The 110,825-nt window shown below is 69.9% G+C and carries 108 protein-coding genes, 2 tRNA genes, 2 pseudogenes and 1 riboswitch (2 of these 113 cut by a window edge); of the genes and pseudogenes, 68 read left to right on the top strand and 44 right to left on the bottom strand.

Annotated features, from left to right (window positions below):
• A protein-coding gene (locus tag ACGFZA_RS30810; RefSeq protein WP_393683390.1) for an RDD family protein crosses the window boundary here: on the top strand, positions 1–1,157 show its 3' portion. 409 nt of this gene lie to the left of the window's left edge; only the last 1,157 of its 1,566 coding nucleotides appear in the window; its start codon lies off the left edge, out of view; the stop codon is at positions 1,155–1,157.
• A gap of 133 nt (positions 1,158–1,290) precedes the next feature.
• Positions 1,291–1,950, top strand: coding sequence for an RDD family protein (locus ACGFZA_RS30815; RefSeq protein WP_385278556.1), 660 nt, complete (start codon positions 1,291–1,293; stop codon positions 1,948–1,950).
• 46 nt (positions 1,951–1,996) lie between these two features.
• On the opposite strand, the gene ACGFZA_RS30820 is transcribed toward ACGFZA_RS30815, so the two are convergent.
• Positions 1,997–2,338: a hypothetical protein gene (locus ACGFZA_RS30820; protein WP_385278554.1), complete on the bottom strand. Its 342-nt coding sequence runs from the start codon at positions 2,336–2,338 to the stop codon at positions 1,997–1,999.
• A 369-nt stretch (positions 2,339–2,707) separates the two neighbouring features.
• Here ACGFZA_RS30820 and ACGFZA_RS30825 point away from each other — a divergent pair, with 369 nt between their 5' ends.
• Together ACGFZA_RS30825 and ACGFZA_RS30830 are read left to right on the top strand one after the other, a co-directional pair.
• A complete protein-coding gene (locus ACGFZA_RS30825) occupies positions 2,708–5,107 on the top strand; it encodes an immune inhibitor A domain-containing protein (protein ID WP_393683393.1) in 2,400 nt (799 codons plus the stop codon).
• A 124-nt stretch (positions 5,108–5,231) separates the two neighbouring features.
• Complete coding sequence (locus tag ACGFZA_RS30830; RefSeq protein WP_326736422.1) at positions 5,232–5,564, top strand: hypothetical protein; 333 nt, start codon at positions 5,232–5,234, stop codon at positions 5,562–5,564.
• A gap of 20 nt (positions 5,565–5,584) precedes the next feature.
• On the opposite strand, the gene ACGFZA_RS30835 is transcribed toward ACGFZA_RS30830, so the two are convergent.
• Together ACGFZA_RS30835 and ACGFZA_RS30840 are read right to left on the bottom strand one after the other, a co-directional pair.
• Positions 5,585–6,169, bottom strand: coding sequence for an isochorismatase family protein (locus tag ACGFZA_RS30835; RefSeq protein WP_393683396.1), 585 nt, complete (start codon positions 6,167–6,169; stop codon positions 5,585–5,587).
• Between the two features lie 215 nt (positions 6,170–6,384).
• A complete protein-coding gene (locus tag ACGFZA_RS30840; protein ID WP_385278548.1) occupies positions 6,385–7,713 on the bottom strand; it encodes a nicotinate phosphoribosyltransferase in 1,329 nt (442 codons plus the stop codon).
• A 134-nt stretch (positions 7,714–7,847) separates the two neighbouring features.
• Here ACGFZA_RS30840 and clpS point away from each other — a divergent pair, with 134 nt between their 5' ends.
• The 8 genes from clpS (at position 7,848) to ACGFZA_RS30880 (ending at position 13,826) form a co-directional block, all read left to right on the top strand.
• On the top strand, positions 7,848–8,153 hold the full coding sequence (clpS, locus tag ACGFZA_RS30845; protein WP_018555894.1) for an ATP-dependent Clp protease adapter ClpS: 306 nt from the start codon (positions 7,848–7,850) through the stop codon (positions 8,151–8,153).
• A gap of 59 nt (positions 8,154–8,212) precedes the next feature.
• A complete protein-coding gene (locus ACGFZA_RS30850; protein ID WP_393683399.1) occupies positions 8,213–8,785 on the top strand; it encodes a DUF2017 domain-containing protein in 573 nt (190 codons plus the stop codon).
• A 322-nt stretch (positions 8,786–9,107) separates the two neighbouring features.
• Positions 9,108–10,544 (top strand): amino acid permease, encoded by a 1,437-nt coding sequence (locus tag ACGFZA_RS30855; RefSeq protein WP_393683401.1) that lies wholly within the window; start codon positions 9,108–9,110, stop codon positions 10,542–10,544.
• Positions 10,545–10,635: 91 nt separating this feature from the next.
• Positions 10,636–11,067: a M67 family metallopeptidase gene (locus ACGFZA_RS30860; protein WP_327710948.1), complete on the top strand. Its 432-nt coding sequence runs from the start codon at positions 10,636–10,638 to the stop codon at positions 11,065–11,067.
• 133 nt (positions 11,068–11,200) lie between these two features.
• Positions 11,201–11,326, top strand: coding sequence for a putative leader peptide (locus ACGFZA_RS30865; protein WP_261991849.1), 126 nt, complete (start codon positions 11,201–11,203; stop codon positions 11,324–11,326).
• Positions 11,327–11,449: 123 nt separating this feature from the next.
• Positions 11,450–11,728: a MoaD/ThiS family protein gene (locus ACGFZA_RS30870; protein WP_326736416.1), complete on the top strand. Its 279-nt coding sequence runs from the start codon at positions 11,450–11,452 to the stop codon at positions 11,726–11,728.
• A complete protein-coding gene (locus tag ACGFZA_RS30875; protein ID WP_385278539.1) occupies positions 11,728–12,678 on the top strand; it encodes a PLP-dependent cysteine synthase family protein in 951 nt (316 codons plus the stop codon). The genes ACGFZA_RS30870 and ACGFZA_RS30875 overlap by 1 nt, the downstream gene beginning before the upstream one ends.
• 395 nt (positions 12,679–13,073) lie before the next feature.
• Complete coding sequence (locus ACGFZA_RS30880; RefSeq protein WP_393683404.1) at positions 13,074–13,826, top strand: MBL fold metallo-hydrolase; 753 nt, start codon at positions 13,074–13,076, stop codon at positions 13,824–13,826.
• A 79-nt stretch (positions 13,827–13,905) separates the two neighbouring features.
• On the opposite strand, the gene ACGFZA_RS30885 is transcribed toward ACGFZA_RS30880, so the two are convergent.
• Positions 13,906–15,156 carry a PTS transporter subunit EIIC gene (locus tag ACGFZA_RS30885; RefSeq protein WP_385278535.1) on the bottom strand — a complete coding sequence of 417 codons (1,251 nt, stop codon included), beginning with the start codon at positions 15,154–15,156 and terminating at the stop codon, positions 13,906–13,908.
• 272 nt (positions 15,157–15,428) lie between these two features.
• A complete protein-coding gene (locus ACGFZA_RS30890; RefSeq protein ID WP_385278533.1) occupies positions 15,429–16,739 on the bottom strand; it encodes a PTS transporter subunit EIIC in 1,311 nt (436 codons plus the stop codon).
• Between the two features lie 222 nt (positions 16,740–16,961).
• Between ACGFZA_RS30890 and ACGFZA_RS30895 the strand changes: the two genes are divergently transcribed.
• Positions 16,962–17,195, top strand: coding sequence for a glucose PTS transporter subunit EIIB (locus ACGFZA_RS30895; protein WP_018517946.1), 234 nt, complete (start codon positions 16,962–16,964; stop codon positions 17,193–17,195).
• Positions 17,196–17,291: 96 nt separating this feature from the next.
• Here ACGFZA_RS30895 and ACGFZA_RS30900 read toward each other — a convergent pair whose 3' ends face one another.
• On the bottom strand, positions 17,292–18,995 hold the full coding sequence (locus tag ACGFZA_RS30900; protein ID WP_393683407.1) for a SpoIIE family protein phosphatase: 1,704 nt from the start codon (positions 18,993–18,995) through the stop codon (positions 17,292–17,294).
• Between the two features lie 125 nt (positions 18,996–19,120).
• Between ACGFZA_RS30900 and rph the strand changes: the two genes are divergently transcribed.
• The 3 genes from rph to rdgB all read left to right on the top strand — a co-directional run bounded on the left by rph (position 19,121) and on the right by rdgB (position 20,991).
• Positions 19,121–19,858, top strand: a complete 738-nt coding sequence (gene rph, locus ACGFZA_RS30905; RefSeq protein ID WP_385278531.1) for a ribonuclease PH — start codon at positions 19,121–19,123, stop codon at positions 19,856–19,858.
• A gap of 111 nt (positions 19,859–19,969) precedes the next feature.
• Positions 19,970–20,356, top strand: a complete 387-nt coding sequence (locus tag ACGFZA_RS30910; protein WP_385278529.1) for a hypothetical protein — start codon at positions 19,970–19,972, stop codon at positions 20,354–20,356.
• A 32-nt stretch (positions 20,357–20,388) separates the two neighbouring features.
• Positions 20,389–20,991, top strand: a complete 603-nt coding sequence (gene rdgB / locus ACGFZA_RS30915) for an RdgB/HAM1 family non-canonical purine NTP pyrophosphatase (protein WP_393683410.1) — start codon at positions 20,389–20,391, stop codon at positions 20,989–20,991.
• A 38-nt stretch (positions 20,992–21,029) separates the two neighbouring features.
• Here rdgB and ACGFZA_RS30920 read toward each other — a convergent pair.
• From ACGFZA_RS30920 to bcp, 4 genes and pseudogenes are all read right to left on the bottom strand, one after another.
• Positions 21,030–21,116, bottom strand: a tRNA-Leu gene (locus ACGFZA_RS30920).
• A gap of 47 nt (positions 21,117–21,163) precedes the next feature.
• Positions 21,164–21,361, bottom strand: a pseudogene (locus tag ACGFZA_RS30925) (HNH endonuclease); the annotation flags it as partial.
• Between the two features lie 217 nt (positions 21,362–21,578).
• Positions 21,579–23,075, bottom strand: coding sequence for a glycine betaine/L-proline transporter ProP (gene proP / locus ACGFZA_RS30930; RefSeq protein ID WP_385278525.1), 1,497 nt, complete (start codon positions 23,073–23,075; stop codon positions 21,579–21,581).
• Between the two features lie 152 nt (positions 23,076–23,227).
• The gene (gene bcp / locus ACGFZA_RS30935; protein WP_393683412.1) at positions 23,228–23,695 is read right to left on the bottom strand and encodes a thioredoxin-dependent thiol peroxidase; all 468 of its coding nucleotides are present in this window, start codon (positions 23,693–23,695) and stop codon (positions 23,228–23,230) included.
• 127 nt (positions 23,696–23,822) lie between these two features.
• Here bcp and ACGFZA_RS30940 point away from each other — a divergent pair, with 127 nt between their 5' ends.
• The 3 genes from ACGFZA_RS30940 (at position 23,823) to ACGFZA_RS30950 (ending at position 25,034) form a co-directional block, all read left to right on the top strand.
• The gene (locus ACGFZA_RS30940; protein ID WP_385278521.1) at positions 23,823–24,143 is read left to right on the top strand and encodes a DUF3618 domain-containing protein; all 321 of its coding nucleotides are present in this window, start codon (positions 23,823–23,825) and stop codon (positions 24,141–24,143) included.
• A gap of 45 nt (positions 24,144–24,188) precedes the next feature.
• A complete protein-coding gene (locus ACGFZA_RS30945) occupies positions 24,189–24,527 on the top strand; it encodes a co-chaperone GroES (protein WP_266779271.1) in 339 nt (112 codons plus the stop codon).
• Between the two features lie 81 nt (positions 24,528–24,608).
• Positions 24,609–24,674, top strand: a riboswitch (guanidine-III (ykkC-III) riboswitch).
• Positions 24,675–24,713: 39 nt separating this feature from the next.
• Complete coding sequence (locus tag ACGFZA_RS30950; RefSeq protein WP_385278519.1) at positions 24,714–25,034, top strand: DMT family transporter; 321 nt, start codon at positions 24,714–24,716, stop codon at positions 25,032–25,034.
• A 31-nt stretch (positions 25,035–25,065) separates the two neighbouring features.
• Here ACGFZA_RS30950 and ACGFZA_RS30955 read toward each other — a convergent pair whose 3' ends face one another.
• The gene (locus tag ACGFZA_RS30955) at positions 25,066–27,504 is read right to left on the bottom strand and encodes a transglycosylase domain-containing protein (protein ID WP_393683415.1); all 2,439 of its coding nucleotides are present in this window, start codon (positions 27,502–27,504) and stop codon (positions 25,066–25,068) included.
• A 175-nt stretch (positions 27,505–27,679) separates the two neighbouring features.
• On the opposite strand from ACGFZA_RS30955, the gene ACGFZA_RS30960 reads away from it, so the two are divergent.
• From ACGFZA_RS30960 to ACGFZA_RS30975, 4 genes are all read left to right on the top strand, one after another.
• Positions 27,680–28,480: an ABC transporter permease gene (locus tag ACGFZA_RS30960; protein WP_393683770.1), complete on the top strand. Its 801-nt coding sequence runs from the start codon at positions 27,680–27,682 to the stop codon at positions 28,478–28,480.
• Positions 28,473–29,342 (top strand): ABC transporter permease, encoded by an 870-nt coding sequence (locus ACGFZA_RS30965; RefSeq protein ID WP_393683417.1) that lies wholly within the window; start codon positions 28,473–28,475, stop codon positions 29,340–29,342. The genes ACGFZA_RS30960 and ACGFZA_RS30965 overlap by 8 nt, the downstream gene beginning before the upstream one ends.
• Positions 29,343–29,373: 31 nt before the next feature.
• Positions 29,374–30,348 carry an ATP-binding cassette domain-containing protein gene (locus tag ACGFZA_RS30970; RefSeq protein ID WP_393683419.1) on the top strand — a complete coding sequence of 325 codons (975 nt, stop codon included), beginning with the start codon at positions 29,374–29,376 and terminating at the stop codon, positions 30,346–30,348.
• A 61-nt stretch (positions 30,349–30,409) separates the two neighbouring features.
• Entirely contained in the window at positions 30,410–31,099 is a 690-nt protein-coding gene (locus ACGFZA_RS30975; protein WP_393683772.1) for a DUF1707 domain-containing protein, read from the top strand.
• A gap of 50 nt (positions 31,100–31,149) precedes the next feature.
• Here the strand turns inward: ACGFZA_RS30975 and ACGFZA_RS30980 are convergent, their stop codons facing one another.
• Positions 31,150–32,394, bottom strand: coding sequence for an SGNH/GDSL hydrolase family protein (locus tag ACGFZA_RS30980; protein WP_385278512.1), 1,245 nt, complete (start codon positions 32,392–32,394; stop codon positions 31,150–31,152).
• Positions 32,395–32,549: 155 nt separating this feature from the next.
• Between ACGFZA_RS30980 and ACGFZA_RS30985 the strand changes: the two genes are divergently transcribed.
• Positions 32,550–33,938, top strand: a complete 1,389-nt coding sequence (locus tag ACGFZA_RS30985; protein WP_385278510.1) for a DUF445 domain-containing protein — start codon at positions 32,550–32,552, stop codon at positions 33,936–33,938.
• Positions 33,939–34,067: 129 nt separating this feature from the next.
• Here ACGFZA_RS30985 and ACGFZA_RS30990 read toward each other — a convergent pair whose 3' ends face one another.
• Complete coding sequence (locus ACGFZA_RS30990) at positions 34,068–34,370, bottom strand: hypothetical protein (protein ID WP_018517962.1); 303 nt, start codon at positions 34,368–34,370, stop codon at positions 34,068–34,070.
• 188 nt (positions 34,371–34,558) lie between these two features.
• Between ACGFZA_RS30990 and ACGFZA_RS30995 the strand changes: the two genes are divergently transcribed.
• The 3 genes from ACGFZA_RS30995 to ACGFZA_RS31005 all read left to right on the top strand — a co-directional run bounded on the left by ACGFZA_RS30995 (position 34,559) and on the right by ACGFZA_RS31005 (position 37,291).
• Positions 34,559–36,094, top strand: coding sequence for an MFS transporter (locus ACGFZA_RS30995; RefSeq protein WP_385278508.1), 1,536 nt, complete (start codon positions 34,559–34,561; stop codon positions 36,092–36,094).
• Positions 36,091–36,669 carry a TetR family transcriptional regulator gene (locus ACGFZA_RS31000; RefSeq protein WP_393683422.1) on the top strand — a complete coding sequence of 193 codons (579 nt, stop codon included), beginning with the start codon at positions 36,091–36,093 and terminating at the stop codon, positions 36,667–36,669. The genes ACGFZA_RS30995 and ACGFZA_RS31000 overlap by 4 nt, the downstream gene beginning before the upstream one ends.
• Positions 36,670–36,736: 67 nt before the next feature.
• Complete coding sequence (locus tag ACGFZA_RS31005) at positions 36,737–37,291, top strand: hypothetical protein (RefSeq protein ID WP_393683424.1); 555 nt, start codon at positions 36,737–36,739, stop codon at positions 37,289–37,291.
• A 50-nt stretch (positions 37,292–37,341) separates the two neighbouring features.
• Here ACGFZA_RS31005 and ACGFZA_RS31010 read toward each other — a convergent pair whose 3' ends face one another.
• The 3 genes from ACGFZA_RS31010 to ACGFZA_RS31020 all read right to left on the bottom strand — a co-directional run bounded on the left by ACGFZA_RS31010 (position 37,342) and on the right by ACGFZA_RS31020 (position 40,391).
• Positions 37,342–37,881, bottom strand: a complete 540-nt coding sequence (locus ACGFZA_RS31010) for an NADPH-dependent FMN reductase (protein ID WP_393683426.1) — start codon at positions 37,879–37,881, stop codon at positions 37,342–37,344.
• Positions 37,882–37,942: 61 nt separating this feature from the next.
• On the bottom strand, positions 37,943–38,419 hold the full coding sequence (locus tag ACGFZA_RS31015) for a GNAT family N-acetyltransferase (protein WP_385278500.1): 477 nt from the start codon (positions 38,417–38,419) through the stop codon (positions 37,943–37,945).
• Positions 38,420–38,516: 97 nt separating this feature from the next.
• Entirely contained in the window at positions 38,517–40,391 is a 1,875-nt protein-coding gene (locus tag ACGFZA_RS31020; protein ID WP_393683429.1) for a protein kinase, read from the bottom strand.
• 288 nt (positions 40,392–40,679) lie between these two features.
• On the opposite strand from ACGFZA_RS31020, the gene ACGFZA_RS31025 reads away from it, so the two are divergent.
• Positions 40,680–41,300: a dihydrofolate reductase family protein gene (locus ACGFZA_RS31025; protein WP_393683431.1), complete on the top strand. Its 621-nt coding sequence runs from the start codon at positions 40,680–40,682 to the stop codon at positions 41,298–41,300.
• Positions 41,301–41,377: 77 nt separating this feature from the next.
• On the opposite strand, the gene ACGFZA_RS31030 is transcribed toward ACGFZA_RS31025, so the two are convergent.
• The 5 genes from ACGFZA_RS31030 to ACGFZA_RS31050 form a co-directional block, all read right to left on the bottom strand.
• On the bottom strand, positions 41,378–42,202 hold the full coding sequence (locus ACGFZA_RS31030; RefSeq protein WP_393683433.1) for an alpha/beta fold hydrolase: 825 nt from the start codon (positions 42,200–42,202) through the stop codon (positions 41,378–41,380).
• A 281-nt stretch (positions 42,203–42,483) separates the two neighbouring features.
• A complete protein-coding gene (locus ACGFZA_RS31035; protein ID WP_393683774.1) occupies positions 42,484–44,097 on the bottom strand; it encodes a cellulase family glycosylhydrolase in 1,614 nt (537 codons plus the stop codon).
• Positions 44,098–44,546: 449 nt separating this feature from the next.
• On the bottom strand, positions 44,547–45,485 hold the full coding sequence (locus ACGFZA_RS31040) for a hypothetical protein (RefSeq protein WP_393683435.1): 939 nt from the start codon (positions 45,483–45,485) through the stop codon (positions 44,547–44,549).
• A 261-nt stretch (positions 45,486–45,746) separates the two neighbouring features.
• On the bottom strand, positions 45,747–46,214 hold the full coding sequence (locus ACGFZA_RS31045) for a hypothetical protein (RefSeq protein ID WP_393683437.1): 468 nt from the start codon (positions 46,212–46,214) through the stop codon (positions 45,747–45,749).
• A 491-nt stretch (positions 46,215–46,705) separates the two neighbouring features.
• The gene (locus ACGFZA_RS31050; protein WP_393683439.1) at positions 46,706–47,329 is read right to left on the bottom strand and encodes a histidine phosphatase family protein; all 624 of its coding nucleotides are present in this window, start codon (positions 47,327–47,329) and stop codon (positions 46,706–46,708) included.
• 223 nt (positions 47,330–47,552) lie between these two features.
• Between ACGFZA_RS31050 and ACGFZA_RS31055 the strand changes: the two genes are divergently transcribed.
• The 7 genes from ACGFZA_RS31055 to ACGFZA_RS31085 all read left to right on the top strand — a co-directional run bounded on the left by ACGFZA_RS31055 (position 47,553) and on the right by ACGFZA_RS31085 (position 54,060).
• Entirely contained in the window at positions 47,553–47,708 is a 156-nt protein-coding gene (locus tag ACGFZA_RS31055) for a MerR family transcriptional regulator (RefSeq protein WP_393683441.1), read from the top strand.
• Positions 47,709–47,775: 67 nt separating this feature from the next.
• Positions 47,776–48,594, top strand: a complete 819-nt coding sequence (locus tag ACGFZA_RS31060) for a redoxin domain-containing protein (protein WP_393683443.1) — start codon at positions 47,776–47,778, stop codon at positions 48,592–48,594.
• Positions 48,595–48,756: 162 nt separating this feature from the next.
• Positions 48,757–50,073, top strand: coding sequence for an ATP-binding protein (locus ACGFZA_RS31065; protein WP_393683445.1), 1,317 nt, complete (start codon positions 48,757–48,759; stop codon positions 50,071–50,073).
• Positions 50,070–51,191, top strand: coding sequence for a tetratricopeptide repeat protein (locus ACGFZA_RS31070; RefSeq protein ID WP_393683447.1), 1,122 nt, complete (start codon positions 50,070–50,072; stop codon positions 51,189–51,191). The genes ACGFZA_RS31065 and ACGFZA_RS31070 overlap by 4 nt, the downstream gene beginning before the upstream one ends.
• A 48-nt stretch (positions 51,192–51,239) precedes the next feature.
• Positions 51,240–51,860: an HAD-IA family hydrolase gene (locus tag ACGFZA_RS31075; protein WP_393683776.1), complete on the top strand. Its 621-nt coding sequence runs from the start codon at positions 51,240–51,242 to the stop codon at positions 51,858–51,860.
• A 181-nt stretch (positions 51,861–52,041) separates the two neighbouring features.
• Positions 52,042–53,367, top strand: coding sequence for a PQQ-binding-like beta-propeller repeat protein (locus ACGFZA_RS31080; protein WP_393683449.1), 1,326 nt, complete (start codon positions 52,042–52,044; stop codon positions 53,365–53,367).
• A 141-nt stretch (positions 53,368–53,508) separates the two neighbouring features.
• On the top strand, positions 53,509–54,060 hold the full coding sequence (locus tag ACGFZA_RS31085) for an RICIN domain-containing protein (protein ID WP_393683451.1): 552 nt from the start codon (positions 53,509–53,511) through the stop codon (positions 54,058–54,060).
• Positions 54,061–54,171: 111 nt separating this feature from the next.
• On the opposite strand, the gene ACGFZA_RS31090 is transcribed toward ACGFZA_RS31085, so the two are convergent.
• The gene (locus ACGFZA_RS31090; protein WP_393683453.1) at positions 54,172–55,101 is read right to left on the bottom strand and encodes an SsgA family sporulation/cell division regulator; all 930 of its coding nucleotides are present in this window, start codon (positions 55,099–55,101) and stop codon (positions 54,172–54,174) included.
• Positions 55,098–55,991 carry an RNA polymerase sigma factor gene (locus ACGFZA_RS31095; RefSeq protein ID WP_393683455.1) on the bottom strand — a complete coding sequence of 298 codons (894 nt, stop codon included), beginning with the start codon at positions 55,989–55,991 and terminating at the stop codon, positions 55,098–55,100. The genes ACGFZA_RS31090 and ACGFZA_RS31095 overlap by 4 nt, the downstream gene beginning before the upstream one ends.
• Positions 55,992–56,597: 606 nt before the next feature.
• Between ACGFZA_RS31095 and ACGFZA_RS31100 the strand changes: the two genes are divergently transcribed.
• Both ACGFZA_RS31100 and ACGFZA_RS31105 read left to right on the top strand, forming a co-directional pair.
• Positions 56,598–57,008: a hypothetical protein gene (locus tag ACGFZA_RS31100; RefSeq protein ID WP_393683457.1), complete on the top strand. Its 411-nt coding sequence runs from the start codon at positions 56,598–56,600 to the stop codon at positions 57,006–57,008.
• The gene (locus ACGFZA_RS31105; RefSeq protein ID WP_393683459.1) at positions 57,005–59,164 is read left to right on the top strand and encodes a tetratricopeptide repeat protein; all 2,160 of its coding nucleotides are present in this window, start codon (positions 57,005–57,007) and stop codon (positions 59,162–59,164) included. The genes ACGFZA_RS31100 and ACGFZA_RS31105 overlap by 4 nt, the downstream gene beginning before the upstream one ends.
• A 25-nt stretch (positions 59,165–59,189) precedes the next feature.
• On the opposite strand, the gene ACGFZA_RS31110 is transcribed toward ACGFZA_RS31105, so the two are convergent.
• The 6 genes and pseudogenes from ACGFZA_RS31110 to ACGFZA_RS31135 form a co-directional block, all read right to left on the bottom strand.
• Entirely contained in the window at positions 59,190–59,894 is a 705-nt protein-coding gene (locus tag ACGFZA_RS31110; protein WP_393683461.1) for a methionyl-tRNA formyltransferase, read from the bottom strand.
• A gap of 230 nt (positions 59,895–60,124) precedes the next feature.
• On the bottom strand, positions 60,125–60,748 hold the full coding sequence (locus ACGFZA_RS31115) for a DUF6879 family protein (RefSeq protein WP_393683463.1): 624 nt from the start codon (positions 60,746–60,748) through the stop codon (positions 60,125–60,127).
• The gene (locus ACGFZA_RS31120; RefSeq protein ID WP_393683465.1) at positions 60,741–61,010 is read right to left on the bottom strand and encodes a hypothetical protein; all 270 of its coding nucleotides are present in this window, start codon (positions 61,008–61,010) and stop codon (positions 60,741–60,743) included. The genes ACGFZA_RS31115 and ACGFZA_RS31120 overlap by 8 nt, the downstream gene beginning before the upstream one ends.
• A 622-nt stretch (positions 61,011–61,632) precedes the next feature.
• Positions 61,633–61,797, bottom strand: a complete 165-nt coding sequence (locus tag ACGFZA_RS31125; RefSeq protein WP_393683467.1) for a hypothetical protein — start codon at positions 61,795–61,797, stop codon at positions 61,633–61,635.
• Between the two features lie 212 nt (positions 61,798–62,009).
• Entirely contained in the window at positions 62,010–62,150 is a 141-nt protein-coding gene (locus tag ACGFZA_RS31130; protein WP_393683469.1) for a DUF397 domain-containing protein, read from the bottom strand.
• Positions 62,151–62,249: 99 nt separating this feature from the next.
• Positions 62,250–62,438: pseudogene (locus tag ACGFZA_RS31135) on the bottom strand (phosphodiesterase); the annotation flags it as partial.
• Positions 62,439–63,208: 770 nt separating this feature from the next.
• Here ACGFZA_RS31135 and ACGFZA_RS31140 point away from each other — a divergent pair.
• On the top strand, positions 63,209–64,504 hold the full coding sequence (locus ACGFZA_RS31140) for a hypothetical protein (RefSeq protein WP_393683471.1): 1,296 nt from the start codon (positions 63,209–63,211) through the stop codon (positions 64,502–64,504).
• Positions 64,501–66,711: a tetratricopeptide repeat protein gene (locus ACGFZA_RS31145; protein ID WP_393683473.1), complete on the top strand. Its 2,211-nt coding sequence runs from the start codon at positions 64,501–64,503 to the stop codon at positions 66,709–66,711. The genes ACGFZA_RS31140 and ACGFZA_RS31145 overlap by 4 nt, the downstream gene beginning before the upstream one ends.
• Before the next feature lie 47 nt (positions 66,712–66,758).
• Here the strand turns inward: ACGFZA_RS31145 and ACGFZA_RS31150 are convergent, their stop codons facing one another.
• Positions 66,759–67,868: a cell wall protein gene (locus tag ACGFZA_RS31150; protein WP_393683475.1), complete on the bottom strand. Its 1,110-nt coding sequence runs from the start codon at positions 67,866–67,868 to the stop codon at positions 66,759–66,761.
• A 316-nt stretch (positions 67,869–68,184) separates the two neighbouring features.
• On the opposite strand from ACGFZA_RS31150, the gene ACGFZA_RS31155 reads away from it, so the two are divergent.
• On the top strand, positions 68,185–68,334 hold the full coding sequence (locus ACGFZA_RS31155) for a hypothetical protein (RefSeq protein ID WP_393683477.1): 150 nt from the start codon (positions 68,185–68,187) through the stop codon (positions 68,332–68,334).
• Positions 68,335–68,505: 171 nt separating this feature from the next.
• On the opposite strand, the gene ACGFZA_RS31160 is transcribed toward ACGFZA_RS31155, so the two are convergent.
• Complete coding sequence (locus tag ACGFZA_RS31160) at positions 68,506–69,168, bottom strand: ATP-binding protein (RefSeq protein ID WP_393683479.1); 663 nt, start codon at positions 69,166–69,168, stop codon at positions 68,506–68,508.
• A 203-nt stretch (positions 69,169–69,371) separates the two neighbouring features.
• On the opposite strand from ACGFZA_RS31160, the gene ACGFZA_RS31165 reads away from it, so the two are divergent.
• Together ACGFZA_RS31165 and ACGFZA_RS31170 are read left to right on the top strand one after the other, a co-directional pair.
• Positions 69,372–70,217: a helix-turn-helix domain-containing protein gene (locus ACGFZA_RS31165; RefSeq protein ID WP_393683481.1), complete on the top strand. Its 846-nt coding sequence runs from the start codon at positions 69,372–69,374 to the stop codon at positions 70,215–70,217.
• Entirely contained in the window at positions 70,217–70,411 is a 195-nt protein-coding gene (locus tag ACGFZA_RS31170) for a DUF397 domain-containing protein (protein WP_393683483.1), read from the top strand. The genes ACGFZA_RS31165 and ACGFZA_RS31170 overlap by 1 nt, the downstream gene beginning before the upstream one ends.
• Before the next feature lie 171 nt (positions 70,412–70,582).
• Here the strand turns inward: ACGFZA_RS31170 and ACGFZA_RS31175 are convergent, their stop codons facing one another.
• The 6 genes from ACGFZA_RS31175 to ACGFZA_RS31200 form a co-directional block, all read right to left on the bottom strand.
• Entirely contained in the window at positions 70,583–73,735 is a 3,153-nt protein-coding gene (locus tag ACGFZA_RS31175; RefSeq protein ID WP_393683485.1) for a DUF3427 domain-containing protein, read from the bottom strand.
• A 78-nt stretch (positions 73,736–73,813) separates the two neighbouring features.
• On the bottom strand, positions 73,814–74,386 hold the full coding sequence (locus tag ACGFZA_RS31180; protein WP_393683487.1) for a hypothetical protein: 573 nt from the start codon (positions 74,384–74,386) through the stop codon (positions 73,814–73,816).
• A 116-nt stretch (positions 74,387–74,502) separates the two neighbouring features.
• Positions 74,503–75,033 (bottom strand): SMI1/KNR4 family protein, encoded by a 531-nt coding sequence (locus tag ACGFZA_RS31185; RefSeq protein ID WP_393683489.1) that lies wholly within the window; start codon positions 75,031–75,033, stop codon positions 74,503–74,505.
• A 99-nt stretch (positions 75,034–75,132) separates the two neighbouring features.
• Entirely contained in the window at positions 75,133–75,777 is a 645-nt protein-coding gene (locus ACGFZA_RS31190) for a hypothetical protein (protein WP_393683778.1), read from the bottom strand.
• A gap of 140 nt (positions 75,778–75,917) precedes the next feature.
• A complete protein-coding gene (locus ACGFZA_RS31195; RefSeq protein ID WP_385278456.1) occupies positions 75,918–76,427 on the bottom strand; it encodes a GNAT family N-acetyltransferase in 510 nt (169 codons plus the stop codon).
• Between the two features lie 163 nt (positions 76,428–76,590).
• Positions 76,591–77,025 (bottom strand): MerR family transcriptional regulator, encoded by a 435-nt coding sequence (locus ACGFZA_RS31200; RefSeq protein WP_385278454.1) that lies wholly within the window; start codon positions 77,023–77,025, stop codon positions 76,591–76,593.
• 90 nt (positions 77,026–77,115) lie between these two features.
• On the opposite strand from ACGFZA_RS31200, the gene ACGFZA_RS31205 reads away from it, so the two are divergent.
• Positions 77,116–77,781, top strand: a complete 666-nt coding sequence (locus ACGFZA_RS31205) for an SDR family NAD(P)-dependent oxidoreductase (RefSeq protein ID WP_385278452.1) — start codon at positions 77,116–77,118, stop codon at positions 77,779–77,781.
• Between the two features lie 69 nt (positions 77,782–77,850).
• Here ACGFZA_RS31205 and ACGFZA_RS31210 read toward each other — a convergent pair whose 3' ends face one another.
• Positions 77,851–78,852, bottom strand: coding sequence for an SEC-C metal-binding domain-containing protein (locus tag ACGFZA_RS31210; RefSeq protein WP_393683492.1), 1,002 nt, complete (start codon positions 78,850–78,852; stop codon positions 77,851–77,853).
• A gap of 125 nt (positions 78,853–78,977) precedes the next feature.
• Here ACGFZA_RS31210 and ACGFZA_RS31215 point away from each other — a divergent pair, with 125 nt between their 5' ends.
• The 3 genes from ACGFZA_RS31215 to ACGFZA_RS31225 all read left to right on the top strand — a co-directional run bounded on the left by ACGFZA_RS31215 (position 78,978) and on the right by ACGFZA_RS31225 (position 81,549).
• Entirely contained in the window at positions 78,978–79,778 is an 801-nt protein-coding gene (locus ACGFZA_RS31215) for a class E sortase (protein WP_393683494.1), read from the top strand.
• A 110-nt stretch (positions 79,779–79,888) separates the two neighbouring features.
• The gene (locus ACGFZA_RS31220; protein ID WP_356321379.1) at positions 79,889–80,047 is read left to right on the top strand and encodes a DUF3311 domain-containing protein; all 159 of its coding nucleotides are present in this window, start codon (positions 79,889–79,891) and stop codon (positions 80,045–80,047) included.
• Complete coding sequence (locus ACGFZA_RS31225) at positions 80,044–81,549, top strand: sodium:solute symporter (protein WP_385278446.1); 1,506 nt, start codon at positions 80,044–80,046, stop codon at positions 81,547–81,549. The genes ACGFZA_RS31220 and ACGFZA_RS31225 overlap by 4 nt, the downstream gene beginning before the upstream one ends.
• A 120-nt stretch (positions 81,550–81,669) precedes the next feature.
• Here ACGFZA_RS31225 and ACGFZA_RS31230 read toward each other — a convergent pair whose 3' ends face one another.
• Positions 81,670–83,076, bottom strand: a complete 1,407-nt coding sequence (locus ACGFZA_RS31230; RefSeq protein WP_393683497.1) for an MFS transporter — start codon at positions 83,074–83,076, stop codon at positions 81,670–81,672.
• Positions 83,077–83,239: 163 nt separating this feature from the next.
• Between ACGFZA_RS31230 and ACGFZA_RS31235 the strand changes: the two genes are divergently transcribed.
• The 4 genes from ACGFZA_RS31235 (at position 83,240) to ACGFZA_RS31250 (ending at position 86,075) form a co-directional block, all read left to right on the top strand.
• Positions 83,240–83,770 (top strand): winged helix-turn-helix transcriptional regulator, encoded by a 531-nt coding sequence (locus ACGFZA_RS31235; protein WP_385278442.1) that lies wholly within the window; start codon positions 83,240–83,242, stop codon positions 83,768–83,770.
• A gap of 68 nt (positions 83,771–83,838) precedes the next feature.
• Entirely contained in the window at positions 83,839–84,177 is a 339-nt protein-coding gene (locus tag ACGFZA_RS31240; RefSeq protein ID WP_385278440.1) for a DUF6412 domain-containing protein, read from the top strand.
• A gap of 131 nt (positions 84,178–84,308) precedes the next feature.
• A complete protein-coding gene (locus ACGFZA_RS31245; protein ID WP_385278438.1) occupies positions 84,309–85,079 on the top strand; it encodes a YidC/Oxa1 family membrane protein insertase in 771 nt (256 codons plus the stop codon).
• A 135-nt stretch (positions 85,080–85,214) separates the two neighbouring features.
• The gene (locus ACGFZA_RS31250; RefSeq protein ID WP_385278436.1) at positions 85,215–86,075 is read left to right on the top strand and encodes a fumarylacetoacetate hydrolase family protein; all 861 of its coding nucleotides are present in this window, start codon (positions 85,215–85,217) and stop codon (positions 86,073–86,075) included.
• A gap of 51 nt (positions 86,076–86,126) precedes the next feature.
• Here the strand turns inward: ACGFZA_RS31250 and ACGFZA_RS31255 are convergent, their stop codons facing one another.
• Together ACGFZA_RS31255 and ACGFZA_RS31260 are read right to left on the bottom strand one after the other, a co-directional pair.
• Positions 86,127–86,606, bottom strand: coding sequence for a heme-degrading domain-containing protein (locus tag ACGFZA_RS31255; protein WP_385278434.1), 480 nt, complete (start codon positions 86,604–86,606; stop codon positions 86,127–86,129).
• Entirely contained in the window at positions 86,603–87,766 is a 1,164-nt protein-coding gene (locus ACGFZA_RS31260) for a Gfo/Idh/MocA family oxidoreductase (protein WP_393683501.1), read from the bottom strand. The genes ACGFZA_RS31255 and ACGFZA_RS31260 overlap by 4 nt, the downstream gene beginning before the upstream one ends.
• Before the next feature lie 56 nt (positions 87,767–87,822).
• Here ACGFZA_RS31260 and ACGFZA_RS31265 point away from each other — a divergent pair, with 56 nt between their 5' ends.
• The 16 genes from ACGFZA_RS31265 to ACGFZA_RS31340 all read left to right on the top strand — a co-directional run bounded on the left by ACGFZA_RS31265 (position 87,823) and on the right by ACGFZA_RS31340 (position 104,412).
• Positions 87,823–88,992, top strand: coding sequence for an ROK family protein (locus ACGFZA_RS31265; RefSeq protein WP_393683503.1), 1,170 nt, complete (start codon positions 87,823–87,825; stop codon positions 88,990–88,992).
• Between the two features lie 668 nt (positions 88,993–89,660).
• Complete coding sequence (locus tag ACGFZA_RS31270; protein ID WP_385278428.1) at positions 89,661–90,380, top strand: hypothetical protein; 720 nt, start codon at positions 89,661–89,663, stop codon at positions 90,378–90,380.
• A gap of 133 nt (positions 90,381–90,513) precedes the next feature.
• On the top strand, positions 90,514–90,885 hold the full coding sequence (locus ACGFZA_RS31275) for a hypothetical protein (RefSeq protein WP_393683505.1): 372 nt from the start codon (positions 90,514–90,516) through the stop codon (positions 90,883–90,885).
• Positions 90,886–91,140: 255 nt separating this feature from the next.
• Positions 91,141–92,214, top strand: a complete 1,074-nt coding sequence (locus ACGFZA_RS31280; RefSeq protein ID WP_393683507.1) for a hypothetical protein — start codon at positions 91,141–91,143, stop codon at positions 92,212–92,214.
• 77 nt (positions 92,215–92,291) lie between these two features.
• Positions 92,292–93,056, top strand: coding sequence for a GntR family transcriptional regulator (locus ACGFZA_RS31285; RefSeq protein WP_385278422.1), 765 nt, complete (start codon positions 92,292–92,294; stop codon positions 93,054–93,056).
• Positions 93,057–93,314: 258 nt separating this feature from the next.
• Positions 93,315–94,439, top strand: coding sequence for a TIGR03364 family FAD-dependent oxidoreductase (locus ACGFZA_RS31290; RefSeq protein ID WP_393683510.1), 1,125 nt, complete (start codon positions 93,315–93,317; stop codon positions 94,437–94,439).
• On the top strand, positions 94,436–95,158 hold the full coding sequence (locus ACGFZA_RS31295; RefSeq protein WP_393683512.1) for a phosphonatase-like hydrolase: 723 nt from the start codon (positions 94,436–94,438) through the stop codon (positions 95,156–95,158). Before ACGFZA_RS31290 ends, ACGFZA_RS31295 begins: the two co-directional genes overlap by 4 nt.
• Positions 95,155–96,282, top strand: coding sequence for an ABC transporter ATP-binding protein (locus tag ACGFZA_RS31300; protein ID WP_393683514.1), 1,128 nt, complete (start codon positions 95,155–95,157; stop codon positions 96,280–96,282). Before ACGFZA_RS31295 ends, ACGFZA_RS31300 begins: the two co-directional genes overlap by 4 nt.
• A 16-nt stretch (positions 96,283–96,298) precedes the next feature.
• A complete protein-coding gene (locus ACGFZA_RS31305) occupies positions 96,299–97,159 on the top strand; it encodes a 2-aminoethylphosphonate ABC transporter permease subunit (RefSeq protein ID WP_393683780.1) in 861 nt (286 codons plus the stop codon).
• On the top strand, positions 97,146–97,943 hold the full coding sequence (locus ACGFZA_RS31310) for an ABC transporter permease (RefSeq protein ID WP_393683516.1): 798 nt from the start codon (positions 97,146–97,148) through the stop codon (positions 97,941–97,943). Before ACGFZA_RS31305 ends, ACGFZA_RS31310 begins: the two co-directional genes overlap by 14 nt.
• A gap of 40 nt (positions 97,944–97,983) precedes the next feature.
• On the top strand, positions 97,984–99,045 hold the full coding sequence (locus ACGFZA_RS31315; protein ID WP_393683518.1) for a 2-aminoethylphosphonate ABC transporter substrate-binding protein: 1,062 nt from the start codon (positions 97,984–97,986) through the stop codon (positions 99,043–99,045).
• 162 nt (positions 99,046–99,207) lie between these two features.
• Positions 99,208–100,695, top strand: coding sequence for an alkaline phosphatase family protein (locus ACGFZA_RS31320; RefSeq protein ID WP_385278570.1), 1,488 nt, complete (start codon positions 99,208–99,210; stop codon positions 100,693–100,695).
• A gap of 116 nt (positions 100,696–100,811) precedes the next feature.
• A complete protein-coding gene (locus ACGFZA_RS31325) occupies positions 100,812–101,609 on the top strand; it encodes an HAD-IIA family hydrolase (protein ID WP_393683520.1) in 798 nt (265 codons plus the stop codon).
• A 126-nt stretch (positions 101,610–101,735) separates the two neighbouring features.
• Positions 101,736–102,296 carry a hypothetical protein gene (locus ACGFZA_RS31330; protein WP_393683522.1) on the top strand — a complete coding sequence of 187 codons (561 nt, stop codon included), beginning with the start codon at positions 101,736–101,738 and terminating at the stop codon, positions 102,294–102,296.
• A 1-nt stretch (position 102,297) separates the two neighbouring features.
• On the top strand, positions 102,298–103,029 hold the full coding sequence (locus ACGFZA_RS31335; RefSeq protein WP_393683524.1) for a class F sortase: 732 nt from the start codon (positions 102,298–102,300) through the stop codon (positions 103,027–103,029).
• Positions 103,030–103,377: 348 nt separating this feature from the next.
• On the top strand, positions 103,378–104,412 hold the full coding sequence (locus ACGFZA_RS31340; RefSeq protein WP_393683526.1) for a glycoside hydrolase family 6 protein: 1,035 nt from the start codon (positions 103,378–103,380) through the stop codon (positions 104,410–104,412).
• Positions 104,413–104,451: 39 nt separating this feature from the next.
• Here ACGFZA_RS31340 and ACGFZA_RS31345 read toward each other — a convergent pair whose 3' ends face one another.
• The 3 genes from ACGFZA_RS31345 to ACGFZA_RS31355 all read right to left on the bottom strand — a co-directional run bounded on the left by ACGFZA_RS31345 (position 104,452) and on the right by ACGFZA_RS31355 (position 108,937).
• The gene (locus ACGFZA_RS31345; protein WP_393683528.1) at positions 104,452–106,386 is read right to left on the bottom strand and encodes a galactose oxidase-like domain-containing protein; all 1,935 of its coding nucleotides are present in this window, start codon (positions 106,384–106,386) and stop codon (positions 104,452–104,454) included.
• Entirely contained in the window at positions 106,383–108,296 is a 1,914-nt protein-coding gene (locus ACGFZA_RS31350; RefSeq protein ID WP_393683530.1) for a glycosyltransferase, read from the bottom strand. The genes ACGFZA_RS31345 and ACGFZA_RS31350 overlap by 4 nt, the downstream gene beginning before the upstream one ends.
• A 567-nt stretch (positions 108,297–108,863) precedes the next feature.
• Positions 108,864–108,937 (bottom strand) — tRNA-Lys (locus ACGFZA_RS31355).
• 184 nt (positions 108,938–109,121) lie between these two features.
• Between ACGFZA_RS31355 and ACGFZA_RS31360 the strand changes: the two genes are divergently transcribed.
• Both ACGFZA_RS31360 and ACGFZA_RS31365 read left to right on the top strand, forming a co-directional pair.
• Positions 109,122–110,507: a peptidoglycan-binding protein gene (locus tag ACGFZA_RS31360; RefSeq protein WP_393683532.1), complete on the top strand. Its 1,386-nt coding sequence runs from the start codon at positions 109,122–109,124 to the stop codon at positions 110,505–110,507.
• 25 nt (positions 110,508–110,532) lie between these two features.
• Positions 110,533–110,825: the 5' end (the start) of an SPFH domain-containing protein gene (locus ACGFZA_RS31365; protein WP_393683534.1), read on the top strand. Its footprint extends 2,005 nt past the window's final position; the window shows 293 of its 2,298 coding nt (coding positions 1–293); it begins with the start codon at positions 110,533–110,535; the stop codon falls past the right edge of the window.

The following is a 110,825-nucleotide window of genomic DNA, read 5'->3' on the forward strand; positions in this document are numbered from 1 at the left end:
CCCCGGGCTCCGGCGCACCCGGCGACACCGCACCCGCGGACCGGGCCCCCGCCGACCCGCGCCGCCCCGCACCCGCGGACCCCACCCGCGGCGCACTGCCCGGCATGCGCGACGCCGGCGGCCAGGCCCCCGAGAACACCGTCGCCATCCGGGTCGGCCGCCCCGCCCGCTCCGGCGGCGGAACCGGCGACGCACCCCGCCCGCCCGCCGACGGCACCGTCGCCATCCGCGCCGTGGGACCGGGCGGCAGTACGCCGGCCGCCCCGCGCGAGGCGCAGCAGCCGTCCGAGGACGGCACGCTGACGATGCGTGCGATCACCCCGGGCAGCGCACCCGCCGCCCCGCGATCCGCCGCACAGCCCTCCACGCCCACCACGCGGGCCGCTGCGCCCGCCCCGGCCCCGGCCCGGCAGTCCGCACCCTCCCCGGCCCCCGCGGCGCTCAACAGCCCCCTCACGCCCGGCCCCGGGGGCGGCTCCGCCTCCTGGGCGCAGCAGGCCCCCCAGCAGGCCCGGCCCGAACCTGGCGCCCGGCCGCAGCCGCAGGCGCCCGTACAGCAGCAGCCCGCGTTCCCGCAGCAGCTCCAGCAGGCGCCGGGGCAGCCCGACCAGCCCGTCGTGCCCTGGAAGCCCCCGGTCCAGGACCACTTCCAGCAGCTCGCCGCGGCCCGGACGGCTGCCCGCCCGGCGGCGCTCGGCAGGCGGCTGGCCGCCCGGCTCATCGACACGGTCGTGCTCGGCGCGCTCGTCGGAGCCGTCTCCGTGCCGCTCGCGGCCCGGGCGGCGGACCACGTCAACGAGAAGATCGACGCGGCCAAGCTGTCGGGCGAGACCGTCACCGTCTGGCTGCTGGACTCCACCACGGCCTCGCTGGCCGGCGCGGTCCTCGGCGTCTTCCTGGTGCTGGGCGTCCTTCTGGAGGTGCTGCCGACCGCGAAGTGGGGCCGTACGCTCGGGAAGAAGCTCTGCGGCCTCGACGTGCGCGACATCGAGTCCCACGACGCGCCCGGTTTCGGCGCCGCCCTGCGCCGCTGGCTGGTCTACGGCGTGCTGGGCCTGCTGGTCATCGGCGTGGTCAATGTGCTGTGGTGCCTGATCGACCGGCCGTGGCGCCAGTGCTGGCACGACAAGGCGGCCCGCACCTTCGTCGCCGGCTGAGGCTGCGCGCACCGGGGCGGGGAGCGACCCGTACGGCTGACGGCCCTTCGGGTGAGGGCCGTCGGACGGAATCCGTTCCCCCGAACGCACCTGAGCCGTTGCGGGCGTCCGCGGGGCGAGGTGCACTGCCCGCATGAGCAACGATCAGCCGACGTCCGGTCAGCCGCCCGAGGAAGACCCGTTCTCCAAGAAGCCGCACGGGTCCCAGCCGCCGCCGTCATCGGGCTCGCCCTACGACAGCACGCCGCCGCCACCGCCGTACGACCCCGGGCCTTACGGCGGCGGCCAGTACGGCGGAACGGACCCGCTGTCGGGCATGCCCCCGCTCGCCGAACCCGGCAAGCGGATCCTGGCCCGGCTGATCGACTTCCTGATCATCTCGATCCCGCTGTACCTGATCTCGCTGCCCTGGGGCGGTGCGGTCGAGATGTCGGACAACAACAACGACGACAACGTCAGCGACGTCTTCGCCCAGACCTACAGCGGGCACCAGTTGCTCTGGTCGCTGATCGCCCTGGTGATCTACGTCGCGTACGACACGTACTTCACGCACAAGGACGGCCGCACCCTGGGCAAGCGGCTCCTGAAGCTGCGCGTCGCCATGCTGAACGACGGCCGGGTGCCGGACACCGGCAGCGCGTTCCTGCGGGCCGTGGTGCTGTGGGTGCCGGCGCTGCTGTGCTGCCCGTGCCTGTGGTGGCTGATCAACATTGTGCTGATGTTCACGGACAAGCCCTATAAGCAGGGACTCCAGGACAAGGCGGCCAAGACGGTCGTGGTGGTCACCAACTGACGGACCGCCGGGAGGGCGTCGGCACCCTCCCGGCCACGCCGGACGGTCAGTGCCGCAGCGAGTGCTCGCCCACTCGCTCCGATGCGGTACGTGCGGCCGGGATCCTGCTCTGTACGGGGTCGAGGGCGCGGCCCTCGTCTTCGGCAGCGGCGGGGACGGTGCCCGGGTGTACGGACACCGCGGCCCCGGCCTTCGCCGCTTTCGCCGTGCTCCTGCGCGTCGGCAGGGGAACGGTGACGGCCACCAGCAGACCGAGCGCGAGCGCGGCCGTACCGATGACGGCGATGCCGATGCCCGATTCGGTCCGGGACAGCAGCAGCATGGCGAGGGTCGAGAAGACGACGGTCACCGAACCGTAGGAGAGCTGTGCAGCAGTGGGACGCGGCATGGCGGTATCCGTCCTCGGGACGTCGGATGGGCGGTCTCTCGACACGGTCTCGGTGTCAAGTGACTCTACGACGGTGAATGCCCGAGTGGAGCGGGTAGTAAGCGTCACCTAACCCACAGTACCGTTGCACAGGGGGCGCACGGAGTCATGTCGAGCGCCCCTGGGGCCGGTTGGCGCGCCGGTCGGGCGTGGGCCGATCGTCCGCATAGCGGAAATGTGCTCCTGCATAGTGCAGTTGGTATGTTCAAGTCAAGGTCTGTCTTTTCTTCTGTAACTCCGGTCAAATGTCGTCACTTGTGGCGCGTTTCCGCGCGCGGCCCCTTCACACCTCCAGGCCGCAGCCGCGGGCGCCGGGGAGGACTGCATCACGTGATCATTAAAAGACGGGCGCTTCGTACCGGGGCGGTTGTCGTGGCCATGGCCGCGACCGCCGCCACCGCATCCGCCTTCGCCACCGCTCAGGCTGATGACCAGGCGTCAGGCACCGCCGCCACCGCCATAGACCGCCGGGACCCGGGGTCGGCCAAGGGCAACGCGCACGACCTGGAGGGCCCGTTCAGCGAGCAGCAGGACGCCCAGCGTCAGGCCGCGCTGGAACAGGTCATATCCGGCGACAAGAAGGTGTCGACGCGCGGCGGCTCCAAGGTCGTCAAGCTCGACGACAAGAAGTACGTCGAGCTCGGCCGGGAGAAGACCGACAAGATCTTCACCGTCCTGGTGGAGTTCGGCGACAAGGTCGACAACACGACCATGTTCGACCCGGACGGCGACGGCCCCAAGCCGGCCGTCCCGAAGTACGGCGGCACGGCGGGACCGGCGCACAACCAGATAGCCAAGCCGGACCCCAAGAAGGACAACAGCACCGCCTGGCAGGCCGATTACAACCAGGCCCACTTCCAGGAGCTGTACTTCGGCGAGGGTGCCGGCAAGAACTCGCTCAAGACGTACTACGAGAAGACGTCCTCCGGACGCTACTCGGTCGACGGCGAGGTCTCCGACTGGGTCAAGGTCCCGTACAACGAGGCCCGCTACGGCTCGAACTACTGCGGTTCGACCAACTGCGCCAACGCCTGGGACATGATCAAGGACGGCGTGAACGCCTGGGCCGCCGACCAGAAGGCCAAGGGCCGTACGCCCGAGCAGATCAAGACCGATCTCGCCCAGTACGACCAGTGGGACCGCTACGACTTCGACAACGACGGCAACTTCAACGAGCCCGACGGCTACATCGATCACTTCCAGATCGTGCACGCCGGTGAGGACGAGTCCGCGGGCGGCGGCGTCGAGGGCACCAACGCCATCTGGGCGCACCGCTGGTACGCCTACGGCACCAACGCCGGCGCGACCGGCCCGGCCGACAACAAGGCCGGCGGCACCCAGATCGGCGACACCGGCATCTGGGTCGGCGACTACACCGCACAGCCCGAGAACGGCGGCCTGGGCGTCTTCGCCCACGAGTACGGCCACGACCTCGGTCTGCCGGACCTGTACGACACGACCAACACCGCCGAGAACTCGGTCGGCTTCTGGTCGCTGATGTCGGCCGGCTCCTGGCTCGGCACCGGCAAGAACAGCATCGGTGACCTGCCCGGCGACATGACCGCCTGGGACAAGTTCCAGCTGGGCTGGCTGGACTACGACGTGGCCAAGGCCGCGACGAGTTCCACCCACAAGCTGGGTGTGTCCGAGTACAACACCAAGAACAAGCAGGCACTCGTCGTCGAGCTGCCCGACAAGGCCGTCACCACCGCCGTCACGACGCCCGCCGAGGGCGCCAAGCAGTGGTGGAGCGACATGGGCGACAACCTCAGCAACACGCTGTCGCGCCCGGTCGACCTGACCGGCAAGTCCAAGGCGTCCCTGGACCTTTCGGGCTGGTGGGACATCGAGGCCGACTACGACTACCTCTACACCGAGGTGTCGGACAACGGCGGCACCAGCTGGACCGCGATCGACGGCACCGCCGACGGCAAGGCCATCCCGCGCGACGCCAGCGACAAGCCGGCCCTCACCGACGTCTCCGGCACGTACAAGAAGCTCTCGTACTCGCTGGACGCCTACGCCGGCAAGAAGATCGACATCCGCTTCCGCTACGCCACCGACGGCGGCGCGGGCGGCGTCGGCTTCGCCGCCGACACCATCGCGGTCAACGCCGACGGTGCCGCGCTCTTCACGGACAACGCCGAGGGCGACGACAACGGCTGGACCGCGAAGGGCTTCTCGCGCGTGGGCGCGTCCTTCACCAAGGACTACCCGCAGCGCTACATCGCGGAGAACCGCCAGTACGTCTCGTACGACCAGACCCTCAAGGTCGGCCCGTACAACTTCGGCTTCGCCAACACCCGTCCCGACTGGGTCGAGCACTACCCGTACCAGAACGGCCTGCTCATCTGGCTGTGGGACAGCTCGCAGAAGGACAACAACGTCTCGACCCACCCGGGTCACGGCCTGATCCTGCCGATCGACGCGCACGCCAAGCCGCTGAAGTGGGCCGACGGCAAGGTGATTCGCAACAAGATCCAGCCGTTCGACGCCCCGTTCAGCTGGTACCCCACCGACGGCTTCACGCTCCACAACGGTGACGTGGCCACGAAGATCAAGCCGCAGTTCGGCGTTCCGGTCTTCGACGACCACAAGGGCACCTACTGGTACGAGGAGAACAAGACCGGCAGCGTGCAGGTAACTGACACCAACACCCGGATCTCGATCATCAACGAGCCGTTCAGTGGCTCCACGGTGACCGTCCACGTGGGTCCCTCGCACAAGTAATTCGGTAAAACCCCAGGTCAGAGCATGATCGGCCGTCGCCCTCTAGCGGGCGGCGGCCGATCGTGTTTAGGTGCCTCTTGTTCGGTTTCTTATTGACACGATGTCTCACGGGGGAGCGCGGAGCATGGCAGGCGGAGGATTCAGCAAGTTGCCGAACGGCAGTGTGGTCGTCGCGATCACGCTGCCGAGCCCGGCGGGGGGCGTGGGGCCGGACACCCCGGTACGCGTCCTGGTCCACGCGGCCAACCGTGCCCGCGCACTGACCAGGCTGCGCAATCTGGGCCTGCGCGCCGTCTACCTCCGCGGCAACGCGGAGCCGCCCACCCCGGACGAGATCACCGCCGTCCTGCACCACCCCGACGGCCTCCTGTGGCGCGCGAGACCCGAGCGGGCCCAGGAGCTCTGGCACCCGATACGGGCCCTGCTGAGGCCCGCCCTGCCGGCCCGGCAGAGCTGACCCCGCGGACGGCCCGCGGCTCAGACCACCGGCTTGCCGGAGAGCACCACGCCCGCGTCCCGCAGCTCCACCAGCGCCCGGTCCGTCGTCGCCTCGGCGACACCCGCGGTCAGATCCAGCAGTACGTGCGTGGTGAAGCCCTCACGGACGGCGTCGAGCGCGGTGGCCCGCACGCAGTGGTCGGTCGCGATACCGACCACGTCGACCTCGGTGACCGCGCGGTCCCGCAGCCATTCGGCCAGCCCCACGCCGTTCTCGTCCTGCCCCTCGAAGCCGCTGTACGCGGCGGCGTAGGCGCCCTTGTCGAAGACGGTGTCGATCGCCCCGGAGGCGACCGCCGGGGCGAAATTGGGGTGGAAGCCCACGCCCTCCGTACCGGCGACGCAGTGCGCGGGCCAGGAGTGCTCGAAGTCCGGCGACTGCGAGAAGTGGCCACCCGGGTCGATGTGGTGGTCACGGGTGGCCACCACGTGCCGGTAGCCCGGCTGGCCCGCACCGATCAGGTCGGTGATGGCGGCGGCGACGTCGGCGCCGCCTGCCACCGCGAGGCTCCCGCCCTCGCAGAAGTCGTTCTGGACGTCCACGACGATCAAGGCGCGGTGCATGGCGGGTGTCCTTCGGTGGGGGAGGAGAGACGGCGGCGGTCACGGGGGGTGGAGTCGAGCCTAGGGAATCAGGCCTGCGTTAGGGAGGGGGCGCCCGCGCAAATCAAGCCCGTCCGGGAAAAATCAAGCGCGTCCGGGCAAAACAGCCCGTCCGGTGATTGAGGGCGAAGCGACTGCCGGGCCCCGCCCCCGCACCGCCCCGCACCCCGCATCCCTCACACGTACTCCGTCGGCAGCACCGGCTCGCCCCGCGACAACTGCATCGCGGACATCGGCAGCCCCGCCCGCGCGGCGATATGCCGCTCCCGCGCCGCTTCCAGCGGCTCGCGCGCGACCACCTCACCGCCCCTGACCAACTCCACCAGCAACTGCCGGCCGGCCAGCTCCGAGGGCACCGGACCGGTGCCGATCACCTCGGCCTCGGCCACGCCGTCCTCGTCCAGCCGGCGCGCCGCCCACTTGCGGCCGCCGATCGAGGACTTCGCGCCCATCGACTTCTTCGCCACCGGCCGCAGCTCGTCCGCCGGATCGGCGGAGGCGGCACGGGCCACCAGCTTGTAGACCATCGAGCAGGTGGGGTGCCCGCTGCCGGTCACCAGCTGCGTGCCCACCCCGTACGCGTCCACCGGCGCCGCTGCCAGCGACGCGATGGCGTACTCGTCCAGGTCCGACGTCACCACGATCTTCGTCTCCGTGGCGCCCAGCTCGTCCAGCTGCTGGCGCACCCGGTGCGCGACCAGCAGCAGGTCGCCGGAGTCGATCCGGACCGCGCCCAGCTCCGTCCCGGCCACCTCGACCGCCGTACGGACCGCCGCGGTGACGTCGTACGTGTCGACCAGCAGCGTCGTGTCCCGCCCCAGCGAGTCGACCTGCGCCTGGAACGCGTCACGCTCGGAGTCGTGCAGCAGAGTGAAGGCGTGGGCGCTCGTGCCGACCGTCGGGATGTTGTAGCGGAAGCCCGCGGCGAGGTCGGACGTGGTGTCGAAGCCGCCGATGTACGCGGCGCGGGCCGAGGCGACCGCCGACAGCTCGTGCGTGCGCCGGGCACCCATCTCGATCAGCCCGCGCCCGCCCGCCGCCGCCGACATCCGCGAGGCCGCCGCGGCGATCGCCGAGTCGTGGTTGAGGATCGACAGGATCACCGTCTCCAGCAGCACGCACTCGGCGAAGGAGCCCTCGACCCGCAGGACCGGCGAACCCGGGAAGTACACCTCGCCCTCCGGGTAGCCCCAGATGTCGCCGCTGAAGCGGTAGTCGGCCAGATAGGCGAGCGTCGGCCCGTCGACGACGTTCTGGTCGCGCAGGAAGGTGAGCATCTCGTCGTCGAAGTGGAAGTTCTCCACCGCGTCCAGGACCCGCCCGATGCCCGCGACGACGCCGTAGCGCCGCCCCTCGGGCAGCCGGCGGGTGAACGCCTCGAAGACCGAGCGCCGGTCGGCGGTGCCGGCCTTGAGCGCGGCCTGCACCATCGTGAGCTCGTACTGGTCGGTGAAGAGTGCGGTCGACGGCACACCGACCCGTCGCCCAAGGTCCGCTGAGTTCATGCCGGGGATGCTACCCCTATTTCGTCAAACTGACGAGATGGGGGTGCCGGGGCAGTCCGGCCACCGGCCCCGGGCCCGCCGCGCCACCGGCCCCGTTTGTGCGATGACCCCTCCCGAGTGGCAGCATGGGGTAGGTGAGCGTCGCCCCCGTAGAGATCGAACGTCCCGAATCGGCCGAGGAGAACCTCGTTGTCCCCGAGCCCGACGTCCCCTGGGTGACGCTGGTCCACAACGACCCGGTCAACCTCATGAGCTACGTGACCTATGTCTTCCAGGCCTATTTCGGCTATTCCAAGGACAAGGCGCACAAGCTCATGCTCGACGTCCACCAGAAGGGCCGCGCCGTCGTCTCCAGCGGCAGCCGCGAGGAGATGGAACGCGACGTCCAGGCCATGCACGGCTACGGACTGTGGGCCACCCTCACGCAGGACCGCAACTGACGCCCCGCCCCGCACCACCTTCTCTGCCCCGCCCGCCCGACCACCATCGGAGTCAACCCATGGCCGGCCACTTCGAGGCCACCCCCGGCGGCGGCGCGGCCGTCGCGCTCGACGAGGTGGAGATCGCGATCCTGCGCTCCCTCGCCGTCCAGCTGCTCGAACTCATCGGCCCCGGCGACGAACCCGCCGAGGGTGAGGACCCGCTCGCCGCCCTCTTCGCCGAAGGCCCCAGCGAACCACCCACCGACCCCGCCCTGGCCCGCCTCTTCCCCGAGGCCTACGGCGACGACGACACCGAACTGCGCGCCGCGTCGGCCGAGTTCCGCCGCTTCACCGAGAACGACCTGCGGACCCGCAAGCGGGACGACGCCCTCGTCGTCGTCCGTACCCTCGACGCGCTCACACCCGCCGGGGACGACGGGGCCGTACTCACCCTCACCCCCGACGAGTGCCGCAGCTGGCTGGGCTCCCTCAACGACCTCCGGCTCACCATCGGCACCCGCCTGGAGGTCTCCGACGAGGACGGGTCCCTCTACCGGCTGCCCGACAGCGACCCGCGCAAGCCCATGGTCATGGCCTATCTCTGGCTGGGCGGCCTCCAGGAAACACTCATCGAAACGCTGATGCCGTAAAGGCCGGACCCTCACCCCGGGCTGCCCGGTGTTCGCTCAACGGACGCTCAAATCCGAATAACGATCGCGTCACCTGATCGGTCTTTTTTGCAGCGCCCGGCCCCCGTTGTCCACTTTTTCCTGTGGTCTGCGCCACATAATGTCCGGTGGATTACCGATGTGACCGTGATAAATCTTCACGACCACTCGGGGACGCCACCCCTGTTCCCGGGTAGGCGCTACGAGTCCGGCAACCACCGGCAGCACTCCATCCATATCCGGGGGGATCAGGACCTGATCCGCAGCCGCAAGGCTCGGATCGGCGTGGAGAAAGGCGCAGCACATGACATCGGCGCAGGTCGACGACAAGGGACAGGGCCCGCACGCCACAGGCGCGGATGCCACCACATCCGCCGAGGGCTACCAGAGGGCACTCGGTGCCCGCCAGATCCAGATGATCGCCATCGGCGGCGCCATCGGCACCGGCCTCTTCCTCGGCGCGGGCAAAGCCATCGCCAAGGCCGGACCCAGCCTCATCCTGGCGTACGCCATCGCGGGCCTGGTGATCTTCTTCATCATGCGGGCCCTGGGTGAACTCCTCATGTACCGACCGGTCTCCGGCTCCTTCTCGGAGTACGCACGCGAATTCATCGGCCCCTTCGCAGGCTTTGTCACCGGCTGGACCTACTGGCTGTTCTGGGTCGTCACCGGAATCACCGAAGTCACCGCGGCCGCCCAGTACATGACGTTCTGGTTCGACATTCCGCAATGGGTCTCCGCGCTGATCTTCACGATCATCCTGTACGGCGTGAACCTGATCTCGGTCAAGCTGTTCGGTGAACTCGAATTCTGGTTCTCGATGGTCAAGGTCACCGCCATCGTCGGCATGATCCTCATCTGCGCCGGAATTCTCACCCTCGGCTTCTCCGACGCCGGCGACACCGCGTCCGTCACCCACCTGTGGTCCGACGGCGGATTCTTCCCGCACGGCATCAAGGGCACCCTGATGACGCTGCAGATCGTGATGTTCGCCTTCCTCGCCGTCGAGCTCGTCGGCGTCACCGCAGGCGAGTCCAAGGACCCCAAGACCGTCCTGCCCAAGGCCATCAACACCGTGCCGTGGCGCATCGCCGTCTTCTACGTCGGCGCCCTCATCATGATCCTCTCGGTCGTCCCCTGGACCGAGTTCTCACCCGACGTCTCCCCGTTCGTCGAAGCCTTCAAGAAGATGGGTCTCGGCGTCGGCGCGGGCATCGTCAACTTCGTCGTCCTGACCGCCGCGCTCTCCTCCTGCAACTCCGGCATGTACTCCACCGGCCGCATGCTGCGCGACCTCGCGCTCAACGGCCAGGGCCCGAAGTTCTTCACCCGGCTGACCAGGAGCGGCACCCCCCTGGTCGGCACCACCGTCTCCGCCGCCCTCATGCTCGTCGGCGTGTGGATCAACTACCAGTGGCCCGGTGACGCCTTCACCTACGTCGTCTCCTTCGCCACCATCTCCGGCATGTGGGCCTGGATCATGATCCTCATCAGCCAGCTCCGCTACCGCCGCCTCGCCGACCGCGGGGAGCTCCCGCAGTCCACCTTCCGGGCCCCCGGAGCCCCGTACACCAGCGTCTTCGCCCTCGCCTTCATCGGCGTCGTCATCATCATGATGGGCATCGACAAGGACGCCCGGATCTCGCTCTACTGCGCCCCGCTCTGGGCCCTGATCCTCGGTGTCTCCTACCTGGTCCTCAAGGCCCGCAACCCCGGGAACAAGGCCTTCGCCGGCCGCTGAGCCGAAGGCCCCCACCAGGGCGATTCCACGATGCGGGCCCCCGCGTACCACTCCTCGGTACGCGGGGGCCCGTCGTCCTATCCTGGGCGCCATGCTGACCATCACCCAGGCGCTGTACGACCAGATCGTCGCGCACTCCCGCGCCGACCACCCCGACGAGGCGTGCGGCGTGGTCGCCGGGCCCGCCGGAACCGGCCGCCCCGAACGCTTCATCCCCATGCTCAACGCGGCCCGCTCGCCCACGTTCTACGAATTCGACTCGGCCGACCTCCTCAAGCTCTACCGCGACATGGACGACCGCGACGAGGAACCCGTGATCGTCTACCACTCGCACACCGCGACCGAGGCCTACCCCTCCCGCACCGACGTCACCTACGCCAACGAGCCCGGCGCCCACTACGTCCTCGTGTCGACCGCCGACACCGACGAGGCGGGGCCCTTCCAGTTCCGCTCGTACCGCATCGTGGACGGCGAGATCACCGAGGAGGACGTCGAGGTCGTCGAGGCGTACACCGCCCCCTGACCACGTCCGCGACCCCGACCCGCAGCGCCCGGACAGGGCCGGCCACCCGGCCCTGTCCACCTGTCGAACATCAACCATCCATCAGGTGAGATCACATTCCGGATCCCGGACCGGGAATCGATACGATGAGCCCATGGTTCCCCATGACGTGAGCGACAAGACGCCGGGCACGCTGCTCGTGGCGCGCCTGCACGTCGACCTGTGCCGACTGGCCAGCGCGATCTGTACGAACCACCGGACCGCCGGCCGCGAGGCCTGAGCCGGGCCGACGCCCGGCGCCGCCCCACCGGACGCCACCCTTCACGCACCACCCCCTGCGCGGGGGCAGAGCCGCGCGCCCCACGCCCACCGCCACCACTCCGCTTCGACAGGAGCCCACGCCATGGCCATCGAGGTCCGCATCCCGACCATCCTCCGCACCTACACCGACGGCGCCAAGGCCGTCGAAGGCAACGGGGACACCCTCGCCGACCTCTTCACGGACCTGGAAAGCCGCCACACCGGCATCCGTGAGCGCATCGTCGACGGCGAGCAGCTCCGCCGCTTCGTGAACGTCTACCTCAACGACGAGGACGTCCGCTTCCTCGACGGCATCTCCACCAAGCTCAGCGACGGCGACAACATCACCATCCTCCCGGCCGTCGCCGGCGGCATGAACTGATGCGCTATGACAGCCCGCTCGCCGCGGTGGGCAACACCCCGCTCGTCCGCCTGCCGCGGCTGTCACCGGCGGACGACGTCCGCATCTGGGCCAAGCTGGAGGACCGCAACCCCACCGGCTCGATCAAGGACCGCCCCGCGCTCCACATGGTCGAGCAGGCCGAGAAGGACGGCCGGCTCACCCCCGGCTGCACCATCCTCGAACCCACCAGCGGCAACACCGGCATCTCCCTCGCCATGGCGGCCAAGCTCAAGGGCTACCGCATCGTCTGCGTGATGCCGGAGAACACCTCCCAGGAGCGGCGCGACCTGCTCGCCATGTGGGGCGCCGAGATCATCTCCTCCCCGGCGGCGGGCGGCTCCAACACCGCCGTCCGCGTCGCCAAGGAGCTCGCGGCCGAGCACCCCGACTGGGTGATGCTCTACCAGTACGGCAACCCCGACAACGCGGGCGCCCACTACGCCACCACCGGCCCCGAGATCCTGGCCGACCTCCCCTCGATCACCCACTTCGTCGCCGGCCTGGGCACCACCGGCACCCTCATGGGGGTCGGCCGCTACCTGCGCGAACACGTCGACGGCATCAAGATCGTCGCCGCCGAACCGCGCTACGACGACCTCGTCTACGGCCTGCGCAACCTCGACGAGGGCTTCGTCCCCGAGCTCTACGACGCCTCCGTCCTCACCACCCGCTTCTCCGTCGGCTCCGCCGACGCCGTCACCCGCACCCGCGAACTCCTCCAGCAGGAGGGCATCTTCGCGGGCGTCTCCACCGGCGCCGCCCTCCACGCGGCGATCGGCGTCGGCAACAAGGCGGTCAAGGCGGGCGAGAGCGCCGACATCGTCTTCGTCGTCGCGGACGGCGGCTGGAAGTACCTGTCGACGGGCGTCTACACCGCCCCCACGACAGAAGCGGCCATCGAAACACTCCAGGGCCAGCTCTGGGCGTAGCCGCCCCGCGCTTTGACCTCCCGGACGCCGGGGGGCCCGGACCACACGGTTCCGGGCCCCCCGGCGTCCGTCGTTTCGCGGGGGCGCTGCCCCCACACCCCCACTGCGGAGCCCCGAACACCCAGCCCCTCCGGCGCTTGAGGAGCGGGGCCCGGGGCGGAGCCCCGGTTACGGGAAGGGGCGGGGGAGGGGAACAAGCCCGCCGCAGGCGCACCCGCCCGAGCGCACCCCCGCACGGGGCCCGGTGTCCATCGAACCGGTGACAGCACAGGTGAGTTCCCCCACAACGGCACACTCCGAAGGAGCGACCACCTCTTTCGCGCCTTACGCTCAACAAACCGCTCAACAAACCGCACGAACCCTCCCCGTTCCCACGTCTCGGAGGTTCACGCTCCATGAAGCTCACCGTCGTCGGCTGCTCCGGCTCGTTCCCGTCCGCGGGATCGGCATGCTCGAGCTACCTCGTAGAGGCCGACGGCTTCAGGCTGCTCCTCGACATGGGCAACGGCGCCCTCGGCGAGCTGCAGCGCCACGTCGGTCTCTACGACCTCGACGCCATCTTCCTCAGCCACCTCCATGCCGATCACTGCATCGACATGTGCGCGTACTTCGTCGTCCGCTACTACCCGCACGACGGCGGACGTCCGGCCCGCATCCCGGTCTACGGCCCCGACGGCACGGAGCAGCGGCTCACCACCGCGCACGCCGACACCCCGTCCGACCACGCGATGAGCGAGGTCTTCGACTTCCACACCCTGAAGCCCGGCTCGTTCGAGATCGGCCCCTTCTCGGTCCGTACGGAGAAGCTCTGCCACCCCGTCGACACGTTCGGCATCCGCATCGAGCACGGCGGCAGCTCGCTCACGTACTCCGGCGACACCGGCACCTGCGAGGCCCTGGACGAGCTGGCGCAGGGCGCCGACCTCTTCCTCTGCGAGGCGTCGTTCGTCCACGGCAAGGAGGACATCCCGGACCTCCACCTCAACGGCCGCGAGGCGGGCGAGCTCGCCGCCCGCGCGGAGGTGGGCCGCCTGGTCCTCACCCACATCCCGCCGTGGACCGACGCCGACCGCAACCTCTCCGACGCCCGCGAGGTCTTCGACGGCCCGACGGAGCTGGCCGTTCCGGGCGCGATGTACGAGATCTAGTCAGCGCCCCACGCACGACGAAGCCCTCACCTTCCGCCGGGAAGGTGAGGGCTTCGAGCTGTCGTGCTGCCGACCGGGCTTACGCCTTGGTCAGGTCCTCGACCTCTTCCTCGGGCTCGCGGCCCGGGGTGGTGAGGTTGAACTTGGTGATCGCGAAGCGGAAGAGCACGTAGTAGATCGCTCCGAAGACCAGGCCGATCGGGATGATCAGCCACGGCTTGGTCGCCAGGTTCCAGTTCAGCGCGTAGTCGATGAAGCCGGCCGAGAACGTGAACCCGGCGTGCACGCCGAGCGCCCAGGTGACGGCCATCGAGAGCGCGGTCAGGACCGCGTGGATCGCGTAGAGCAGCGGCGCGATGAACATGAACGAGAACTCGATCGGCTCGGTCACACCGGTGACGAACGAGGTCAGCGCGAGGGAGATCATCATGCCCATCACGGCCTTGCGGCGCTCGGGGCGAGCGGCGTGGGCGATGGCGATGGCCGCGGCCGGGAGGCCGAACATCATGATCGGGAAGAAGCCCGACATGAACTGACCCGAGGTCGGGTCGCCGGCGAAGAAGCGGTTCAGGTCACCGTGCACGACGGCGCCCGTGGCGTCGGTGAAGTCACCCAGCTGGAACCACGAGACCGTGTTGACGAACTGGTGCATGCCGACGGGCAGCAGAGCGCGGTTGATCAGGCCGAAGAGTCCGGCACCGAAGGAACCGAGGCCGGTCATCCACTCGCCGAAGTTGGATATGCCCTCACCGATGGGCTCCCAGACCAGGCCGAAGAAGACACCGAAGATCACACCGACGAAGGCCATGATGATCGGGACCAGACGGCGGCCGTTGAAGAAGCCGAGCCAGTCGACCAGCTTGGTGCGGTGGAACTTCTGCCACAGGACCGCCGTGACCAGACCCATCAGGATGCCGCCGAGGACACCGGGGTTGTTGTACGTCGCAGCCGTGTCCGCGCCCTTCTGGATCACCGCTTCGGTGACCGGGAAGGCCTTGAGGACGTTGCTGTAGACCAGGAAGCCGACGAGTGCGGCAAGCGCCGTGGAGCCGTCCGACTTCTTGGCGAACCCGATCGCGACACCGATGCAGAAGAGCATCGGAAGGTTGTCGAAGACCGCGCCGCCCGCCGTGGCGAACACGGAGGCGACCTTGTGCCAGCCGAGACCGTCGTCACCGAAGACGTCGGGCTGGCCGAGACGGAGCAGGATGCCCGCGGCCGGCAGCACGGCGATCGGCAGCTGGAGGCTGCGCCCTACCTTCTGCAGGCCCTGGAACACGCCGGAGCCCCGCTTCTTCGCGGGGGCCGCCGTAGCGGTGGCCGTACTCATCAACTTCCTCCAGTAGGCAAGGCGCCGCCAGGGACAGGGTGTTTTGGGTGGGCGACGACTCGAGAAACGCGACGCACAGGCGTCGCGTGGTCTGGACCACTGAGTGGTGTAGACCAGTTGTAGCACGGTGAGGGTTAGATAAGGAACCTGCAATTTCCGACTACTTCGCAGTAGCCATGACGCACGCACAGTGACATGCCGAAGGCCCCCGGACCGGAGGTCCGAGGGCCTTGACCGACCACGGCGTAAGCCCTGGTCAGAGGGTGGAACGGCTACTTCGTGAGGTCCTTCTCGATCTCCTCCTCCACCTCGTCGGGCTCACGGCCCGGCGTCTGGAGGTTGAACTTGGTGATCGCGAACCGGAAGATCACGTAATACACGACGGCGAACGCCAGCCCGACCGGGATGATCAACCAGGGTTTCGTCGCCAGACTCCAGTTGATGACGTAGTCGATCAGACCCGCCGAGAAGCTGAAGCCGTCCTTCACCCCGAACGCCCACGTCACCGCCATCGACACACCCGTGAGCACCGCGTGGATCGCGTACAGCAGAGGCGCGACGAAGAGGAACGAGTACTCGATCGGCTCCGTGATTCCCGTCACGAACGACGTCAGGCCGACCGAGACCATCATGCCGCCGACCGCCTTGCGGCGATGCGGCTTCGCACAGTGGTAGATCGCCAGCGCGGCCGCCGGCAGAGCGAACATCATGATCGGGAAGAACCCCGTCGTGAACTGACCGGCCGTCGGGTCACCCGCCAGGAACCGGTTGATGTCACCGTGCACCATCGTCCCGTCCGGCTTCGTGTAGTCACCGAACTGGAACCAGACGAACGTGTTGAGGAACTGGTGCAGCCCGATCACGAGCAACGCGCGGTTGGCCACACCGAAGATGCCCGAACCCGCCCAGTCCAGGTCCACCAGCCACTTCGAGAAGCTCGTCAGACCATCACCGATCGGCTGCCACAGCCACGCGCACAACGCCGCGAAGAGCAGACCGACGAAGGCCATGATGATCGGGACGAGGCGGCGGCCGTTGAAGAACCCCAGCCAGTCCACCAGCTTCACCCGGTGGTACCGCTGCCAGAACCACGCCGACATCAGGCCCATCACGATGCCGCCGAAGACCCCCGGGTTCTGGTACTCGGCCGCCGTCACCTGCGCGTCGTCCGTGACACACGTACCGAACCAGGTGCCACCCGACACGAACGTCGAACCGCTGTCGCAGTCCACCGGGAACGCGTGCAGCACCGCGTAGTAGACGAGGAAGCCCGTCACCGCGGCCAGCGCCGTCGACCCGTCCGACTTCTTCGCCATGCCGATCGCGACACCCACGCAGAACAGCAGGGGAAGGCCGAGGCCCGAGTCCAGCAGCGCACCACCGGCGGCCGCGAACACCTTGGCGAGGTTGTTCCAGCCGAGCCCGTCGTCACCGAACACGTCCGGCTGGCCGAGCCGGTTCAGAATGCCTGCCGCCGGAAGGACGGCGATCGGGAGCTGAAGACTGCGCCCCATCTTCTGGAGGCCTTGGAAGAGGGTGTTCCACCATCTCTTCTGTGGGATCGCTGCGCTGCTCGAGCTCATCGGCGTCCTCCCGGAACAGGTCACGTTTGGCGGGTGTTGCAGACTGGTGTAGACCAGTTGCGGTACGGTGCGGAGCCCGCCCGGAAGACAGGGCGCCAGTGATCGTCATCTTTGGTGATGAATCGGCTACCCGCTCGCGAAGTTGGGCCAACCGTGAGTTACCGTGACGAAACGGACCCAGGGTGGGCCGTCGGATGTACGTGAAGAACCAGGGAGAAGGCCATGGCCAGCAAGGCTGAGAAGATCGTCGCCGGGCTCGGCGGAATCGAGAACATCGAAGAGGTCGAAGGCTGCATCACCCGCCTCCGCACCGAGGTCATCGACCCGAGCAAGGTCGACGAAGCCGCGCTCAAGGCCGCCGGCGCCCACGGCGTCGTCAAGATGGGCACCGCGATCCAGGTCGTCATCGGCACCGACGCCGACCCCATCGCCGCCGACATCGAAGACATGATGTGACCCACCGCTGAACCCGACCGGGCCAACCCCCGGCCGCGCCGCAGGCCCCGCCCACCCGGACGGGGCCTGCGGCGCACCCCGGGGCCGACGCCCCGTTCAGCGCACCCGCACCGCCAGGATCGCCACATCGTCCGACGTCTCACCGTCGTCCAGGCACGCCTCCACCAGGTACGCGCACAGATCACCCACATCGGAGGGCGCCGCCAGCGCCGCCGCACGCAGACGCTCCAGCCCCACCCCCAACTCCTCCCCGCGCCGCTCCACCAGGCCATCCGTGTACAGCACCAGCAACGCCCCCTCCGGCAGCTCGAACTCGTCCGCCTCCGCATCCCACTCATCCACCACGCCCAGCGGCACCCCTTGCCCCGCACGCAGGAACCGCGCCCCCGAATGGTCCACCAGCAACGGCGGACAATGACCGGCCGACGCCACCACCGCCCGCCGCTCCAGCGGATCCACCGTCATGTACAGCACGGTCGCCAGTTCCGTCAGCGCCATGTCCTGACTCAACGCGTTCAGATCCGACAGCACCGCCACCGGATCCTCACCCTCCACCAGCGCATAACTGCGCAACGCCGTCCGCAACTGCCCCATCGCCGTCGCCGCGCGCAACCCCTTGCCCATCACGTCACCCAGCGCAAGCCCCGCCTTCCCGCCCGGCAGCGCCATCACGTCGTACCAGTCACCCCCCGCCTGCATCCCCCGTGCCCCCGGCAGGCTGCACGCCGCGACCTGTACCCCCGCGATCTCGGGCAGCTCCTGCGCCAGCATCGACTGCTGAAGCGTCCCCGCGATCCTGCGCTCACGCTCGTACAGCAGATTGTTCTCGACCATCTGCCCCGCGAACCGGCAGTACGTCCCCACCAGCTGCCGCTGCCGCAGCGTCGGCCGCCCGGGCTCCCGCCACGCCCACGCCACCACACCCAGCCGCCGGCCCGACGTGGTGCTCAGCGCCAGCGCGTACACCCGGCGGAACCCCGCCGCACGCCCCAGCTCACGCACGCGCGGCGAGCACGACGGATCGGTCTCCACGTCCTCCACGATCAGCGCACCCCCCGCCGCCTCCGCCTCGTCGACCAGGAAGCGCCCCGGCGGCAACGCCTCCACCGCCTCACGCACCAACCGGACATCCGCCGGCATCCCGTACAGCGCACGCGTCCGCATCGAACAGTCCTCGTCCCGCAGCCGCGCCACCCCCATGTCCGCCCGCAACAGCCGCGCGCCTTCACCCAGGACCTGGTGCAACGTCCCGTCCACGCTGTCGTGATCCGTGAGCCGCTCCGTCAGGCCGTGCACCCACGTCGCATCCTCCAGCTGCTCGGCCAGCCTGCGGTTCACCTCGTCCAGATCATCGGCCGACCGCCGCTGCTGCGAGACGTCATGGACGAATGCGACGGCCAGCGGCAGCTCACCCGGCCCGGAGTCCAGCGGCACCGCACTGATGTCCAGCCACAGCGCCCGCGCACCCTCCGGCATGTACCGCACCTCGGCCCGCGCCGGACGACGCAGACCCAGCGCCACCCCGAGCGGCGACTCCGCGAACCGCAACGGCTCGCCGTTGCGGTCACTGAACGACGTGGCCGCCCGGGCCAGCCCGCCCGGCTCCGTAGGCACCGGCGCCCCGAACAACTCCGCCAGCCGCCCGTTCGCGAACACCGTCGTCGCACCCCGCTCGGCGGAAGCGATGACGATCCCATGCGGCGCACCCTCCAGAACCTGGACGGACGCGAGACGGTCCGCCAGGGGCAGACGCGGTGCCGCAAGCTGCGGCCGGATTGTCTGACTCGAAGGGAGGGGCATCAGGTACTTCCTGTGAGGAGACTTAGACACTAAAAGCTTAAGCGGCATCACAGTAAAGAGGGAAAGGCTGAACGTCCCGGGCAGCGGGCCGAAAGTCCCACCACCCGCCGGATAGGCTTCCGCCCATGTCTCGTATCGACGGCCGCACCCCCGACCAGCTCCGCCCCGTCACCATCGAACGCGGATGGAGCAAGCACGCCGAAGGATCCGTACTCATCTCCTTCGGCGACACCAAAGTCTTCTGCACCGCCTCCGTCACCGAAGGCGTTCCCCGCTGGCGCAAGGGCAGCGGCGAAGGCTGGGTCACCGCCGAATACTCCATGCTGCCCCGCTCCACCAACACCCGCGGCGACCGCGAATCCGTACGCGGCAAGATCGGCGGCCGCACCCACGAGATCAGTCGCCTCATCGGCCGGTCCCTGCGCGCCGTGATCGACTACAAGGCCCTCGGCGAGAACACCGTCGTCCTCGACTGCGACGTCCTCCAGGCCGACGGCGGCACCCGCACCGCCGCCATCACCGGCGCCTACGTCGCCCTCGCCGACGCCATCACCTGGGCCCAGGGCAAGAAGATCATCAAGCACGGCCGCAAGCCGCTCACCGGCACCGTCTCCGCCATCAGCGTCGGCATCGTCGACGGCACCCCCCTCCTCGACCTCTGCTACGAAGAGGACGTCCGCGCCGAAACCGACATGAACGTCGTCTGCACCGGCGACGGCCGCTTCGTCGAGGTCCAGGGCACCGCCGAGGCCGAGCCCTTCGATCGCAAGGAACTGAACGCCCTCCTCGACCTCGCCACCGCAGGCTGCGTCGACCTCACCCGGTTCCAGAACGACGCCCTCGCCCGCACCCTCGGCGAGTAGATCCAGGTAAAGAAGCAACCAAGAAGCCCCCGCACGGCGTCGATACGCATACGGGCGCACGGGTCGAACCGTGCGCCCGTCCACGTGTCCGCACCAGGGGAGGGACCCACCATGGCCACGCGCCACCGCCGCACCGCACTGGCCGTCACCGCCACACTGTTCGCCGTCACCGCCGCAGCAGGCTGCGGCGCCCTCGACAAGACCCTCGACTGCGTCCGCACCGCCGACGCCATCGCCACCAGCGTCGACAACCTCCAGCAGGCCGTCGCCAACGCCTCCAGCGACCCCACCCAGGCCTCCGAATCACTCGACCAGATCGAGAAGGAACTCGGAGACCTCGGCGACACGACGGACGACGCCGACCTCGGCAAGGCCGTCGACGACCTCCAGGCCGGCATCGGCAACGTCCGCGACTCCATCGACAAGGGCGACGCCACCCCCGACATCACCCCCGTCACCGACGCGGCCGCGGAGATCGGCAAGGTCTGCACCCCGTAACGACCTCACCCCGGCGCGGCGATAATCGACCCATGACCCGCCTCATCCTCGCCACCCGCAACGCCGGGAAGATCACCGAACTCCACGCGATCCTCGCCGACGCAGGCCTCACCTACGAACTCGTCGGCGCGGACGCGTACCCGGAGATCCCGGACGTCAAGGAAACCGGCGTCACCTTCGCCGAGAACGCCCTCCTCAAGGCCCACGCCCTGGCCCGGGCCACCGGCCACCCCGCCATCGCCGACGACTCCGGCCTCTGCGTCGACGTCCTCGGCGGCGCCCCCGGCATCTTCTCGGCCCGCTGGTCCGGCACCCACGGCAACGACCAGGCCAACCTCGACCTGCTCCTGGCCCAGCTCTCCGACATCGACGCCCCGCACCGCGCGGCCCACTTCGCCTGCGCGGCCGCCCTCGCCCTCCCCGACGGCACGGAACGCGTGGTCGAGGGCCGCCTCCTCGGCACCCTGCGCCACGTCCCCGCCGGTGCTCACGGCTTCGGCTACGACCCGATCCTCCAGCCGGAGGGCGAGACCCGCACATGCGCGGAACTGACCCCGGCGGAGAAGAACGCGATCAGCCACCGGGGGAAGGCGTTCCGGGCGCTGGTCCCGGTGGTGCGGGAGCTGGTGGGGTGAACGACGCGGTGGGCCGCCCCGAGGGGCGGCCCACCATGTGGTGCGGCCGGTGGGATTCGAACCCACACGGGATTTCTCCCACGGCGTTCTAAGCGCCGGTCGTCTGCCAGTTCCGACACGGCCGCCCGCTGCGTGCCATCGTATCTGTCCGGCAACCGGGCAGTGAAGGACCCTAGGCGCCGCTGCGCCGGGCGCCACCCCGGCACCAGGTCTTCGTGATGGCATGACAGTTGGGGCAGAGCAACCGCAAGTTTTCAGCCCTGTCGTCGCCCCAGTCACCACTGATGTGATCGACCTCCAGGGTCATGGGCTGCCCGTGCCAAACAGCTTCGGTTCCGCACTCGGCGCACTGCTCGGCCACCCCCATCTGGACAGTGTTCTAGATGACAAGGCGGCTTGTTCGAGACGCTCGCGCGTGTAGGGGCTCGTCGGCATGATCTCTCCGTATCCGGCCGCCCGTTCGCGACCTCGTACGGAGTAGCGGACCGTTTATCGGAGAGTCACGTCCGATATCCGACAAGATGCAGAATGACCCGCCCCGCTTCGGCGGCAACCGAAGTGGGGCGGGTCATTCCGTGCGGGACAGGTCAGAACTTCGGGTCCGGGGTCTGGGACGCGACCAGTTCCTCCGCCTCCGCGCTCGTCTCCACCGACGGGGGCGAGCCGGCCAGCGGCTTGTTCGCGGTCTCCTTCATGCAGGCCACCGCGATCACGCCGACCAGTGCCGCCGCCATCGCGTAGTACGCCGGCATCAGGTTGCTGCCCGACCAGCTGATCAGGGCCGTGATGACCAGCGGGGTCGTACCGCCGAAGATCGACGCCGACAGGTTGTAGCCCACCGACAGGGACCCGTAGCGGACGTTCGTCGGGAACAGGGCCGGGAGCGCCGCGGACATCGTGCCGAGCATGCAGACCAGGGAGAGGCCCAGCATCAGCATGCCGATGGTGATGGCCCAGATGTCGCCCTCACGGATCAGGAGGAAGGCGGGGAGGGAGAGGATCAGGAAGCCGAGCATGCCGGTCATGAGGAGCGGCTTGCGGCCGAAGCGGTCGGAGAGCTTGCCGACCTGGCTGATGATCGCCATCAGGAACACCATGACCGCGAGAAGGATCAGCAGGCCGTGGGTCTCGCTGTAGCCGAGTTCGTCGGAGAGGTACGTCGGCATGTACGACAGCAGCATGTAGTCGGTGATGTTGTACGCGCCGACGAGGCAGATGCAGAGGACCAGCGTCGGCCAGTAGTCGCGGAAGATCTTGGCGAGGTCGCCCTTGGCGGTGGTCTCGACGCCGTCCGCCGCCTCGGTGGCGTGTGCGGTGCCGCCCTCCAGCTTCTGGAAGGCCGGGGTCTCGTCCAGGCGCAGTCGCAGGTAGAGGCCGACGAGGCCGAGGGGTCCGGCGACGAGGAAGGGGATGCGCCAGCCCCAGGCTTCCATCTGGGTGTCGTTGAGGAGGGCGTAGAGCGCCGTGACGAGGCCGGCGGCTCCGACGTATCCGGCGAGGGTGCCGAATTCGAGGAAGCTGCCGAAGTAGCCGCGTCGCTTGTCGGGGGCGTACTCCGCGATGAACGTGGAGGCGCCGCCGTATTCGCCGCCGGTGGAGAAGCCCTGGAGCATCCGGAAGACGATGAGGAGGATGGGGGCCCCGACGCCGATGGTGTCGTGGGAGGGGATGACGCCGATGGCGAAGGTGCCGACCGCCATGAGGATCATGGTGAGGGCGAGGACCTTCTTGCGGCCGATCTTGTCGCCCATGGGGCCGAAGAACATGCCGCCCAGCGGTCGTACGAGGAAGGCGACGGCGAAGGTGGCGAAAGAGGAGAGGAGCTGGGTTGTGTCGTTCCCGGACGGGAAGAAGACATGGCCCAGGGTGGCGGCGAGGTAGGAGTAGATGCCGAAGTCGAACCACTCCATGGCGTTACCGAGCGAGGCCGCCTTGACTGCGCGCTTGACCGCCTGGTCGTCCGTGATGGTGATGTCCGTCCGGCGCAGCTTGGGGTTCTGGCGCTTTCGGATGGCACGGAAGAGGGCGGGGTGGCGTTTGACCGCTTCGGGGTCGGCCGCCTGATGGGGGTCGGAGGCCGCCATGGCCGGGTCCTTTCCTCGGTGGGTGTTCCAGGAAAGGCTTCTGCGCGGTCATGGCGGTTGCAAACCGATTCGCCCGTGGATTGGGATGTCCATCACATGTTTCGGCCGTTCGGCCCAATCCGCGGGGTGTTTCCGACCGGTTTGGTCCCCGGTCAGATACCGAGGTCCTTGATGATCTTGGCGACGTGGCCGGTGGCCCGCACGTTGTAGAAGGCGTGCTCGACCTTGCCGTTCTCGTCGACGACGATCGTGGAGCGGATGACGCCCGTCACCGTTTTGCCGTAGTTCTTCTTCTCGCCGAAGGCGCCGTAGGCCTCCAGGGTCTCCTTGGCGGGGTCGCCGACCAGGGTGACCTTGAGGTTCTCCTCGTCGCGGAACTTCGCGAGCTTCTCCGGCTTGTCGGGGGAGACGCCGATGACGTCGTAGCCGGCGGCGGTCAGGAGGTCGAGGTTGTCGGTGAAGTCGCAGGCCTGCTTGGTGCAGCCGGGGGTGAGGGCGCGCGGGTAGAAGTAGACGATGACCTTGCGGCCCTTGTGGTCGGCGAGCGAGACGTCTTTCCCGTCGGCGTCGGGGAGGGTGAAGGCGGGGGCGGTGTCGCCGGTCTTGAGTCGCTCGCTCATGGTTCTCCTCTTTGGTACGTGGGGTGTACGGGACCGAGAGTAATAGGGGTGCCGCCGGGTGCGGGGGCGGTCGAGCTGACAGACTGTCGATGAAGGTTTACCGGACGAGGACCACGGAGGCGGCGCAGTGTCGGATGCCAGGAGCCCTGCGCAGATCGAGGCGGACATCATCAGCAGGCGCGAGCAGCTCGCGGTGGTGCTGGACGAGATCGGGGTGCGGGTGCACCCGAAGACGATCATCGGTGACGCGAAGGCCAAGGCTGCGGAGGCCGTGGACCGGACGGCGGGGCGGGCGTTCGTCGCGGTGAACCGGACGGTGTCGGACGTGAAGGCGCAGTTCGTGTCGGAGGAGGGTGCGCCGCGTCTGGAGCGGGTGATTCCGGCGGCGTTGCTCGTGGTGGGTGTGGTGGGTCTGCTGACCGTGTCCGGGCGGCGGAAGAAGCGCTGACCCCGAGGGCGCGCGTCGGCCTCGCGGCCAGGTAGGTTGCGGGGCGTGAGCGAGAACACCGACGACAAGTTGCCCATCCGGATGCTGCACGACCGTGTGCTGGTCCGGTCCGATTCGCCTGAGGGTGAGCGGCGTTCCGGCGGCGGGATCCTGATTCCGGCGACGGCCGCGGTCGGGCGCCGGCTGGGTTGGGCTGTGGTGGTCGCGGTGGGGCAGAACGTGCGGACGGTGGAGCCCGGGGACCGGGTGCTGTACGACCCGGAGGACCGTGCCGAGGTCGAGGTGCGGGGCGTGGCGTACGTGCTGATGCGGGAGCGGGATCTGCATGCGGTGGCCGCGGACCGGTTCGAGGGTTCGGTGGATTCGACGGGCCTGTATCTGTAGTCCTGATCTGTGGGCCCGATCTGTGGTCCTGATGGTGGTGTGCAGGGCCTGGTGACCGTTGTCACCAGGCCCTTTGCCTGTTCTTTGCTACGGTGGTGGGACCCCGACGAGACGCGCCGTACCGGGTTTCCGTAAAGACGACGCACCCGTGTTGTTCGCGTGTTCTGTGTTGTCGGAGGTGCTGTCGTGGCGTGGGTTCTGTTGGTGGTCGCGGGTCTGCTGGAAGTGGCCTGGTCGATCGGGATGAAGTACACCGAGGGCTTCACCCGGCTGTGGCCGAGTGTGTTCACCGGGATGGGGATCGTCGCGAGCATGCTGTTGCTGTCGCATGCGGCGCGGACTCTGCCGATCGGTACGGCGTACGGGGTGTGGGTCGGTATCGGTGCGGCGGGTGCGGCGGTGCTGGGCATGGTGGTGCTGCATGAGCCGGTGACCGCCGCGCGGATCTTCTTCGTGTGTCTGCTGCTGGTGGCCGTGGTGGGGCTGAAGGCGACCTCGGGTCACTGATCCCGGGGTAGGGCTTGAAGGCGACCTCGGGTCACTGACGGCCCGGGGTGGCGGCGGGGGCCCGGGTGCCGCGGGCGCCTTCGAGGAAGCCTCCGCCGCCTCCGTTGTCCTGGCCGCCGTTGTCGCCTCCCGCGTTGTTCCCGCCTCCGTTGCCCTCGCCGCCCGTGCCGCCGCCGCTGTTCCCGCCTCCCGTGTTCGTGCCGCCGTTCGTGAGGCCGCCGATGGGGGTGTCGGTGGTGCCGGGGGTGGTCTGCGGGGCGGAGGGGGTGGTGGGCGGGGTGCTGGACGGGGTGGTCGGGGCTGTGCTGGACGGGGTCCGGGAGGGTTGTCCGGTGTCGCCGGGGGCGGTGTCCTCCTGGCTGGGGAGCGCGGTCTCGTCGGTGCCGCTCTCCAGGTCGAGGTGGAAGTTCTCGACGGGGGTGCCGCGCAGGGCGGTCCGGGTGTACTGGGCCCAGGTCTGGGCGGGGGCGCCGCCGCCGTTGATGCGGGGCAGGCCGAGTGCTCCGTAGAGGGGTTTCTGGGCGCCGGTGTCGGGGTCCTGGCCCATGACGGCGATGACCGTGGCGAGGTCGGGGGTGTAGCCGGCGAACCAGGCGGCCTTGTCCTCCTCGGCGGTTCCGGTCTTTCCGGCGGAGGGGCGGCCGGAGCCCTGGGCCGCGGTGCCGGTGCCGCCGTCGACGACGCTCCGGAGGATGGACGTGGTGGTGTCGGCGGCTTCGCGGGTGACGGCCTGTTCGGTGGCGCGGGTGGGGAGTTTGACGCTTTCGCCGTCCTTGGTGACCTTGTCGACGAGGACGTGGTCACCGTGTCTGCCGTGGTTGGCGAGGGTGGCGTAGGCCTCGGTCATGTCGAGGACGCTGGCGGTGGCGGGGCCGAGCGCGATCGAGGGGGAGGCGGTGAGGTCGGGGGTGTCCTTGGGGATGCCGAGGTCGACGGCCGTGGTGCGGACCTTCTCGGGGCCGACGTCCTCGGCCATCTGGGCGTAGACGGCGTTGACGGACTTGTCGGTGGCGGTGCGGACGGTGATGGGGCCGTAGCTGCGGTCGTCCTCGTTGGCCGGGTCGTATCCGGTGGGTCCGTCGGGTCCCTGGACCATGCGTTTGTTGGTGCCGTCGTAGATGGTGCTGGGGGTGATGCGGCGGCCGTCCTGGGTGGTGGAGCGGTTGGCGACGGCGGAGGTGAAGACGAACGGTTTGAAGGTGGAGCCGACCTGGTAGTCGCGGCGGGTGGCGTTGTTGACGTACTGCCGGGTGTAGTCGATGCCGCCGTACATGGCGAGGACGCGGCCGGTGGCGGGGTCGATGGAGGCCCCGCCGACGCGGACGTTGCGGTCGGCCTTGTTCTTCTTGCTGGTCTTGGACATGACGTTGTCGTCGACGGCCTTGACGAGGGAGTCCTGCTTCTTCTTCTCCAGCGTGGTGGTGATGCGGTAGCCGCGGGTGGCGAGGGTCTTCTCGTCGAGGATGTCGTTGCGGACGAGGTAGTCCTCGACGGCCTGGACGATGTAGCCGCGTTGTCCGGAGAGGCTGTTGGCGGGCTTGACGGGGCCGGGCCGCGGGAAGGTGAGGGCGGCGCGCTCGCCGGCGCCGAGCCACTCCTCCTTGACCATGCCGTCGAGCACGTAGTTCCAGCGGGCGAGGACGGCGGCTTCGTTCTCGGGGTGGGTGACGACGTCGTAGGCGCTGGGGGCGTTGAGCAGGGAGGCGAGGTAGGCGCCTTCGGCGGTGGTGATGTCGCCGATGTCCTTGCTGTAGTAGGCCTGGGCGGCGGCCTGGATGCCGTAGGCGTTGCGGCCGAAGTAGCTGGTGTTGAGGTAGCCCTCGAAGATCTGGTCCTTGGATTCTTCGCGGTTGAGCTTGATCGCGATGAAGAATTCCTTGATCTTGCGGACGACGGTCTGTTCCTGGCCCAGGTAGTAGTTCTTGACGTACTGCTGGGTGATGGTGGAGCCGCCCTGTTTGCCCTTGCCGGTGAGGGTGTTCCAGCCGGCCCGGACCATCGCCTTGATGTCGACGGCGCGTTCGGAGTAGAAGTCGCGGTCCTCCGCGGCGAGGACGGCGTGCTGGACGTTGAGGGGAACCTGGGCGAGCTTGACGTTCTCCCGGTTCACGTCGCCGTCGCGGGCGATGACGGTGCCGTCCTTGTAGAGGTAGACGTTGGACTGGGCGGTGGCGCTGGCGTTGGCGGGCGGGATGTCGACGAGTTGGTAGCCGGCGATGAAGCCGCCGATCAGAACCAGGGCGATGAGGAGGAGGCCGCCGAGGACCATGCGCCAGGTGGGGACGGCGCGGCGCCAGCCGGTGCGTTTGGGGCGCTTTGGCTTCTTCTGCTTCTTCTGGTTCTTCGCGCCGGCGGCGTCCGTGGCCGGGGCGCCCTGTCCTGCGGGGGCGGCAGCGTCGGCAGACAGGTCTCTGGGGGTCCAGCCCCGGTCGTCCGGGTCCCCGTTCTGCTGCTGTGGCTCGTCGCTCATGTCGGTGCAGACTCCTCGGCCGCGGTCAGTTCCCCCATAGTGCACTTTCCTGCCGAATAACTACCGGATCGACCTTCGTAAAGCGGTCGCGGCGGTTGCCCCGGCTGGGCTAGGCTCCTGCGCTTTGGTGTCCGCGCGCGGCGGGGCACTCCGATCGTGGGGGCGGGTGGTTGTGGTGCGGCTCTATGCGGTGGTGGCGGCGGGCGGGTTCCGGCGCTACGCCACGTATCGGATCGAGACGTCCGCGGGGGTGTTCACCAACACCGTCTTCGGCTTCATTCTGGCGTACACGTATGCGGCGCTGTGGGACGAGCGTCCGCAGCTCGGCGGATACGACATGTCGCAGGCGCTCACGTATGTGTGGCTGGGCCAGGCGCTTCTGATGACGTGCGTGATGATGGGCGGCGGTTTCGAGAACGAGCTGATCGAGCGGATCCGTACGGGTGATATCGCGGTCGATCTCTACCGGCCTGTTGACCTTCAACTGTGGTGGCTGGCGGGTGACTTGGGTCGGGCGGCGTTTCATCTGCTGGGGCGCGGCATCGTGCCGATGGTCCTCGGTTCGCTCGCGTTCGATCTGGTGATGCCCGCGTCGCCGGGGACCTGGGTGGCGTTCCTGGTCGCGGTGGCGCTGGGTGTCGTGGTGAGTTTCGCGCTCCGCTATCTGGTCGCGCTGTCGGCGTTCTGGCTGATGGACGGGGCGGGGGTGGCGCAGATGTCGTTCCTGGCGGGGATGTTCTTCTCGGGGATGCTGCTGCCGCTGAATCTGTTCCCGGGCCTGCTGGGTGAGGTGGCGCGGGCGCTGCCGTGGTCGGCGCTGCTCCAGGTGCCGGCCGATGTGTTCCTCGGCAAGCACACGGGCTGGGGCCTGGTGCGGGTGTACGCGTTCCAGGCGGGCTGGGCGCTGGTGCTGCTGCTGGCGGGGCGGTTGGTGCAGTCGGTGGCGACGCGGAGGGTGGTGGTCCAGGGTGGCTGAGGTGGTGGACGCGGTCGTGGGGGACGCGCCCGATGCGGTGTTCGTTCCCCGGTCGCGGGTGGTCGAGGGGGTCCGGGCGTACGGGCTGATCGTCGCGATGTGGCTGCGCTCGACGATGGCGTACCGGGCGTCGTTCGTGATGATGGCGCTCGGGAACTTCGCGGCGACGGCGTTCGACTTCGTCACGATCGTGCTGATGTTCTCGCACGTGGACGTGCTGGGCGGCTACTCGCTGCCGGAGATCGCTCTGCTGTACGGGGCGTCGGGTACGGCGTTCGGGCTGGCGGATCTGCTGATGGGGTCGATGGACCGGCTGGGCCAGCGGGTGCGGGACGGCACGCTGGACACGTTGCTGGTGCGGCCGGTCCCGGTGATCGCGCAGGTGGCGGCGGACCGGTTCGCGCTGCGCAGGCTGGGGCGGGTGTCCCAGGGGCTGCTGGTGTTCGGCTATGCGCTGGTGACGCTGGACATCGGGTGGACCGTGGCGAAGGTGGTGCTGGTGCCGCTGATGGTGCTGAGCGGGGCGGCGATCTTCTCGGCGGTGTTCGTGGCCGGCGGGGCGTTCCAGTTCGTCGCGCAGGATGCCTCGCAGGTGCAGAACTCCTTTACGTACGGAGGGGCGACGCTGCTCCAGTACCCGCCGTCGGTCTTCGCGGCGGATCTGGTGCGCGGGGTGACGTTCGTCGTGCCGCTGGCTTTCGTGAACTGGCTGCCGTGCCTGTACGTGCTGGGCCGGGACTATCCGCTGGGGCTGCCGGACTGGGTGGCGTTCCTGCCGCCGCTGGTGGCGGGCGTGTGCTGGGCGGGTGCGGGTCTGGCGTGGCGGGCGGGGCTGCGGGCGTACCGGAGCACGGGAAGCTGACGGAGTGACGGGCGAGAAGGGGTGTACGGGCATGGATACGGACTTCATCGAGCTCGACGGTGTCGAGAAGGTCTTCGACGTCCGGCGCAGGACGGGTTTCCTGCGCAGTGAGCGGCGTGAGGTGCGGGCCGTCGACGGGATCAGTTTCCGGGTGGCGCGCGGTGAGATGGTCGGTTACATCGGCCCGAACGGGGCCGGGAAGTCGACGACGATCAAGATGCTGACGGGGATCCTCACCCCGAGCGGGGGTTCGCTGCGGGTGGCGGGCATCGATCCCTCCCGGGAGCGTACGAGGCTGGCGCAGCGGATCGGTGTGGTCTTCGGCCAGCGGACCACGCTGTGGTGGGACCTGCCGCTGCGCGACTCGTACCGGCTGGTCCACCGGATGTACCGGATTCCCGATGACCGCTTCCGCGCCAACATGGACCGCTGCATCGAACTCCTGGACCTGGAAGAGCTGTTGGACGTACCCGTGCGGCAGCTTTCGCTGGGGCAGCGGATGCGCGGTGACATCGCGGCGGCGCTGTTGCACGATCCGGAGGTGCTGTACCTGGACGAGCCGACGATCGGTCTCGATGTGGTGTCGAAGGCCAAGGTCCGTGGATTCCTGCGGGACTTGAACGCGGAGCGCGGGACGACGGTGCTGCTCACCACGCACGACCTGACCGACATCGAGCAGCTGTGCAAGCGGGTGATGGTGATCGACCACGGCCGTCTGATGTACGACGGCGCGCTCGCCGGGCTGCATGAGGTGGGCGAGAGCGAGCGGATGCTCGTGGTGGACCTGGAGCGTGAACTCCCGCCGATCCGGCTGGAGTCGGAGCCGTCGGTCCGGACGGTGAAGGTGGAGGGGGTGCGCCAGTGGCTGGCGTTTCCGGCGTCGGCCTCGGCGGCTCCGCTGGTGGCGCGGATCGCCGCCGAGTACCCGTTGGTGGACCTGTCGGTGCGGGAGCCGGACATCGAGGCCGTGATCGCGAAGATGTACGCGTCGGCTACCGGTCTGTAGATCGGTGACGGGAGCGGGCGCGTTCAATAGGCTGCACGGTATGACAAGCGAACTTCCGGATATGCGCGCCTCCGATACCGAACGTGAACGGATCGCCGAGATTCTGCGTGAGGCGATGGCCGAGGGGCGGCTGGAGATGGAGGAGTTCGAGACCCGTCTCGACGCCGCCTACAAGGCCCGCACGCATGGTGAGCTGGAACCGCTCGTCCGCGATCTGCCGGGCCCCGGGGCCGCGGTGGCGCCGGTGGCCGGGGGGCAGCCGCGGACGGGTTCGATGGCCCGTTGGTCGGACCGGGTCGGGAAGCCGGCGACGTCCGGCGGCGGCTTCGCGCTCTGGGGCGGGTTCCGGCGTCAGGGGAACTGGACCATCGGCCGGGTGTTCACCGCGTTCGCGATGTGGGGCGGTGGCCGCATCGATCTGCGTGAGGCGAATTTCGAGACCCCTGAGGTGGTCATCCGCTGCTTCACGATCATGGGTGGCATTCATGTGACGGTTCCCCCGGACCTGAACGTGGACGTCCGTGGCATCGGCATCATGGGCGGCTTCCGGGAACGCTCGAAGGACGCCGGGATCCCCGCGCCGGATACTCCCCGGGTGCGGATCACCGGCTTCGCGCTGATGGGCGGGGTCGGTGTGGAGCACAAGCGGAGCAGGGCGGAGAAGCAGCGCCTGCGGGACGCGGAGACGCAGCGCTTGCGGGATGCGCAGACGCGGCGTCCGCGGCTGGAGAAGGGCGACGACGGCCGGTAGGGCGGGGCGATTTCGGCAGCCCTGCCGGTGAACCCCGCCGCCCCTCCCCGTTACAGCGCGTCCGACGACGGCCGGGCGCGCAGCAGTTCGGTCACGTCGGGCAGGGAGCCCAGGAGCTGGTAGCCGGCGTTGTTCAGGTGGACGTGGTCGCCGGAGTCGTAGGCGGGCAGCAGCCGGTCCGGGTGCGCGGGGTCGCGTACCGCGTTCTCGAAGTCGAGGACCTCGTCGAAGATCCCGCCGGCCCGGATCGTCGCGTTGACCTGGGCGTGCACGACGTTCTGGGCGGGGGTCCAGTTGCGGTAGCCCTCGTACGGCATCAGGGTCGTGCCGATGACCCGCAGCCCGCGCGCGTGCGCGCGCTCGGTCAGGGTGCGCAGGGCGTCCGTGATCCGTGCGGGGTCCGTCTCCCGGGGGAAGGCCTGGATGTCGTTGATGCCGAGGGCGATGACGACGGTCTTCGCCCCGGTGACGCTCAGGACGTCGCGGTCGAAGCGGTCGAGGGCGCGCGGGCCGATGCCGCTGAGCAGGATGCGGTTGCCGCCGATGCCCTGGTTGACCACCGCGTACCGGCCGTGCAGCCGGTCGGCGAGGACGTCGGGCCAGCGGTTGTTCGTGTCGGTGGTGGAGCCGCTGCCCGCGGTGAGCGAGTCGCCGAACGCCACGAGGGTCCCGGCGGCGTTCTTCGACCGCACGTCGACGGAGGTGAGGTAGCGCCAGTCCGTGGTGCGCCGGACGCCCTGGGGGTCCTCGGTGAAGGACGTCTGGTGGCTGTTGGGGTGGACGGTGACCGGGCCCCGGGCGGTGGGGGTGCGCAGGGTGACGACGAGATCGGAGTCGGCGGCGACCGGGACGAGGACGGGGTCGCTGACGATCTGCCCGCCGGTGCCGACCGTCGCGGAGGGTGCCCCGCGGAACGTGACCGGGGAGGCGTTCACGGTGACGCGGTCGATGAGCAGCGGATGCGTACCGAAGAGGTTGGACAGGGTGATGCGGGCCGCGTCGCCTCCGATGCTGGTGTGTACGACGTTACGGATGGTGCGGAGCGCCGGGTGCGTGCCCCGGTCCGTTTCGATCGCCCCGTTCACGGGGGCCGCCGCCCAGGTGGCGAGCCAGCGGCCGGCGGAGTGGGCCGGGGCGGCGGGGGTGCGGGCCACGCCCTGCGGGCCGGAGGCGACGACCGTCTTCGCCGGTGACCCGGAGAACAGCAGGGAGCCCGCGAACGCCACGAGGGCGGCCAGCGCGGCGGTGCCCGCCATGAGGGCTATGAACAGGGCGTACTCGCGGCGCCTGGGCATGGACGGTGTTTCTCCTCGTTCGTTCGGGGCCGGAACCATGATGCGGCACAGCGCGGGGAACTCGACATGCGGCCCGGGAGTAGGTCAGGCAGGACGCTTTAAGGACAATGCGTACGGGGCGCCGGGGACGACGGGTACGCGGACGGGTGGAGCGGATGGAACGGATCGAAGGCACGGCCGAGGACACTGCGGCCGGGGCGGCGGACACCGGCACGGGCGCGGGAGGCCCCGGGAAGGGGCCGGGGCGACGGCCGGGCACGCGTCCGCCGGCGTCCCTCGCCTCGTTCGCGTACACCGCGGCGGACGAGGAGAAGCGGCGTGGCGTACGCCGTATGAAGACCACGGCTACCGGCCTCCTTCTGCTGGTCGCGCTGGTGTACGTCCTCGCCACCTGGGCGAAGAACGAGGGGGTGGGCGGCTGGCCGGGCTTCGTCGCAGCGGCCGCCGAGGCGGGCATGGTGGGTGCGCTGGCAGACTGGTTCGCCGTCACGGCCCTCTTCAAGCGTCCGCTCGGACTGCCGATTCCGCACACCGCCATCATTCCCACGAAGAAGGACCAGCTGGGGGCCTCACTCGGTTCCTTCGTCGGCGAGAACTTTCTGTCGGAGGGCGTCGTCCGCGACCGCATCCACTCGCTCTCCATCGGGGGCCGGCTGGGTGCCTGGCTCGCGGAGCCGGAGCACGCGGACCGGGTGACGGCCGAGCTGGCGACCGCGTTGCGGGGTGCGCTGACCGTGCTGCGTGACGCGGACGTGCAGGCAGTGGTCGGTGAGGCGATCACCCGGCGGGCGAACGCGGCGGAGGTCGGTCCCGGTCTCGGGAAGATGCTGGAGAAGGTCGTCGCGGACGGCGGGCACCGCAAGGTGGTGGACCTGGTCTGTGTGCGGGCGCACGACTGGCTCGTGGAGCACGGCGACTCGGTGATGGACGCGGTGCAGGGCGGCGCGCCGGGCTGGACCCCGCGGTTCGTCGACAGGCGGGTGGGCGAGCGGGTCTACAAGGAGCTGCTGCGGTTCGTCACGGAGATGCGCGACATGCCGGGGCATCCGGCGCGCGGCTCGATCGACACGTTCCTCACGGACTTCGCGGCGGATCTCCAGACGGATTCGGAGACCAGGGCCCGGGTCGAGCGGCTGAAGTCGGAGATCCTGGGGCGCGGCGAGGTCCAGGACGTCATCGCCTCGGCCTGGTCGTCCGTGCGCACGATGGTGATCGCGGCGGCGGAGGACGAGCGCAGCGAGCTGCGGCTGCGGGCCCGCGCCTCACTGATGGCCCTGGGCGCCAGGCTGGCGACGGACGGGCGGCTCCAGGCGAAGCTGGAGGGCTGGGTGGAGGACGCGGCGGTGTACGTCGTGACGACGTACCGGGCGGAGATCACGTCGCTGATCAGCGACACGGTGGCCGGCTGGGACGCGGACCAGACATCGAAGAAGATCGAGGCCCACATCGGCCGTGACCTGCAGTTCATCCGGATCAACGGCACGGTGGTGGGTGCGCTGGCGGGGCTGGTGATCTATTCGGTGTCGCGGGCGTTCGGCGCCTGAGGGCTGCCGGACCAAGCCCGTCCGGCGATTGAGGACAACGGTCCCCGGTATGGACCCGGGCCTCGCCTGTACTGCTCCGCCCGGGCCCCGCCGCGTCCCCTTCTGCCGCGCCTTCCTCGGAGGCCCCGCTCAGGCGGCGCGACGCGTGACGGCCCAGGACGCGGCGGCCACCGTGCCCGCCACCGTGAACACCGCGGGCCAGGCGCCGACCTTCTTCGCCAGCGGGTGCGATCCCGCGAAGGCGGCCACATAGGCGGTGGTCAGGGCGACGGCGGCGCGCGGCCCGGCCTGCCGGTTCCACTCGTACGCCGCGACGCCGCCCGCCGCGGCGAGCGCGACCCCGCCCAGCGGACGCTTCCGGGTCCACCGCGCCACGGCGTAGCCGCCGACCAGTCCGCCCGCCGCCACCGCCGCTGCCGGAACCTTCGCCATCGCAGCCACCTCAGCCTTCTCGTAGACATCGCCGTACGTACGGCGCACCGCCCGTACCGGCTCTCGGCTCCGAGGCTAACGCGGCCTTCCGGCATCCCGTCGCCGAGGGGGTGCACAAGCGTTTACCCTGAGGGTGAACAGGCGTACACCCCCATGCCTTCCGGCAGCCGAGCACCGTACGGAGACACATGCCCGCGGACATACCGGTCCCAGCCGCCCCCGCGACCCCCGACGTCAGGGCCCCGCACCCCCGCTTCGCCGTCGGGGTGCTCGCCTTCTGCGGCGTCGTCGTCGCCGTCATGCAGACGATCGTCGTCCCGCTGCTCCCGCACATCCCCGAGCTGACCGGCGCCACGCCGACCGCCGCGAGCTGGCTGGTCACCGTCACCCTCCTCACCGGCGCGGTCTTCACCCCCGTCCTCGGCCGGGTCGGCGACATGTACGGCAAACGACGGGTGCTGGTGGCCTCGCTCGGGGTGCTGGTCGTGGGCTCGGTCCTGTGCGCGATCAGCTCCCACATCGGCGTACTGATCACCGGCCGCGCCCTGCAGGGCGCCGCGATCGCCGTCGTACCGCTGGGCATCAGCATCCTGCGCGACGAACTGCCGCCCGCGCGGGTCCTGTCCGCCGTCGCGCTGATGAGCTCGACGCTCGGGATCGGCGCCGCCATCGGCCTGCCCGTCGCGGCCCTCGTCGTGGAGAACTTCGACTGGCACACCATGTTCTGGGTCTCCGGCGTGATCGGTCTCATCGACATCGTGCTGGTGCTGCGCTGCGTACCGGAATCCCCCCTGCGCAGCCGCGGCCGCTTCGACGCGGTCGGCGCGCTCGGCCTGACCGGCGCACTCGTCTGCCTGCTGCTCGCCGTCACCCAGGGCGCCGACTGGGGCTGGGGCTCGACCCGGACGGTGGGGCTGCTCGTGACGGCCGTGGTCGTCGCCCTGCTCTGGGGCGCGTACGAGCTCCGCGTGGCCACGCCCATGGTCGACCTGAGGGTCTCGGCGCGTCCGGCCGTCCTGCTCACCAACGTCGCCGCGCTGCTGATCGGCTTCGCGTTCTACGCGAACTCGCTGGTCACCGCCCAGATGGTGCAGGAGCCGAAGGCCACGGGGTACGGGCTCGGCGCCTCGCTCGTCGTCAGCGGGCTCTGCCTGCTGCCGGGCGGGGTGGCGATGGTGGCCCTGTCGCCCGTCTCGGCCCGGATATCCGCCAAGCACGGCCCGAAGGTCAGCCTCGCGCTCGCCGCCGGGATCATCGCCGTCGGCTACGGGGTGCGGTACTTCACCAGCCACAGCCTGTGGCTGATCATCGCGGGCGCCACGGTCGTCGCCTCCGGCACCGCCATCGCGTACTCGGCCCTGCCCGCCCTCGTGATGCGCGGAGTCCCCGTCAGCGAGACCGGCGCGGCCAACGGTCTGAACACCCTCATGCGGTCGATCGGACAGGCCTTCTGCAGCGCGACGGTTGCCGCCGTCCTGGCCGGCATCACCTTCCGGGCGGGCGGCCGGACGGCCCCCACGCTCCACGCGTACCAGCTGGTCTTCGTCATCGCGGCGTGCGCGGCGCTCGCGGCCCTGGCCGTCGCGCTGTTCCTGCCGGGCCGGAAGCCCGCCGGGGCGGGTACGGTCGAGGAGAGCCGCAAGACACCGGAGACCCGGAGCGGCGAAGCACCGGACACCCGCGAGGAGGGTGTGCGGACGGCGGAACTCCAGGAGGGCGCATGACCGGCGGCCACGCCATCGCGGCAGCCCCCGTCCCCGCGGAGGCGGGCAGCGGCCGGGACGCCATCCTGCGCGCCGCGCGACGGGCGTTCACCCAGCGCCCGTACGCCGAGGTGACGATCCGCCGGATCGCCGCGGACGCCGGCGTGAGCCCGTCCCTCGTGGTCAAGCACTTCGGCCGCAAGGAGGAACTGTTCAACACCGTGGCCGACTTCGGCCCGGAGGCCGCGGAACTCCTCGACGCCCCGCTCGGCACCCTGGGCCGCCACATGGTGGTCACGCTGGTCACGTACCGGCGCGCGTTCAAGTCCGACCCGCTCCTGCGCGTCGTCTTCTCCCTCGGCAACCAGGACGAACGCTCCCTGCTCCGCGACCGCTTCCACGAACAGGTCACCGCGGCCCTGACCGCCCGGCTCCCCGGCCACGACCGCGCCCTGCGCGCCGAACTCCTGGCCGGTCACCTCCTGGGCCTCGGCGCGACGCTCAGCCTCCACCGCGAGGGCGCGGGCGCGCTCGCCACCCCGGAACGCATCGCCGACCTCTACGCGCCCGCGCTCCAGAAGCTGATCACGGGCTGACCACCGGCGCGGCGGTGTGGGGGCGGGGCGGTATGGTCTGGGCCAACCGACGAGGGGGGCCTCACACATGTCTGTTCGCATCGGCATCCGCATGTCCACCGCCGCACTGGTCATGACGGCCGCCCTGGTGGGCACGCTGGCCGGCTGCACCGAGGCGAGCACGTCACAGGGCCCCGGGGGTGATGTCCCGTACGTGGCGCCTTCGGCGAACGCGTCGGCGGCGGCAGCCCGGATCGACAAGGACGCGGCCGACGCCGCGGACAAGGAGAACGCCGAGGAGCAGGCGGCGCTCGACGCGGGCGCCCGCACGCCCGCCGACGTACCCGACGCCTTCGCCGGCCTTCAGGCCACGTACCAGGACGGCTGCGCCCCCGGAGATGCCAACTGCGCCTACTTCCTCGGCCGGGTGAACGACGAACTGACCGGCCTGGGCTCGTCGATGAGGGCCGACAACGACGGGCCGCGCCACTTCAAGGACCCGCTGGCCTGGATCGGCGCCCTGCACACCACGCTGGCCGGGGACACCTCGACGGCCAACCTGGAGAAGCACCGCAAGGAACTGCTCGGCACACGTGACCGCATCAACACCTGGATGCAGGGCCACCCGGAGGACTACCGCTGACGGGCGGCCCGACGGGCGATGCGGGGGCCCGCCCCACGCGGGGCGGCCGGTCACCGGCCGAAGGACGCCAGCGCCGTCAGCACCTCCGCGATCCGCTCGCGTGCCCCGTCCTCCGTGATCACCCCGTCGGAGCCGACCCGTTGCCGGTCCACCGCGACCCGCGCGCAGGCCGGCTCCACGACCACCGCGCCGGTGTAACCGAGCACGGTCCGCAGCGTCGCCTCCGCGCCCTGTCCGCGACCGGGCGCCGCGGCGCTCACGAAGGCCGCCGGCTTGTCGCAGATCTCGGTGCCGCCGACCGTCCAGTCCAGCAGGTTCTTGAACGCCCCCGGCAAGGTCCCGGCGTACTCCGGCGTACAGATCAGCAGGGCGTCGGCCGCGTCGATCGCCGCGCGCAGAGCGGCCACCGGCTCCGGCAGCGGCTCGGTGTCGTCGTCCGGGTTGAAGTGCGGGAGGGCGGCCAGACCCTCGTACCACACGGTCCGGACCCCTTCGGGCGCCACGGCCTGAGCGGTGCGCAGCACGGTCTCGTTGGAGGAGCCCACCCGCAGGCTGCCGGACAGGAGGAGGATCACGCGTGGTGTCGACATGTCCGGCCAACCCCGGGGGGCCGTTCCCCATTCCCCTTTCCCTCCACGTTTCCGACGGGCTTCAGTGAGGCCCCAGTTCCAGTTCCGCGACCACCTCGTCGTCGCTCCGTTCGCCGGTCGGACGGAAGCCGAGCCTGCGGTAGAACTCCTCCGGCCCGTGCGCGCCGGGCACGTAGGTGACGGTCGTCCGGGTCTTCCCCCGTCGTCGCAGCTCGTCGTTGACGGCCTGGACAGCGAACCGTCCGTATCCCCTGCCCTGGTGTGCGGCGTCGATGGTCAGCCGCCAGAGTCCGGACCGCGACACGTCATCGGGCTTCTCGGGGGCGAACCGCACGTCGAGGAAGGCCATGACGAAGCCCACGAGCGTCTCGCCGTCGGCGATCAGCCGCGGCCACGCGGTCTCGGGGGTGGTGTACGCCTGGGCCAGGGACCAGGCGACGGGCTTCACGAGTCCGTGCTGGTCGGGCCGGACGGTGAGGGCGCAGGCCGCTTCGACGTTGTCGGACGTGACCGGCACGAGCCGGAGCGGAGAGGGCATCCCCGCAAGCTACCTTCCGATGCGGTGGCCGGGGCGGCCGGGGCGGCAGCCGGGCGCCGCCGCGACCGCCGCCCCGTCTCGTCGGCCAGTCGGCCGATCAGCCGGTCGCGTTGCGCCAGACGGTCAGGTCGATCGTCATGTACTCACTGGGCGAGTCCTCCGGGGAGTGGCCCTGGTACGTCAGCAGCCCCATGTGTCCCGTGCCCGTCGTGATGCAGACCTGCCGCCCCTTGGAGAGCTTGTCCACGTAGATGTTGCTGGCAAAGCGGGTTTCCGAGCGGCAGGTGGCCAACGACCCCTCCTGGCCCGGGTCGAGCAGGACCAGACGCCCGCCGTCGCTCTCCGCGTCGAGGTAACCGCCCGTGTCGTAGGCGAGTTCGTACCCGTCGTCCTCGCCGTCCTGCGGCCGGACGTCCTGGTCCCCGAGCGTCAGGTGGTAACCGGCCGTCAGGTTGATGCCCGGGTACTCGGCCGGCTCGGGGTCGGCCTTGGCGGAGGACGTCGGGTTCGTCACGGGGTCCGAACTCACGTCGTCCGCCCCCGGCGACGCCGAACCACCCTGCTTCGGCGTGCTGTCGCCCTTGGGCGACTCGTTGCTCTGCGTCGCCTTCCCGTCGTCCTTGAGCAGGAAGTACGCCGTCCCGCCGCCCGCGACGCCGACGACGAGCGCGACGGCGATCGCGACGGCGGCGACCCGGCCGCCGCGGCGCTTCGCCGGCTGGGGCGCCGCAGGCCCCTGGCCCTGGGGCGGAAGATGCCCCGGGTACGTCTGGGCCTGAGCCGGGTACCCGCCGGGGAACGGGGCCGGGGTGTGCGCCTGCGAGGGAGGGCCCGGCCGGTAGGGCTGCGCGGGCTGGGTGGGAGCCGCGTGCCCCTGCACCGGATACGGGGTCTGCGGAGCCTGCGGCGACTGGCCGGGCGGCGGTGTGACCGGCGGACCGTACCCGGGGGGCGGGGTGCTCGGGGCCGCCGGGGCCGTGGGCGCATAGCCGACGGACGGGGCAGCGGTCGGGGCGGCGACCGGAGGCGGCGGGGTCTGGACCGGGGCCGGGGCGGCCGCCCGTACGGTGATGTCGGCGGCGACCGGGGTCGGCAGCCAGTCCTCGGGGCGCCGCAGCACCGTCTCCGCGTTCGCGGTCTGGCACAGCGCGATGACCTCGGCGACCGAGGGCCTGGCCTCCGCGTCCTTGGCCAGACAGCGGCTGACGAGCTCCATCAGCCGTTCCGGAACGCCGGTGAGGTCCGGCTCCTCGTGCACGATCCGGTACAGCACCCCGTGCGAGGTCCCCTCACCGAATGCGGGCGACCCCGTGGCCGCGTACGCCGCGACCTGGCCGAGCGCGAAGATGTCGGTGGCCGGCGTGACCCGGCGCCCCGCTGCCTGCTCCGGGGCCATGAACGACGGTGTGCCGATGGTGACGCCGCTGCCGGTGAGCGAGGTCGCGTCGGCCGCGTACGCGATGCCGAAGTCGATGACACGCGGCCCGTCGGCCGCGAGCAGCACGTTCGACGGCTTGAGGTCGCGGTGCACGATGCCCGCCCCGTGGATGACGTGCAGCGCCTCCGCCATGCCGGCGATCAGCAGCAGCACCGCCTCGACCGGCAGCGCCCCGTGCGCGACGACGGCGTCGGCGAGCGAGGGCCCCGGGACGTACGCGGTGGCGAGCCACGGCTGCGCGCCATTGGTGTCGGCGTCGATGACGGGCGCGGTGAACAGCCCCTGCACACGCTGCGCGGACTGCACCTCCTGCGTGAACCGCCGCCGGAATTCCGGGTCCTCGCCGAATTCGGGCCGGATCACCTTGATGGCGACGGGCCGGCCGCCGGGCGTGTACGACAGGTACACCTTGCCCATGCCGCCCGCACCGAGCTTGGCGGCGAGGCGGTAGCCGGCGATGGTGGCCGGGTCGTCGCCCGACAGTGGCTGGAAGACCTGGGAGGCGCTGCCCCGGTGTGGCTGCTGACCGCTCATGAACTTGTCACTCCCCCGAAGAACGCTGTTGTCGACAGGGCACCCTACCCACATCCGGATGCCCTGCCGCCGCCCACGAGAGCTCTTCCGGTGCCGCACGGCCGTGTTGTCCTGATGGCCGTGCGGCACGGGGACAACCCCTTTGTCTCTGAGGAGCCTTGAGGGAATCGCGGAACTGCCTCCGCGCGCGGAAGCGATGATTCCCGTTGCACGGCGGGAACGCCTGCCTGATCATGACCCGACGGCCGCCGACGCAGCGGCGGCCGGTCAACGGACGGAAGGCCCTTCGTGCGCAAGCTCGTGTACTACATCGCCTCCACCCTCGACGGCTTCATCGCCGGGCCGGACGGGGCCGACCCCACGGGACCGGACGGATTCTGGCCGATTCCGGAGGACTACGTCGGGCACCTGATCGCCGAGTACCCGGAGACGCTCCCCGGTCCGGCCCGCGCCGCGCTCTCGATCACGGCGGAGGGCACGCACTTCGACACGGTCGTCGAGGGGCGCCGCTCCTACGAGATCGGGCTCAAGGCCGGCGTCAACGACGCCTACCCGCACCTGCGGCACCTCGTGTTCTCCCGCACGCTGGGCGAGAGCCCCGACCCCGCCGTGGAGATCGTCGCCACCGATCCGGTGGCGCGAGTAAGGGAGTTGAAGGAGGAGGAGGGCAAGGACATCTGGCTCGTGGGGGGCGCCGAGCTGGCCGGTTCCCTGTACTCCGAGATCGACACACTGATCGTGAAGCTCAGCCCGATGACCATCGGCGCGGGCATCCCGCTCTTCTCCCACAAGGCCACGTTCGACCCGGCCGCCTGGACGCTGACGGATCACACCGTCCTCGGCAGCGGGGCGGCGTTCCTCACGTACGAGCGTGCCACGACCACCCTCACGGTCACCGTCACCGGCTGACCTGCCGGCCCGTCCCGCCGATCCCGGCCACCGTCACCGGTTGACCTGCCGGCCCGTCCCGCCGATCCCGGCCACCGTCACCGGCCGACCTGCCGGTCCGCTCCGCCGATCCCGTCGAGGAACCCGGAGATCAGGGCGTGCAGCACTCCGGGCTGTTCAAGATGCAGATCGTGTCCGGTCCCGGGGATGCTGACGGCCCGGGTGGCGGGGCGCCGGCTCAGCATGGCGTCGATCTCCTGCGGCGGTATGGGGCCGGACCGGCCGAGCACGACCAGGGCCGGGCAGGTGACCGCGTCCCACTCCTCCCAGAAGGAACGCCGGGTGAGCTCCGCGATCGCGCCGACCATCACGTCCCGGTCGAAGCGCGGCCACCAGCCCCCTTCGCGCTCCTCCAGCCCCGCCGCCCACCCCTCGCCGACCGCTCCACCGCCGAGGAACCGTACGGCGGCCTCGCGCGAGGCGAACGGCTTCGGCCATGAGTCGAGCCACTGCCCGATCTTCTCCGGGGTGCCCGGGTCGGCACGGCCCGGGGCGGCCTCGACGAGGACGAGCGCGCGGACGCGTGCGGGGTGCGCGGCCGCGGTGAGCATCGCGGTGTGACCGCCCATGGACTGGCCGACGAGGACGGGCCGTTCCAGTCCCAGCTGGTCGGCCACGGCGAGGACGTCGTCCACGTAGGCGGTGCGCGAGACATCCCGCGGGTGGCGTTCGCTGTGGCCGTGCCCACGCTGGTCGACCGCGACGACCCGGTAGCCGGGGCCCAGGCCCCGGGCCACCGCGTCCCATTCACCGGTGTGACCGGCCAGCCCGTGCAGCAGCACGACGGGCTGCCCCGGGCCGCCCCGGTCCCGGCAGACCAGCCGGACACCGTCTCGCACCACTACGCGCTCGGACCAGGTCATCCACGTCTCCACGTCTGGGGTCCGGGGCCCGGGGGACTGAGGCCCCGGAGCTGCCGGGCTCCCGGCCGTCCGGGAGTGCGGGCCATCCATCGGGGCCGGCCGCCAGGATCATGCCGTCCGGGCCCGGCCCGTGGCCAGGGGTTTTCGGTACACCGGACGCACGGACGCACGGACGCACGGACGCACGGACGCACGGACGAACGCACGGACGAACGCCGACCGGCGGGGGCGAGGGCCCCGGCCGGTCGGCGCTGTGCGGCTGTGCGGTTACGGCTGCCCCGTCAGGCGGCAGTCGCGCAGGTGGCGCCGCCGAGGGTGAACACGGACGGGGCCGTGTTCGTACCGTTCTGGCTGCCGGTGAAGCCGACGGTGACCGAGCCGTTCGCGGCGATCGTCGAGGTGTACGACGCGGGGGCGACGCTCACCGAACCCCCGGTCTGCGTGGGGATTCCGCCCCACATGTTGGTGACCGTCTGCCCGTTGGCGAAGGCGAAGCCCAGCTTCCAGCCGTCGATGGTGGTCGTGCCGGTGTTCCGGATGGTGATCTCACCCTGGAAGCCGCCCGACCACGTGTTGACGACGCGGTAGCCGACGGAGCAGCCGGCAGCCGGCGTGGTGCCGCCCTTGCCCGTGGTGACGCTCGTCGTGGCCGAGCGCGCCGAACGGTTCCCGGCCGCGTCGCGGGCGTAGACGGCGAACGAGTACGCCGTGTCGGCGGTGAGGCCGGTGACGGCGACGGTGTGGGTGGCGGAGGAGGCGACGGGCGTCTCCGTGGTCCCGCTGACGCGGACGACGTCGTAGCCGGCCACGGCAACGTTGTCGGACGACGCGGACCAGGTCAGGGTGGCGGAGGTGTCCGTCACCGCGGAGGCGGACGGGGCGCCCGGCGCGGTCGGGGCCTCGGTGTCGTCCTCCGTGGCGCCGCCGTAGACGGTGGCCTCGCGGGAGGTCTGGGCGATGCCGTTGGCGCCGTGGAAGATGCGCTCGCCCCAGGAGCTGAGCTGCGTGGGGTCGAAGCCGATCGTCAGGTCGAGGATCGGGTCGGTGTTGCCGCTCCAGGACCAGGCGATGTAACCGAGCTTCAGCCGCTCGGCCTCGGCCATCATGGTGTCCTCGTCGGGGTCCCCGTACTGGTCGGCCGGGCCCCCGAACTCGCCGATGAGCAGCGGAAGTCCGGCGTCCACGAAGGCGTTCAGGTAGTCGGTGACCTTCTGCGCGGTGTTGTAGACGCTGTACATGTGGATCGAGAAGATCAGGTTGCCGGTGGTGTCGGCGTCGTAGACGGCCTGGGCGTTGTCCCGCATGACGCCCTGCCAGTCCTGGCCCCAGTTGGGCGCGTCCACCATGATCGTGTGCGCGAACCCGGCGGCGCGCAGCTTCTGGATCGCGGCGGTCGTGGGCGCGGTCCAGCCGGCGGGGTCGGTGTTGCCCCAGGGCTCGTTGCCGATGTTGATGATGACGTAGTCCTCCTGGCCGGCGAGGACGTCCTTCAGGCTGATCCAGTACTCGGCTGCGTGATCGAGCGTGCCGGCGGCGGAGTCCTCCCCGTACCCCGTGGTGTCGTGCACCTCGAGTACGCAGATGAGCCGGTTGGCCTTGCACTGGGCGATGACGGCGGCCACGTCGGCGGGGCTGTTCTTGCTCCAGCGGAAGCCGTCGGAGAGAACGACGCGGACGGTGTTGGCGCCCGTCGCCTTGATGTCGGCCAGCGACTGGGTCTCGCCGGGATACCAGGTGTGGGCGTGGTTGACACCGCGCATGACGAAGTCGTTGCCGTTGCCCTCGACCAGCCGGCCGTCGCTGATGTGCAGCCCGGTCGCGGCGGCGGTGGCGGCCTGCGCCGGAGCGAGGCCGCCGAGGGCGAGGAGCCCGAGGAGGGTGACCAGAGCGGTCAGGAGGGCGGTGACGGGACTCCTGTGGCTGGCGCTTCGTGCCGTGGTTCTCGCTGTGCTTCGTGTGCTCCGTGCTGTTCTCACTGCGGCTCCAGGGGGTGAACGGGATCAAGAGCTGAGCATCGACAGGCGTTCTCAAGGCTGTGGGAGCGCTCCCACATTTGCGCGCTCCCATGAAGCCATTCAGTCAGGGGCACGTCAAGAGTCCGGACAGGGTGGTTGGTGGTGAGGGTGCTCGGGTGGTGGGCCCGGGGCCTGCCGCAGCCGCGCGGCGCGGACCGTGTCGGTCCCGGGCGGGCGCGCGGACCTGGCTGCTCGGTCGGGCTCTCCTGCGCCTGCCGCCCATCTGCCGCAGGGGTGGCGAAGCGGAGAAAGGTGACCACCCTGAGGAAGGGTGCCCACCTCGGCGGTTCACGCAGACCGGCTCGGCATGAAGAACCGACGGTTGTCGTTCACCCGCCACTCTTCGCGATGATCGAACGGGCAGTCTTCATCTGAGACGCATGGATGTGCTTGAGATCGGTAAGATCTTTCATGTGCGCCGCGATTTTCGCCTTCTGGATGGCGGATTCCACTCCGACCCAGACCCGCACGAGATCGGTCCGCTCCTTGCAGCTGATGTCGGCGAGAGCGAGGCGCTTCTCCTCGGCGGAAGCGGTCGGCTTCCCGGCGAAGTCATTGGCCGGTTCCAGGGGTGAGGAATATGTGAAGCCCTTCTCCTTCATGCATTTCGCCCAGTTCTTCAGGACAGAAGCCACCTTCGCATCGGCGAGGGATTCCTTGAAGCCTGTGAGGGCGATGTTCTGGGCCGTCGCGGCACCCTTGGATTCCGTGGAGGGCCCACGCACCGACCTGGCGGCATCTCCCGTGCATCCACCGGCCGGAACCGGGACCTGCTTTCCGTCTACCTCTACCGTCTGTGTGTCAGGGGAGTCCTGTTCCGGGTGCAGACTCCCCATGAGGACCAGAAGGTCACGCTTCGGTAGGGCTGCATTCGTCTGCGCCGAAGACGAGGGTTGATGGTATCCGAGCTCTTTGGCCTCTTCTCGGCTCGTGATCCCGTAACGCCGATCGGATCCGGACGCCAGTCGGGGGTGCGCGGGTGCGTATGTCAGATCGAATCGGGCCATGCACTGTCGGGTTGCGATGCCCTCGGCCTTGGAGAGCAGCGCGCTTTCTTCCGTCGTGAAACTGTAATGGGATATGGGCAACTGGAAGGAAGGACCGTTTTCTGGCGTACGTGACGGTGTGGAGCTTTCGGAACTCGGCGAGCCCGAGCCATCTGTCCGGTCCTTGGATTCCCCGCACGAAACTGACAGGAAGAGCATTCCCGTCGACATCGCCATTACGGTGATACGTCGCGCAAAAACAAGCTTGCGTGGGTGGGACATTCTTGCGAAACCCCTTGTGCTGCGAGAAAGGTGAAGTCACTGCGGACCGGACCACGCGTAGCCGCCGCGGCAGCGCGTAATACGGCTGTCCGGACGGCGGCTACGACAGGGCGGGTCACATCTCGTGGTCGGTCTCTTCGACCGACGTATGCCCGGCTGGTGAAATCAATGCTTATCTGCCCCGGAGTCTTCGTTCAGTGTCGGCTCAGGGATATTCAAAATGTGGAGTACGCAGCTGACTGCGGTGCTTCAAGGTGCGTATCAGAACGCGTAGCATCCAGACGGCTTGCTGTTGGTCGGGTAGTACGATGCGTTCTCGTTGTACGTGTTCACCAACTTGCTTGCCGAGTGGTTGGCGGCGATCGAGTCGCACGGGCCGTCGCCGTAGCTGTTGTAATAGACCGTGCCCCAGTCCGAGAAGATCGAAATGTACTTCGCCGAGGCTGCGTTGTTCTTTACGGCTGTACCTTTCCCTGCTCCAGTCGTCAGGAACTTGTCTCCCGCGAAATCGCTCCTCTGGCCACCCCAGTAGGAGACGCTCGAACCCGCCTTGCCGCTGTTGTAGTAGAGGGTGATGCAATATCCGTGCGCCGAGATGTCTCCGCAGCTCGTGGTCGGATCTGCTGAGGCCGCGGCCGGGGATGCCAGTGCCAGTCCGGTTCCGGCGGCTACGGCGAAGGCGGTGATTGTCTTGGCAATACGCTTGGATCTCATTGCTGCGTTACCCAATCAGGAAATGGTCATCAATCAGCCCGGACGGGGCTGAAGTTCCTCGCGGTGGAGGCTTGCGGGGCCATGCTAGGCCTACTTCGCGCCAAATCGGCGCGACAGTCGCTGAGTGGCTCCAGTTTGGCTGAATTCATTTGCTTACTCATAGTCACAGCCTCCCTGCCTCCTGCTTCCTCTCAATGATTCGATCCGCCAACTCGGCATGGAATATCGGAATGGCCTATTCCGTTCCGCCTCGCTCAAGGATCTCAGCTGTGTGGTTCCGCTTCCGCGGACCGGCCCGGGAGGTCGTGAGTGGCCTTGGAATCCTTCCCTCCGGATTTAGGTGTGCGGATATCGCGGGACAAAGCGTCCTGTCTCCGGAGGAGCGGGGCCACCGCCGCGGGGACGACCACGATGCTGCGGGGACGACCACGATGCCAGCCGCGGCGGGGGATCCCGCCGAAAGCACCCTTGTGCCCGGCCCGAACCCTGTTGTGCCCGCCCTGTCCTCAGAGAGGGAGGCCGGGCGGAAAGCAGGCCGAGCGGAGTTCGGTGGGCAGATGCCCGGTGTCGTTGTAGAGGAGTACGGAGGAGGGCCGGCCGGGTGTGTACTCGATGACGGTCAGCGCGGCGTTGGCGTGGTAGAGCCCCATCCAGCGCCACTTCGGAGCGTCGAGGGCAGCCCGGACGAGCCAGCCGGTGAGGAAGTTGTGGGTGACGACCAGTTCATGGCGTGGCTGGTCACCGTCCACGGGCCCGGTAAACAGGGCGAGCGCCTCCCGGGCCAGATCCGGTCCCTGGTCGCGTTCTTCCGCAGGGAACTCGGCCAGTCGACCCAGCATGCGGTCGGCGGATTCCGGCGGCAGTTCGTGCCGTTGTGGCAGGTACGGGATGTAGTCACCAGCCGGCTCGGACACGTGCAGGGGCACGCCGTCGAGCCGGTCGCGGATCAGCTGGGCCGTCTGAGCGGCTCGGGGGAGCGGACCGTGGTGGATCGCTGTGAGCGGGCTGCGCCGGAGCCGCTCGCCCAGCAGTACGGCCTGTCGGCGGCCGTTCTCCGACAGTTCGCTCTCGTCCGGTGACGCCTCGCCGTGTCGGGTGAGATAGAGGTAGCGGGTGGCTGTTCCGGTCATGGGCGCGCGATCCTTCGGCAGTTTCGGTGATCTTCATGAGTGCCTGAACGGACGCCGCCACGCGCCCGCGCGGTTCCTGGCGGATGCCCCGCGGACGGGGGCGTCGCGCGGGGGCGCTCGCCACGAGACGGCCTGAGGGCATCTCCCGGAGGCCGGGCTCGCGGGCTTCGTTCGGAAGTGGCTTGACGTTGCCCCCGGGGGACGGGTTTACGTTCATCGCATCATGAGGATCAGTGAGGTCGCGCGGCGCGCGGACGTGACGACGAAGACCGTCCGCTCCTACGAGTCGTTGGGGCTGATCGCCCCGCGCGGCTCGCCAATGGCTACCCGGACTGCACCGAGCACGATGCCCGGCTGGTGCGCGAGGCCCGGGAGCTGAACCGCCTGGCATTCCGGTCGAGCGGACACGTCCGTTCCTCGAATGCCTGACCAACGGCCGGGACCGTGTGGACGACTGCCCGTCCTCCCTGGCCGGCTACCGCGACGCCATCGACGATCTGACCCGGCGGATCGACGAGCTCACCGCCCGCCGCTCCGTACTGGCCCCGCATCTGCGCGACGCCGCCCATCGCAGCAGCCGCGCCGCCGGACTCGGCGCAGAGGGATCCGGCATCGAGGTGTCCGGAGGCGAGGGGCCCGGAGCCGAGGGGTCCGGTATCGAACGATCCGCCGTCGAGGGGAACGCCGTGAACGCCGAGAGTCACCTCACCGACCTACCCCCGGACCTCCCCACCCCCGAGGACGACGGAGCGGCCGCGCACCTCCCCGGCCGGGCGGTGCCGGACCTCGAACTGCCCGACACCACAGGCGGCACCGTCTCGCTGCGCGCGTTGGGCGAGGGCCGGTCGATCGTCTACTGCTACCCGCTCACCGGTCGGCCCGGCACCGACCTTCCCGAAGGCTGGAACAGCATCCCCGGAGCCCGCGGATGCACCAGCGAGGCCTGCGACTTCCGCGACCACCACGGCGACCTCGTGGCCGCAGGCGCTTCCTACGTGTTCGGGCTGTCCAGTCAGACCACCGCATACCAGCAGGAGGTCGTCGACCGGCTGCGACTGCCGTTCCCGATGCTCTCCGACACGGACTTCCGCTTGTCCGCCGTGCTCGGGCTGCCCACGTTCGAAGTCGGCGGCGTGCAACTCCACAAGCGCCTCACCCTCGTCATCCGGGACGGCGTGGTCGAGCACGTCTTCTATCCCGTCTTTCCGCCGAACACGCACGCCCAACAGGTATGCGGATGGCTCCGCGACAACCCCGCGACGTGACCGGGCGCATGCCCGAACGTGCCCCGGACCGACCGGGCGACACGGTCGCCACAGAGCAGCGGACGGCCCGCCCCGGACCACCCCGGACCCTCCCGGACCGGCCGGGCGGCCGGACGCCGAGCGCCACCTGCGGTGTCCTGCCCCGACGTTAGGGTGTGGATCATGCCGGACGACTCCCCCCTCATACAGAGCCTGCGTGCCGCGGTAGCCGCCGTGCCCGCCGACGTACCCCTGAGGCTGCACCTGGCCCAGCTCCTGCTGGACGCGGACCGGTCCGACGATGCCGTCGCCGAGGCGGCCGTCGCCCTTCAGCATGCGCCGGGCGACGCCCAGGCCCGGGACCTGATGATGCGCGCGATGGGCGCCCCGGCCCCGGCGCCGGCCCCGGCCGTAACCCCACCGCCCGCCGAGCCCCCGGCACCGGCCGCCCAGCCTCCGTCACCCGCCCAGCCTCCGCCGCCCGGACAACCCCCGCGGCCTCGCGGCAGGTTCGACTGGAAGGCTGCCGAGGAACAGGTCGGGGACGCAGTGCCGCCGCGGTTCGTCGAGCCGCCCGTCCGCGCGGACGGGCAGGACGAGGCCGCGGACGCCGACGCGTGGGACGTGGAGGAGCCGGGCACCGTACGTTTGGCCGACGTCGGCGGCATGCAGGACGTGAAGGACCGCATGGAGGCCGCCTTCCTCGCCCCGCTGCGCAACCCCGAGCTGCGCAAGCTGTACGGAAAGAGTCTGCGCGGCGGGCTGCTGCTGTACGGGCCGCCCGGCTGCGGCAAGACGTTCATCGCGCGTGCGGTGGCCGGTGAACTCGGCGCCGCGTTCCTGTCCGTGTCCGTGAACGAGGTGCTCGACATGTGGATGGGCAACTCCGAGCGCAACATGCACGAGGTCTTCGAGACCGCCCGCCGCCAGGCTCCCTGCGTGGTCTTCCTGGACGAGCTGGACGCCCTCGGCGCCAAGCGCAGCCGTACCGGGCACAGCGGCATGCGGAACGTGGTCAACCAGCTGCTCGGCGAACTGGACGGCATCGACTCGGCGGCGAACGAGGGTGTGTTCGTCCTGGCCGCCACCAACGTGCCCTGGGACGTGGACAACGCCCTGCGCCGCCCCGGCCGCCTCGACAGGACCATCCTCGTCCTCCCGCCCGACGCCCCCGCCCGGGAGGCCATCCTCCGCTACCACCTGCGGGACCGGCCCATCGAGAACGTCGACGTGGGCAGGCTGGTCAAGATCACCGAGGGGCTGTCCGGCGCGGACCTGGCCCATGTCTGCGAGTCGGGTGCCGAGCGGGCACTGCTGGACTCGGCGCGCTCCGGGAACGTACGGATGATCAACATGAAGGACCTGCTGGCCGCCGCGAAGGACGCCGTGCCGTCCGCCGAACCGTGGTTCGCCTCCGCGCGCAACGTGGCGATGTTCGCCAACGAGGGCGGCATGTACGACGACCTGGTGACGTACCTGAAGAAGAGGCGCAAGCTGTGACCACTACCCTGCACCCCGCTGTGGAACGGGCCGATCTGCTCATCGGTCTCAAGCGGTACGACGATGCCAGGGAGCTGCTGGACCAGCGGCTCGCGGAGGACCCCGAGGACATCCGGGCCTGGGTCGAACTCGCCCGCAGCCATGTCGAGGACAAGGAGGACGGCGCGAAGGCGCTGGAGGCGACCGAGCAGGCGCTGGCCCTGAACGCCCAGGACATCGGGGCGCTCCTCATGCATGCGCGCGCCCTGCGCGTGGGCGGCCGCTTCCCGGAGACCGAGGGCGTACTGCGCGAGGTGATCCGCCTGGCCCCCGACTACTGGTTCGGCTACGCGCGGCTCGCCGACTGGCTGTGGCGCATCAGGGCGATCCGTTCCGGACAGGGCACCGGCGAGATCCGGCGCGAGGACCTTCAGGCCGCCCTGCGGGAGGCCGGCCTCATCGCCCAGGAAGCCATCCGGCTGGGTCCCGAGCAGGTGTACGCGTACGAGGTGGCGTGGCTCATCGCCGACATGTCGGCCGACCGGAGCGCCGCCGACCGGATGGACGAGGCCATCCTCCGGCTCGACCCGCAGCACGAACAAGCGCTGGCCCGGCGGACGCAGAAGGCGGCCACTGCCCCCGGCGTCAAGGCGAAGGAGGCCGCCACCCTGTACGCCGACGCGCTGGCCTCCGTTCCCGGCTCCACTCCGATGCGGGAGGGCCTGGACGTGGCCTCGTACCGCCTGCTGCGCGGCGTCCGCTGGCCGGCCCTGCTCTGTCTGGCCCTCGCCGCGGCGGGCATCGACCTGTTCGCGGCGGACGGGGAGACCCAGCGGGAGCTGCCGCTGGTCCTCGGTCAGCGGTTGTGGGACCTCGTTCCGATGGCGGTCGTCTGGGTCCTGGGCGCCCTGCTGCGGTACCGCCGTCTGCGCGCCGGCATCCAGGTCAACCTGCACTCGCTCATCCGGCGTTTCGCCTGGTCCCGAGTGGTTCTGGGGCAAGCCGCGTGGGCCATGCTCTGCGCCCTGCTGATCACCCAGCTCCCCTGGACGGAACGTACGGGCCCGCAGGTGCTGTTCTGGGCGGGCCTGCTGCCGTCGGTGGCGACGATGTGGTTCGACCGGCCGAAGACCCGCTGAGCGGGGATCCACAGAGCGACGGGAGTTCGAGCAATGACAGTGACGACGGTGACCGAAGCCTGCGTCATCTTCGACATCGGTGGCGTACTGGAACTCACACCGGCGACGGGATGGCATCAACAGTGGTCAGCCCGCCTGGCGTTGTCGCCGGGCGCGATGCACGAGCGGATGCGCGACGTATGGCAGGCCGGGAGCATCGGAACCATCGGCGAACGAGAGGTGCACGAGCAACTGGCGGCACGTCTGTCGCTCGACGCGCCCCAGGTCGAGGCGTTGATGGCCGACCTCTGGACGGAGTACCTGGGCACGCCCAACGAGGAACTCATCGCCTATGCGCGAGGGCTCCGCGGCACGTGCAGGCTGGGCATCCTGAGTAACAGCTTCGTCGGCGCCCGGGAGCAGGAGACGGAGCTGTACCGTTTCGACGAACTGGTCGAGCAGATCGTCTACTCCCACGAACTCGGCATCGAGAAGCCGGACCCACGCGCCTTCGAGGCCCTCTGCGCCGCCCTGGGGGTGGAGCCGGAGAGCTGCCTCTTCATCGACGACTTCGCGGTCAACGTGGCGGCCGCCGAGGCGGCGGGCATGCAGGCGCACCTGTTCGAGGACAACGCCCGGACGATCGCGCGCATCGCGGCACACGTCGGCGTCACCGTTCCCGTCCCATGAGGACGCGGCGCAGTGCCGCACCGAACCGCGCCGACCGCACGGAACCGCACTGCGCCGACTTCTCCGGACCGACCGCACCGGACCCGCTCACAGGGTCGCTGATCGTTCCGTGACCGAATCGGTTGTCCCTCCGTGCTGCCCACCGGCAGCTCGCCCGTACAGGGTGGTGCGGGGGGGTTTCATGCGACACAGACTGCTTGGTCTTCTCGTAATTCTTCCGCTGCTCGCCGGCTGCTTCGCGCCGTCGCCGCCGCGCATCGCGCCGAACGTGGATCCCGAAGAGGCGTTTCGTGTGCCGCTGCCCGTGCCGACGGACGCCTCGGGCGGCTGGGCGCTGGTCAACCGCCGCCTGGGGGTCATTGGGCAGGGCAGGGTGGCGGCGAAGATCGATGAGGACGGGAAGGTCCTCTGGCGTACGGCCCTGCCGTCGGTGTTCGCACTGACCGGACGGCCGGGGCAGACGCATGCCGTCGCCACCCCCTCCGGCTCGTTGACGCTCGTCGGCGCGGCTGCGTCCGGCCGGTTGCCGCGCTTGGCGACTCTCGATCCCGTCACGGGCGCCTTCGCGATGCTCGCCTCGTCCCCGGCCCGTCCCCGGGGGGAGTTGCGGCTGCTCACCGTCGTGTCGACGACGAGAATCCCCCGTCAGGCGGTGGCCGTCACGTGCCTGCCCGGGGCCTCCTGCACCCTGACCGCCTGGGACGCCTCCACGGGCCGGGTCCTGTGGAAGCACCGCACCCACGGTCCGGCCGTCTTCGCCGCCCCCTGCAACCAGGACGGGGAGCGGGACGGCGTGACCATCCACCGGGAGTGCGATCCGCTGGCCTTCGTCGCCGACGGCCGCCTCGTGCTCCTACGTCGTGGTGAGGACCGGCTCCGCTCAACCCCCGTCGAGCTGCCCCGAGGCGAAATCGGGCAGGTGCTCCCCACCCTCTACCGCGTCCTCGTGATGACGGTCCCGCACGGACCCGGCTGCCGGGCGCGGGCAGCGGCGTACGACCTCACGACCGAATCGCGGGCCCCGGTCTGGCAGCGCGCCTTCACCTGGGACCAGCCCCAGGCGGCCGTCCGCGACGGCTGCCGCAGAGATCCGTCGATCCCGCTCCTCATGGCCTACCGACTGACCCTGCCGGACGCGGCGGGCGCTTTGGTCGGGCGCGACTTCGACGGCAAGTTCCCGCTGCGCCTGAAGCCCGGCGAGTATCCCGTCGCCGACGGCAGCGACATTGCCGCCTATCGCGTGGACGGCAGTTCCCGCGATCCGGACCCCACCCCTTCAGGTACGCCGCACAGCCGCCCCGCGGAACTCAAGCCCACCGCCCAGGGGCTGGGGCAGGGCACCTGGTACCTCCCCGGGAGTGGCCGGAAGGGTGAGATCGTTGCCGTCGACGTCTACGGCAAAATCACCTGGCGGCGTACGACCAGCGGGCGACCGTTCTTCCTCTCGGACAACCGCCTTGTCTATGCGCAGGGTTCGAGCCTGGTGGCGGTCCGCGCCGGCGCCTGAGCGTCTGTTGCCGGAATCTGACGCGGTATGCGACTGCTCATGACGGGGTGAAGCCTTCTTCAATTCACGATCAAGTCAGTCGGCGCGTTCGCGAAGACCGATTGGGCTGAATGACGGACCGTTGCCCCCTAGGCTGGCGCCGTGACAGACCCAGACCGCCGAATCGGCGCTGAGATCACGCCCCTCCCGCCCTTTCTGAAGATCACCACCACTGATGTGGGAGCTCTCTTCAGGCGACGTCGGCGCAGTATCACGGAGGACGGGCCGTTCTTGATCATATCCGTGGATTCCGGTCTGGCCCTGGACACGGCCTTCCGTCATGAGGACGGTTCACATCCACATCTGTGGTCGGCGCACGGCCATGCACATCAGCTGTGGCGACTTGTCCCCTCGGGCCGTGAGGGCGAAGTGCGCATCCTCTCGCAGAGCAACAACCTGTTCCTTGACGGGCACGGCAGCCACGACGGAGACCACCCGCAGATGCGAGCTGAGACCAGTGAGCCGCGGCAGCGTTGGCGCCTCAAACCGGCGCCCGGAGGCCGCGCGCACTACCTGGAGAACGTCGCAACCGGCTTGGTGCTCGACAGACCGCACGAGGCGGAGCGCGGTACGTGGCCGGTGCTGTGGAGCAAGCACGCCGGCGACAACCAGCACTGGCTGCTGGTGATGCCCTTCACGGCACCGGCTGTCTGAACGGTGGCAGGGCGCCGGGTCCGGTTCGCCCAGGGCAACCGGGCGAGCGTGGTGGCCCGACCCGTGCTTCGGGCGGTGTCGCCACGTGCCCGAGCTGCCCGCTCTCGCTGATCAGTTCTTGTCCGCAGCTGATCCCCCTCTGGCCTGGTACGTGATCAAGTCGAACGACTTGTCGATGTCCAGGTGTTGCCCCTCCGTGCCGGGCGCGACGAGATCGTTGGACTTGCGCAGGAAGGTCTGCAGAGCCGCCCTGGGCACCTCCAACAAGGCCGTTCCCTCAGTAGCACCGAGAGAGATGCAGATGACCTCCGACTCGGATCCGTGACGCGGCCAGATCTTCACGTCTCCGGCTCCGGCGTGCGTGCGCAGGCCCGCAGCCGCTGTCTCCCGGGCAAAGACCCAGGACACGGATTCGTCGCTCCCCGTGTGGAAGGTCGCCTTGATCGCGTACGGGTCCGTTGGCCGGTAACGGAACTCGGCGGGCAGAAGAATCGACGAAACGTCGGAGACGACGAGACGGACACGGACCTTGCAGATCACCCCAGGCAGGTCGCTTCTGGTGTCCGTTCGGACCGACCATTTCGAGAAGGGCTGCGACCGGGAACCCTCGGCAGGCGTCTCCCGCTGCTTGAGACGCTTTGCCCCGTAGACGCGCACCCGGGAACAGAACCGCTGTGATGTGTGAGGCTCCGCCCCCGAGACCTGCTCATCCTCCGGCCCGGCCTCCGTCTCCCCGGCGTTCAGTTCCTGCTGGCACCCGGCGATACGGCGCATCGCCTCGGGGCCGGTCCGTGCGCGCAGGCCCTGCGCGGCGTGTGTGCCGAGCGAGGATCGATCGAGCTGATCCACGAACCGCAAAGCTGCGACGCCCTCCGGGTACTTGTCCGGATCGGGTGATTCGCCTCGGGCGATGCTCTCCTGCATGCCAGTCAGCTCTTGCAGGCATGCGCGGAACGTGTCGGAGGCCGAGCTCTGTGCGGCCTGCTGGATCCTCGCGATGGCTCGCGCGACAGTCTCAGCGGTCACGTCTCCCTGCTTCATGCGTCCTCCCTCCCGGGCCGCGTTGTCGCGGAATCGGATTCCGCAGGTGGGCCGCCCTGCTGCCTCGGCGGGTTCTTGCGCAGCCTGGACAGCCTCATCGACACAGCTGCCGCCGACATGTGAAGGTGCTCGCCGATCTCCTGCATGGTGTAGCCACTGATCGACAGGAAGAGTGCGGTCCGCGTGGCATCGTCCCTGACCTGGGCGAGCAAGTTCACGACAGCGTCATGCCCGATGGTCTGAGACTCGGGAGACTCCGTGTGTGGGGTGGGCTGGCTTCCCAACTCCGCAGATCCGTTCGGGGCGCACGCGGGTTCACGGGCACGCTCGGACGCCCAGCGATCGAAGACCCCGCCGAACTCGCCGACGACCGCACCGATGAAGTACGTCTTCAGCGACGCACCGCCGTCCGGACGCCAGCCTCCTTGGGTCAGTGCGTGCTTCTGGAACACCCGCAGTCCACGGGCGATCGCCTCGCAGACCAACCCGTCCCGCTCGTCGCGGTCGGTGCGCAGCGCCTCCGCGTCCCGCTCGGTGCGTCGCCGTACCGGACGGCCGCGTTGCGTGCACGCAGCGAAGATCTGTCCCGTGTAAAGCCAGTTCGTCATGATGGGGTGGGCGTACTGGGCAAGGGTGTTCGCGAAGAGTTCCCAGGCCACACCACCGAATTCAGCGGCAGCCAGGCTCTCGTAGACGGCCAGGTCCTCGTCGGCAAGCGCCGTGTCGTCCGCTGATGCTTGCTGTTCAGCCTCACGAAGACCCGCTGTGTCCTCGTCTACCTGCACGTGGAACAGCGGCAGCCGGCCGGGGGCTTCCTCCGCGCGATGGACCGCGGGCAGCCCGCCGGTGGGCGACCTGGACGGGGGCCCGTCGAGGGGGCTGTTCTGCATACCTCTCCCTGCACGCCGGACAGTGTTGTCGGCAGGGTCCTAGGGGCGGGGCCGTCGTTCGGATAACGGCGACAGGGAGAAGACATCCAAATGGGCGTATCAGCCGTGCAACCGTGAGCAGCCATCCCGTCCACCCCCTACGACAACGCCATGACTCACACACTGGTCACAGCCATTGCCACGCTGCTGGCCGTCATTGCCGCTCTGGAGCATCTGCCTCGGGCTCTCACCCGGCTTGTCCGGGCATGCATGCCCTTGGCGCAGGCCTGGAGGGACCTGAGACGTGTGGCGGCGCGAGGATCGGGAGCAGAGCCGTCTGAAGAGGAGCCGTCTTCCCGGGCGGGCGGTGACGCCCGGCGGTGAAGCCCCGCAGGGGCGGACGTGGACACGACGAGGGCGATACCGATGGGGCGCCCGGCTCGGCAGAGCGGGCGGGACGCATCGGAAACCGGCTGTGCAATGACGCGGTCGCTCGGGATTCGTACCGGCGACCGGTTCAGGGCATCGGGTCGAGAGTGGCACGAAATGTCGCTGAAAGTCCGGTGTACTGAGGCCGCGTCGACTCCATAGGGTTGTGACTCGGGCCGGATCGAGGGAGGGCAAAGGATGGACGCGGAGATCACTCTTTTAGCAGGAACCGCCGGAACGACTATCGCGACGCTGCTGGCGACCGACACCTGGAATGGCGTCCGGAACAGCGTGATCGCGCTGTGGCGACGTGTCCGGCCGGACCACGAGGAGCAGATCGCCGCCCAGCTCGACACGTCGCGCCGCGACCTGCTGGGCGCGCGGAGCAGTGGTGACGAGCAGACTGAGCGGGAGATCGCGGCGGAGTGGCAGGGCCGCATTCGCCGTCTCCTCGTCGCCCACCCCGAGCTGGTGGCGGAACTGCACTCCCTGTTGGCCGAACTCGACCCCGGCACACCCGCCATCGTGACCGTCACCCAACGTGCGACCGCATCCGGCAGTGCACGCGTCTATCAGGCCGGCCGCGATCTGAACATCGACCAGCGGTGACCGGCCGCAACGACGGACGCGCCGCTGATCAGGGGCGCGTTTACCAGGCATCCGGGGACCAGCACATCACCGAGCACCACCATCACGGCCACGCCTGGACCGGCCCGGACTCGGTGCGGCAACCGCCCGTCGGCCGAGCACCGGCGATTTTGAGGGATCGCGGCGAACTCATCGGACGCCTGAGGGAGGCGGTATCCGAGGACGCCGGAAACACCGTGTTCGTCCTGCACGGCCTGGGAGGGTGCGGAAAGACGGCCGTGGCGTGCGCACTCTTCGAACATGCCACCCGGGAACGCGGCCGCCTGGGCCTGTGGGTCAACGCGTCCGATCAGGCATCCCTGCGGGCCGGGATGCTCGCCGTGGCCGCTGACCGCGGTGCCGAAGACGGTGAACTGATGGCCGCACGCAATGGCTTACGGGCGGCAGCGGACTTGGTCTGGGACCATCTCGACCGGTCCGGCGTGCCATGGCTCCTGGTGCTGGACAACGCCGATGACCCAGCGGTGCTTCGGGACGGTGGGTGGCTGCGCACCAGCCCACGCGGAACCGTCCTCGTGACCACGCGGCAGGCAGCCGGCCACTGGTGGCCCGCTGCCGAGCTGCTGTACGTGGATGTCCTGCCGCGTGAGGAGGCGGCCCAGGTCCTGCGCGACCTCGCCCCCGGAACGGGTTCCGCCGAGGACGCGGCAGCCATTGCCGACAGGCTCGGCCGCCTGCCGCTCGCGCTGACTCTGGCCGGCGGTTTTCTGGCCCACCAGGTCATCGCACCTTGGACGATGGAGGAGTACGGGCGTCGCCTGCAGGAGCGTTCGGACCCCATCGAACTGATCGACCAGGGAGCCATCGCGGCGGGCAACGACTCGCGTCACCTGGTCAGCGGAACGTGGCAGCTCTCACTGAACTCTCTGACCGGGCAGAACCTGCCCGAGGCTGTCGCCCTGCTGCGCCTTCTGGCCTGCTGGTCGAACGACCCGCTGCCCCTGACACTGCTGGCCGACGTCCCGCTCGACCTCCTGCCTCTGTCCGCCGACCGGGTGGAACTGGCACTTCGAGGGCTGCTTGACCACTCGCTCACCGAACTCGTTCCCGGCGACATCCGCTGCTTGCGCACGCACGGAGTGCTGCTCGACAGCGTCGCGCGCGTCACTCCGGCCAGTGAACGCGATCGACTCGTTGCCGCGGCGGCCGGACTCCTTCTGCGATCCCTGCCAGTGTCCCCGGAACGCGGCTTGCGTGACGGCCTGCTCACCATTCTCACTCCGCATGTGCTGGCCCTGCTCCGCCGCGTCATCACCTGGCCCGAGACCACGGTCGGCACCGCCGAGTCCGCTGCCGTCTGCGCCCTGCGCCTGGCGACGGCCCAGCATCGTTCCGGCGACTACGCATCTGCGCTGGTCACGGCCGAACAGGCGACGGCGCTCGCGCGACGACGCCTAGGAAACGATCACGTTCTCGTGCTGCGCCTGCGCCAGCGGATCGGGAAGGCAACCGATCGTCTGGGGCGCCTCGACGAGGCGGCGGATCTCCACCGCGAGCTGCTCGACGACCTCGAACGGGTCTGGGGCCCCGAGGCGCCGGACACCCTGACCACCTGCCTCCATTTGGCCCGCCCGTTGGTCTGGCTCGATCGGCTGACGGAAGCCATGCAGCTGATGCACCGGGCGGTCGCCGGGCGAGCCGCGCTGCTGGGCCCTTGGCACCCGCTGACGCTGGAGGCGCGGGCGTGTCTGCTCGAACTGCCTCCTGGACCGGAGCTGGACCGTGAGGCACCCGCAGGAGCGGATCTGGTCGCCGACTGTCGCCGTGAGCTGGGCGCAGACCACCCGATTACGCTGGCGGCCGATCTCAACTGCGCCGGAGCGTTGCTGAACACCGGAAAGCACGCCGAAGCGTTACTGTCGGCCCGCCGTGCTCTGGCGGCGCATGAACGCCGGTTCGGAGCCGACTACCCCATCACGCTGGCGGCACGAAGCCTGCTCAGCAATGTCCTGAACACGGTCGGCCGACACCGGGAAGCCATCGAGCAGGCGGAAGTCGTCAGGGAATGGCGTGAGCGGGCGCTCGGTCCGGAGCACCCGTGGACGACGGCTATCCGCGACAAGCTCGGGCGGTACCGGAGCTCCCTGGCGGAGGCCACGTCAACAGACCCGAACTGACAGGCGGCGGCTGGTTCGGTGCCCTTCAGGATTCGGAGTCTTCCACGGGTACGGACTCCGTGATCCACACGGGCCCATCCCCACACATCACCCTGATCCCGTCCGCCCGCTGCAACGACGTGCGCAGAACCCGCAGTCGGCGTCCGGTCACCGTGGCAACTGGGCCGGATCTTCCCGAGCTGCCGAATCTGATGGCGCGCACCTGATTGTGGATCGCCTCCCTGCCGGTGCTCCAGTCGATCTGCGAGAACTCGGGTTCCATCCACCCTGCGTAAGTGGCAGACCTCTCCTCCTGCGGCGTACCGGGCGAACCGGCTACGGCCAGCGAGAGCGCGCGGGGCAGAAGCCGCTCGATGTGTCGGTCGACCTCTTCCCACAGCAATCCGGGGGCGACATCGTCGCCCAACGCAATCCCTGCTTCCTGAGCCAGGACCCCGCCGGAGTCGAACTCGTCCTCCATCCAGTGGATACTGACGCCGATTTCCTTGTCGCCGTTCCTGATCGCCCAATTGACCGGGATGGGGCCTCGATATTTTGGCAGCATCGACGTATGTACGTTGATGGCGCCCAAGTGCGTCGACCGGAGTACCGTCGACGGCAACTTCCAGGGGAAGCCGTAGCAGACGATAAGATCGGCCTGGTACCCCGCGACAATGTGCGGCAGCATATTCTTCCGGCCCGGAATAAGTAGGTCCATCCCATTCGGCAGCGCATCGACGATCTCGCCCACGACGTCGCCTGCACCCCGGCGTGTCGGTTCGCCCGGTCGCAGTGACCGTGCATGCAGGTAAGCGACGGGCGTGTGCCCGGCTCGTTCGCACACGCTGTGCAGGAGCGCGAATCCCTGTGCAGAGTACGAAATCAAGACGATGCGCATGTGTGGCCCTCACGATACGGCGGGGGTTCGACCGAAACGGCATGCCCATTCCGAGATCTCCGCCGGGTCCCGGGCAGGAATGTTCAGCCCTGCTGCTCAGTCACGGTCGGCGGAGGGAGTCGGGCGACCTGGCGGCTGAAGAAGCTGCCCAACGACTCACCGGCCCGGTGCATTTCCTGAATCGTCTTCCGCCATCGGGAGATGGCGTAAGGATCGTCGAAGCGGATACCGCCGGCGAGCGTCCCGTCGTCGTCATAAAGCACCTCGTACATCACCGAGGATCCGAGGACCACGATCTCCGGAAGCGGATGCTGCGCCTCGTACCGGAGGATGCCCTCCCGACCGAGGACTCTTGTATCTTCCCCGCACTGGGCCTTCAGGTTGAGCAGGTGAAGCTCCCACTGGAGGTACGGAGAGATGGGCTCCTCGACACAGCGGACACGGTGGAGGGCGAATCCGCTTCCGGCGATTTGCTGGAGGTACTCCTCGTAGTGACTCCGCTGTCCCTCGATCAGTGCCAGGGACTCGTCCCAGCACCCTTTGCGGAAGGCCTCCCAGCTCTCCACCCCGGGCTCCCGGAAGCTCTGCTGACGTTCGAGTTTCCAGAACCCCTCGGAACCGGAACGCCAGAAATGGCGACCGAAGTCCTCTGAGTAGTCGTCAAGCCCGAGGCGCTGACCCGGGCCGTCTGCCTGTGGGCTAAGCATCAGGCAGGTCTGCCTTCGCCGCAGCGGCTGTCCTGCGGGGGATGACGACGATCCGTTCGTCCGGGGCGACGACGAGCCCCGGGGGAAGGTGCGGCAGGTAGGCCTCGGTGAGGTCGCGGCCAACGACGGCGATGTCCCCGTTCTCCAGTTCCCAGATATCCGGGCATCCCTGCTCGCCGCCCGTGGTCCCGAGCTCGGCTGGGGACTTGCCCAAGCGGCGCATCAGCGGTGATGAAGGATCCGCTTCCCAGCCCCGAATCATCACGGTTCTCCATTCAGTCCCCCCGAAGGTAACCGAGATCACACCTGGCGCAATGTCACTCAGTGACTTCCGGCCACGCGCATGCGATGGTCCGTCCCTCGCGTCGACTGGACGGCCAGGCGGATCGGATCGCGGCGACGTCGCCCGGCACTGACCGGCAGGCGGGGCGTTGGTGATGATGCTGCGCGGGACTCTCAAGCCGGCGCGGGCGGCCGCGACGACCTGTTGGGGTTTGTGAGCGGCGATGCGGTCGTAGTGAGGATTGTTGATCCAACGAACGGGCAGGGCGGACAGGAGATTGAGCATTGCGGCGTCTGCCTGGTTCCGCGCCCAGGTCGTGTACGGCTCTGCCACGGTGTCCGCGATGACGGGACGGCCAGGGCGTCTGTAGTAGACGGCTCGTACGTCCTTAAGCCGCACCGATCGGCGCTCGTCGCTCAGAAAACCGCCCTATCCAGGCGTTCTCGACCAGTGGTCGGCGGTCAGGGAGAGACGCTCTGAGGGAAGTCGGCTGAGGCGAATCGCATGACGGGTACGTCTCGTTGGTTCAGATGGTCCACGACCATGTCGGCGGAGGCGTCGAGCCGCTCAGCAACGACGAGCACCGGCCGGGTGGCGCCCATCAGGAAGCGGGAGCGAAGTAGGGGTCGGTCACGTCATCTCGCCCTTGGCGTCCATATTTGGTGTCGGTGGTCGAGGCCGCGTGCTCGGCGGTGTGCCAGGCCGTGCTATCAGCCTGCACGTTGATCTGGCGGTTCTCGTCCCAGACCACACCCACGATGGGCATGGTGACCAGACAGGGCGGTTCAGCCGAGGTCGTTGAGCCGGAAGGGGCCGGCCTACCCACCGCCCAGGTGAGACTGCATGCCAGGTTGGTGGACCGAAGCCCTTCCGAATTCGGCGAAGACGTCAGAAGGCTCTGAGCTACACGTGCCGTCTCGTGGAGGTACGCGAACGCTTCGAAGGCAGGCGTCTCCTCGTTGGGGCGCCGACCGAGGTCTAACAGGGCGTATGCCTGCCGGAAGAGTTCTCGCTGTCGCGCACAGTTGCACCGACGGCGGTGAACCCCGTCTCAATGCACTCCGTGCCGCTGCCTCCGCTGTACGACGACTTGAACCAACGGGCATCTCCGTGATCCATCACAGCTCCTCGCAGACCTGGTTCAGGAGCGCGGTAGACGACGGAAGATCCAGTACCTGCGGCTTCTCCATGAACAAGCCGCAGGAACAAGCCGCCACCGTGGAACGCGGGGCCGGGCGGCTGGTCCCGATCCGCGGCCCGGTCGCCCTCCCAGGGCATGCGCAGGGTCCAGGCGATGGCCGGTCCGACGATCAGTGGACGTGCGGTGAAAGGCCGAGGCGGCCGCGGTGGGGGCGTGGCCCGTGGGACGGCGGCGACCCGCGAGTGCGCGTCGAGCAGGTCGGCCAGGCCGTCGCGGCCCTCGGCTGCACCGTGTCCGTTCCTTAGGGATGGTCGCCCTCCATCCGAGGAAGTTCACAGCCCCTTCACGGGGCGGGTGCGCTTGCGCCCTCAAGTGGAGCGGCGGCGGCGACTTTCGGCCAGGAAGATCGGGTTGAGGGGGTGGATGGTCCCGTGCGGTGCGGCGAGAGGGAGTGGCGTCGTGGGGGCGCGGGGGCGGTGGGACGTGACCTTGAGCTTTGGGCTCGCGGGTGGGGTGCGGCCTGGCTGCTGGTGTGGGTCGGGCCGGGTCGTTGCCGGCCGTTCCGGTGGTCGGGGCGGGAGTGCGGTCGGTGGGAGTGCCCGCCGGTGGCCGGGTTTGTTATTGGTTTTGTGGCAGGCAAGGCCGATATCGGTCGCATCAAACCCTAGTGCTGTATCTCGGCTGAAATAATTCCCACGAGCCCTTTCTTGTTCTTCATGTTCTGGTGAGGTGCCCGGCGGCAGTGCTATAAGTGACGAGCCCAAGGCCAAGGACTGGATGAATTCCTGAAAGTCCGCGTTCCGGCCGAGAAAGATCATTCCATCGAAAAGGGGGGATCCCGATGAAGAAAATCGTCGTACGCAAGACCGGTGGTGTGAAGCTCACCACGAGCGCGAGCGCCTACTGGCCGCCGATGTGTATCGTGGCTCCGAACTGATGTCGGCCGTGGTGCCCGGAATTTCTCGAATTCCGGGCACCACGGTGCTTTCCCCATACGATGCCGGGAGGTTGCCGGCAGATCCGACGCGGAGGCGGCATGGCGGATACTCGGCAGACCGCGGAGCCTGCCTTTCATCAGTTGACATTCGTTCCGGAGGGTGACGAGGTGCTCGTCGGCCGGGCCGACACCGATTCGTACGCCCTTTTTCCCGCCGACGGAGCGATGCTGCTCCATAAGCTCACCAACGGCATGCCCCTGGCTGACGCCGTCGCCTGGTACAACGCCGCCTACGACGAACCCGTCGACATGGACGACTTCCTGGAAACCCTGAACGACCTGGGCTTTGTTCGGGGTGCCGGTGACGATCCGGGCACTGTGGCGCCGACTGCCGTACGTTACGCACGGCTCGGGCGCGCGGTCTTCTCGCCCGTGGCATGGGTCGTCTATGGGGCGATAGCCGTGGTGTGTGTGGTGCTCCTGGTGCGGATGCCTGAAGTGCGCCCCTATCCGAAGGCTCTGTTCTTCAGCGATTCGCTGCTGCTGGTGCAGGTCGGTCTACTCTTCGCTCAGTTGCCGTTCGTCTTCCTTCACGAATCCTTCCATGCGCTGGCCGGTCGGCGGATAGGGGTACCCTCTCGTCTCGGCGTTGGGCGCCGACTTTACTTCGTGGTGTTCGAGACGACGCTGAACGGATTGCTCGGGGTTTCCAGGAGAAAACGTTATCTGCCTTTCCTGGCCGGCATGGTTGCCGACACCATTATTTTCTGTCTGCTGATCTGTGCAGCCGCCGTCGACGCGTATCGACACGGTCATGACCTTTCCTTCGTGGGGCGATTCGCGGTGGCTCTCGCCTTTGTCACCGCGCTGCGGTTCATCTGGCAGTTCTACCTCTTCCTGCGGACCGACCTCTATTACGTTTTCTCCACAGCCCTCGGCTGCGTAGCCCTGCACGACGCGACGCGTGCGCTCATCCGCAACACCCTCTGCCGTCTTCTGGGGCTGCGGCACCGTGTGGTGGACCTGGAGCAGTGGTCGGACCGCGACCGCAAGGTCGCGCGCTGGTACGCGCCCTTCGCCGCGGCGGGCGTGCTGGTGATGCTGCTGACCGCCGCCGCCACAGCGGTCCCGGTCCTCGTCCACTTCGTGCGCCTCCTCGTCGACCGGCTCGGCAACCCCGGGAATCCGGACTCAGGCTTCTGGGACTCCGTCGGCTTCCTGGCGCTGAGCGTCGTGCAGTTCGGCCTGGTCGGAGTGGTGGCCCTGCGCGACCGCCGCCGCGCGCGGCGGCTGCAGCAGGGGAAGCGTACGGAAGCGGTTCCGAAGCCCGCCCCGGACGTCGCACCTCTCCCCGCCCCCACCGCCCTTCACGCAGAACAGGAACGCACCCGATGACCGAGCAGCCCGCACACCTGTGGATCGTCGGTGTCACCCGCCGGGACCGAGACGCCGCGCTGGACGCCGCCTTTCCCCGGCCCGCCGCGGGGGAGTTCCACGCCGTCAGCAGCCACCACCTCGGCCGGGGCCCGTACGCCGGGACCGCCGCACTGCTGAACCTGGCGGTGCCCCGGGTGTGGGCCGAGACGCCGGAGCTGGTGAGCACCCACGACGTCGAACTGCTGTCGGTCGCCCCCGATTTGGAATCCGTCGTGGCGCCGTCCCACGAGACCCTCACCTCGCTGGCCATCCCCGAGGAGCGCACCCGGTTCTACGGCCCCGGGCGGACCCGGCGCCTGGCACACGGCGTGGTGGAGTTCCTGAACCGCTGGGCGGCCGACTCCCGCCGACCGGTCACCGTACGCTTCGATGCCGTGCACGCGGCTGACGCCACCGAGCAGGAACTGCTGGCCATCGTCCTGCGCCGGGTGGACCCGGCCCGGCTGCGCGTGGTCGTGGCCACCACCGCCGACCCGCTGCCGCCGCACGCTGCGGAACTGGCGGGCGCGCTGGCCCGGTACGCCGTACGCGTGGACGCCCCGGCCACCGCCCCCGCCGAGCCGCGGCAAGGAGCCGACCTGGTGCGGGCTTACGTGGATTCCGACGGCACCTCCGACGTGGCCGGCGAACGGTCCGCCTACGAGGCCGCGCCCGCGAGGGCACGGGCCGAGCTGCACGACGCCAGGGCCGCGGAACTGGAACGGACCCTGCCGCAGGCACACCGGCTCGGCGCCCTCCCTTACCACCTGGAGCGCGGGAGCGACCCGCACGGCGCGGGGCTGAGGGCGGTGCTGGGAGCGACCGGCCGCTGCGTGGACATGGGCTTCTACCACGCGGCGATCGAACTGGGCCGCCGGGCGCGGGCGCTTGCCGACCCCGAGCGGGACGAGGACGCGTACTGCTCGGCGAGCACCAAACTGACGAGTGCGCTGGCCGTCCTCGGGCAGGCGGACGAGGCGGAGGAGATCTACTTCGACCTGCGCAGCCGCTTCACGACGCCGATGGTGCACCTGTTCTCCAACTACGCGCTGGGCATGCTGTACACCCGCCACCGCGCGCCCGATGCCCGCAACCACCTCACCGCCCGCGCTCACCTGCACACCGCCATCGCCCTGGCGTCGCAGATGCCCGAGGCGTCCCGCTCGTTCCAGAAGGTCTTCCAGCAGAACGGGCTGGCCCTGGTGGAGATGCACATGGGCAACCTCACTCGGGCCGAGGAGCTGGTGACCGAGGGGCTGGCCCAGCTTGACGCCGACCTGGCGCCGGGCGAGCACGAGCTGCACCGTTCGGTGCTGCTGCACAACCGCGGCCAGGTGCGAGCCGCGCTGGGCCGGGTGGAGGAGGGTGTCGCCGACCTCTCCCGGGTGATCGCCGCCGACCCCAACCACCCCGAGTACTACTTCGACAGGGCCTCGCTCCACCGGCGGTCCGGCGACACCGAAGCGGCCCTGGCCGACTACCAGTGCGCCATCGACGTCAGCCCGCCGTTCCCCGAGGCGTACTACAACCGTGGTGACCTGCGCGCGGAACTCGGCGACGCCAAGGGCGCACTCACAGACTTCGGTTACGTACTGGAACTGGAACCGGACTACCTGCGCGCCCGGATCAACCGCGCCTCCCTGCTGCTGGAGGCCGGCGCCCTTGACGGCGCCTGGGGGGACGTGACCGAGGGCCTGGCCCGTCACCCCGACAGCGCCGACCTGCTGTGCACCCGCGGTCTCCTTGCCTTGGAGGACGGCGACGCCGATGCCGCCCTGGCCGACTTCACCACGGCCCTGGAGCACGACCCGGCCCTCTACGAGGCGCTGGCCAACCGCGCGGTCATCGCCCAGGAACAAGGCCGGTCCGACGATGCGGTCGAGGACCTCACCCGTGCCCTGGAACTCGTCGGCCCCGACGCGTCCCTGCTCTACAACCGCGGCTACGTGCACCGCTCCGCCGAGCGGTGGCCGGAGGCGATCGACGACTTCACCGCAGCCCTCGACCTGCCGGACGCCGACCGGGGCGAACTGCTCTGGGAGCGGGCCGCCTGCCGTGCCGGAGGCGGCGACCTCGCCGGGGCCGGGACCGACCTGCGCCTCTGTGCCGGTCTGAACGTGGCCCCCTACGCCGACCGGGCCCGCGAGCGCCTGACGGAACTGTCCGGGACCTCGGAGCCGGTGTAGGGGGCCACGGCCCCTCCGCAGAGCCGATTCGCGTGCGTGCATTCGTCTCACCGCCGTGCCCAGTCGTCCGAAGCGCGTTTGACGGAGTAGCCGCACAGGCGGGTGCCGTAGAGGTCCAGGGCGTCGTCGGGGTCCGCGGCGTAGTGGTCGGCGATCTCCGCCCATCGGTCCCAGCCGTGGAGGCGGGCGTGGCGGCGGTCGTCGTCGGTGCGTTGCGGTTCGTGGAACTCTGGTGCCGTGGCGCGTTGCCGGAGCCATGCCTGCCATGCGGGGTTTCCGGTGGGCTCGACGGTGTGCGAGTGGGCAGCTTCGACCGACTGGCCTTCGTTCGGAACGTCAGCGGTCCGGTTACGGAGTTGCGCGGTGATGTACGCGGCGGGCTGCGCGGGGCGCCAGTTGACCCACCAGGAGGTCAGCTCGGCGGCGATGTCGTGGGCGTCGAGGCCCTGGTCGATCAACGGCCGCAGGGTGCAGGCGAGTCGACGTAACCCCTCGCTCTGGATCCAAGGGACATGCGGTCGGACCTGAGCGGCGATCCTGATGTCGGCGGCGACCTGAAGCGGACTCCGCGGCGTCGAGTTCCAGGGGTGGGAGGCGGTCCGCGGCCTCGCGTGCCTGCGCTGGGTGTCTTTAAAGCGCCCGTCTGCCTCGACTACGGGTTTGCGGGGGCGGGCGGCGAGAGATTGGGGCTCACGCACCCGGCTGTGGGGACCGTCTGCTGCTGGGGTGTGTACGGGCGGCACCGGCACCGCGACCACCCGGCCCCGAAACCCTTGGCCTTCGACTCGGTGACCGTGCGCCCGGTCGTAGGCGTACGGGATGGTGGCCGCGTAGATCGTTGCCGTACCCGCGTACGGACGTCCGGGAAGCCGCAGGTTGCGTCGCGACCCGTGCCGGACCCAGACCAGCGCCCCCAACTCCCGTAGATATCCGACGTGGCGCTTGACCGTGGCCCTCGACAGGGCGCAGCGGGTAGCTGTGCCGTCGAGGTCGTACAGCACGGTCCCGGCGGTGTAGTCCATCCGCCCGGCCAGGTCCCGCGCGATACGTAGTGTCGCCTCGCCTGCCTTTGGATGGACCCCGGCCTCTTCGACCAGCCACACCACCGCACGTAGCCATGCCCGGGGCTGCGCATGGCGGGCGGCGGTCGTGGACACCTCCTGGAACGGGGCGGGGATGGGTTGCCAATCAGACCCAGGGCATGGCTGAAAGACGCGGCACGGGGCCGCGCCGAGAACACGACGCATCACTGTCCAGGGAGGTGAAGGGAGGGGCAAGCCGGGGCCGGAAGTGCCGGGCTCATGACGGGAGGTACGACAGAAGAACGGGGTACGGGCGACTACCGACCCAAAGACGATCCCGTGGAGGGATCAAACACGTGGCGAATCAGAGAGGTACGACAAGGGCGACACCGCTGCCGTCCGCCAACCGCTCGGTATTTTTGCCTCCACGACGCGGAGGCGAAGGAGAGGCATGGACAGCCCACCCGAGCGACTGCTCGACACCGGGGGTGTCGCGGAGATCGCGGGAATCACGGCAGCCACCGTCCGCCTGTTTCTCAAGCGCACCCGGAGACGCGTGACCGATGAACTCCGCCTCAGGCCGGCGGACTCCCCCCCCTGACGATCAGTTGGGCCGCTCGCCGGCCTGGCGGGAGAGCACCATCAGGGCTTGGCTCGCTGTTCGGCCGGGGCGGGGACGCGCGACTCCGGGCGTGTAGGTGAGTCGCGGCGGACTACGGCTCGGCCGGTCCGTCGGTCGGGCCGTATGTCCGGGCGCTACGCCCACGACGACTCATGCCGCCCCTTCCGCCTCGGATGCAACCTCGAAGAGGAGCTGCGCACGGTCAAGCGCCTCGTCAGTGTCATAGCCATGCGCCCTCAGCCAGAGCAGAAGGTCTGCGATCAAGCCGGTGGCGGTCTCCGCGGCTTCCTTCGCACTCATCTGCCTGAGCCGTGAGAGGCCCCGGCCTTCCCCCAGCGCGCAGAGACCCAGGAGCGCTTCCGTCTTGGCCACCTGTTCGTCGGCGACATGGCCGTCAGCCGACTGCAGGCCTGTGGCGAGTTCACACCATGTCGTCTTGGAGGCACCTCGCACGATTACTCCCCACCGGGCAGCTACTCCCTCCACCAGTTGCATGCCCCGCCCTCGCTCGTCCAGGCCCGCCGTCCTGATCAGTGTCGGGAGTCGCTGCCCGTCGGAGTCGTTCACCTCAATACGCAGGCAACCCCCGTTCATGCTTACCGACAGACTGGCCGACGTCCCCGGGCCCACGTGCTTGATCACGTTGCTCGTGAGTTCAGTTACGCAGACCTGCGCCGAGTAGGTCATCGACGAGAGCCCCCATAGCTCAAGGTGAAGGCGCATCACCCTGCGCAGGCCGGCAAGCTCCTCTGCCTCCGCCAGGAACGGAAGTTCCCACCTCTTACGCTCGACACCAAAGCGGCACCCACTCATTCCGATCACCCTTTACGCTGACCGGCGGTCGCCCAATGCATCCGCCACACTCCATACGGTGACAGTGGAACTCTCAAAATGGAACTCTCATTCTGCCCTTTCGGGGGCGAGTTTCGGTGGCACGCGCCCCCGGCGTACGCCACCTTGCCTGCAAGACTCGTCCCCGTGCACCCTCTCGAAGACCGACTTGAAGGGCCGAAAACATGCCAGTTGGACCGACAACGCGCAGGCGTCAACTGGGAGCCGATCTACGCCGACTCCGCGAGGCGAAGGGCCTCACTTTGGAGGAGGCGGGCGCCCGCGTAGGCATCTCAAAAGCCACTCTGAGCCGGTATGAGACGAAGGAGGGAACGGTTAAGTGGCCAGCCGTAGACGCCCTTTGTCGTGAGTATGGCGCCTCTGACCGGGAGCGAGACTCGCTGGTCGACCTGGCCAAGGGGGCTCGAATCCAAGGCTGGTGGCGCTCCCTCGCTGATCCCATCCCTGAGTCCATGAACCTCATGCTCACCCTCGAAGACGAGGTGGTGAGCGAGGGGCACTACGCCTGCATGTACGTTCCCGGGTTGCTTCAGACGCGCAGGTACGCAGAGGCAGTTCATCGCGCTTCAGAGATGAGATGCACTGACCAAGAGATCAATCACATGGTCGATATCCGGATGAAGCGCCAGGAACTTCTCACGCGCGACGAGCCTCCGCACCTCTGGGCAGTGATCGATGAGGCCGTCATCCGTCGGATGGTCGGAGGCCCCTCGGTCATGCGCGACCAGTTGCAACACCTGATCAGCGTCTCGTCCGAGCCCAACGTCACCATTCAGATTTTGCCGTTCGCGGCAGGTGCACATGCCGCGGCGGTTGGCAGCTTCGTCATCCTGGGTGGCTCAACGCCTGAACTCGACGTGGTCTATGTGGACATCATCGGTGGAGGGCTGTTCATGGAGAAGCCGCAGGAACTCGAACGCTATAAGTTGGCGTTCGAGTACTTGCGGGCGCAGGCGCTGGACCTCGAGTCCTCTGCCGCGCTCCTGAACCAGGTTTGCGAGGAGCTGTGATGGATCACGAAGACGCCCAGTGGTTCAAGTCGTCTTACAGTGGTGGTAGCGGTACGGAGTGCGTTGAGGCTGCCTTCACCACCGTCGACACCCTCGTGCGTGACAGTAAGCGTCCGAGTCATGGCCACTTCCACGTTGGCGCCGGGGCTTGGGCTCACTTTGTCGGATCGGTACGTGAAGGTGAGTTGCACTGAAGTGGAGCTGAGAGCGGCGGAGAGGTCGGGACGTCAAGGGGACGGCATGTCCGCGGACCAGCAAAGGCTGGACGCCAAATCGGTGCCCCGCCAGTGAAGCGTGAGACTCGGAGTTCGAACGTGCTCCTCGAAGTCTCACAGCTCACTGTGTGGGAGCTCGTAGGCCAGGGGTTACCCTGCGGCAATTGCTGAGTATGTCAAGACGTCCGCGGTCATTTCGTGACGCAGCTTCCACGTGATTGCCATGGGCTTGCTGCCCTTGTGCGTGACGTAATCGGCTGGTCCCAGCAGCATCCAGGGCTGAGGGCCTCCGATGTCTGTCTTCTTGTAGCGCCGGACGAAGAGGAGCACATGAGTGCCCTTCTCTGTGTGTGTCCGGTAGCGAAGGCCTGTTGGGGACGTCTCCGACGTCTGGTTCTGGGACTCCCAGTGGAACTCTGACTCGTTTAGTGCGTAGTCCTTGTACCGGGTTTCGGGCGAGAAGTCTTTCTCGTCCTTTTCTAGAGTGATGAGAAGAGCATCCGTCTCGATGTTCTCGCACCACTTCACGCCCTCGCGGAAGTGCCCGGGCATGAAGCCGTCCACGGTGGACTGGCCGAGTGCGGGGAGGATCTCTTCGCGGCTGTACGAGGCGTGAACTGCCAAGGGGAGATCCGCGTGCGTGCCTAGCAGTGGAAGCGGCAAATGGTCCGCTAGGTCGAGGACGTGGGCCAGTACCTGGCGGAGCTCGTCTCGGAAGGCACCCTGGGTGCGCAGAGTGTTGAAGCCCTCTTGGTAGCTCGTGAAATTGCCGCCCAAGGGCCAGAGGGAGAAGAAGAACATGCGCGCGTACGTCTGTTCCTGAGCTGTGAGCTGGTCATACGTGGGGGGATCGTCGACGAGGATCTTCGTATACGCCGAGACGCGTGCTGGATCGTCGACGTGGAGGAACGCCGATACGCGCTTCAGGAGCGCTGCCTCGCCGTCAGGGGCGGTCGCATCGAGGAGCTTGGCTCGGCGGAGAAGGCCGGTCCATGAGTTTCCGTTGCCCCGGTAGAGCTCCTTGAGCTCTCGACCGCTCTCCTTGAGGTAGTCCGCGAGGCGGGGCTCCGCGTAAGCAGCGACCTCGCGGGCAAGCTGAGTGACGTTGACGCCGATCTGGTTGCGGATGTTGTCGAGAATCAGGGTCTTGGCCTTGGTCTCAAGGATGATCTGGCAGCCAGACGGCAGCTTGGGGAAGTCGTCCTCGATGTTGGAGAGCAGACGGTTTCGCGTCAGGTTGGTCAGGGCGCGGAACTGCTCCTCGAACCTGAACTCCTTGCGGTGCTGACCGATGAAGTCGAGGACGGTGAGCACAGCCTTGTTCTCGGTGCGGCGCAGCCCACGTCCCAGCTGCTGAAGGAACACCGTGGCGCTTGAGGTCGGTCGCAGGAGAAGAAGGGTGTCGACATCGGGAATGTCGAGTCCCTCGTTCAACAGGTCTACAGAGAAGATGACTTGCAGCGTCCCGGCGCGGAGTTCTTCGAGCGCTGCTCTGCGCTCGGGCTTGGGGGTGTCGCCGGAGAGCGCGACGGCGTTGAGGCCGGCGCATCTGAAGACCTCAGCCATGAAGCGGGCATGTGCCACCGAGACGCAGAAGCCCAGAGCCCGCATAATCCCAGGGTCGGCGACCTTGTCCTTCACAGCCTTGACGACGAGCCTGGCCCGGGCGTCGTTACCTGTGAAAAGGTTACTGAGAGCCCCCGAGTCGTACGCTCCCCGCTTCCACGCGAGGGTAGTGAGATCGGTGCTATCGGTAACGCCGAAGTAGTGGAACGGGCTCAGTAGCTCGTTCTCAAGTGCTTCCCATAGCCGCATCTCGGCTGCGATTCGGCCGTCAAAGAACTCATCTTGGACGTTCAGCCCGTCCATGCGCTCTGGGGTGGCGGTGAGGCCGAGCAGCTCTTGTGGGGCGAAGTGGTCCACGATTCTGCGGTAGGTCGGCGAAGTGCCATGGTGGAACTCGTCGATCACGATGACATCGAAGTGATCCGGAGCGAGGCGCTCCAGGGCGCGCGCGTTGAGTGACTGAACACTCGCGAAGACGTGGTTCCAGCCTTCGGGCACCTGGCCACCGAAGAAGAGCTCGCCGAAGTTAGCGTCGACTAGCACGTTCTGATACACCCGCAGGGACTGCTCCAGGATCTCTTTTCGATGCGCGACGAAGAGCAGACGGAGATCCCGGCCAAGCTTGTGTCGCAGGTGCTTGTAGTCCAGGGCCGCCATCACGGTCTTTCCCGTACCGGTCGCTGCGACGAGGAGGTTGCGGTTCCGCCCGTGGACGGTCCGCTCGACCTCTAGACGTTCCAGCATGTCGCGTTGGTGAGGGTACGGACGTACTTCCAGCCCAGAGAGCGTGATGACATTGCTGCCCTGCTGGCCGCTCGGGCCACCGGCGTGAGAAAGCGCCTCATCCAGTCGCTGTGCGTCGCTATCGGGGTCGTACGACTCAAAGGAGCGCTCGCTCCAGTAGGCATCGAAGGTTGCCTCGAACTTACGCAGGACCGAGGGGGTTGCGACCGACGACAGCTTCACATTCCATTCGAGTCCATCGAGGAGCGCAGCCTTGGACAGGTTGGAACTGCCGACGTACGCAGTGTCGAAGCCACTGTTCCGACGGAAGAGCCAGGCTTTCGCGTGCAGGCGAGTCGAGCGGAGCTCGTAGTTGACCTTGACTTCGGCGCCGAACTCGCGAACGAGGCGGTCGAGAGCACGACGCTCAGTGGCTCCGATGTATGTGGTGGTGAGAACCCTGATGGGGACGCCGCGATCGCGGGCAGATGTGAGGGACTGCTCGAGTACCCGCAGGCCGTGCCACTTCACGAACGCGCAAAGAAGGTCCACACGGTCTGCGGTGGCCAGCTCCGCTCGCAGTTCAAAGCCGAGGCTCGGATCCTCGGGTGAGTTAGTGAGGAGGGAAGTCTCAGAGAGGGGCGTGGCGGGTCGGATGGCGTAGACGCCCGGCGCCTCCTGTTCGGCGACAGCGAGTAGTTGTCGAGGGCCGTCGATGACCGCATCTGTATCGGCCCACGCAGGGGCACCTTCGATGGTGCTGAGAGATTCGAGGATGTGGTTCGCCGCCACAACTTGGTCCGCTGGCTTGAGACCTTGGAGGGCTTGTCGAACGGTGGCAGCGATGTGGCGGGAGAGAACGTTGGGCGTCGACTCGACTCCCACGATGCCGTCGATCGCGTGCCAACCCGTGTTGTCAAGCTGCTTCATTTGTTCTTCTAGGCGCCGGGTGATCAGCGTCTCGTGCAGTCCTGCAACGGGTACCGCTTCCCCTGATGATGCCTGGTTGGACATGACCGGCCCCCCTCATCGCGCCACCTATCTAGCCAGTTGTATCAAGGGAGACTGACAAGGCTTTGTCGAGCGGGAGCCTCAGAGCCTCGCCGGCGCCCCGAACCACGCCCGGGTCTCCGGCTGGTTCGGCCGGACGACGAGCAGGATCGCCACGACGAGCCAGATCAGGGCCAGGAGCAGGATCGGCAGGAACGCCCACAGGAAGAGGGTGAAGCCCAGGTTCGTCCAGCCGTAGGCGATGGCCGAATTGCGCACGTTGGGGTGGCGGGTGGGGAACTTGAGGGCCGTCAGGATGCCCCAGGCGGCGACCGCCAGGATGAGGACGCCCACGAAGACGACGGTGCCCGAGTGCTCCTCCCCGGTGGCGCGGTCGGCGTAGAACGTCGCGTCGTCCTCGCCCCAGAGGGACTTGGCGATGGAGACGCTGTTGGTCACCAGGGCCAGGCCGAGGACGGCCTGGAGGCCGCCGACGACCGTCATGAGTACGCGCAGGCTGCTGACCGGCGCGGGCATCCCGCCGTCGGCGGGAGCCGGGTGGCCGGTGGGGCCGCCGGAGCCGGGCGGGTGCGGTGGGCGGGGCGGATTGCCGCGGGCCCAGGGGCGTTGGGGTGGAGGAGCGCTCTCCGGCGTGCCCGGCTCGTCTGTGCTCATGGGTGGCCTTCCCCGTATGGTCCACGCTTCGGGAGACCATGGTCGGGGGAGGCCGTGGCCTTGGCCAGACGTATGTCGGCCTCGTTCGGCGCGGAGGGGCGCCGCGGGGGCTCAGCTCACCGGCACAGCTTCTCCAGGTCCTCCGCGAAGGTGGGGAACTCCGCCTGCGCCGAGGCGATGATCTCCCGGGCCGGTCGCCGCGGCGTCGTCGCGTGGCGTTCGGCGAGCTCGTTCAGGGCCGCGTGGGGGCGCGACGCGTCGTCCTGGAGCACGACGACCTCGCACGGGCCGAGCCCGTCGGCCAGTACCCACAGGAAATCGGAGAGGCTGCCCGCCACGACGCCGTTCTCCCCTTCCGAGCCCATGAAGACCACCGGCTGGTCGGTGAGCGGAAGTCCGGGGCGGGCGAGCCACAGGGCGGCGAGGCCGCCCGTGCCGTCCTGGCCGAAGACCCGGTAGGCGGAGCTGTCCAGCTCGTCGTTGCCGGTCCAGTGGCGGAGCCAGTCCGTGGTCTTCGCGGCGGAGTCGAAGGCTTCGTACGGCTCGAAGTCGATGCTGTCGTCGTCCTCGTACGGGAACTCCGTCCGGCCCACCTCGGCCAGGGCGGGCGGGAAGGCGCGGTCGTCGTGGCCCGTCGTCTCGGTCATGTACGCAGACTAGACACGACCACTGACATCGTGGCCGGCGGCGGCGGAGGAGTGGGCGTCGGCAGGAGTCGGAGATCGGTCGGGCTTACTGGGACCTGGTCAGCCGTGGACCCAGATCCGCAGGGGAGCGATCTGCCGGAAACCGTGGCGGACGGCGGCCGCGAGGTCCTCGCCGTGTTCGTAGCCGACGACGGGCAGGCCGGGGAAGCGCCGGTGCACCGTGTCCAGCACGCCCGGCCAGGCCGTGTCGGGGTCGTCGTCCAGGGCGAAGACGTTGGAGACGCCGACCGCGTCGGCACTGCGGCTCGCCACCGCCCCGGCGACCACCCCGCCGTCCGCTGAACGCCCCGCGAGTACGAAGGTGGCCGGGTCGTCGAGCAGTTCGGGCCGGAAGAGATCCGCGTTGCCCTCCGCGCCGTCCCGGGCGAGCGCCCAGGCGCGCAGCGCGTCCGGGGTCCGCGCCACGTCCCAGGCCAGGTGCGGGGTGAGGGCGGGCGCGCCCGCCGGGCGGTGGATCCACTGCGCCTCGAACAGCACCTCGAAGCCCACCGCGGTGAGGTCGAGGTCGGCGAAGCTGTCCTTGACGGAGGCGCCCGGCGCGGTGGTGTCGATCCGTTCGGCCAGCGCGACCGGGTCCGCGCCCGGCACCAGTGTCACCGCGTCGGGGTAGTACAGCGGTGTACGGGCCGGGGCCGTCCACGCCTGGTCCCCGAACGCGCTCACCCCGCCGTGCGATCGGCTCATCGCCGCGCACCACTCGGCGTTGTTGCGGGCAGCGGTCCGGACCAGGAGATGCGTCGGTGTCGTCACGGGTGCGAAGCCTGCCCGTCAAGGACGGCGGCGTCGAGCGATTTTCGATCTTCGAGGCATGCATGGCTCGAAGATCAGGCGGACCGGGGTGGCCTCGCCGTCAGATTCCGTACGTAACCCACTCCCCGCTGCCCGCTGAGCACCAGCTCCTCGCCCGTGAGGACGAAGCCCATCCGTGTCAGGACCGCCTGCGAGGCGGTGTTGGTGAGCGTGGCCGCCGCGCGCAGCGTCGTCAGGCCGTACGTCCTCTCGCACGCCTTGAGTATCTGGCGGACCGCCTCCGTGGCCAGGCCGCGGCCCGTGGCCTTCTCGGCGAGACGGAAGCCCAGTTCGGCCGAGCCGTCCGCCACGTCCACCACGTTGAACCGGCCCAGGATCTCGCCGCCCTCCTCCGCCACCAGTACGTGGAAGTGGCAGGTGCCGGCCGCCTGTTCGGCCAGACGTTCCGCGTGGATGGCGGCGAAGTGGGTGAAGAAGTCGTCGCCGCGGTCCGGCACCGAGGCCGCGAAGAAGGCGCGGTTCTCCCGCTCGAACGCGAGGAGGGCGGGGGCGTGGTCGGCGCGCAGGCGCTGGAGCTCGGGCATGGCGGCAGGGTATGCGGGCGAGGCGTCCGAGGCATCGGAGATTGGGTGGGGGCGGAGGGCGGCAGTAGCGGGGCGGTGTCGTGACCGGTTCCCCGGCTTCCCGTACCGGCTGATCGTCAGGATGGAGCCGTCGAGGCAGGATCACTCCCACTCGGCCCCGGAATCAGCTGTCTCCGCCGGCAAGTGGGTTCTGCCCGGCGGCCGGTCCCGGTTGGGCCGGCCCGGCCGGTCCGTCGCCGCGTTGTCGCAGGGCGGCGTCGAGCAAGGTGTCGAGCGCCTGTTGGGACGACTGGAGCTGCGCGATCGCCTCGGTGGCGCGACGACTCTCCCGTCGCAGGTGCGTGATCATGCCGGGGCAGGCCGACGGTATGAGTCGCTCACCGTCGTCGTGGACGCAGTCCAGCAGCTGGGCGATGACGGCGGTGGGCAGTCCGGCGGCCAGCAGCGTACGGATGTGGCGCACAGCGGCGACGTCCGCATCGGAGTACGCGCGATAGCCGTTGCTCAGTCGAACCGGCCGGAGCAGCCCCTGCTCCTCGTAGTACCGCAGTAACCGTGGGCTGACTCCTGTCGCGTCAGCCAGGGCACCGATCCGCATGCGGACCCCCCGCTCCGAGGTTGACCTTCACACCGATGTCACACCTTAGCGTTCTGGTCGCCAGCCACTATTCCAGCGAAGGAGCCGGTCATGCCGGGAGTCGTTGTCATCGGAGCAGGTCCGGGGATCGGCCGTTCGGTCGCCCGGCGATTCGCGCGCGAGGGCATGCCTGTCGCGCTCGTCGCACGGAGCGCCGGAACTCTCAAGGCCGCAGTCGAAGCGGTCTCCCCCTTTGGAGTGCCCGTCCTCTCCCTGACCGCCGACAGCGTCGACGAGGCGGCGTCGCGCGCTGCCCTCGACGCCGCGGCCGAGGAGTTCGGCCTTCCGGACGTCGTGGTCTACAACGCGGCGATCATCCAGTCCGACGCCCCCGGACAACTGGACGCGCGCGCACAACTGGACGCCTGGGCGGTCAACGTGGTCGGGGCGCTCACCGCCGCCGCCCACATCGCGCCCGGGATGGCGCGGCGCGGCAGCGGTTCGTTCATCGTCACCGGTGGAATGCCCGAACCGAAGCCGCGCTACGTGAGCCTTTCGCTCGGCAAGGCCGGGGTGCGGACCCTGGTGACCCTGCTCGATCAGGAGTACGGGCCTTCGGGCGTCCACGTGGCCAGTGTCACCGTGGACGGTCCGGTGGTTCCAGGTACCGCTTTCGACCCGGACCGCATCGCCGAACACTACTGGCGGCTGCACACCCAGCCGCGCCACGCGTGGCAGCAGGAGATCGTCCACGACGGCCTCCCCGCCGTGCTCTGAACCGCCGGCACCTGCCGCCCGTACCCCCGCCCGGTTGTTCGCGCCGATCCGTCCCGTCCTGTACGACGGCTACGCGCCGCCGTGGCAGTCCCGGTACGACCGCCCGGAGCCGCACCAGCACGCCGCGCTCCTCGCCGGGGGCCACGGGACCGCGCGGCCGCGGGCCGCCAGGGTCGTCGCGTACTGGGGGAGCAGGTCCGGGTCGGACGGGGAGGCGGCCTCGGAGGCGGCGAACGCCTCGTACGACGGGACCGTGCCCGTCACGATCCCGAGGTTCGGGGTCCCCGCCGCATGCAGGTCGCGCAGGGCCGCCTCCAGGCGGGCCAGGTGGTCCGGGTGCGAGGCGTACTCGCTGCCGAGGCCGGGGTACGCCGTCAGGAGCTCGCGCAGTTCCGGCTCCGGCCAGTGGAGCACCGCCACCGGGAACGGGCGGGACAGGGCCGTGCGGTACGTGCCCAGTTCGGCGCGGAGGCGGGTGATCTCGGCCCGGAGCTCGCGCGGGTCCGAGGAGCCCAGCGCCCACAGCCGTTTCGGGTCGTGGAGTTCGTCCAGCGGGACGGCCGCGGTGTGGAGGGCGTCGGCGAGTTCGTCCCAGGCGTCGTGCGTGACGCCCATCAGGCGGCGTACGCGGTGGCGGCCGGTCAGCAGCGACTGCGTGGCGTACGGGACTTCCTCGCCCGGGGCGATGAGCAGGGTGAGGGCCGTGGAGAAGTAGTCGTGGGCCGACTCCAGCTCGTCGTGGGCCTCCAGGGTCTCTGCCGCGATCTCCCAGGGGGCCGCCTCCAACGGGCCGGCCGCCCGGATGCCGTCGATGATCGCGCGGGCCTCGGCCTCGTGGCCGTACTCCCACAGGTTGGCGGCGCTGAGCGCCTTCACCAGGTGGGGGTGTTCGGTGTCGGGGTCGCTGAGCAGGGAGTCGTAGAGCGTGGTGGCGCGGGCGCGGTCACCGGCGAGTTCCAGGTGGGCCGCCGCCTGGAGGAGCAGCGGTTCGTGGTCCTCGGGGTACTGCGCCGCGGTGCGGAGCAGGCGCTCGGCTTCGGTGGTGTGGTCGGCAGGCGTGTCGGGGCGCATGAACCACACGGTACTGCCGTACGGGCGCGGACCGGAGGGATGTTCCGGCTCCGGTGAGCGGCGCCGGTGGGTGAGCCTTGTTACTGCTCTGGAGAGTTGCGGGCCTTGGCCCTATCGTGCGGGCCGTGCGTGAGCGGATACGTGAGCGGATACCGGTGGTGGTGCAGCGCGACGCGCGCGGGAGGCGGCTGGCCGCGCGCGGGCTGTGGACGGGCGCGGAGCTGGTGGTGACGCTCGGCGTCGTCCTGCTGCTGCTCGTCGCCCATCAGCTGTGGTGGACCAACCGGCAGGCCCGTGCCGAGGCCGCCGACACCGTGCATGCCCTCCAGCGCGACTGGGGGGAGCCGGAGGCGGCCGCGGATCAGCCGGTGGCTGAGGAGTCGCAGGAGCCGGTGGACGGGGACAGCCCCGCCGTGGGGGAGAAGGGCGGGGAGAGCGGGGGAGCGGGGTCCGCAGCCGCGCCCGCGCCCCGGCGGTCCCAGGCGTACGCCGTCATCCGCATCCCGCGCATCGGGCTGACCGCACCCGTCGCCCAGGGCATCAGCAAGCACGGCGTCCTGGACAAGGGGTACGTCGGCCACTACCCCCGCACCGCGCAGCCCGGCGCCTCCGGGAACTTCGCGCTCGCCGGGCACCGCAACACCCACGGCGAGCCGTTCCGCTACATCAACCGCCTGCGGTCCGGCGACCGCGTCACCGTCGAGACCCGGGACGCCGTCTACACGTACACCGTGGACAAGACCCTCGCCCGCACCCAGCCGGGCGACAGCGGCGTCATCGCCGCCGTGCCGCGCAGCAATGTGAAGCCGTACGTGGGCTACCGGGCCGCAGGGTCCTATCTGACCCTGACGACGTGCACGCCCGAATTCACCTCCCGCTACCGGCTGGTGGTGTGGGGGAAGCTGACCGGCGTACGGGAGCGCTGACCACGAGGGACGAGGGCGCCGGACCTCACAGGGGTGAGGCCCGGCGCCCTCACCCGCGGGAGGTCGTAAGGTTCTCCGACGTGCTGAGACGACGTCCGCAGTTGCTGTGGTTGCTGGTTCCCTACGTGCTCTACCTGGGGGCGCTGCCGTTCGTGAACCGGGTTGATCCCGTCGTTCTCGGACTGCCGTTCCTCTTCTTCTGGCTCCTCGGGGCGACCCTGCTCACCCCCGTCGCCGTATGGCTGACCCGGCGGGGTGACCGCCGGTGAACGCCGCCGTCGCGACCTCCGTCTTCGGGGTCTTCATGGTCGCCACCGTGGCCCTCGGACTGCTCGCCGTGCGCGGCCGGCGCGGGGGCGAGGGCGGCGGGCTCGCCGAGTGGTCGGTGGGCGGGCGCAGCCTGGGGACCGTCTTCATCTGGGTGCTGATGGCCGGTGAGGGCTACACCAGCTTCAGCTACCTCGGCGCCGCCGGCTGGGGCTACAACTACGGGGCGCCCGTTCTCTACGTGGTCGCGTACATGTCCTGCGGCTACGCCGTCGGCTACGTCGTCGGGCCCATGCTCTGGGCGTACGCGCGCAGGCACGGACTCGTCGGGATCACCGACATGGTGGCGCACCGCTTCGGGCGGCCCTGGCTCGGCGCGCTCGTCGCCGTCCTCGCGACCGTCTTCCTGCTCCCGTACATCCAGCTCCAGATCACCGGCATGGGCGTGGTCGTCTCGACCATCTCCTACGGCGCCATCAGCCTGAACTGGGCCTACTTCATCGCCTTCGCCGTGACCACCGGCTTCGTCGTGGTGAGCGGGCTGCGCGGCAGCGCGTGGGTGTCGGTGCTGAAGGACGTGATGGTGATCGCCACGCTCGGCTTCCTGGCGATCTACGTACCGCTGCACTACTTCGACGGGTACGGGCCCTTCCTCGACCGGCTCGTCACCGAGAAGCGCGAGTGGCTGACCTTCCCCGGGCACGGGGACAGCGGCCTCGGACAGGCCTGGTTCATCACCACCTCGTTCCTCAACTCCCTCACCGTCGTGATCTTCCCGACGACCGTCGCCGGCTACCTCGGTGCGAAGAACGCCGACGTCCTGCGGCGCAACGCGATGTGGCTGCCCGCCTACAACGTCCTGCTGTTCGTCCCCATGCTGCTCGGCATGGCGGCGCTCTTCGTCGTGCCGGGGCTCGTCGGTGCCGAATCCAACCTGGCGCTGTTCAAGCTGGTCGTGGACTCGCTGCCGGCCTGGTCGGTCGGGGTCATCGGCGTCGCCGCCGCGCTCTCCTCGATCGTGCCGATGGCCGTCTTCATGCTGGTCATCGGCACGATGTGGGGTCGCAGTGTGCTCTCGCTCGTACCGCGCTGGGAACGTCGGCAGAAGGGTGCGGCCCAGGTGGTCGTCGTGGTCGCCGGGAGCCTGGCGCTGCTGCTCACGTACACCGCGCCGAACACCCTCGTACGGCTCTCGCTGATCTCGTACGAGGGCATGGCGCAGCTGCTCCCCATGGTGTTGCTGGGGCTGATGTGGCGACGGCTGACCCTGCTCGGGGCGATGAGCGGGCTGGTCGTCGGGGTGGGCGTGGTCTGCGGGTTCGTGTTCACGGAGAACGATCCGGTGTGGGGGGTGAACGCCGGCATCGTCGCTCTGGGCGCCAACCTGGCCGTCGCGCTGGCCGTGACGTACGCCGGTCCGCGCGAGCACGACGAGCGGCCGGACGAGGAGGTGCTCGCGCGGGACGAGATCGGGGACGAGGAAGCGCTCGTGGCGGCGGGGTGAGAGTGAGTGAGGGAGAGGGGGCGGCCTCGTCCGTCCCGTTCCCGTAGCCGGGTAGCCGGGTACCGGCGCAGGGCCCGTTTCCGTAGCCGTGCACCGGCGCCGCGTGTCCGCGTACCGGCGTCAGCTCCGTTCCCGCAGCAGCAGCACGCTGACCGCCGCCACCAGGGCGAGCCCCACCGACAGCAGCAGCGCGCCGTCCGCTCCCGAGCCCGTCGTCGCGATGGCGATCGTCACGGCGACGCCCGCCGACGAGCCGATGTAGCGCGCGGTGTTGTTCGCGCCCGAGCCCATGGCCGCCCGCTCCTGCGGCACCGATTCGATCGCCAGCCGGGGCAGGGCGGCGTTCAGCAGACCGCTGCCGGCGCCCGACACCACCAGGGCCGGGATCAGCCGGAGCCACACCGTCGCACCCGGGTGCCCGACGGCGTCCAGCGAGCCCAGCAGGGAGACCACCCCCACCGCGTGCAGGGCGAAGCCCGCGGACAGCTGGTGACGGGGTGCCACCCGGCCCGTCAGCCGGCGCGCCTGCAACGCCACGACGAACGCCGTGCCCGACCAGAGCAGGAACAGCCACGCCGCACCGATCGCCGACAGCCCCAGTGCCCGCTGGAGCAGCGTCGGCAGATAGCTGAACAGGCCGATCACGGAGAGCCCCGTGAACAGCCCGCCGGCCGCCGAGGCCAGGAACGGGCGGCTGCGCAGCAGTGCCGGGTCGATCAGCGGGGCCGCCGCCCGGCGCTCCACCGCGAGGAACACGAACGCCAGGGCGAGGGAGGCGAGCAGCAGCAGTCCGACGGGGGCGCGCAGCCAGCCGTCCCGGCCGAGGGTCAGTGCCGTCAGCAGCGCCGTCATCGCCAGGCCCAGCACCGCCGCGCCCGCCAGGTCCGGGCGGCCGCCGCGCGGGGCCCGGGACTCGTCGAGCGTACGGAAGGCGAAGGCGGCCGTGAGGAGGGCGGCGAGGCCCAGTACGACGTACGTCAGCCGCCAGTCGACGGAGCCGAGCGACCCCGCCAGCAGCGGGCCGAGCGCGATCCCCGCGCTCACGAACGCGCCCCAGACACCCGTCGCCCTGATCCTTGCCGCACCGGCCGGGAACGCCCCGACGAGCAGGCCCAGGCTCGTGGCCAGGATCGCGGCGCTCGCCGCCCCCTGGGCGACCCGGGCCAGCGTGAACGTGAGGGTGTCGGTGGTGAGGGCGCCGAGCCCGGTGGTGAGGCCGAGGGCGAGCGTGCCGAGCAGGAAGAGTCTGCGGCGGCCGTAGTCGTCGGCGAGGCTGCCCGCGACCAGCAGGACCGCGGCGAGCCCGAGCGGGGTGCCGTTGAGCAGCCACGCCTGGCCGGAGGGCGGGGTGGCCAGGGCGGCCGAGATGCCGGGGACCGTCGTCATCGGCGCGGTGTAGTTCATCAGCGCCACGGCGGTGGCGACGGAGGTGATCGCGAGGGTCGGCCCGGGGCGGGGGCCGCGGTGAGGAGGGGGCAGGGGCGCGGTCTTCGCTTGCGCGGGGCGGGGGCGTACGGGCTGGGCCATGGCATCGCTCCGGGATTCGCCGGGATTCGCACGGGCGTCGCGCGACCGGGCCGCAGGGGCGCGGCACCACTCGCAGTGAGTTCGGTGATTGAACTCACGTCGAGGATGCTGACGCTAGCACGTCAGGTTCATTCATCGAACCGTGAAGGAGTAAAGTGACCCCATGGCTCTCGGCAAGGACTACGCGAACCAGCAGTGCTCCATCGCCCGCGCACTCGAAGTGGTCGGCGAGCGCTGGACCCTCCTGGTGCTGCGCGACGCCTTGTACGGCGTGCGCCGGTACAACGACTTCCTCGTGCACCTCGGCATCCCGCGCGCCGTCCTCGCCTCCCGGCTCCAGTCCCTCATCGAGGCCGGGCTCCTGGAGAAGCGCCGCTACCAGGAGTCGCCGCCGCGCGAGGAGTACGTCCTGACCGACAGCGGCAAGGCGCTCTGGCCGGTCCTGCGCACCCTCGGGGCGTGGGGACGCGACCACCTCCCCGGCACCCTCCCGACGCGCGTCTTCGTCCACGCCTCCTGCGGTACGGAGCTGGGCGCTTACGGCGAATGCCCGGCCTGCTCCGTCTCCGTGCCGCCCGAGGACGTCGAGATGAGGCCCGGCCCCGGGCTCGACAAGGACACCGGCAACCCGGTCGCCCGCGCCCTGCTCACGCCCCGTCGACTCCTGATGCCCCTCGAAGCCGATCGTGTATAACGGTTAAAGGTTGAAGTGCCGCGAAGACCCGCGGCGCGCGGCCGCGGACGAGCGGAAGGGGGAGGGACATGGACGACACGCGCGCCATGAACCGCATGCGCGGCGCCCTCGCCCGGGTCCTGAGGCCCGCCGGGCTCCTGCTCTTCTTCCTCACCGAGGTCCTGCTCGCCGAGGGCGGCAGTCTCTCCGCCGCCGTCGCGCTCGCCGCCACCGCGGCCGCCGGCACCGCGCTCGTCGCCTGCTCGGTCATCAGCGCGCGCTGCGCCGCCCCGGTGCCCCGCACCCGGGTCCGTACCGCCATGCGCGACCGCGAGAAACGCACCGCGTTCCTGCCCCAACGGGACCCCGACGCCAAGGGGCGCCGACGACCCCGAGCCCCCGGCCGCGCCCTCCTGACGGCCGCGTAGGGCTCTCTCCTCCCTCTTCTCCGCCCCAGGCGCGTACGCCATGCGCGCGTACGCACGGGCGCCCCGCGCGGATCCGTCATGCCGAAGCTGATCCACTTCCCGGCACGACGAGACCCCCGGAGGGCTCATCCATGTCCGCCTTCATGTCCGCATTCGCCAGCCTGGTCGGCGCCCTCGCCGACGTGCTCCACCCGCTCTTCCAGAACGCGTCCACCGCCGCCGCGATCATCCTGTTCACCGCCCTCGTGCGACTCGCCGTGCACCCCCTGTCCCGGGCCGCGGCGCGCGGACAGAAGGCGCAGCGCCGGCTCCAGCCGCAGATCGCCGAGCTCCGCAAGAAGCACAAGAAGAACCCCGAGCGGATGCAGAAGGCGCTCATGGAACTGCACAAGGAGGAGAAGGTCTCCCCGCTCTCCGGCTGCCTGCCGAGCCTCCTGCAGATGCCGGCTTTCTTCCTGCTCTACCACCTCTTCTCCAGTACGAGGATCGGCGACGACGCCAACGAACTCCTCGGTCACCAGCTCCTCGGCGCCCCGCTCGGTGAGCGCTGGCGCGACGCGCTCGCGGACGGCGGGATGTTCGGTGCGCAGGGCCTCGTGTACGTCGGGCTGTTCGTGATCGTCGCCGCCGTCGCCACGTTCAACTACGGGCGGACGAAGCGGCAGATGGCGGCCAACCCCGTCGCACCGGCCACCGGCCCCGACGGACAGCCGGTCCCCGGCATGGGCGCGATGGCGAAGGTGATGCCGCTGATGTCCTTCTTCACGCTGTTCACCGTCGCCTTCGTGCCGCTGGCCGCCGCGCTGTACGTCGTCACGAGCACCACCTGGACCGCGATCGAGCGGGCCTACCTGTACCGCGACATGCCGGCCGCCGGGGCCGCCATGGCCACCGCGGCGTAATCGGCTCGGCGAGTGCGCCGGTCCAGTGTGTGAACAGGGTCTTGCGGAGTGATCGGATGTCTTGGAGGATCGGCCAAGCCTGCGATGGCCGCAACCCATCCGACGGGCCCGATCTCGACCGAGGGAGACAGACCGTTGAAGTTGCTTCGTGTGGGTACAGCGGGTGCGGAACGTCCGGCGCTGCTGGACGGGGACGGAACCCTGCGTGACCTGTCGGGGATCGTCACCGACATCGACAGCGCGCTGCTCGCCGACGAGGACGCGCTCGCCCGGGTGCGGGCCGCCGCGGCCGCGCCGGGGGAGCTGCCCGTGCTCGGTGCCGAGGGGCTCCGGGTGGGTCCGCCGCTCGGCCGGATCGGCAAGATCGTGTGCATCGGGCTGAACTACCACGACCACGCCACGGAGACCGGCGCCCAGATCCCGGACGAGCCGATCCTGTTCTTCAAGGCGCCGGACACGGTCGTCGGGCCCGAGGACACCGTGCTCGTGCCGCGCGGCAGCGAGAAGACCGACTGGGAGGTCGAGCTCGCCGTCGTCATCGGGCGCACCGCCCGGTACCTGGACTCCGCGGAGGAGGGGCTCGCGCACGTCGCCGGATACGCGGTGGCGCACGACGTCTCCGAGCGCGCGTTCCAGATCGAGCGCGGCGGCACGTGGGACAAGGGCAAGAACTGCGAGACGTTCAACCCGCTGGGGCCCTGGCTGGTGACCGCCGACGAGGTGGCCGACCCGCAGGCGCTGCCGCTGAAGCTCTGGGTCAACGGCGAGCTGAAGCAGAACGGCACCACGGCCGACCAGATCTTCCCGGTCGGTGAGGTCGTCCGCTACCTCAGCCACTTCATGACGCTCTACCCGGGCGACGTGATCAACACCGGCACGCCCGCCGGAGTGGCGATGGGGCAGCCCGAGCCCAAGCCGTATCTGCGGGCCGGGGATGTCGTGGAGCTGGAGATCGCGGGCCTGGGGCGGCAGCGCCAGGAGCTGAAGGACGCTTAAAGATCGGAGGGGTGGGTGCGGTCCGGCGGCGGCGCCCACCCCTCACGCATCTCAGTCGCTGATCTTCGTCGCGAACTGCTCCAGTGCCTCGACCACCAGCGCGTGGTCCTCGGCCTGGGGCAGCCCCGACACCGTGACCGAGCCGATGACGCCCGCGCCCTCGACCGCGATCGGGAACGACCCGCCGTGCGCGGCGTACGTGTCCGGGTCCAGGCGCGAGGCCTCGTCGAACGTGGTCCCCTTGGCCCGGAACCGCGTCCCGACCAGGTACGAGCTCTCGCCGTAGCGCTCGACGACCTTGCGCTTGCGGTCGATCCACGCGTCGTTGTCCGCGCTCGAACCCGGCAGCGCGGCATGGAACAGCTGCTGGGCGCCGCGCCGGATGTCGATCGCGACCGGGGCGTGCCGCTCCCGGGCCAGCGAGACGAGCAGGCTGCCGAGCGCGTACGCGTCGTCGTAGCCGAAGTGCGGCAGTGTCAGCCGGCGCTCCTGGGCGATCAGCTCGGAGATGGTCGGAGCGGTGGGGTTCATGCGGACTGCTCCTCGGTGGCGTGCGTGGTGGCGGACACGGAGACGGACGCCGCGGGCAGGGCCACCGTGATCCCGTCGCGGGCGGAGCGGCGGGCGGCCTCCAGGACGTCCAGCGCGGCGGCGGCCTGCAGCGCGGTCACCGGATTCTCGCCCTTCCCGCGCAGCGCGTCGGCGACCGCCGCGTAGTACGCGGGGTAGTCGCCCGGCAGGGTGCGGACCGGGGTGCCGCCACCCGTGAGCGGGGACTCGCCCGCACCGAGCCGGCCCCACAGCGCCTCGTCCTCCACACCCCACGGCCCGTCCGTCGTCGGGCGCGCACCCTCGCGCAGGGCGGCCTCCTGGGGGTCGAGGCCGTACTTCACGAAGCCGGCGGCCGACCCGAGGACCCGGAAACGCGGGCCGAGCTGGGCGGTCGTCGCGCTGACGTACAGATGCGAGCGGACCCCGTTCGCGTGGGTGATGGCCAGGAACGTGTCGTCGTCGGCCGCAGCGCCGGGACGGCGTACGTCCGACTCCGCGTACACCTGGGCCGCCGGACCGAACAGGACCAGTGCCTGGTCGACGACATGGCTGCCCAGGTCGTACAGCAGCCCGCCGATCTCCTGCGGGTCGCCCGACTCGCGCCAGCCGCCCTTCGGCTGCGGGCGCCACCGCTCGAAGCGGGACTCGAAGCGCTGCACCTCGCCCAGCCCGCCGTCCGCGATCAGCGAGCGCAGGGTGAGGAAGTCGTTGTCCCAGCGGCGGTTCTGGAAGACCGAGAGCAGCAGCCCGCGCTCCTCCGCCAGGGCGGCAAGCTCCCGGGCCTCGGCCGCCGTACCCGCGACCGGCTTGTCCACGACCACCGGCAGACCGGCCTTCAGCGCGGCCGTCGCGATCGGGACGTGCGTCTTGTTCGGCGACGCGATCACGATCAGGTCGAGCTCGTCCGCACGCGGCCACAGCTCGTCCGGCGAGGCGGCGAACCGTACGTCGGGGAACTCGGCACGGGCCTGCTCCCGGCGCTCCTCGTTCGACGTGACGACCGTGTCCAGGACGAGGCCCTCGGTCGCGGCGATCAGGGGGGCGTGGAAGACGGAACCCGCCAGGCCGTAGCCGACGAGGCCGACGCGCAGGGGGGTCCCGGACGTGCCGGAGGTCTCGTGAGTCGCGTGTTCAGTCATGAGTTCCACTTTGGCAACGCTGTTGCCAAAGTGCAAGCGCGGGAGACAATGGGTCCGTGAACAGGAGTAACAGCGGCGCGAACCTGCCGACACTGCGCAGCCACAACGCGGCGCTCGTGCTGGACCTGCTGCGGGCGGCGGGCGAGCGGGGTATCAGCCGCCTCGAACTCGCCGGGCGGACCGGGCTCACCCCGCAGGCCGTCAGTAAGATCACCGCCCGGCTGCGGGCCGAGGGCCTGGCCGGCGAGGCCGGGTACCGCGCCTCCACAGGCGGCAAGCCGCGCACCGTGCTGCGCCTGGTGCCGGACGCCGGTCACGCGGTGGGGCTGCACCTGGACCGCGACGAGCTGACCGTGGTGCTCGTCGACCTCGCGGGCGCGGTGGCCGCGAGCCGTACGGCCCCGCTGGACTTCGGGGCCCCGGCCGACGAGGTGCTGGGAGCGGCGGTCGGGGCGGTCGCCGCGGTGCGGGGCGACGGGGCGCTGCCGGTGTTCGGGGTGGGGGTCGCCGTGCCGGGGCCGCTCGACCACCGGGGCGGGGTGCTGCACCGCGTCACCGGGTTCCCGCAGTGGGACGGCTACCCGCTCCGGGACGTGCTCGCCGCGCGGACCGGGCTGCCCGTCGTCATCGACAAGGACACCAACGCCGCCGCGCTCGGTCTCGCCCTCCAGGCGCCGGGCCCCGCCGACTTCGCCTACCTCCACCTGGGCACGGGGCTCGGCTGCGGACTGGTCCTCGGCGGGGCGCTGCACCGCGGAGCCCGTACCGGGGCGGGAGAGTTCGGCCACCAGACCGTCCAGCTGGACGGGGTGCTGTGCAGCTGCGGGGGACGCGGCTGCATCGAGGCGCTCTGCCTGGCCGCCGCCGGCCGGGGCGACATCGCCGAGGCCGCGCGGGTGCTCGGGACCGGCGCGGCCAACCTCGTCGGGCTGCTCGACATCGACCGGGTGGTGCTCGGCGGACGCACCGTCGCCGCCGACCCCGACGCGTACGTCCGAGGGGTACGCGCGGTGCTCGACGAACGGGCCCGGCGCGACGGGACCGACGGAACGCCGGTGCCGGTCATCGCCGCCGGCGGAGGCTACCGGCCGGTCGCCGAAGGGGCGGCGCAGCTGATCCTCGCCCCGCTGTTCGGCCGCGTGGGGGGTACGGACACCGGCCACGGCTCGGTCACGGGTGCTGACCTGCCGTCGGATTCCGCCGCCGCCTCCGGCGGGCACGGCTGACGACAAGGGGCTTGGCGTGGCGTCGAGTTGACGCGCCGAGAGCGGTCGCTCGTGCGTCGATACGGCCCCCGAACCGGCCCCACCTGCGGTGACATGGCGTCCGGAGCGGGCCGGCGGGCCGTGGCCCGGCACCTGCGAAGGGCGGGTGCGCTCCTGAACGGCACCGCCGACGGGCCCTCGCGCGCCGACACGGCAACAGCGGCTCCGGCGCACGGGAAATCTCTGCCGGGAATCGCAGGAGGACCGTGTGCCTGTACGTGACTCGGGCGCCGTCCCCCGCCCCCGCCGTTTCCGTTTGGTACCGCCCCGTCGAGCGCAAAAAGCAGGAAGAGGACCTTCCTCTTCCGGCCGCAGTGATTCCTCCGGATCACGCCGGACCAGAGAGCGGGGCCCGGTGCGGCAGCTGCGATTCCACGAGCTGCCCGCCCGGTAGAAGCGGCGACCCGGACGACACGCACGCCGATGCCGTCACCCCCGCCGCCGCCCCGCGGTACCGCCCGCACATCCACTCACCCGCACGGACCCGGCCCCGGGACTAGCCCCGGGCCGGCGCCCGGCGCATCCACTCACCCGCACGGACCCGGCCCGGGGGCAAGCCCCCCGGGCCGGCGCCCGGCACATCCCTGCCCCGGGAACGGTCCCGGGGCACTCCGGAAAAGAGGAAGCCCGTGCCCGTCGACACCTCGTACGCCATCACGATCACCATGAGTGACGACACCACCAACCGGCTGGTCGATGAGGGGTTCTACCTCTACGGCTTCAAGGCGGTCAACTCCTCGACCGGCGGCGGCAAGCCACTGGTCTGGTTCGTCACCAACGACTACGCCACGACGACGGACATCACCTGGCACGAGGAGTACCAGGCCTACACCTCACGCAGAGAGATCGTCCCCCAGGGCGCGATCACCGGCATCAACAGCTACGACATCGCGGTCGGGCAGACCCTGACCGTCGACAACGTGTCCGGCACCGGCACCGTGGGAGGCAGTCCCGACTCCTCGCGCTACATCACGGTCGACAACGACACCGTCCGGCCCTTCACCTCCGGCCTCGCGCAGCTGAACCACGTGGCCGCGGGAACGGCGGCGAAGGCCACACCGCTGGCCGCGTTCCCGCTGCACGGCAGGAACCTGGACTTCTTCACCCCGGTGGAGAAGGTCCTGCTGATGTTCGCGACGGCGGTCATCGAGACGTCGACCGTCGTCGAGCAGGCCTTCGGGCCCGGTCTTCTGGTCGACCTGACGGGAGCGGCGCAGCGGGAGGTCACCTACGACGTCGACCACGGCTGGGGCCCGGTCAAGCCCAACTGGACGACGCCCGTCGACTCCTTGAGCCTGCTCACGCCCCTGCTGATCCAGCAGGACAGGTCGCTGCCGACCTCCGCGTGATCCGGTACGTCCACCAGCAGTGCCCCGACCGCGCTCCTCTCCGGGGGCGCGGTCGGGCGGCGGGCGCGCAGTCCCCCCGCGACATCAGGGAAGCCGGCGTCAGTTCGCGTCGAACGATCGAAAGGAACCTCTCATGCCGATGATCATCCTCAGGGCGAACGGCGCCGGTCAGACGGGGGCCATGGATCAGGCCACGACGCAGACCTACCTGACCAACGTCCTCACCCGCGTCGGAATGCTGAACAGGCTCGCCCACATGTCGCAGGCTCTCAATCAGGCGTTCAACGGGGGCGGGCTGCCGACCGGGGCTTACGTCTTCAACGGATTCCCGGTCCGGCACGCCAGCGCCGGAAACTTCCAGACGAGCGTCACCCTCTTCTACTACGTGAACAACAACGATCTGATGCTGTTCGCCATGGGGGAGCACGCCAACAACGCGGGGAACTACCGGATCAGCATCTACGGCCAGGCGGGAACCCCGTTCGCCCTGAACTCGGTCATCTGATCGCCTCGTCTGCCCTGTTGCGGGGTGCGACGTGCCACTGGCGGCCGCACGTGGCCCTCCGCGATCCGCGCGGTTCCGCCGGGAGGGCGGGACGCCGACGCGGCAGGGCTGGGCCGATCGAGGGGTTGGGGCCGCCCCGCGGCATGTCCGTGGCGGCCGGGCGGGGCGGACCTGGCAAGGTCGCGGCCGAGACCGGTGAACTCCGGGCCCGGGGCGAGCCGACCGTACTCCGCGACGAGCGAAGGCTGCCCCCTCATGCCCCCCACACCGTCCCCTTCCGATCCTTCCCCCGAATCCGCCGCCCCGGCGCGTCCGCCGTCCCCGCCGCCGCCCGCGGGCGGCAGGCCCCGGCACGGTCTCGTGCTCGGGCTGGCCGCGGCGAGCGTCATGCCCGCCGTCGTGCTCGGCGGCCCCGCGGCCGCGTCCGCCGCCCCGCAACGCAACACGGCCACCACTCCGAGCTCCGGCCTCACCCCCGCGTCCGCCCCCGTGCCGGCCTCCCTCACCGCCGACCAGCGGCCGGCCTGCGGCGAGCGGGGGGCCGCCGACTTCCCGATCGACACCCGTATCCACGGCGGTCCGGACACCTACGCCTCGGGCGGCGGCTACGGCACCTGGTTCCTGGACCTGACCAACACCACCGCGGAGCCCTGCCGGGCCATCCACCCCGTCCTGGTCCTCACCGACGAGGACCGCACCCTGACGTCCGACCAGATCCAGCTGGAGTTCTCCGAACGCACCCACCCCGGTGTCGAACACCGCGTCAGCTGGGAGACGACCGACCGCGACGAGCACATCGGCGTCTTCGGCGGCGAGGGCGACGACTCCTTCCCCGGCTTCACCGTGCCGGCCGGCCGGACCGTCACCGTCCAGGTCAGGCTGGCGTTCACCTCCGACACCAGCCCCGGCCGGATCACCGCCAACGCCGCGATCGTCCAGCGGCAGCACGGCGGGGGCGGCCGGGGTGACAGCGACACCGTGGGCAAGGGCCTCGACGGGGAGTGGGTCGGCGAGTCCGAGGACTACCCGTTCACCGTGGTCGAGGACGACGGCAGCGGGACCGGGGCGGACGACGTACCCGAGGAGACCGGCGAGGGCGACAGCGACAGCGACGGCCTCACCGGCCGCCCCGACGCCAGCCCCACCACCGGAACCACCGGCACCCCGCGTCCGCCGGCACCCGGCCGCGACCCGGCCGGAGTCCCGGAGCTCGCCAGGACCGGCATCTCCGTACCGGTCCCGCTGTCCGCCCTCACCGTCTCCGGCCTCCTGATCGGTGGCGGAGCCGTCGTCATCAGGGCCCGCCGGACGCGCCGCGCCCCACGCTGAGCCACCCCGGCGGCGGTTCCCGGCCGTTGACCACCGCCCGGTCACCGGTGTTCACGTCCGTCTGCCACCATCGCTCCGTGGACTACCCGCACGACCAGACACCTGGCGCACCGATCCGCTCCGGCATCCCGGAGCACGGCCGTATCCCCAAGTACTACGCGGTCAAGGCCCGGGTCTCGGCCCTCGTCGACGAGCTGGGCGAGGGCGGCACGCTGCCGCCGGAACGCGATCTCGCCCTGCGCTACGGGGTGTCGCGCGAGACGGTGCGCCAGGCGCTGCGCGAACTGCTCCTGGAGGGGCGGCTGGCGCGGCAGGGGCGCGGCACGGTGGTCGCGGGCCCCAAGCTGGAACAGCCGCTCTCCCTCGCGAGCTACACGGAGGGCGTCCGCCGTCAGGGCCGCACCCCGGGCCGCCGGCTCATCGGTCTGGAGCGGTTCCCCTGCCCCGAGGCGCTCGCCCCCGAAATCGGGACGGAGCGCGGGGAGCCGGTCTGGCACCTGGAGCGGGTGCTGCTCGCCGATGACGACCGGGTCGGCCTGGAGAGCACGTACGTCAGCGTCGCCCGGGTGCCGGACCTGGGGGAGCAGTTCGACCCGGACTCCTCGTTCTACGCCTATCTGCACGACCGGCTCGGGATCTCCTTCGGCGACGCGGACGAGCGGATCGAGACGGTGCTCGCCACCCCGCGCGAGGCGCTGCTCATCGGTACGCCGCCCGCTCTGCCCATGCTGCTGATCCACCGGATCTCGCGGGACTCGGGCGGGCAGCCGCTGGAGCGCGTGCGGACGCTGTTCCGCGGCGACCGCTTCTCCTTCACCGCCCACCTCGTCGGACGCGGCTGAGCGGCGGTCCGACGGGCGCCTCCGCGTCCGACGGGGCCTCCGCATCCGGCGGCGGCCCGCGGAGCCAACTGCGGCCACCTCCGCCTTCGCGGGCCACGGCAATCACAGCGCCCAGTGTGATCACAGCGACCATTCTGATCACAGCGACCATTCTGATCACAGAAAGATAACGGGTCTAGTCCAAGCTTCGGGGTCGGTTCACTCTCCCGTCGCCCAGCCGATCCGTCCGGTCCATGCGCGCCGAGGAGCGTTGCCGTCGTGAGAGTCATCGTCGTAGGAGCCGGCGTGGTGGGAACCATGCACGCCTGGCACGCAGTGAACCGCGGCCACGAGGTCGTACAGATCGAGCGCGAGAGCGAGGCGCGCGGAGCATCGCTCCGCAATTTCGGACAGATCTGGGTCAGTGGCCGGGCCGGCGGTGAGGAACTGGAGACCGCCCTGCGCGCCCGTGAGCTGTGGGAGTCCCTCGGTCAGCGGCTTCCGGGCCTCGGCTTCCGGGCCTGCGGCTCGCTCACCCCGGTGCGTACGGAACGGGAACTGGCCGTGGCCGAAGCGGCCGTCGCGCGTCCCGACGCGGCGGCCCGCGGCTACAAACTGCTCACCGCCGGGGAGGCGCGGGCGGTCAACCCCGCCCTGCGTGGCGACTTCGCCGCCGCCCTGTGGTGCGAGCGGGACGCGGCCGTCGAGCCGCGCACCGCCCAACTGGTCCTGAAGCAGGGACTGCTGGCCTCGGGCCGGTACACCTACCTCGGCGGCCGCGAGGTGCGCGACGTCGCCGGCACCGCATCCGTCCGCGACGACCACGGCGACGTCCACACCGGTGACGCCGTCGTCCTCGCCACCGGCGCCTGGCTCGGCGGCCTCGTCCGCGAACTGGCCGGACCGGATCTGCCCGTGCGGCGCGTCCGTCTCCAGATGATGCAGACCGACCCGCTGGGCGAACGGCTCACCACCTCCGTGGCCGACGCCGACAGCTTCCGCTACTACCCGGCCTACCGCGGCGAGGCGCTCGACGCGCTCAACGCCGGACAGGCCCAAGCCCCCACCGCCGCCGCGCACCGGATGCAGCTCCTGATGGTGCAGCGCCGCGACGGCGGACTGACCATCGGCGACACCCACGAGTACGAGCACCCCTTCTCCTTCGACACCGTCGAGGAGCCCTACGAGCACCTCACCGCGGTCGTCGAGTCCTCCCTCGGCCGCCCGCTGCCGAGGATCCGCCGGCGCTGGGCCGGGGTCTACGCCCAGTGCACCGACACCTCCCGCGTCGTCCACCGCCAGCAGGTACGTGACGGCGTCTGGCTCGTCACCGGGCCCGGCGGACGCGGCATGACCTGCTCTCCCGCCATTGCCGAAACAACCGCCGACGAACTGGGCTGGTGAAGACCTTGAACCACGACGCGTCGCACCGACACGCCGAGCTGAATCTGATCGTCCTCGACATGGCCGGCACCACCGTCGCCGACGGGGGCCTCGTCGAGGAGGCCTTCGCCGCCGCGGCGGCACACCTCGGCGTGGAGCCCGGCTCCGCCGACCACGCCGAGAAGCTCGACCACGTACGCGCCACCATGGGCGAATCCAAGATCACCGTCTTCCGCCACCTGTTCGGCGAGGAGACCCTGGCCCAGCGGGCCAACACCGCCTTCGAGGAGGCGTACGGAGAGCTCGTCGACGCCGGCCGCATCGCCCCCGTCCCCGGCGCCCGCGAGGCGGTCGAGCAACTCACGTCCGAGGGCCGGACCGTGGTCCTGTCCACCGGTTTCGCCCGCACCACCCAGGACGCGATCCTCGCCGCACTCGGCTGGCAGGACCTCGCCCCCCTGACCCTGTGCCCCGCCGACGCCGGCGGCCGCGGCCGCCCCTACCCGGACATGGTCCTCACCGCGCTCCTGCGCACCGGGGCGGTGGACGACGTCCGCCGGACCGTCGTCGCGGGGGACACCTCGTACGACATGCTCAGCGGCGTACGTGCCGGGGCCGGCATCGTCGCGGGCGTCCTCACCGGTGCCCACGACAAGGACCGGCTGACCCGCAGCGGCGCCACCCACGTCCTCGGCTCCGTCGCCGAACTCCCCGGACTCATCGCGCGGGCCGAGGCATGACGGGCGGGACCGGAACCGTCCGCAGCGGGATCAGGTTCGACGGGGTCAGCGTCGCCTACGGCGCGAACGTCGTCCTCGACCGGTTCGACCTCACCGTCGAACCCGGCGAGGTCATGGCCCTCCTCGGGCCCTCCGGATCCGGCAAGACGACCGCCCTGCGCGCCGTCGCCGGATTCGTCCGGCCCGCGGCCGGGCGGGTGCTCATCGGCGACCGCGATGTCACCGCCCTGCCGCCGCACAGGCGCGGCATCGGCATGGTCGTGCAGCAGTACGCCCTCTTCCCGCACCTGCGGGTCCAGGACAACGTCGCCTTCGGCCTGAAGGCCCAGAAGGCGGACAAGGCCGGGATACCGGGGCGGGTCGCCGAGGCACTCGAACTCGTCGGCATGGGCGCGTACGCCCGGCGCCACCCGCGCGAACTCTCCGGCGGCCAGCAGCAGCGCGTCGCCATCGCCCGCGCGCTGGCCATCAGGCCCGGCGTCCTGCTGCTCGACGAACCGCTCTCCGCGCTCGACGCCCAGCTGCGCTCCGGCATGCTCACCGAACTGGCCCGGCTGCACCGCGAACTGCCGGACGTCTCCATCCTGTACGTCACCCACGACCAGGTCGAGGCGCTGACGCTCGCCGACCGGATCGCCGTCATGGACAGGGCCAGGCTCCAGGACTGCGGCACCCCGCAGGAGCTGTACCGGCGTCCCCGTACGGAGTTCACCGCGTCGTTCGTCGGCAACGCGAACCTGCTGCCGGTCACCGTCGCCGAGCCCGCCGGCACCGTCGACTTCGCCGGACACGCGCTCTCGGTACCGACCGGCGAGGTGGCCGGCGGGGTCACCGCCACCCTCTGCGTCCGGCCGCACCTGGTCGGGCTCGGCGACGGGCCCAACGCGCTGACCGGGACGATCGCGGAGGTCCAGTGGCGCGGGTCCACGCACCGGCTCTACGTCGACATCGACGGCCACCGGGTCAAGGCGGACGTCCGCGAGCTGCGGGACACGCCCGCGCTCGGGGACAGGGCGACGCTGCACTTCGCGGCCGAGGACGCGGTGCTGCTGCCCGCGGGCGCGGCAGCACCGGTCCGTCCAGCGGCCGGAGGAGAACCGGTGAGCGGAGGGGCCCGTGGCTAGCGTGGTGACCCGGGACGTGCGCCCGGCCGCGTCCGGCGGCGGCTCCGTCCTCGCACGCCGGACGGGCCGGAACCTCTGGGCCCTGCCCCCCGTCGCCGTGCTCGCCGTCGTCTTCCTCTACCCGCTGCTCCTCGTCGTCCGGCAGTCCTACAGCCCCGACGAGGGCGGTACCTCCGTCGCCCCGTACACCGAGGTCTTCGCCTCCGCTTCGTTCCGCTCGGTGCTCACCACCACCGTCTGGCTCGCGGCCGGAGCGACGGCCGGATGCCTCGTCCTCGGCTTCGTCCTCGCGATGGTCATCGCCTTCGTACCGTTCCCCGGCGGCAGGGCCGTCGCCCGCTTCGTCGACGTCTTCCTCTCCTTCCCGTCCTTCCTGATCACGCTCGCCCTGCTGTTCGTCTACGGCAACGCCGGGATGGCCAACGGCCTGTGGACCGGGGCCACCGGGGCGGCCGACGGGCCCTTCCACTTCCTCACCACCCCGTGGGGCGTCCTCCTCGCCGAGATCACCTACTTCACCCCGTTCGTGATGCGTCCGCTGCTCGCCGCCTTCTCCCAGCTCGACACCGCGCAACTGGAGGTGGCGTCCTCGCTGGGCGCCGGACCGGCCCGGATCGTGCGGCAGGTGATCCTCCCCGAGGCGCTCCCGGCGCTCGCGGCGGGCGGCAGCCTCGTCCTGGTGATGTGCCTCAACGAGTTCGGCATCGTGCTCTTCACCGGTGCCAAGGGGGTCACCACCCTGCCGATGCTCGTCTACAGCAAGGCGATCCTGGAGTCCGACTACCCGGCCGCCTGCGTCGTGGCCGTCGTCAACATCGCGATCTCCGTCGGCCTCTACGGCCTGTACCGGGTGGTGAGCCGTCGTGCTGGTGCATAGCCGTACCGGGAAATGGGCCACCTGGGCCGTCTTCCTGCTGCTGTTCGTCCCGCTGTTCGCGGTGCCGCTGCTGGTCGTGCTCGCCGCCTCGTTCGCCACGAACTGGTCCGGCGCGTTCCCCTCCGGGCCGACCCTGAAGCACTACGAAGCGGCCACCGCGGGCGACTCCCTCCAGGCCCTCACCACCAGCCTGGTCACCGCCGCCACGGCGAGCGTCCTCGCGCTGATCGTCGGCTCCTGGGCGGCGCTCGCCGCGGCCTCGCTCGGGCGGCGCGGGAAGCGGTTCCTGGACGCGCTGTTCATGCTGCCGGTCGCCGTGCCGTCCGTCGTCGTCGGGCTCGCCGTGCTCGTCGCCTTCAGCCGGCCGCCGGTCCTGCTCAACGGAACGCGCTGGATCGTGATCCTCGCGCACACCGTTCTTGTCACGGCGTTCGCCTATGCGTCGGTTTCGGCCGCGACAGTGCGTCTCGACCCGATGTACGAACAGGCGGCCGCCAGTCTCGGCGCCCGCCCCGGATACGTCCTGTGGCGCATCAGGCTGCCGCTCCTGCTGCCGTCCCTCACGGCGGCCGCCGGGCTCTGCTTCGCCCTGTCCATGGGCGAGCTGAGCGCCACGATGATGCTCTACCCGCCGGACTGGACACCCCTTCCGGTGCAGATCTTCGCGGCCACCGACCGGGGCTCGCTCTTCACCGGGGCCGCCGTCGCGGTGGTCCTGATGGCGACGACGCTGCTCGTGCTGTTCGCGGTCTCCCGCATCCGCACCAGAGCCTCCTACCGCTGACCTCCCCGCTCAGACACGTCTTCCAGGAGATACGACTCCCATGCGCACCAAGCACCTCAAGCCGATAGCCGCCGTCACCGGCGCTCTCGCCCTCGCCACCACCCTGACCGCCTGCGGCGGCTCCTCCGACGCCTCGGACGCGAAGGTCGTCACCGTCTACAGCGCCGACGGCCTCAAGGGCGAGAACGGCGACGGCTGGTACGACAAGGTCTTCAAGGACTTCGAGAAGAAGACCGGCATCGAGGTCAAGTACGTCGAGGGCGGTTCCGGCGAGATGGTGCAGCGCGCCGTCCGCGAGAAGACCAACACCCAGGCCGACGTTCTGGTCACCCTCCCGCCGTTCATCCAGCAGGCCGACTCCAAGGGCCTCCTCCAGGCGTACGAACCGGCCGGATCCGACCGGGTGGACAGCGCCGACAAGGCGGCCGACGCGATGTGGACCTCCGTCGTCAACAACTACTTCGGCTTCGTCCACAACACGAAGGAGCTGACGGCCCCGCCCGCCACCTGGGAGGAACTGCTCGACGGGAAGTACGAGGAGAAGGTCCAGTACTCCACCCCCGGGGTGGCCGGTGACGGCACCGCCGTACTCATCAAGGCCATGCACGACTTCGGCGGCAAGGAGCCGGCGATGGCCTATCTGAAGAAGCTCCAGGCCAACAACGTCGGCCCGTCCGCCTCCACCGGCAAGCTCGCGCCCAAGGTCGACAAGGGCGAACTGCTGGCCGCCAACGGTGACGTCCAGATGAACTACGCCCAGTCCAAGGACATGCCCCACCTCGGCATCTGGTTCCCCGCGAAGGCCGGCGCCAGGCCCACCACCTTCGCCCTTCCCTACGCCGCCGGACTGGTCAGCAAGGCCCCGCACAGCGCCAACGGCAAGAAGCTGCTCGACTTCATGCTCACCGAGCAGGCCCAGAAGGACGTCAGCGCGGTAGGGGGCGGCTTCGCCGCCCGCAACGACATCGAGGCGACCGACGCCAACGCCGTCGCGCTGAAGAAGCTGATGGACGGGGTCGAGGTCTTCGAGCCGGACTGGCCGGACATCGCGGCCAACCTCGACGCGTACGTGGACGCGTGGAAGTCGGCCACCGGCAGCTGACCGTTCCCGGACGGTTCACCCCGGGGGTCTGGACCTCCGGTGGATGATCGCGAAAAGGTAACGGGTCTGGACCCACGTGCAACTCCGCTCCCACGGAGCGGAGTTGCACGCCTTCCCCGTGTGCCCCCACCACTTCGACGGAGGACTCCCGTGAGCTCAGCCATGTCCCGCCGCACGCTCCTGATGAGTGCGGCCGCCATCGCCGCCGCAGCACCGCTCGCCACCGCGGGGACCGCCCGCGCGGCCGCCGCCCGCACCCCCAAGGTCCTGGTCATCGGTCTGGACGGTGCCCTGCTGAACAGAATCAAGGACGCGGACGCACCCCACCTCGACGCACTGATGGCGGCCGGACTCACCTCCGTCAGCCCGCTCTACGCCGACCCGATGGCACCCACCCTGTCCGGCCCCGGCTGGTCCACGGTCATCACGGGCGTCTGGCCCGACAAGCACCGCGTCAAGGACAACGCCTTCACCGGCAACGACTTCGCCCGCTACCCCGACTTCCTCACCCGGATCGAGACGGCGAGGCCCGCGCTCTCCACGTACGCCGTGGCCTCCTGGAACCCGGTCACCGACACGATCTTCTCCCCGAAGGTCGACACCCGGGTCTCCACCCCGGGCGCCGAGTACGACACCGGCACCACCAGCCGGGCCGCCGCCGAACTCTCCGGCGGCAACCGGGACGCGGTCTTCGTCCACCTCGACAACGTCGACCACGCGGGCCACAGCTACGGCGCCGCCAGCAGCCAGTACCTGGACGCGATCCACGGCGTCGACACCCAGGTCGGCCAACTCGTCGCGGCGGTCAGGGGACGGGCCACCCACAGCTCCGAGGACTGGCTCATCATGATCACCGCCGACCACGGGCACACCGACGCCGGAGGCCACGGCGGGGCGAGCGCGGCCGAGCGGCAGACCTTCCTCATCGCGAGCGGCGGCGCCATCACGGCGGGCTCGACCCGCTACGACATCAAGATGCCCGACGTCGCCGTCTCCGCCCTCGCCCACCTCGGCATAGCCGTCGACCCGGCCTGGGGCCTCGACGGACGGCCGTTGCAGCAGCCGTCCCCCGACGCCTTCGACGCGCTGCGCCCGCAGCTGCGGACCCGGGCCGACGAGACGGGGATCGGGGCGTCGGTCCTCGGCTTCACCCACACCCCGCCCGCCGGGTGGACGATCGACAACAGCGCGATGGGCACCGGCGGCGTCACCGAATGGCGCGGCTGGACCTTCACCACCGACGAGTTCTGGACCGCCGCGGAGCGGGGCCAGTGGCGCGAGACCAACGTCCGGGCCCGGAACGTCTTCGCGGTCGCGGACGGCGACGAATGGGTCGACAGGAGCTACACCGGCACCTTCGACTCCACCCTGATCAGCCCCGCCTGGCCGGTCACCGGCGGCCGCACCGCCACCCTCGCCTACACCACCCACTACCGTCAGGAGGCCCCGCAGAAGGGCGAGGTCCTCGTCTCCTACGACGGCGCCGCCCCCGTCTCCGTGAAGACGTACACCTCCGACACCGTCTCCAGGAGCGAGTCGCTCGCCCTCCAGGTCCCGGCCGGAGTCTCCACCGCACAGGTCCGATTCCGGTACACAGGGGGCAACAACTGGTTCTGGGCGGTCGACGGTGTGAGGATCACGTCCGGCTGATCCGCCGCCGCGGCCGGACCTCCGGGGAGGGACCCTCTAAAGTCGGGTACGCCGGCGCTGCACAACGCGGTGCCGCCGGCGTCCCGCACCGGCGTACGGCACATCAGGAGTTCCACATGGCAGAGCGCAAGCCGATCTCGTCCTGGCTCACCGACATGGACGGAGTCCTCATCCACGAGGGGACGCCGATCCCCGGCGCGGATGCCTTCATCAAGCGGCTGCGGGAATCCGGGCTGCCCTTCCTGGTCCTCACCAACAACTCGATCTACACCGCGCGCGACCTGCACGCCCGGCTGAAGCGCATGGGCCTGGACGTGCCCGTCGAGAACATCTGGACCTCCGCGCTCGCCACCGCCCAGTTCCTGGACGACCAGCGGCCCGGCGGCACGGCGTACGTCATCGGCGAGGCGGGCCTCACCACCGCGCTGCACGACATCGGCTACGTCCTGACCGACCACGAGCCCGACTACGTGGTGCTCGGCGAGACGCGCACGTACTCCTTCGAGGCGCTCACCAAGGCGATCCGGCTGATCAACGGCGGCGCCCGCTTCATCTGCACCAATCCGGACGAGACCGGCCCGTCCGCCGAGGGCCCGCTGCCCGCGACGGGCTCCGTCGCCGCACTCATCACCAAGGCGACCGGCAAGGCCCCGTACTTCGCGGGCAAGCCCAACCCGCTGATGATGCGTACCGGGCTCAACGCGATCGGCGCCCACTCCGAGTCCAGCGCCATGATCGGCGACCGGATGGACACCGATGTGCTGGCCGGTCTGGAGGCGGGCATGCAGACCTTCCTGGTGCTGACCGGTCTCACCACGGTGGCGGACATCGACAAGTACCCCTTCCGCCCGTCCACGGTCGTCGACTCCATCGCCGACCTGGTCGGTCTGATCGAGCCGGCCGAGGCGGGCTGACCCGGGTTCCGGGGCGGGGGAGCGGGCCGCCGTGCCCGCCTCCCCGCACTCCACCGGCCCAGCGTCCGGCCTCCTGCGGATGCGAAAAGCCGCGGCACGCGTGAACCTGCCATAAGGAGGTTCACGATGCGTTCAATACCCCTCACGTTCTGTGCCGCCGCGGTGGTCGCGGCGACCCTGATGCCCGCTTCCGCCGCTCTGGCCGAATCCGACTCGGACCACGAGGACTCGCGGTCCCGGGTCACACTCACCCTCTCCCCGTCCTCCGTCTCCCCGGGCGGCGAGGTCGACCTGGAGGTCGACGGCTGCAAGGGCAAGGAGGCCAAGGGAAGCTCCGACGCCTTCGTGTCCGAGGCGCGCTTCTCGCCCGGTGACGGCCGGACGCTCTTCGCCGAGGCCCGGGTCCGCTCGGATGCCGAGCCCGGCGACTACGACGTCCAGGTGGTCTGCAAGGGCGACAAGCACACCAAGGCGTCCGCCGTCCTGACCGTCGTCCACCGCAGCCGGCCCATGCCCGTCGCCCCGGTCCGCGCGGGTGGCGGAGGCACCGCCGTGCTCGCCGACCAGGCCGCCCAGCAGGACGGTCCCGGCACCGTCCACGCGGTGGTCGGTCTCGCCCTGGCCGCCGTCGCGGCCGTCGCCGTCGCCTTCCGCAGCGTGCGCCGCCGCCGCCCGGCCGTCGACTGACGTGTCCGCCTCGGACCGTTCGACGGGGCACGGCAGGCTGCTCACCGGAGTGGCCTGGGCCGTGCTGCTGCTGGGCCTGTGGCTCTGGGGCCGCGGTATCACCGGCGGCTCCGGCGCCAGCTCCGCCCCGACCACCGGCGACGTCGCCGCGGTCGGGCGTCCCCTCGGCGTGCCGCTGCCCCCGGCGCACGACCCGATCGAGGGCGTCGCGCCGCGGAGCGTGGAGATCCCGTCGATCGGGATCAAGGCCCCCGTCGTCTCCCGGGGCCTGGACGAGGAGGGGGCGATCGCGCCGCCGTCCTTCGACACGCCCCAGACGGTCGGCTGGTACGGCGGCGGCACCGAGCCCGGCGCCAAGGGACCGGCCCTCTTCGTCGGCCACGTGGACACCGAGACCAAGCCGGCGGTCTTCTACGGGCTCAGCGCGGCACGCCCCGGCGCCGAGGTCGAGGTGACCCGGACGGACGGCACCGTCGCCGAGTTCACCATCGACGACGTCCAGGTCTTCACCCGCGAACGCTTCAACGCCCAGAAGGCGTACGGACCGCGCAAGGACGGCCGGGCCGAGCTCCGGCTGATCACCTGCGGCGGCACGTACGACCGCGCGTCGAAGTCGTACACGGCGAACGTGGTCGTCTCGGCCTATCTGACGGGCGAGAAGTCGCGGGAGCAGGCGCAGGCAGAGGCGCGGGAGGAAGCGGTCGGCAAGGCGGGCGCACCGGCCGGCGGCTGACCCCTTCGGTACCCGGCCCGGCCGGCTGCCCGGCAATCCGGGCGCCGGCCGGGCCGGTCCTCGACCGCGGGCGCGGGCCGCGGGAGTGGCCCGGCGCGGACACGGGAGGTCGGAGGCGTCCGGGTCCGCCGCACGCCCCACTGTAGGGGCGTGAACTCCCCACGCACAGGGCTTTTCTGACGGTACGTCGATAACCGGTCACCCTACGCATGCGGACAGGCCGGGCAGAGCGTGGTGAACCCGCCGTAACAGCTCTCCGGCGATGCCGTGCGGCCGGGCCGGTTCCGGTCCCTGTGCCAGGATGGACGGCGATGCGACAGTACCGCCGTCGCACCCGAGGGGGAGTGGATGTACGGCAGCCACAACGGCCGGATCGGCGTACGAGGGGTGTGCGCGGTCGGCGCCGCGCTCCTGCTCGCGGGATGCACCTCTTCCGGTGACGGCGACGGCGACGGCGGCCCGGCCGGGGAAAGGAATCCGGCGGCCGTCGGCCAGCAGCCCAAGGGCACCGATCCGTACTGGGTCAACCCCGACGGGAACGCGGCCCGGCAGGTCGCCCGCTACACCGGGGACGGCAACGAGAAGGACGCCGCCCTGATCCGCCGGATCGCGCGGCAGCCGGTCGGCGAGTGGATCGGCACGGACAGTCCTGAGGCGGAGGCCAAGGGATTCACCGAGGCGGCGATGAAGGCCGACCGGGAAGCGGTCCTGGTCCTCTACAACATCCCGCACCGCGACTGCGGGCAGTTCTCCAAGGGCGGCGCCGCCGACGGCGACGCGTACCGCGCCTGGCTGGAGAGCGTGGCCCGGGGCATCGGCGACCGCGGCGCGACCGTGATCCTGGAGCCGGACGCGGTGCTGCACCTGGTCGACGGGTGCACCCCGCAGGAGTTCCACGAGGAGCGCTACGACCTGCTCAAGGGCGCGGTGGAACGGCTCAAGCGGCTGCCGGGCACCAAGGTCTACCTGGACGCGGGCAACGCGGGCTGGCACACCCCGGACGCGCTCTTCCAGCCGTTGCGGCAGGCGGGGCTCGACGCGGCCGACGGCTTCGCGGTCAACGTCTCCAACTTCCAGACCACCGCGGTCAGCAAGGACTTCGGCAAGCAGCTGTCGGCGAAGGTCGGCGGCAAGCCGTTCGTGATCGACACCAGCCGCAACGGCAACGGCCCGTACACCGCCGGCGCCCCCGAGGAGAACTGGTGCAACCCGCCGGGGCGGGCCCTCGGGGAGACGCCGACGACGGCCACGGGCGACGAACTGGTCGACGCGTACCTCTGGATCAAGCGGCCGGGCGAGTCCGACGGCGACTGCCGGGGCGGCCCGAAGGCGGGCGCGTGGTGGCCCGAGTACGCGCTGGGGCTGGCCCGCGGCACCGAGTAGGACGCGGGGTCCGGTCCGGTGCCGCGGGAGCGGTGATGCCTACGGCACCTCCACCCAAGTCCCCTCGGACGGCGTGCCCTTGTCGTCGGTGACGAAGAGCATGTACCAGCCCGACGGCACCAGGGCCCGGTTCTTCGGCACCGTCACCGAGATCCCGCCGTCGGTCCGCTTCAGGTCCAGCGCCACCGAGCGCTGGTCGGTGTCCGTGACATGGGTGACCGCGCTCGGGCGCATCAGCTTCGCCGACCTGATGGACGAGGCCTGGTTGGTGGTGAACACCGCGGTGTCACCGCGCTCGATCCTCTCCGGTCCCGCGGTCAGCTCGGGCCGTGAGTCGCGGTACAGGTAGGGCGGGGTGTAGATCTCGATGCGCTGCTCGAAGACGCCGGGCCGGGTGTTGGCCTTGTCGGAGTAGAGCGAGTCGGATCCGAAGATCATGACCCGGCCGTCGGGCAGCAGCACGGACCCCGAGTGGTAGTTGCGGCCGACCGCCGGGTCGGCGACCCGCTGGTACGTGTCCGACTTCGCGTCGTACAGCCGTGCCTGCAGCACGTCGGAACCGTCGCGGCCGCGGTAGTCGTTGGAGCCGCCGGTGACCAGCAGGGAGTCGTCGGGCAGCAGGGACGCGCTCGGGTAGCGGGTGCCCTCGTCCAGGGAGGCGCCGTCCGTGAACTTCGGGTCGGCGTCCTTGAGGTCGACCAGCCGGGACTTCTCGCTGGACCTGGCGGACTCGCCGACACCGCCGCCTCCGATCACCATGAACTTCTCGTCCTGGGCCGGGGGCAGTCGTACGGTCGCCGAGGTCTCCATCTTGTCCGGGTCGCTCAGGCCGGGGATCTTGGTGAACCTGTTCGTCGCCAGGTCCCAGATGCCGGGGGCGCGGCCGACGGTGGCGGGGCCGTAGCCCGCGTTCGAGCCGGAGTAGAAGAGCTTGCCGTCGTCCAGAAGGAAGACCGCCGGATAGGTGGGGAACTTCCGGACGATGCCGGTGTACTCCCACTTCTTGGTCTCCGGGTCGTAGATCTCGTCCTTGCCCGGGACGATCTGCCCTATCTCGTCCAGGCCGGACAGGGCGAGGACCTTGCCGTCCTTCAGCGTGGTGAGCGTCGGGTACCAGCGGGCCTCGTTCATCGGGTCGACGGTGATGTACTTCTCCGCCACCGGGTCGAACTCGAAGGCCTCACGGATGCCCTGGAAGTCCTTCTTGTCGAGGGCCAGCTTCTGGGCGATCCCGTAGACGTTGCGGGTGTCGGAGCCGGACAGGCCCGCTATCCGGTAGTTGTCCTCGGTGCCCGTCTCGTACTTCGCGCCGGACTGCCGCGCCTCGACGTAGATCCGGCCGAGTCCGGGGTCGTTGCGCAGGAAGGCGCCGGTCTTCTTGTCGAAGACCTTGGTCGCCTTCTCCACCAGCACGGGGTCCTTGGTGACGAAGGTCCTGCCGTTGGCCTTGCCGGTGAACCGGGTGCCCGCGGGCAGGGTGATCGGCTTGTCCGGGTCCTCGTTGTGCACGATCATCAGGCCGCCGGCCTTGGTGACGTCGCCTTCGAGCTTCTCGTACCGCTTGGTGCCGCCGGCGATGAGCAGCTTGCCGTCGGGCAGTTGGGTGTGACCGGCGCAGAACATGTCCTTGGGCGTGGGGATGTTCTTGAAGGCGTTGGTCTCGGGGTCCCAGAGCACCGACCGGAAGCTCTTCGCGTCGAAGTTCTTCTGGTTGTTGCCCGAGCCCGCGACGAGCAGCACCTTTCCGGTGTGCAGCAGTGCCGCGTGGATCGTGTTGATCCGGAAATCGGAGGGGACGTCCAGGAAGTCCCAGTGGCCGTTGGCCGCCTTGTACTCCGGCTGGTCGATCTTGTACGCGTGGTAGCGCTCGGTGCTGAAGCGGTACAGCCACGGCCCGTTCGCTCCCGCGAGCGCGAGAACCACCGCCGTACTGATCGCCATGCGGCGGGTACGGCGGCTCGGACGGTACTTCATGATCTACGTCCCCCAAGGGCGATCTGCATGGTCTGTTCGTTGCCGTCCCAGTGAGGCGTGGCCTGCTGGGGGTGGGCGGGCGGCCCGCTCGCCGGCGGCGGTCCCGCGCGGCGCTTCTTCTTCTCGGCCCGCACGGTGTACCGCCAGCCGAAGATCGGCGCCGCGGTGATCAGCAGGGCCAGCGCGGCCCAGGTGAGCATCGCCGGATGGCTGTGGCCGAGGACGAACGACGCCACGATGGAGCCGCCGAAGACCAGGATGAAGAAGAGGTGGATGCGGAAGGTCCCGAAGAGGGTGTCGGGGCTGGAGGAGTCGCCCTTGGGCGTCACGACGAACGAGCTCTTGCGGCGCAGCACCGCGTCCATGAGGGAGCGGGCGTAGATCGGCGCGGAGAGCGCGGACATCATCATGCCGGCGATACCGCCGGAACCCTCGGGCTCGTGCGGCGAGACGTTGTGCCGGCGGTTCCAGATGTACAGGCCGATCTGGAGCGCCGAGGCGTTGCCGTACAGCATCATCCAGACGGTCGGGTCGATCTGCACGCCCGAGGCGCCCATGCCCAGGAAGAGCGCGCAACTGAGGGCCGCGAGGATCCAGTTCATGGCGGACATCGGGTAGAAGACGATCATCATCGTGTAGTTGAAGAGCTTGCCCGCGGGCAGCGAGAAGAAGCCTCTCCAGTACTGCTTGAGGATCGTCTCGTACGTCCCTCGCGACCAGCGCAGCTGCTGGGTGAAGAAGTCCGTCCACGCGGTCGGGCCCTCGCCCACGGCCAGCACGTCCGGGGTGTACACCGAGCGCCACTTGCGGCCCGTGCGCGGGTTGCGGGCGCGGTGCATCTCGAAGCCGGTCGCCATGTCCTCGGTGATCGAGTCGTACAGACCGCCGATCTGCTTGAGGGCACTGATGCGCACCGCGTTGCTGGTGCCCACGAACATCGGGGCGCCGTAGCGGTTGCCCGCGCGCTGGATCAGCGCGTGGAAGAGGAACTGCTGGGACTCGGCGGCCTTGGTGACGAAGGTGTCGTAGTTGCCGTAGACCTGCGGGCCGATGACGAAGCCGACGTCCGGGTCGCGGAAGTAGCCGAGCATCCGCTCCAGGTAGTTCGGCATCGGGACATGGTCGGTGTCGACCGAGGCGAAGAAGTCGTACGCGTCACCGTGGGCGTCGAGCCAGGCGTTGTAGTTGCCGTGCTTGGTCTTCGCCCGGTGCGGGCCCTCGGCCCGGTTCCAGCGCGCCACGCCCTTGCGGGAGAAGTGGTGCACGCCGAGCCGTCGGCAGACCTCCTTCACCGCGGGGTCGTCGCCCTCGTCGAGGAGCCAGACGTGCATCAGTCCGCGGTGGCGGATGCGGACTGCGGCTTCCAGGGTCTTCGTCACCATCTCCAGGGGCTCCTTGCCCGGGACGAAGGAGGTGAGGAAGGCGACCCGGGTGCCGGTCTCCGGCACGACCGGGACCGGATCGCGCGCCACCAGCGTGGCGTGCGCGTTGGAGAGGACGTTCAGGGTGCGGAAGAGCTCGATCAGGCCGATCGAGACCAGCATCACGATGTCGAGGACCAGCAGCGTGTCGTTCTCGAGGTTCGGATCGCGCTGTGTCCAGTGCTCGGGCTGCATCAGCCAGGCGAAGAGGCCGAGCGATACGAGCGGGGCGGCCCCCAGCAGGAGGGCCGCGCGTATCCGGTGGGGCTCCTGGGAGAGGAGCGAGCGGTACTTCACGGTGTAGGGCCTGGCGGGGTCGGGCTGGGTCAGAGGCCCGGCGAGCCGGCTGTAGTGCTCGTAGTCGTACCGCGGCAGCTCTTTGCGTTGCCTTCGCCGCGGAGCCCCGGTCCGCAGCTGCGGGGGTATCCGAAGCTGTGTGGTCCGGGAAGGGTCGTCGTCCTGCCGGGCGCCTGGCGGCGTCGACGTCATGGGTCATCCCCCTGCACGCAGGCGGGGCTGCGTGGTCGGTCGGTCGTTTCGTCCACCGCGCCTCCCCCTGGAACGCGGCCGACGGTTCAGTGACGGGTCGCCCTTCCCGGGACAGGGAACGGCGACCTTCCGGTTGCATGATGCCTGCTGGGCGTTTGCTTGTGCACGACGCCTCCCCCTCACGTCGGTCACAACCGGATTCTTTCCCTCCGTTTCCCCCAACTAAGGGTCCCATCGGCGTGGTTGGTGCCGAAGGCCCCCGGACAGACTGGCCGACCCCAGCCGCGATCGCAAGGCTGAAACGGGTTATTACCCGCTCAAATGCGCGATTTGTGCGGCTCTTGTGGAGAGGTGGTGTGGAGGCGTATGAGGGGGTGCGCCGCGAGCCGCCGCGCCCTCGACCGGCCGGCCGGTGGCTGCCCGTCGGGCGCGTGTGCGCTGTGCGTGAGCAAATAATTCGCCCCGGTGACGCCCGTGCGGGGTGGTCGGGGAGGCGGAACGGGTCGGCGGGGTGCACGGGAACGAACAAGGCCCCCTCACGCGTGGTGAGGGGGCCTTGACTCTGCGTGCGCCGCCAGGGACTCGAACCCCGGACCCGCTGATTAAGAGTCAGCTGCTCTAACCAACTGAGCTAGCGGCGCCTGCTGACCTGGAAAACTCTACCCGATCTCCAGCCGTGCTCCTGACCATTTCCCTTCCATCTCGGCCTGTCGGATGGTCGTTTTTTCTCTTCTGTCCGTCAAAATGCGATATGTCAGCAGAGTTGAGACACTGACGCCCGTACAGATGCGCCTGAAGATCTTGACGAGTGCGGAGGGGAATCGCATGACTGTGCCGGCCTTCAAGGAGTACGTACCCGCCATCGACTGCACCTGTGCGGGATGCGCCGTGCAGAGGCGCACGGCAGCCGCGGGACTGCCGACGCGAGACGGAGGGCATCCGGCCGCGCACGGCGCGCGGCGCGCGATGGTGCTGGTCACCGCTGCGGGAGTGGTGCTCAGCGCCGGTCTCGCCGAGGCCGCGGGCGCGGCGGCCGACCCGGCCCCGGCGACGGACCCGGGCCGGGCGGCGGACGCGGCCTCGGTGAACGGTGCGCCTGCGGTGACCGGTGCGGTGTCCGGCAGTGCGGAGGACGGGCCGGTCGAACCGGGGGCGGACAGTCCGCAGGGCGGACCCGGTCCGTTGCAGGGCGCGGGCGCCTCGGGGCCGCCGGCGTCCCAGGCGGGCGCGCCCGCGCTGCGCCAGACCACCCGGGCCGACATCATCAACCGCGCGAAGAAGTGGGTCTCCGCTCAGGTCCCGTACAGCATGGAGAAGTACTGGTCGGACGGATACCGCCAGGACTGCTCCGGCTATGTGTCGATGGCCTGGAACCTGACCGGCAACGAATGGACCGGCAGCCTCGCCACGTACGGCACGCGCATCGCGCGGGAGGAACTCCAGCCCGGCGACATCCTGCTCTTCCACAACCCGGCCGACCCCTCGAAGGGCTCGCACGTCACGATCTTCGGCGGCTGGACCGACTACACGCACACCCATTACACGGCGTACGAGCAGACCAAGCCGCACACCCGCAAGCAGACGACGCCCATGGCGTACTGGACCAACTCGGGCAGCTACGTCGCCTACCGGTACAAGGGGCTGACGAGCGGGTCCGGCGGCAGCGACTCGACGAAGACCCTGTTCCCGGGTGCCGGGAAGTTCGGCGCCGGCGCGAACAACGCCTACGTCACCCGCCTCGGCAGGATGCTCGTCGACCGGGGCGGCAAGCGCTTCTACAAGGTCGGGCCCGGCCCCGTCTGGGGCAGCGCCGACCGGCTGGCGACCCAGGCGTTCCAGAAGGCCCAGGGCTGGAAGGGCAAGGAGGCCGACGGTCTCCCCGGGCCCGACACCTGGCGCCTGCTGGAGAACGGAACCGGCCACGACATCCCCGCCGCGGGCGGCACGGCCGGGCGGGACGGCTCCACGTCGGTCCCGGCCTTCCCCGGGCGGGGCTATTTCAGGCCGGGTCAGTCCAACAGCCATGTCGACAAGCTCGGCAAACAGTTGGTGAAGAAGGGATACGGCAAGTACTACCTGTCGGGCCCCAGCCCTCGGTGGACCGAGGCGGACCGACGCAATGTCGAGGCCTTCCAGAAGGCCCAGGGCTGGCGGGGCACGGAAGCCGACGGCTATCCGGGTCCGGAGACCTGGCGGCGACTCTTCGCGTGACACGACGCACATGACGGAGGCGGGAATGCGATCCACGGTGTCGGACAGCTCCGGGAACCCGGAGAACCGGGAGAACCCGGAGTACGGGGAGGAGAGGTACGGGGCGGTCCCGGTACGGGAATGGGTGGGGCCGGACGGAGCGGGGCGGGTCACCGACGCCTGGGCCGAGGCGGGGGAGCGGGCGGCGGCCGGGGAGGCACCGCAGATGCCGGCCCCGGCCGGGTTCGACGGGGTGGTGGGTTCCGGCGGGTCGGCCGGGCCCGGTGGGTTCGACGGGGCCGACGGCTTCGGCCGGCCGGCCGGGTCCGGCTCGCCCTT

The sequence above is a fragment of the Streptomyces sp. NPDC048211 genome (assembly GCF_043202315.1).
Taxonomy (GTDB): domain Bacteria; phylum Actinomycetota; class Actinomycetes; order Streptomycetales; family Streptomycetaceae; genus Streptomyces.

Excerpts from the sequence above, each read along its gene's own strand:
- ACGFZA_RS30895 (WP_018517946.1), top strand. The coding sequence starts at position 16,962 with ATGGCCAGCAAGGCTGAGAAGATCGTCGCCGGGCTCGGCGGAATCGAG.
- ACGFZA_RS31100 (WP_393683457.1), top strand. The coding sequence starts at position 56,598 with ATGGACGCGGAGATCACTCTTTTAGCAGGAACCGCCGGAACGACTATC.
- ACGFZA_RS30885 (WP_385278535.1), bottom strand. The coding sequence starts at position 15,156 with ATGAGTACGGCCACCGCTACGGCGGCCCCCGCGAAGAAGCGGGGCTCC.
- ACGFZA_RS30975 (WP_393683772.1), top strand. The coding sequence starts at position 30,410 with ATGCGCGCCTCCGATACCGAACGTGAACGGATCGCCGAGATTCTGCGT.
- ACGFZA_RS31010 (WP_393683426.1), bottom strand. The coding sequence starts at position 37,881 with ATGTCGACACCACGCGTGATCCTCCTCCTGTCCGGCAGCCTGCGGGTG.
- ACGFZA_RS30835 (WP_393683396.1), bottom strand. The coding sequence starts at position 6,169 with ATGCACCGCGCCTTGATCGTCGTGGACGTCCAGAACGACTTCTGCGAG.
- ACGFZA_RS31030 (WP_393683433.1), bottom strand. The coding sequence starts at position 42,202 with ATGACCTGGTCCGAGCGCGTAGTGGTGCGAGACGGTGTCCGGCTGGTC.
- ACGFZA_RS30955 (WP_393683415.1), bottom strand. The coding sequence starts at position 27,504 with ATGAGCGACGAGCCACAGCAGCAGAACGGGGACCCGGACGACCGGGGC.
- bcp (WP_393683412.1), bottom strand. The coding sequence starts at position 23,695 with ATGAGCGAGCGACTCAAGACCGGCGACACCGCCCCCGCCTTCACCCTC.
- ACGFZA_RS30830 (WP_326736422.1), top strand. The coding sequence starts at position 5,232 with ATGGCAGGCGGAGGATTCAGCAAGTTGCCGAACGGCAGTGTGGTCGTC.
- ACGFZA_RS31180 (WP_393683487.1), bottom strand. The coding sequence starts at position 74,386 with ATGAGCACAGACGAGCCGGGCACGCCGGAGAGCGCTCCTCCACCCCAA.
- ACGFZA_RS30875 (WP_385278539.1), top strand. The coding sequence starts at position 11,728 with ATGCGCTATGACAGCCCGCTCGCCGCGGTGGGCAACACCCCGCTCGTC.
- ACGFZA_RS31170 (WP_393683483.1), top strand. The coding sequence starts at position 70,217 with ATGGATCACGAAGACGCCCAGTGGTTCAAGTCGTCTTACAGTGGTGGT.
- ACGFZA_RS31245 (WP_385278438.1), top strand. The coding sequence starts at position 84,309 with ATGTCCGCCTTCATGTCCGCATTCGCCAGCCTGGTCGGCGCCCTCGCC.
- ACGFZA_RS31115 (WP_393683463.1), bottom strand. The coding sequence starts at position 60,748 with ATGCTTAGCCCACAGGCAGACGGCCCGGGTCAGCGCCTCGGGCTTGAC.
- ACGFZA_RS30860 (WP_327710948.1), top strand. The coding sequence starts at position 10,636 with ATGCTGACCATCACCCAGGCGCTGTACGACCAGATCGTCGCGCACTCC.
- ACGFZA_RS31340 (WP_393683526.1), top strand. The coding sequence starts at position 103,378 with ATGTACGGCAGCCACAACGGCCGGATCGGCGTACGAGGGGTGTGCGCG.
- ACGFZA_RS31345 (WP_393683528.1), bottom strand. The coding sequence starts at position 106,386 with ATGAAGTACCGTCCGAGCCGCCGTACCCGCCGCATGGCGATCAGTACG.
- ACGFZA_RS31005 (WP_393683424.1), top strand. The coding sequence starts at position 36,737 with ATGTCTGTTCGCATCGGCATCCGCATGTCCACCGCCGCACTGGTCATG.
- ACGFZA_RS31080 (WP_393683449.1), top strand. The coding sequence starts at position 52,042 with ATGCGACACAGACTGCTTGGTCTTCTCGTAATTCTTCCGCTGCTCGCC.
- ACGFZA_RS30840 (WP_385278548.1), bottom strand. The coding sequence starts at position 7,713 with ATGAACTCAGCGGACCTTGGGCGACGGGTCGGTGTGCCGTCGACCGCA.
- ACGFZA_RS30880 (WP_393683404.1), top strand. The coding sequence starts at position 13,074 with ATGAAGCTCACCGTCGTCGGCTGCTCCGGCTCGTTCCCGTCCGCGGGA.
- ACGFZA_RS31125 (WP_393683467.1), bottom strand. The coding sequence starts at position 61,797 with ATGCCCATCGTGGGTGTGGTCTGGGACGAGAACCGCCAGATCAACGTG.
- ACGFZA_RS31040 (WP_393683435.1), bottom strand. The coding sequence starts at position 45,485 with ATGTCCCACCCACGCAAGCTTGTTTTTGCGCGACGTATCACCGTAATG.
- ACGFZA_RS31200 (WP_385278454.1), bottom strand. The coding sequence starts at position 77,025 with ATGCGGATCGGTGCCCTGGCTGACGCGACAGGAGTCAGCCCACGGTTA.
- ACGFZA_RS30980 (WP_385278512.1), bottom strand. The coding sequence starts at position 32,394 with ATGCCCAGGCGCCGCGAGTACGCCCTGTTCATAGCCCTCATGGCGGGC.
- rph (WP_385278531.1), top strand. The coding sequence starts at position 19,121 with ATGTCTCGTATCGACGGCCGCACCCCCGACCAGCTCCGCCCCGTCACC.
- ACGFZA_RS31160 (WP_393683479.1), bottom strand. The coding sequence starts at position 69,168 with ATGAGTGGGTGCCGCTTTGGTGTCGAGCGTAAGAGGTGGGAACTTCCG.
- ACGFZA_RS30850 (WP_393683399.1), top strand. The coding sequence starts at position 8,213 with ATGGCCGGCCACTTCGAGGCCACCCCCGGCGGCGGCGCGGCCGTCGCG.
- ACGFZA_RS30890 (WP_385278533.1), bottom strand. The coding sequence starts at position 16,739 with ATGAGCTCGAGCAGCGCAGCGATCCCACAGAAGAGATGGTGGAACACC.
- ACGFZA_RS31065 (WP_393683445.1), top strand. The coding sequence starts at position 48,757 with ATGCCGGACGACTCCCCCCTCATACAGAGCCTGCGTGCCGCGGTAGCC.
- ACGFZA_RS31155 (WP_393683477.1), top strand. The coding sequence starts at position 68,185 with ATGGACAGCCCACCCGAGCGACTGCTCGACACCGGGGGTGTCGCGGAG.
- ACGFZA_RS31205 (WP_385278452.1), top strand. The coding sequence starts at position 77,116 with ATGCCGGGAGTCGTTGTCATCGGAGCAGGTCCGGGGATCGGCCGTTCG.
- ACGFZA_RS30985 (WP_385278510.1), top strand. The coding sequence starts at position 32,550 with ATGGAACGGATCGAAGGCACGGCCGAGGACACTGCGGCCGGGGCGGCG.
- ACGFZA_RS30820 (WP_385278554.1), bottom strand. The coding sequence starts at position 2,338 with ATGCCGCGTCCCACTGCTGCACAGCTCTCCTACGGTTCGGTGACCGTC.
- ACGFZA_RS30815 (WP_385278556.1), top strand. The coding sequence starts at position 1,291 with ATGAGCAACGATCAGCCGACGTCCGGTCAGCCGCCCGAGGAAGACCCG.
- ACGFZA_RS30870 (WP_326736416.1), top strand. The coding sequence starts at position 11,450 with ATGGCCATCGAGGTCCGCATCCCGACCATCCTCCGCACCTACACCGAC.
- ACGFZA_RS31120 (WP_393683465.1), bottom strand. The coding sequence starts at position 61,010 with ATGATTCGGGGCTGGGAAGCGGATCCTTCATCACCGCTGATGCGCCGC.
- ACGFZA_RS31275 (WP_393683505.1), top strand. The coding sequence starts at position 90,514 with ATGCCGATGATCATCCTCAGGGCGAACGGCGCCGGTCAGACGGGGGCC.
- ACGFZA_RS31140 (WP_393683471.1), top strand. The coding sequence starts at position 63,209 with ATGGCGGATACTCGGCAGACCGCGGAGCCTGCCTTTCATCAGTTGACA.
- ACGFZA_RS31360 (WP_393683532.1), top strand. The coding sequence starts at position 109,122 with ATGACTGTGCCGGCCTTCAAGGAGTACGTACCCGCCATCGACTGCACC.
- ACGFZA_RS30990 (WP_018517962.1), bottom strand. The coding sequence starts at position 34,370 with ATGGCGAAGGTTCCGGCAGCGGCGGTGGCGGCGGGCGGACTGGTCGGC.
- ACGFZA_RS31315 (WP_393683518.1), top strand. The coding sequence starts at position 97,984 with ATGCGCACCAAGCACCTCAAGCCGATAGCCGCCGTCACCGGCGCTCTC.
- ACGFZA_RS31240 (WP_385278440.1), top strand. The coding sequence starts at position 83,839 with ATGGACGACACGCGCGCCATGAACCGCATGCGCGGCGCCCTCGCCCGG.
- ACGFZA_RS31090 (WP_393683453.1), bottom strand. The coding sequence starts at position 55,101 with ATGAAGCAGGGAGACGTGACCGCTGAGACTGTCGCGCGAGCCATCGCG.
- ACGFZA_RS31130 (WP_393683469.1), bottom strand. The coding sequence starts at position 62,150 with ATGGATCACGGAGATGCCCGTTGGTTCAAGTCGTCGTACAGCGGAGGC.
- ACGFZA_RS31195 (WP_385278456.1), bottom strand. The coding sequence starts at position 76,427 with ATGCCCGAGCTCCAGCGCCTGCGCGCCGACCACGCCCCCGCCCTCCTC.
- ACGFZA_RS31165 (WP_393683481.1), top strand. The coding sequence starts at position 69,372 with ATGCCAGTTGGACCGACAACGCGCAGGCGTCAACTGGGAGCCGATCTA.
- ACGFZA_RS31350 (WP_393683530.1), bottom strand. The coding sequence starts at position 108,296 with ATGACGTCGACGCCGCCAGGCGCCCGGCAGGACGACGACCCTTCCCGG.
- ACGFZA_RS31320 (WP_385278570.1), top strand. The coding sequence starts at position 99,208 with ATGTCCCGCCGCACGCTCCTGATGAGTGCGGCCGCCATCGCCGCCGCA.
- ACGFZA_RS31055 (WP_393683441.1), top strand. The coding sequence starts at position 47,553 with ATGAGGATCAGTGAGGTCGCGCGGCGCGCGGACGTGACGACGAAGACC.
- ACGFZA_RS31230 (WP_393683497.1), bottom strand. The coding sequence starts at position 83,076 with ATGGCCCAGCCCGTACGCCCCCGCCCCGCGCAAGCGAAGACCGCGCCC.
- ACGFZA_RS31185 (WP_393683489.1), bottom strand. The coding sequence starts at position 75,033 with ATGACCGAGACGACGGGCCACGACGACCGCGCCTTCCCGCCCGCCCTG.
- ACGFZA_RS31260 (WP_393683501.1), bottom strand. The coding sequence starts at position 87,766 with ATGACTGAACACGCGACTCACGAGACCTCCGGCACGTCCGGGACCCCC.
- ACGFZA_RS31175 (WP_393683485.1), bottom strand. The coding sequence starts at position 73,735 with ATGTCCAACCAGGCATCATCAGGGGAAGCGGTACCCGTTGCAGGACTG.
- ACGFZA_RS31095 (WP_393683455.1), bottom strand. The coding sequence starts at position 55,991 with ATGCAGAACAGCCCCCTCGACGGGCCCCCGTCCAGGTCGCCCACCGGC.
- ACGFZA_RS31280 (WP_393683507.1), top strand. The coding sequence starts at position 91,141 with ATGCCCCCCACACCGTCCCCTTCCGATCCTTCCCCCGAATCCGCCGCC.
- ACGFZA_RS31000 (WP_393683422.1), top strand. The coding sequence starts at position 36,091 with ATGACCGGCGGCCACGCCATCGCGGCAGCCCCCGTCCCCGCGGAGGCG.
- ACGFZA_RS30900 (WP_393683407.1), bottom strand. The coding sequence starts at position 18,995 with ATGCCCCTCCCTTCGAGTCAGACAATCCGGCCGCAGCTTGCGGCACCG.
- ACGFZA_RS31190 (WP_393683778.1), bottom strand. The coding sequence starts at position 75,777 with ATGAGCCGATCGCACGGCGGGGTGAGCGCGTTCGGGGACCAGGCGTGG.
- ACGFZA_RS31145 (WP_393683473.1), top strand. The coding sequence starts at position 64,501 with ATGACCGAGCAGCCCGCACACCTGTGGATCGTCGGTGTCACCCGCCGG.
- ACGFZA_RS30865 (WP_261991849.1), top strand. The coding sequence starts at position 11,201 with ATGGTTCCCCATGACGTGAGCGACAAGACGCCGGGCACGCTGCTCGTG.
- proP (WP_385278525.1), bottom strand. The coding sequence starts at position 23,075 with ATGGCGGCCTCCGACCCCCATCAGGCGGCCGACCCCGAAGCGGTCAAA.
- ACGFZA_RS31325 (WP_393683520.1), top strand. The coding sequence starts at position 100,812 with ATGGCAGAGCGCAAGCCGATCTCGTCCTGGCTCACCGACATGGACGGA.
- ACGFZA_RS31020 (WP_393683429.1), bottom strand. The coding sequence starts at position 40,391 with ATGAGCGGTCAGCAGCCACACCGGGGCAGCGCCTCCCAGGTCTTCCAG.
- ACGFZA_RS30995 (WP_385278508.1), top strand. The coding sequence starts at position 34,559 with ATGCCCGCGGACATACCGGTCCCAGCCGCCCCCGCGACCCCCGACGTC.
- ACGFZA_RS31015 (WP_385278500.1), bottom strand. The coding sequence starts at position 38,419 with ATGCCCTCTCCGCTCCGGCTCGTGCCGGTCACGTCCGACAACGTCGAA.
- ACGFZA_RS30910 (WP_385278529.1), top strand. The coding sequence starts at position 19,970 with ATGGCCACGCGCCACCGCCGCACCGCACTGGCCGTCACCGCCACACTG.
- ACGFZA_RS31050 (WP_393683439.1), bottom strand. The coding sequence starts at position 47,329 with ATGACCGGAACAGCCACCCGCTACCTCTATCTCACCCGACACGGCGAG.
- ACGFZA_RS31235 (WP_385278442.1), top strand. The coding sequence starts at position 83,240 with ATGGCTCTCGGCAAGGACTACGCGAACCAGCAGTGCTCCATCGCCCGC.
- ACGFZA_RS31330 (WP_393683522.1), top strand. The coding sequence starts at position 101,736 with ATGCGTTCAATACCCCTCACGTTCTGTGCCGCCGCGGTGGTCGCGGCG.
- ACGFZA_RS30855 (WP_393683401.1), top strand. The coding sequence starts at position 9,108 with ATGACATCGGCGCAGGTCGACGACAAGGGACAGGGCCCGCACGCCACA.
- ACGFZA_RS31210 (WP_393683492.1), bottom strand. The coding sequence starts at position 78,852 with ATGCGCCCCGACACGCCTGCCGACCACACCACCGAAGCCGAGCGCCTG.
- ACGFZA_RS30970 (WP_393683419.1), top strand. The coding sequence starts at position 29,374 with ATGGATACGGACTTCATCGAGCTCGACGGTGTCGAGAAGGTCTTCGAC.
- rdgB (WP_393683410.1), top strand. The coding sequence starts at position 20,389 with ATGACCCGCCTCATCCTCGCCACCCGCAACGCCGGGAAGATCACCGAA.
- ACGFZA_RS31300 (WP_393683514.1), top strand. The coding sequence starts at position 95,155 with ATGACGGGCGGGACCGGAACCGTCCGCAGCGGGATCAGGTTCGACGGG.
- ACGFZA_RS31255 (WP_385278434.1), bottom strand. The coding sequence starts at position 86,606 with ATGAACCCCACCGCTCCGACCATCTCCGAGCTGATCGCCCAGGAGCGC.